Annotated in this window: 99 protein-coding genes, 2 tRNA genes and 1 pseudogene (2 of these 102 only partly in view); 72 read left to right on the top strand and 30 right to left on the bottom strand. The window is 58.9% G+C overall.

Annotated elements, in window-relative coordinates; translation table 11 throughout:
- Positions 1–246, bottom strand: the 5' portion of a protein-coding gene (hspL, locus tag CRO62_RS08250; protein ID WP_019564988.1) for a heat shock protein HspL. The gene continues 237 nt to the left of window position 1, outside the view; 246 of the gene's 483 nt are visible here — the first part of the coding sequence; it begins with the start codon at positions 244–246; its stop codon lies off the left edge, out of view.
- Between the two features lie 384 nt (positions 247–630).
- Here hspL and CRO62_RS08255 point away from each other — a divergent pair, with 384 nt between their 5' ends.
- Complete coding sequence (locus CRO62_RS08255; protein WP_097099840.1) at positions 631–1,572, top strand: alpha/beta fold hydrolase; 942 nt, start codon at positions 631–633, stop codon at positions 1,570–1,572.
- A 52-nt stretch (positions 1,573–1,624) separates the two neighbouring features.
- Here the strand turns inward: CRO62_RS08255 and hisN are convergent, their stop codons facing one another.
- Complete coding sequence (gene hisN, locus CRO62_RS08260; RefSeq protein WP_097099841.1) at positions 1,625–2,401, bottom strand: histidinol-phosphatase; 777 nt, start codon at positions 2,399–2,401, stop codon at positions 1,625–1,627.
- A gap of 320 nt (positions 2,402–2,721) precedes the next feature.
- Positions 2,722–3,606 (bottom strand): N-formylglutamate amidohydrolase, encoded by an 885-nt coding sequence (locus CRO62_RS08265; protein WP_003511568.1) that lies wholly within the window; start codon positions 3,604–3,606, stop codon positions 2,722–2,724.
- Positions 3,607–3,787: 181 nt separating this feature from the next.
- Here CRO62_RS08265 and cpdR point away from each other — a divergent pair, with 181 nt between their 5' ends.
- The 11 genes from cpdR to CRO62_RS08320 all read left to right on the top strand — a co-directional run bounded on the left by cpdR (position 3,788) and on the right by CRO62_RS08320 (position 17,153).
- Entirely contained in the window at positions 3,788–4,150 is a 363-nt protein-coding gene (gene cpdR, locus CRO62_RS08270) for a cell cycle two-component system response regulator CpdR (protein WP_003497910.1), read from the top strand.
- 81 nt (positions 4,151–4,231) lie between these two features.
- Positions 4,232–4,306 (top strand) — tRNA-Val (locus CRO62_RS08275).
- Between the two features lie 555 nt (positions 4,307–4,861).
- Positions 4,862–5,875, top strand: a complete 1,014-nt coding sequence (locus CRO62_RS08280) for a substrate-binding domain-containing protein (RefSeq protein ID WP_003511565.1) — start codon at positions 4,862–4,864, stop codon at positions 5,873–5,875.
- Positions 5,876–5,944: 69 nt separating this feature from the next.
- Entirely contained in the window at positions 5,945–7,465 is a 1,521-nt protein-coding gene (locus CRO62_RS08285; protein WP_097099842.1) for a sugar ABC transporter ATP-binding protein, read from the top strand.
- A gap of 12 nt (positions 7,466–7,477) precedes the next feature.
- Positions 7,478–8,479: an ABC transporter permease gene (locus tag CRO62_RS08290; protein WP_097099843.1), complete on the top strand. Its 1,002-nt coding sequence runs from the start codon at positions 7,478–7,480 to the stop codon at positions 8,477–8,479.
- 29 nt (positions 8,480–8,508) lie between these two features.
- The gene (locus CRO62_RS08295) at positions 8,509–9,483 is read left to right on the top strand and encodes a sugar-binding transcriptional regulator (RefSeq protein WP_174003663.1); all 975 of its coding nucleotides are present in this window, start codon (positions 8,509–8,511) and stop codon (positions 9,481–9,483) included.
- Complete coding sequence (locus CRO62_RS08300) at positions 9,480–10,478, top strand: aldo/keto reductase (RefSeq protein ID WP_097099844.1); 999 nt, start codon at positions 9,480–9,482, stop codon at positions 10,476–10,478. The genes CRO62_RS08295 and CRO62_RS08300 overlap by 4 nt, the downstream gene beginning before the upstream one ends.
- Positions 10,479–10,600: 122 nt before the next feature.
- Positions 10,601–12,325 (top strand): glycerol-3-phosphate dehydrogenase/oxidase, encoded by a 1,725-nt coding sequence (locus CRO62_RS08305; protein ID WP_097099845.1) that lies wholly within the window; start codon positions 10,601–10,603, stop codon positions 12,323–12,325.
- Positions 12,326–12,327: 2 nt separating this feature from the next.
- On the top strand, positions 12,328–13,170 hold the full coding sequence (locus tag CRO62_RS08310; RefSeq protein ID WP_097100430.1) for a class I fructose-bisphosphate aldolase: 843 nt from the start codon (positions 12,328–12,330) through the stop codon (positions 13,168–13,170).
- The gene (locus CRO62_RS08315; protein WP_179784478.1) at positions 13,163–14,662 is read left to right on the top strand and encodes an FGGY-family carbohydrate kinase; all 1,500 of its coding nucleotides are present in this window, start codon (positions 13,163–13,165) and stop codon (positions 14,660–14,662) included. Before CRO62_RS08310 ends, CRO62_RS08315 begins: the two co-directional genes overlap by 8 nt.
- Positions 14,663–14,948: 286 nt before the next feature.
- Positions 14,949–17,153, top strand: coding sequence for a methyl-accepting chemotaxis protein (locus tag CRO62_RS08320; protein WP_097099846.1), 2,205 nt, complete (start codon positions 14,949–14,951; stop codon positions 17,151–17,153).
- Between the two features lie 17 nt (positions 17,154–17,170).
- On the opposite strand, the gene CRO62_RS08325 is transcribed toward CRO62_RS08320, so the two are convergent.
- The 7 genes from CRO62_RS08325 to CRO62_RS08355 form a co-directional block, all read right to left on the bottom strand.
- Entirely contained in the window at positions 17,171–18,139 is a 969-nt protein-coding gene (locus CRO62_RS08325; RefSeq protein ID WP_179784479.1) for a MarR family winged helix-turn-helix transcriptional regulator, read from the bottom strand.
- A 240-nt stretch (positions 18,140–18,379) separates the two neighbouring features.
- Complete coding sequence (locus CRO62_RS08330) at positions 18,380–19,528, bottom strand: alpha-hydroxy acid oxidase (RefSeq protein ID WP_097099848.1); 1,149 nt, start codon at positions 19,526–19,528, stop codon at positions 18,380–18,382.
- 86 nt (positions 19,529–19,614) lie between these two features.
- Positions 19,615–21,237 carry an ABC-F family ATP-binding cassette domain-containing protein gene (locus CRO62_RS08335; protein WP_097099849.1) on the bottom strand — a complete coding sequence of 541 codons (1,623 nt, stop codon included), beginning with the start codon at positions 21,235–21,237 and terminating at the stop codon, positions 19,615–19,617.
- Positions 21,238–21,397: 160 nt separating this feature from the next.
- Entirely contained in the window at positions 21,398–22,612 is a 1,215-nt protein-coding gene (locus CRO62_RS08340) for a vWA domain-containing protein (RefSeq protein WP_097099850.1), read from the bottom strand.
- A 157-nt stretch (positions 22,613–22,769) separates the two neighbouring features.
- Entirely contained in the window at positions 22,770–23,648 is an 879-nt protein-coding gene (locus tag CRO62_RS08345; RefSeq protein ID WP_097099851.1) for a transglutaminase family protein, read from the bottom strand.
- Between the two features lie 4 nt (positions 23,649–23,652).
- Positions 23,653–26,058: a circularly permuted type 2 ATP-grasp protein gene (locus tag CRO62_RS08350; RefSeq protein WP_003511535.1), complete on the bottom strand. Its 2,406-nt coding sequence runs from the start codon at positions 26,056–26,058 to the stop codon at positions 23,653–23,655.
- 1 nt (position 26,059) lies between these two features.
- Complete coding sequence (locus CRO62_RS08355; RefSeq protein WP_097099852.1) at positions 26,060–29,389, bottom strand: DUF2126 domain-containing protein; 3,330 nt, start codon at positions 29,387–29,389, stop codon at positions 26,060–26,062.
- A 71-nt stretch (positions 29,390–29,460) separates the two neighbouring features.
- Here CRO62_RS08355 and CRO62_RS27160 point away from each other — a divergent pair, with 71 nt between their 5' ends.
- Both CRO62_RS27160 and CRO62_RS08365 read left to right on the top strand, forming a co-directional pair.
- Positions 29,461–29,697 (top strand): hypothetical protein, encoded by a 237-nt coding sequence (locus CRO62_RS27160; protein WP_154963646.1) that lies wholly within the window; start codon positions 29,461–29,463, stop codon positions 29,695–29,697.
- Positions 29,682–31,490, top strand: a complete 1,809-nt coding sequence (locus CRO62_RS08365) for an ABC transporter ATP-binding protein/permease (RefSeq protein WP_097099854.1) — start codon at positions 29,682–29,684, stop codon at positions 31,488–31,490. The genes CRO62_RS27160 and CRO62_RS08365 overlap by 16 nt, the downstream gene beginning before the upstream one ends.
- Positions 31,491–31,528: 38 nt before the next feature.
- Here CRO62_RS08365 and CRO62_RS08370 read toward each other — a convergent pair whose 3' ends face one another.
- Entirely contained in the window at positions 31,529–31,723 is a 195-nt protein-coding gene (locus tag CRO62_RS08370) for a hypothetical protein (RefSeq protein ID WP_097099855.1), read from the bottom strand.
- A 172-nt stretch (positions 31,724–31,895) separates the two neighbouring features.
- Here CRO62_RS08370 and CRO62_RS08375 point away from each other — a divergent pair, with 172 nt between their 5' ends.
- The 5 genes from CRO62_RS08375 (at position 31,896) to CRO62_RS08395 (ending at position 36,607) form a co-directional block, all read left to right on the top strand.
- Positions 31,896–32,285 (top strand): acyl-CoA thioesterase, encoded by a 390-nt coding sequence (locus CRO62_RS08375; RefSeq protein ID WP_003511527.1) that lies wholly within the window; start codon positions 31,896–31,898, stop codon positions 32,283–32,285.
- Between the two features lie 165 nt (positions 32,286–32,450).
- Complete coding sequence (locus CRO62_RS08380) at positions 32,451–33,638, top strand: ATP-grasp domain-containing protein (RefSeq protein WP_097099856.1); 1,188 nt, start codon at positions 32,451–32,453, stop codon at positions 33,636–33,638.
- A gap of 6 nt (positions 33,639–33,644) precedes the next feature.
- Complete coding sequence (locus CRO62_RS08385) at positions 33,645–34,694, top strand: polysaccharide deacetylase family protein (protein ID WP_097099857.1); 1,050 nt, start codon at positions 33,645–33,647, stop codon at positions 34,692–34,694.
- 160 nt (positions 34,695–34,854) lie between these two features.
- Positions 34,855–35,895, top strand: coding sequence for a four-carbon acid sugar kinase family protein (locus CRO62_RS08390; RefSeq protein ID WP_097099858.1), 1,041 nt, complete (start codon positions 34,855–34,857; stop codon positions 35,893–35,895).
- 4 nt (positions 35,896–35,899) lie between these two features.
- Positions 35,900–36,607, top strand: a complete 708-nt coding sequence (locus CRO62_RS08395; RefSeq protein ID WP_097100432.1) for a FadR/GntR family transcriptional regulator — start codon at positions 35,900–35,902, stop codon at positions 36,605–36,607.
- A 48-nt stretch (positions 36,608–36,655) separates the two neighbouring features.
- Here CRO62_RS08395 and CRO62_RS08400 read toward each other — a convergent pair whose 3' ends face one another.
- Genes CRO62_RS08400 through CRO62_RS08410 form a run of 3 tightly spaced genes read right to left on the bottom strand, consistent with a single transcriptional unit; the run spans position 36,656 to position 39,929 of the window.
- Entirely contained in the window at positions 36,656–37,783 is a 1,128-nt protein-coding gene (locus CRO62_RS08400) for an iron-containing alcohol dehydrogenase (RefSeq protein ID WP_097099859.1), read from the bottom strand.
- On the bottom strand, positions 37,780–38,736 hold the full coding sequence (gene pdxA / locus CRO62_RS08405) for a 4-hydroxythreonine-4-phosphate dehydrogenase PdxA (RefSeq protein ID WP_097099860.1): 957 nt from the start codon (positions 38,734–38,736) through the stop codon (positions 37,780–37,782). Before pdxA ends, CRO62_RS08400 begins: the two co-directional genes overlap by 4 nt.
- Positions 38,733–39,929 (bottom strand): sialidase family protein, encoded by a 1,197-nt coding sequence (locus CRO62_RS08410; RefSeq protein ID WP_097099861.1) that lies wholly within the window; start codon positions 39,927–39,929, stop codon positions 38,733–38,735. The genes pdxA and CRO62_RS08410 overlap by 4 nt, the downstream gene beginning before the upstream one ends.
- Positions 39,930–40,249: 320 nt before the next feature.
- On the opposite strand from CRO62_RS08410, the gene CRO62_RS08415 reads away from it, so the two are divergent.
- The 29 genes from CRO62_RS08415 to CRO62_RS08555 all read left to right on the top strand — a co-directional run bounded on the left by CRO62_RS08415 (position 40,250) and on the right by CRO62_RS08555 (position 68,972).
- Positions 40,250–41,758, top strand: a complete 1,509-nt coding sequence (locus tag CRO62_RS08415) for an ABC transporter substrate-binding protein (protein ID WP_026330723.1) — start codon at positions 40,250–40,252, stop codon at positions 41,756–41,758.
- Positions 41,759–41,831: 73 nt separating this feature from the next.
- Positions 41,832–42,746, top strand: coding sequence for an ABC transporter permease (locus CRO62_RS08420; RefSeq protein ID WP_003511517.1), 915 nt, complete (start codon positions 41,832–41,834; stop codon positions 42,744–42,746).
- A gap of 14 nt (positions 42,747–42,760) precedes the next feature.
- Positions 42,761–43,684 carry an ABC transporter permease gene (locus CRO62_RS08425; protein WP_065660432.1) on the top strand — a complete coding sequence of 308 codons (924 nt, stop codon included), beginning with the start codon at positions 42,761–42,763 and terminating at the stop codon, positions 43,682–43,684.
- Positions 43,677–45,317, top strand: a complete 1,641-nt coding sequence (locus CRO62_RS08430; RefSeq protein WP_097099862.1) for an ABC transporter ATP-binding protein — start codon at positions 43,677–43,679, stop codon at positions 45,315–45,317. The genes CRO62_RS08425 and CRO62_RS08430 overlap by 8 nt, the downstream gene beginning before the upstream one ends.
- Entirely contained in the window at positions 45,314–46,195 is an 882-nt protein-coding gene (locus CRO62_RS08435; protein ID WP_097099863.1) for a dihydrodipicolinate synthase family protein, read from the top strand. The genes CRO62_RS08430 and CRO62_RS08435 overlap by 4 nt, the downstream gene beginning before the upstream one ends.
- Before the next feature lie 197 nt (positions 46,196–46,392).
- A tRNA-Ser gene (locus CRO62_RS08440) sits at positions 46,393–46,482 on the top strand.
- A 317-nt stretch (positions 46,483–46,799) separates the two neighbouring features.
- Positions 46,800–47,162, top strand: coding sequence for a hypothetical protein (locus tag CRO62_RS08445; protein ID WP_003511512.1), 363 nt, complete (start codon positions 46,800–46,802; stop codon positions 47,160–47,162).
- Positions 47,163–47,480: 318 nt separating this feature from the next.
- Positions 47,481–48,158, top strand: coding sequence for a helix-turn-helix domain-containing protein (locus CRO62_RS08450; RefSeq protein WP_013761901.1), 678 nt, complete (start codon positions 47,481–47,483; stop codon positions 48,156–48,158).
- 96 nt (positions 48,159–48,254) lie between these two features.
- Positions 48,255–49,160: a class II glutamine amidotransferase gene (locus CRO62_RS08455; protein ID WP_097099864.1), complete on the top strand. Its 906-nt coding sequence runs from the start codon at positions 48,255–48,257 to the stop codon at positions 49,158–49,160.
- 35 nt (positions 49,161–49,195) lie between these two features.
- A complete protein-coding gene (locus tag CRO62_RS08460) occupies positions 49,196–49,882 on the top strand; it encodes a GXGXG domain-containing protein (protein WP_097098859.1) in 687 nt (228 codons plus the stop codon).
- A gap of 16 nt (positions 49,883–49,898) precedes the next feature.
- Positions 49,899–51,227 carry an FMN-binding glutamate synthase family protein gene (locus tag CRO62_RS08465; RefSeq protein ID WP_097099865.1) on the top strand — a complete coding sequence of 443 codons (1,329 nt, stop codon included), beginning with the start codon at positions 49,899–49,901 and terminating at the stop codon, positions 51,225–51,227.
- An 83-nt stretch (positions 51,228–51,310) separates the two neighbouring features.
- Positions 51,311–52,618 (top strand): type III glutamate--ammonia ligase, encoded by a 1,308-nt coding sequence (glnT, locus tag CRO62_RS08470; protein ID WP_003511506.1) that lies wholly within the window; start codon positions 51,311–51,313, stop codon positions 52,616–52,618.
- 91 nt (positions 52,619–52,709) lie between these two features.
- Complete coding sequence (gene purU / locus CRO62_RS08475; RefSeq protein ID WP_097099866.1) at positions 52,710–53,594, top strand: formyltetrahydrofolate deformylase; 885 nt, start codon at positions 52,710–52,712, stop codon at positions 53,592–53,594.
- 144 nt (positions 53,595–53,738) lie between these two features.
- The gene (locus CRO62_RS08480; RefSeq protein ID WP_003511504.1) at positions 53,739–54,434 is read left to right on the top strand and encodes a GntR family transcriptional regulator; all 696 of its coding nucleotides are present in this window, start codon (positions 53,739–53,741) and stop codon (positions 54,432–54,434) included.
- A gap of 183 nt (positions 54,435–54,617) precedes the next feature.
- Positions 54,618–55,478 (top strand): transporter substrate-binding domain-containing protein, encoded by an 861-nt coding sequence (locus CRO62_RS08485; RefSeq protein WP_097099867.1) that lies wholly within the window; start codon positions 54,618–54,620, stop codon positions 55,476–55,478.
- Positions 55,479–55,554: 76 nt separating this feature from the next.
- The gene (locus CRO62_RS08490) at positions 55,555–56,244 is read left to right on the top strand and encodes an amino acid ABC transporter permease (RefSeq protein ID WP_097099868.1); all 690 of its coding nucleotides are present in this window, start codon (positions 55,555–55,557) and stop codon (positions 56,242–56,244) included.
- A 29-nt stretch (positions 56,245–56,273) separates the two neighbouring features.
- Positions 56,274–57,005 (top strand): amino acid ABC transporter ATP-binding protein, encoded by a 732-nt coding sequence (locus CRO62_RS08495; RefSeq protein ID WP_025595347.1) that lies wholly within the window; start codon positions 56,274–56,276, stop codon positions 57,003–57,005.
- Between the two features lie 97 nt (positions 57,006–57,102).
- Complete coding sequence (locus tag CRO62_RS08500) at positions 57,103–58,281, top strand: iron-containing alcohol dehydrogenase (protein ID WP_097099869.1); 1,179 nt, start codon at positions 57,103–57,105, stop codon at positions 58,279–58,281.
- Positions 58,282–58,399: 118 nt separating this feature from the next.
- Positions 58,400–59,002 (top strand): amino acid synthesis family protein, encoded by a 603-nt coding sequence (locus tag CRO62_RS08505; RefSeq protein WP_003511499.1) that lies wholly within the window; start codon positions 58,400–58,402, stop codon positions 59,000–59,002.
- A gap of 11 nt (positions 59,003–59,013) precedes the next feature.
- The gene (locus tag CRO62_RS08510; protein WP_097099870.1) at positions 59,014–59,859 is read left to right on the top strand and encodes an alpha/beta fold hydrolase; all 846 of its coding nucleotides are present in this window, start codon (positions 59,014–59,016) and stop codon (positions 59,857–59,859) included.
- Positions 59,856–60,794 carry a flavin reductase family protein gene (locus tag CRO62_RS08515; protein ID WP_097099871.1) on the top strand — a complete coding sequence of 313 codons (939 nt, stop codon included), beginning with the start codon at positions 59,856–59,858 and terminating at the stop codon, positions 60,792–60,794. Before CRO62_RS08510 ends, CRO62_RS08515 begins: the two co-directional genes overlap by 4 nt.
- Positions 60,791–61,831, top strand: a complete 1,041-nt coding sequence (locus tag CRO62_RS08520; protein WP_097099872.1) for an LLM class flavin-dependent oxidoreductase — start codon at positions 60,791–60,793, stop codon at positions 61,829–61,831. The genes CRO62_RS08515 and CRO62_RS08520 overlap by 4 nt, the downstream gene beginning before the upstream one ends.
- Before the next feature lie 4 nt (positions 61,832–61,835).
- Positions 61,836–63,302, top strand: a complete 1,467-nt coding sequence (locus CRO62_RS08525) for an aldehyde dehydrogenase (protein WP_097100433.1) — start codon at positions 61,836–61,838, stop codon at positions 63,300–63,302.
- 4 nt (positions 63,303–63,306) lie between these two features.
- Positions 63,307–63,621 (top strand): NIPSNAP family protein, encoded by a 315-nt coding sequence (locus tag CRO62_RS08530; protein WP_097099873.1) that lies wholly within the window; start codon positions 63,307–63,309, stop codon positions 63,619–63,621.
- A 56-nt stretch (positions 63,622–63,677) separates the two neighbouring features.
- The gene (locus CRO62_RS08535; protein ID WP_026330721.1) at positions 63,678–64,688 is read left to right on the top strand and encodes an ABC transporter substrate-binding protein; all 1,011 of its coding nucleotides are present in this window, start codon (positions 63,678–63,680) and stop codon (positions 64,686–64,688) included.
- Between the two features lie 110 nt (positions 64,689–64,798).
- The gene (locus tag CRO62_RS08540) at positions 64,799–65,626 is read left to right on the top strand and encodes an ABC transporter permease (protein WP_370647636.1); all 828 of its coding nucleotides are present in this window, start codon (positions 64,799–64,801) and stop codon (positions 65,624–65,626) included.
- A gap of 1 nt (position 65,627) precedes the next feature.
- Positions 65,628–66,428, top strand: coding sequence for an ABC transporter permease (locus CRO62_RS08545; protein ID WP_097099874.1), 801 nt, complete (start codon positions 65,628–65,630; stop codon positions 66,426–66,428).
- Positions 66,425–67,507: an ABC transporter ATP-binding protein gene (locus tag CRO62_RS08550; protein ID WP_097099875.1), complete on the top strand. Its 1,083-nt coding sequence runs from the start codon at positions 66,425–66,427 to the stop codon at positions 67,505–67,507. Before CRO62_RS08545 ends, CRO62_RS08550 begins: the two co-directional genes overlap by 4 nt.
- Before the next feature lie 10 nt (positions 67,508–67,517).
- The gene (locus CRO62_RS08555; protein ID WP_097099876.1) at positions 67,518–68,972 is read left to right on the top strand and encodes an NAD-dependent succinate-semialdehyde dehydrogenase; all 1,455 of its coding nucleotides are present in this window, start codon (positions 67,518–67,520) and stop codon (positions 68,970–68,972) included.
- A gap of 166 nt (positions 68,973–69,138) precedes the next feature.
- Here CRO62_RS08555 and CRO62_RS08560 read toward each other — a convergent pair whose 3' ends face one another.
- From CRO62_RS08560 to CRO62_RS08570, 3 genes are all read right to left on the bottom strand, one after another.
- Entirely contained in the window at positions 69,139–69,768 is a 630-nt protein-coding gene (locus CRO62_RS08560) for a LysE family translocator (protein WP_097099877.1), read from the bottom strand.
- Complete coding sequence (locus CRO62_RS08565; protein WP_097099878.1) at positions 69,768–70,223, bottom strand: Lrp/AsnC family transcriptional regulator; 456 nt, start codon at positions 70,221–70,223, stop codon at positions 69,768–69,770. Before CRO62_RS08565 ends, CRO62_RS08560 begins: the two co-directional genes overlap by 1 nt.
- A 145-nt stretch (positions 70,224–70,368) precedes the next feature.
- The gene (locus CRO62_RS08570) at positions 70,369–71,271 is read right to left on the bottom strand and encodes a LysR substrate-binding domain-containing protein (RefSeq protein ID WP_097099879.1); all 903 of its coding nucleotides are present in this window, start codon (positions 71,269–71,271) and stop codon (positions 70,369–70,371) included.
- Positions 71,272–71,378: 107 nt separating this feature from the next.
- On the opposite strand from CRO62_RS08570, the gene CRO62_RS08575 reads away from it, so the two are divergent.
- From CRO62_RS08575 to CRO62_RS08585, 3 genes are read left to right on the top strand one after another with little or no spacing between them, the layout of a single operon-like run.
- Positions 71,379–71,780 carry a tautomerase family protein gene (locus tag CRO62_RS08575; RefSeq protein WP_097099880.1) on the top strand — a complete coding sequence of 134 codons (402 nt, stop codon included), beginning with the start codon at positions 71,379–71,381 and terminating at the stop codon, positions 71,778–71,780.
- Positions 71,777–72,211 (top strand): cupin domain-containing protein, encoded by a 435-nt coding sequence (locus CRO62_RS08580; RefSeq protein ID WP_097099881.1) that lies wholly within the window; start codon positions 71,777–71,779, stop codon positions 72,209–72,211. Before CRO62_RS08575 ends, CRO62_RS08580 begins: the two co-directional genes overlap by 4 nt.
- Entirely contained in the window at positions 72,208–72,783 is a 576-nt protein-coding gene (locus CRO62_RS08585) for a DUF4865 family protein (RefSeq protein ID WP_097099882.1), read from the top strand. The genes CRO62_RS08580 and CRO62_RS08585 overlap by 4 nt, the downstream gene beginning before the upstream one ends.
- 113 nt (positions 72,784–72,896) lie before the next feature.
- Here CRO62_RS08585 and CRO62_RS08590 read toward each other — a convergent pair whose 3' ends face one another.
- A complete protein-coding gene (locus CRO62_RS08590; RefSeq protein ID WP_065662440.1) occupies positions 72,897–73,928 on the bottom strand; it encodes a fatty acid desaturase in 1,032 nt (343 codons plus the stop codon).
- Positions 73,929–74,497: 569 nt separating this feature from the next.
- The gene (locus CRO62_RS08595; protein WP_019564940.1) at positions 74,498–75,112 is read right to left on the bottom strand and encodes a TetR/AcrR family transcriptional regulator; all 615 of its coding nucleotides are present in this window, start codon (positions 75,110–75,112) and stop codon (positions 74,498–74,500) included.
- 306 nt (positions 75,113–75,418) lie between these two features.
- On the opposite strand from CRO62_RS08595, the gene CRO62_RS08600 reads away from it, so the two are divergent.
- The 4 genes from CRO62_RS08600 to CRO62_RS08615 all read left to right on the top strand — a co-directional run bounded on the left by CRO62_RS08600 (position 75,419) and on the right by CRO62_RS08615 (position 81,582).
- On the top strand, positions 75,419–76,495 hold the full coding sequence (locus CRO62_RS08600) for an efflux RND transporter periplasmic adaptor subunit (RefSeq protein ID WP_025595357.1): 1,077 nt from the start codon (positions 75,419–75,421) through the stop codon (positions 76,493–76,495).
- A complete protein-coding gene (locus tag CRO62_RS08605) occupies positions 76,495–77,580 on the top strand; it encodes an efflux RND transporter periplasmic adaptor subunit (RefSeq protein WP_097099883.1) in 1,086 nt (361 codons plus the stop codon). The genes CRO62_RS08600 and CRO62_RS08605 overlap by 1 nt, the downstream gene beginning before the upstream one ends.
- The gene (locus CRO62_RS08610) at positions 77,577–80,648 is read left to right on the top strand and encodes an efflux RND transporter permease subunit (RefSeq protein WP_097099884.1); all 3,072 of its coding nucleotides are present in this window, start codon (positions 77,577–77,579) and stop codon (positions 80,646–80,648) included. The genes CRO62_RS08605 and CRO62_RS08610 overlap by 4 nt, the downstream gene beginning before the upstream one ends.
- Before the next feature lie 217 nt (positions 80,649–80,865).
- Positions 80,866–81,582, top strand: a complete 717-nt coding sequence (locus CRO62_RS08615; RefSeq protein ID WP_025595359.1) for a FadR/GntR family transcriptional regulator — start codon at positions 80,866–80,868, stop codon at positions 81,580–81,582.
- On the opposite strand, the gene CRO62_RS08620 is transcribed toward CRO62_RS08615, so the two are convergent.
- Positions 81,551–82,963 carry an aspartate ammonia-lyase gene (locus tag CRO62_RS08620; RefSeq protein ID WP_162697988.1) on the bottom strand — a complete coding sequence of 471 codons (1,413 nt, stop codon included), beginning with the start codon at positions 82,961–82,963 and terminating at the stop codon, positions 81,551–81,553. The genes CRO62_RS08615 and CRO62_RS08620 overlap by 32 nt on opposite strands.
- Positions 82,964–83,128: 165 nt before the next feature.
- On the opposite strand from CRO62_RS08620, the gene CRO62_RS27620 reads away from it, so the two are divergent.
- The 11 genes and pseudogenes from CRO62_RS27620 to CRO62_RS08660 all read left to right on the top strand — a co-directional run bounded on the left by CRO62_RS27620 (position 83,129) and on the right by CRO62_RS08660 (position 94,151).
- The gene (locus CRO62_RS27620; protein ID WP_323455482.1) at positions 83,129–83,257 is read left to right on the top strand and encodes a hypothetical protein; all 129 of its coding nucleotides are present in this window, start codon (positions 83,129–83,131) and stop codon (positions 83,255–83,257) included.
- Positions 83,254–84,711, top strand: coding sequence for an amino acid permease (locus CRO62_RS08625; RefSeq protein ID WP_019564934.1), 1,458 nt, complete (start codon positions 83,254–83,256; stop codon positions 84,709–84,711). The genes CRO62_RS27620 and CRO62_RS08625 overlap by 4 nt, the downstream gene beginning before the upstream one ends.
- Positions 84,708–85,662 (top strand): annotated as a pseudogene (locus CRO62_RS08630) (asparaginase). Before CRO62_RS08625 ends, CRO62_RS08630 begins: the two are co-directional and overlap by 4 nt.
- A 166-nt stretch (positions 85,663–85,828) precedes the next feature.
- Complete coding sequence (locus CRO62_RS27165) at positions 85,829–85,966, top strand: hypothetical protein (RefSeq protein WP_003497749.1); 138 nt, start codon at positions 85,829–85,831, stop codon at positions 85,964–85,966.
- A gap of 12 nt (positions 85,967–85,978) precedes the next feature.
- Positions 85,979–86,068: a K(+)-transporting ATPase subunit F gene (kdpF, locus tag CRO62_RS08635; protein ID WP_003511473.1), complete on the top strand. Its 90-nt coding sequence runs from the start codon at positions 85,979–85,981 to the stop codon at positions 86,066–86,068.
- 33 nt (positions 86,069–86,101) lie between these two features.
- Positions 86,102–87,805, top strand: coding sequence for a potassium-transporting ATPase subunit KdpA (gene kdpA / locus CRO62_RS08640; RefSeq protein WP_097099886.1), 1,704 nt, complete (start codon positions 86,102–86,104; stop codon positions 87,803–87,805).
- A gap of 9 nt (positions 87,806–87,814) precedes the next feature.
- On the top strand, positions 87,815–87,979 hold the full coding sequence (locus CRO62_RS27170) for a hypothetical protein (protein WP_174003578.1): 165 nt from the start codon (positions 87,815–87,817) through the stop codon (positions 87,977–87,979).
- A gap of 44 nt (positions 87,980–88,023) precedes the next feature.
- Entirely contained in the window at positions 88,024–90,108 is a 2,085-nt protein-coding gene (gene kdpB / locus CRO62_RS08645) for a potassium-transporting ATPase subunit KdpB (RefSeq protein ID WP_097099887.1), read from the top strand.
- A gap of 11 nt (positions 90,109–90,119) precedes the next feature.
- Positions 90,120–90,686: a potassium-transporting ATPase subunit KdpC gene (gene kdpC, locus CRO62_RS08650; RefSeq protein WP_097100434.1), complete on the top strand. Its 567-nt coding sequence runs from the start codon at positions 90,120–90,122 to the stop codon at positions 90,684–90,686.
- A 54-nt stretch (positions 90,687–90,740) separates the two neighbouring features.
- Entirely contained in the window at positions 90,741–93,443 is a 2,703-nt protein-coding gene (locus CRO62_RS08655; RefSeq protein ID WP_097099888.1) for a sensor histidine kinase, read from the top strand.
- An 18-nt stretch (positions 93,444–93,461) separates the two neighbouring features.
- Positions 93,462–94,151 (top strand): response regulator transcription factor, encoded by a 690-nt coding sequence (locus tag CRO62_RS08660; RefSeq protein WP_003511468.1) that lies wholly within the window; start codon positions 93,462–93,464, stop codon positions 94,149–94,151.
- A gap of 36 nt (positions 94,152–94,187) precedes the next feature.
- Here the strand turns inward: CRO62_RS08660 and CRO62_RS08665 are convergent, their stop codons facing one another.
- Entirely contained in the window at positions 94,188–95,240 is a 1,053-nt protein-coding gene (locus CRO62_RS08665) for a low specificity L-threonine aldolase (protein WP_003511467.1), read from the bottom strand.
- 370 nt (positions 95,241–95,610) lie between these two features.
- Between CRO62_RS08665 and gltB the strand changes: the two genes are divergently transcribed.
- From gltB to CRO62_RS08675, 3 genes are read left to right on the top strand one after another with little or no spacing between them, the layout of a single operon-like run.
- The gene (gene gltB, locus CRO62_RS08670; RefSeq protein WP_097099889.1) at positions 95,611–100,356 is read left to right on the top strand and encodes a glutamate synthase large subunit; all 4,746 of its coding nucleotides are present in this window, start codon (positions 95,611–95,613) and stop codon (positions 100,354–100,356) included.
- A gap of 8 nt (positions 100,357–100,364) precedes the next feature.
- On the top strand, positions 100,365–100,523 hold the full coding sequence (locus CRO62_RS27175) for a hypothetical protein (RefSeq protein ID WP_179783927.1): 159 nt from the start codon (positions 100,365–100,367) through the stop codon (positions 100,521–100,523).
- 15 nt (positions 100,524–100,538) lie between these two features.
- Positions 100,539–101,993: a glutamate synthase subunit beta gene (locus CRO62_RS08675; RefSeq protein WP_097099890.1), complete on the top strand. Its 1,455-nt coding sequence runs from the start codon at positions 100,539–100,541 to the stop codon at positions 101,991–101,993.
- Positions 101,994–102,173: 180 nt separating this feature from the next.
- Here CRO62_RS08675 and CRO62_RS08680 read toward each other — a convergent pair whose 3' ends face one another.
- The 4 genes from CRO62_RS08680 to CRO62_RS08695 form a co-directional block, all read right to left on the bottom strand.
- Complete coding sequence (locus tag CRO62_RS08680) at positions 102,174–103,535, bottom strand: sensor histidine kinase (protein ID WP_097099891.1); 1,362 nt, start codon at positions 103,533–103,535, stop codon at positions 102,174–102,176.
- Positions 103,532–104,206 (bottom strand): response regulator transcription factor, encoded by a 675-nt coding sequence (locus CRO62_RS08685; RefSeq protein WP_097099892.1) that lies wholly within the window; start codon positions 104,204–104,206, stop codon positions 103,532–103,534. Before CRO62_RS08685 ends, CRO62_RS08680 begins: the two co-directional genes overlap by 4 nt.
- A gap of 205 nt (positions 104,207–104,411) precedes the next feature.
- On the bottom strand, positions 104,412–105,647 hold the full coding sequence (locus CRO62_RS08690) for an SGNH family hydrolase (RefSeq protein ID WP_097100435.1): 1,236 nt from the start codon (positions 105,645–105,647) through the stop codon (positions 104,412–104,414).
- 64 nt (positions 105,648–105,711) lie between these two features.
- The gene (locus tag CRO62_RS08695; protein WP_097099893.1) at positions 105,712–106,935 is read right to left on the bottom strand and encodes a lytic murein transglycosylase; all 1,224 of its coding nucleotides are present in this window, start codon (positions 106,933–106,935) and stop codon (positions 105,712–105,714) included.
- A gap of 195 nt (positions 106,936–107,130) precedes the next feature.
- Between CRO62_RS08695 and galU the strand changes: the two genes are divergently transcribed.
- Positions 107,131–108,018, top strand: coding sequence for a UTP--glucose-1-phosphate uridylyltransferase GalU (gene galU / locus CRO62_RS08700; protein WP_097099894.1), 888 nt, complete (start codon positions 107,131–107,133; stop codon positions 108,016–108,018).
- Positions 108,019–108,078: 60 nt separating this feature from the next.
- Here the strand turns inward: galU and uppP are convergent, their stop codons facing one another.
- On the bottom strand, positions 108,079–109,557 hold the full coding sequence (uppP, locus tag CRO62_RS08705; RefSeq protein ID WP_097099895.1) for a polysaccharide biosynthesis protein UppP: 1,479 nt from the start codon (positions 109,555–109,557) through the stop codon (positions 108,079–108,081).
- Between the two features lie 404 nt (positions 109,558–109,961).
- Here uppP and CRO62_RS08710 point away from each other — a divergent pair, with 404 nt between their 5' ends.
- Both CRO62_RS08710 and CRO62_RS08715 read left to right on the top strand, forming a co-directional pair.
- Positions 109,962–110,327: a PAS domain-containing protein gene (locus tag CRO62_RS08710; RefSeq protein WP_097099896.1), complete on the top strand. Its 366-nt coding sequence runs from the start codon at positions 109,962–109,964 to the stop codon at positions 110,325–110,327.
- Positions 110,328–110,387: 60 nt separating this feature from the next.
- On the top strand, positions 110,388–111,383 hold the full coding sequence (locus CRO62_RS08715) for a KpsF/GutQ family sugar-phosphate isomerase (RefSeq protein WP_013761856.1): 996 nt from the start codon (positions 110,388–110,390) through the stop codon (positions 111,381–111,383).
- A gap of 3 nt (positions 111,384–111,386) precedes the next feature.
- Here CRO62_RS08715 and CRO62_RS08720 read toward each other — a convergent pair whose 3' ends face one another.
- The 4 genes from CRO62_RS08720 to CRO62_RS08735 all read right to left on the bottom strand — a co-directional run.
- Positions 111,387–111,854, bottom strand: coding sequence for an NfeD family protein (locus CRO62_RS08720; RefSeq protein WP_035199685.1), 468 nt, complete (start codon positions 111,852–111,854; stop codon positions 111,387–111,389).
- A 2-nt stretch (positions 111,855–111,856) separates the two neighbouring features.
- Positions 111,857–112,906, bottom strand: coding sequence for an SPFH domain-containing protein (locus CRO62_RS08725; RefSeq protein WP_019564923.1), 1,050 nt, complete (start codon positions 112,904–112,906; stop codon positions 111,857–111,859).
- A 60-nt stretch (positions 112,907–112,966) separates the two neighbouring features.
- A complete protein-coding gene (hemH, locus tag CRO62_RS08730) occupies positions 112,967–114,001 on the bottom strand; it encodes a ferrochelatase (RefSeq protein WP_097099897.1) in 1,035 nt (344 codons plus the stop codon).
- Between the two features lie 355 nt (positions 114,002–114,356).
- On the bottom strand, positions 114,357–115,343 hold the 3' portion of the coding sequence (locus CRO62_RS08735) for a 5'-nucleotidase C-terminal domain-containing protein (protein WP_097099898.1). 945 nt of this gene lie beyond the right edge of the window; 987 of the gene's 1,932 nt are visible here — the last part of the coding sequence; its start codon lies off the right edge, out of view — the gene reads right to left on this strand; it ends in the stop codon at positions 114,357–114,359.

Below are 115,343 nucleotides of genomic sequence, written 5' to 3' on the forward strand. Positions count from 1 at the left end.
CTTCTCATCTGCGGCCTTCTCGGCTTTCACCGTCAGCGTATTGGCACGGGATTCTATGCTGAGTTCCGTTTCATCGAAACCGGCAACCGCCATGGTTATACGATAGGCGTTTTCACCAGTCCGCTCGATGTTATAGGGCGGATAGGACTGGGCCTGTTCGGGCTGGCCGAGGCCGTCGAGCATCGAAAAGAGACGGTCGAAACCGACGGTGGAGCGATAGAGGGGGGAAAAATCGACGTGACGCATGGTGTCCTCCTTATGAAGCGACTGTTTGCGGTTGATCCGGCGTCCCGTTCTGGCGACAGCCGGACATATGGCGCGGCCCCGTTCTGGCGGCCGCATGAATGAGATGGGAATGGCTTGGTGCTCCGTCAAGGGGGGCATTAAAGCGGAAAGGGCGACAACAAGATGAACCATCGCTGAACATCCGGTTCCAGCATCGTTCAGTTTGAGAGCCATAAATATCCGTCATCGGAGACATGCTCCGTGGCAGAAGCAATAACGTCCCTTCTTCTTCTGTCCTATTCGCCGGAACCGCGACTGCTTTAACCGACGGTTCCGGCAATTTTTTCTTTGACCTTCCGCCGCCGCCGACCTATCCCGAAAAGGCAGAGAAGCCGGAAAAGACCGATGATCGAAGCCACATTGCGCGAGAGCGAAGACAACCCGGTTCCCGGCAACCATACCGTCGGTTATTTCACCGGCCACGGCGGCAAACAGCTTCGATATGCGATCTTCCGCGCCAGCCGACACATTGCGCGCGGAACCGTGGTTCTGCTGCATGGTCGCAACGAATGTATCGAGAAATATTTCGAGACCGTCAGCGATCTGACGGCCATGGGTTTCTGGGTCGCGACCTTCGATGCGCGCGGGCAGGGTGGTTCCGAACGGCTGCTGAAGAAGCCGGGCGCCGGGCATGTGCGACGTTTTTCCGACTACAAGCGTGACATAAGTTTGTTTCTCGAACAGGTGGTGCTGCCGGATACCCGGCTGCCATTCTTCATGATCGCGCATTCAACCGGCGCACTTGCAGCACTGGCCGCAGCACCCGGCCTGTCGAACAGAATCGACCGTCTGGCGCTTTGTTCGCCCTTTATCGAGCTGGACAGCCAGCAATCTGTTCCTTCGTCCGTCATCCGGCTGGTCGCGACCGCTTTAAGCCTGTTGGGTCTTGGAAAGCTTCAGCTGGGCAGGGATCAGCGCGAACGGGATTTCGATGGCAACCCGCTGACCTCTGACGCCAGACGTTTTGCCAGAAATCTTGCGCTGCACCGGCAATTTCCGGAGCTCTTCATCGGCGCACCGACAGCGCGATGGGTTTATGAAGCGCTGAAAACGATGGGTCGAGTGACCCGTCAGGACCATCTGACGGACATAACCATTCCCACCCTCATTCTTGCGCCGATGCTGGATACAATCACGCCCTATAAGGCGCAGGAGGAACTCTCGCGCAATTTCCGCGCGGCGCAGCTTCTTCCCATAACCGGTGCGCGCCACGAATTGCTGCATGAGCGCGACGTTTTCCGCAAACAGGCGCTGGCGGCCATCGACGCCTTTTTCGCGCCGGAATGACGCAGCGATGACGGGGATGGCGCCGCTTGCGCCATCCCCGTCAGTCGTACCATCACAGTTTTGAAAGAATGGCGAGCGCCTGTTCGTGCACGGCTTTGGAACCGGCTGCCAGAATGCGGCCACCATTTTCCGGACGCCCGCCATCCCAGGTGGTGATGATGCCACCCGCCTGTTCGATCACCGGAATGAGCGCGCCGACATCATAGGGCTTCAGGCCCGATTCGATCACCAGATCGATATGGCCGGCGGCAAGCAGGCAATAGGCGTAACAATCCACGCCATAACGGAAAAGGCGAACCTGATCCTGCACCTTGTCGTAAAGGGGCTTTTCTTCCGCCGTGAAGATATGGGGTGTTGTGGTGAACAGCACAGCATCCGACAGCGAAGTGCATTCGCGCGTGCGGATCTTGCGTTCACCATCCGGCCCGAAATACCATGCGGCCTCGCCGTCGGCGAAATAACGCTCTTTCGTGAAGGGCTGGTCCATGATGCCCATCGAAGCGCGGCCGGCCGACTGGAAGCCGATCAGCGTGCCCCAGACCGGCACGCCGGAAATGAAGGCGCGTGTGCCGTCAATAGGATCGATAACCCAGATATGTTCGCGATCGAGACCGACATTGCCGTGTTCTTCACCAAGAATGCCGTGTTGCGGAAAACGTGCCTCGATGAGGGCGCGAATGGCGCTTTCTGCTGCCTTATCTCCTTCCGTCACCGGATCATAGCCGCCGTCCTCCTTGTTGGTGACGGCAATGCCCGTGCGGAAGCGGGGAAGCGTTTCAGCGCTGGCGGCGTCGGCAAGTTTGAAGAAGAAATCCCGGTCGGGCAGCATGCGAAACCTCATTGCCTGAATTATTGGGCCTGAATTGTATGGCGAAATGCATAGACCGGAATTGTACCCGCCGTCCACACGTACGGATGCAGGGACGGCCGATTCCAAATTTTCAGCATAAGCCTAAAAAAAGTGCATAAAATAAAATGATTGACAATTGTGCATATAATGCGTAGCGTGACCCTGCAGTCTTTGACTGTAAATACCCTCCTTGGGTGTTTCCTCCCTAGACTTGACCGCGCCAAGGCGCGGTTTTTTTTGCCCGGAGCGTGGCCAGGCGGTCTGGAACAGAGATCTGAAATATCCTGGAATTTGATGTATTATTCGGCGGCGAGCGAGGTTTCGATCGCGTATTCCGAAACGAAAGCGCCGAGCTGGCGCATGAAGATTTCAAGCGATGCCTGAATGGCCGGAAAATCTGCTTTCTTCGAAAGCGTTTTTTCATCGACGTACAGCGCCCGATTGACCTCGATCTGGAGCGCGTGAAGAGAGCGGATCGGTCGGCCGTAATGTTCCGTGATGAAGCCGCCGGCATAGGGCTTGTTGCAGACCGCAACAAAACCCAGTTCTTCAAGAAAATGCAGGGCGGCGCGGGAGACCTCCTGGGAAGCACTGGTGCCGTAGCGATCGCCTATAATGACATCCGGCCGCAGGTTCGAGCCGGCAACGCGGATATTGCCCGGCATCGAATGGCAATCGATCAGTACCGCCATGCCGAAATTGGCGTGGGTGCGGGACAACAGCCGGCGCAGGCAGGCGTGGTAGGGTTTGTAAATCGTCTCGATCCGTGACAGCGCCTCGTCCACCGGCAGGCGGTGGGCATAGATGTCCATATTCTCGGCGACGATACGGGGTACCGTTCCCAGGCCGCCGGCAACCCGCATGGAGCCGATATTGGCATAGGGCGGCAGGGTGCCTTCGAACATGCGTGGATCAAGCTCGTAGGGCTCGCGATTGACGTCGAGATACGCGCGGGGAAAATTGGCTTTCAGCAGCGGCGCACCGATGTCGGGCGCAGCGGCGAACAGCTCGTCAACGAAGTGATCTTCCGAGCGCCGGATTTCGTGCGAATCAAGCCGCGCCGATTCCAGAAAGGAGATGGGGTAACAGCGACCGCTATGGGGTGAATTATAGACGAATGGCAGGGTTTGAACGGCAGGTTCCGTTACTTCGAACAGCTCGTATTCACCCGTTATCCAGTCCATTCAGTGCCATTTACCATGTCGTAAACTATCAGGATGTTCATGTTGCCAGTTACGGTGCGGCAAGTCCATACTATCGACCATGCAGCGCTATACCGATTCTTGTGTTCACATGATATTTACCGTGAAAATCCTATAATCGGGCTAGGGTATCTCAAACATTGAGCAGTTACGGTCACTTATGATGAATCAGAAAATTCTTCTCGCTGAAGACGATAACGATATGCGCCGCTTTCTCGTCAAGGCGCTGGAAAAAGCCGGTTACAAGGTTTCTTCCTTCGACAATGGCGCAAGCGCTTACGACCGGCTTCGCGAAGAGCCTTTCTCGCTGTTGCTGACAGATATCGTCATGCCCGAAATGGATGGCATCGAGTTGGCCCGGCGCGCAACTGAACTCGACCCCGACCTGAAAGTCATGTTCATCACCGGCTTTGCGGCCGTCGCGCTGAACGCCGATTCGAAGGCTCCAAAGGATGCCAAGGTGCTTTCCAAGCCGTTCCATCTTCGCGATCTGGTGGATGAGGTCAACAAACTCCTTGTGGCGTAAGGGGTCTCAAAAAACCTTCACAAAACCGAAAAAAAGCAGTTGACGCATGAACCGGTTTTGTGGTCTATCCGCCGCCACGGAGGGCGTGTAGCTCAGCGGGAGAGCACTACGTTGACATCGTAGGGGTCACAGGTTCAATCCCTGTCACGCCCACCATCCGAATTCTTGAATATCAAGGCCTTGCGAGAAATCGCAGGGCCTTTTTGCATAGTGGCGCCAGTGTTAATCGAACCTTTCCCCTATGGGGTATGCGTCAGCGCTCCCATCACGGGTACCCGCTGCGGCACCGTCATAAATACCACTCCAAATAGGGCAAATGGGATCGGCAGGAGGACTTTGCGGCCTTCCATGCGGCATGGACATGGAGGAGGGCGTGATGAACCGAAGCGTTTGCGCGCTACCCGCCATTTGGCTTCCTGAGTGCATCGCGCCTTGCCATCCCTTGGTCTTAAGACATCCGACTGCCGCCAGATGATTGGTATCGGCAAGCTTATTGACTGCCCTATTCGATCCGCGGAGTTCGCTCGAGCGACGGGCTATCCTGTCGGCAGCCTCCAAACTATCATGCGTTCCGCAATAAATTTCACTAAAAAAAATAAAATGCAAACCGGATTGACGCTTGCCCCGTTTCCCGATATCTCAAACGTCATGCAATAAATTACACGACTTAAAATTTATTGCGGATTGGTCATTGTCCTTGGGAGGGGAAATATGTTGGCTTTTCTGAAATCGACCGTTGCCGCGGGTGTTTTAGCCGTGGCGATTTCCGCAGGCGCCGGCTCTCAGGCCGCTGCCGCGGGCAAATTCGCCTGTGAACCTGGCGAGACCTATGTGATGAACGTCATGGTTTCCAGCCACCCTTATTGGGTGCCGGTCTTTGAAGGTTTCAAGCAGGCCGCGAAGGCCTTGGGCTGCGAGGCCGTTTTCACCGGCACGCCCGAATACGACATCACCAAGCAGATCGCTTCCTTCGAGCAGGAGCTGGTGAAGAAGCCGAAAGGCATATTGCTGCATCCGATGCAGGCCGATCCCTTTATCGAACCGATCAACAAGGCGATCGACTCCGGTGTTTCGGTGACGACTTTTGCGGCGGATTCGCCGAAGTCGAAACGCACCGCCTACATCACCTCGGACAATGTTGCCGAGGCGAAATTTGCGGCTGACGAGATCGTCAAGAAGCTCGGCAAGAAGGGCGAATATGCCGTTCTCGAAAATCCGGGCCAGAGCAACCATGATCTGCGCGTCACCGCACTGATCGATTACATGGGGCGCACTTATCCGGAAATGAAGCTCGTCGGCCGCCAGGCGACCAACCAGGATGCAAACGTCGCCTATCAGGCGGTGGGTGCCCTGTTGCAGGCCAACCCCAATCTCGGCGCATTGTGGATTCCTGAGGCCGGCTCGGCTGAAGGTGCAACGACCGCTGTTCTCGAGGCCAAGAAGAAGGTCCTGATCCTGCATGCGGACATAACCCCGGCGACGCTGGAGCACATCAAGCAGGGCAACATCTACATGTCCATCAATCCCAATCAGGGCGTTCAGGGCTTCATGGGTTTCATGAATACCTTTCTGGGTGCCCATTCGGATCTGATCGACCCCTTCAACGACTACAAGGTATCAGGCTTCAACCCGATGCAGGTTCCTTCGATGGACAATGGTTTCGCCGTGATTACCAAGGCGAACGCCGCGTCCTTTGATCTCAATGACTATATGAAGGGGCGCTGACGCGCCGCCCTGAAACCGGCGAGGTTTACGCCTCGCCGGCAAAGGGGAGCCACGTTCGGGAGGGGCGTTATGGGCGAGGTCATCCTCAACATGACGAATATTCACAAGGCGTTTGGCCCGGTGCGGGCGTTGCGCAGTGCTGCCTTTGAGTTGCGGCGGGGAGAAATCCATGCGCTCGCGGGTGAAAACGGCGCCGGTAAATCGACGCTGATGCATATTATCGATGGCATTTTGCAGCCTGATGGCGGTGAAATCCTGCTGGACGGCAAACCGGTCAAGATATCCTCGCCCAATGCGGCGAACCGGCTCGGTATCGGTTTCGTGCATCAGGAGATTGCGCTTTGCCCGGAAATTTCGGTTGCCGAAAACATGTTCATGTCGGAGACCGGCCAGAGCAAATCCTGGTTCATGAATTATCGCGATCTTGGCAAGCGGGCGGCAACTATCCTCAGGGAAATCGGCGATATCGATCCCGCCAGCCGTGCCGGTGATCTGTCGATTTCGCAACAGCAGATCGTCGAGATTGCCAAGGCGCTGACGCTGGACTGCCGTATCCTGATCCTCGATGAGCCGACGGCGGCTTTGACCGAAACCGAGGCCCAGACTCTTTTCCGGATCATGCACCGGCTGGCGGAACGCGGGATTGCGATCATCTATATCTCGCACCGGATGGCGGAGATTTTTGAGCATTGCGACCGCATCACGGTAATGCGCGACGGTTGCCACATCAGGACGGAGAATATCTCGGAGATTTCCCCGGAGGAAGTCGTCAACAGCATGGTGGGACGGGTGCTCGACAAGCTCTACCCACCGAAACTTGCGGAAGAAGAGAAATCGAATGACGTCATTCTCTCGGTTCGGGGACTGAACGAGGGAAAGCGCGTTTTCGATGTCGATTTCGATCTGCGCCGCGGCGAAATCCTCGGGCTCGCCGGCCTGATCGGCGCAGGGCGAAGCGAAATTGTGCGGGCGGTCTGCCGGCTGGAGGGAAAACCAAAAGGCGAGGTCTCGTTGCGCGGCCGGCCGCTGAAGCTCAAGGACTATCGCGACAGCATCCGCGAGGGGCTGGTCTATCTGTCGGAGGACCGCAAGGGCGACGGACTGTTTCTCAATATGTCCATTGCCGCGAATGTCTCGGCGCTCGATGTCGGCAGAATATCGAACGGCATGGGCTTTATCGAACGGCGCAAGGAAATGAAGCGCGCCGACGAGTTGGGACGCCGGCTGAAATTGCGGGCAAACAGCGTCGGTGACGCTGTCTCGACCTTGAGCGGCGGCAACCAGCAGAAGGTGGCACTGGCAAAGATGCTTTCGGTGGAGCCACAGGTCGTCTTTCTCGACGAACCGACACGCGGGGTGGATGTGGGCGCAAAGGCCGAAATCCACCGCCAGATCCGGGAACTGGCACGCGAGGGTGTGGGCGTGATCGTCATATCCTCTGAATTGCCGGAACTCATCGGTGTCAGCGACCGCGTGCTGGTCGTGCGCGAGGGGCGCATTGCCGGCGAGGTTGAGGGTGAGGACATGACGGAAGAAAAGATCATGCAGCTTGCATCGATCAATATTGCAGAGAGCCCGGCAGGGGCCTGAGGGAGCGGGAAAATGGCAACATCGGAAACACCTTCGGGCATTGCAGAAGTGGCGGTTCGCCGCACAGGCTGGTGGGAACCGGCGCTCAAGGCACGGGAAACCGGACTTATCGTCATCATCCTCGCCCTTTTCGCGGTGATGTCTTTCATATCCCCGTATTTCCTGACGGTCGATAATCTGCGGGCCATGGCGATGGTTTTCGCCATCGAAAGCATCGTCGTGGTCGGCATGACGATCCTGCTAATCTCGGGCGGCATTGATCTATCCGTCGGTTCCGTCACGGCGCTTGCGATGGTTGCGGCTGGCTGGCTATTCCTCAACGGTGTCGATCCCTGGGTCGCGGCCGGGCTGGCAATCTGCCTCACCACATTGGTCGGCATGGCCATGGGATTTCTGACAACGGTCATCGGCCTGCATCACTTCATCGTGTCGCTGGGCGTCATGGTGATTGCGCGCGGCGTCTGCCTGCTTGCAACGGCCGGCCGGCCGCTCGGTCTCTACTCGCTGCCGCCGGAATTCAAATTCATCGGCCAGGGCGCGCTTGGCGGCATTCCGCTGGTGCTGATCATATTCGCGGTGGTGGTCGTCTGCTTCGATCTCTTGCTGCGGCGCACGACCGCATTCCGTAAGGTGTTCTATACCGGCAGCAATCCGAAGGCTGCGGCTTATTCCGGCATCCGCATCGGCCGGGTGGTGTTTGCCACCACCACGCTTTGTTCGATGCTGTGCGGTGTCGCGGGCGTAATCTACATGGCCCGCTTCGGGTCAGCACAGCCGAGCTTCGGCGTCGGCATGGAGCTTAACGTGATTGCGGCGGCGGTCATCGGCGGCGCCAGCCTTTCGGGCGGCTCGGGCACCATTCTCGGCGCAATCCTCGGGGCGATCCTTCTGTCGGTCGTTTCCAGTTCGCTTGCCTTGCTCAATGTGTCTGTCTACTGGCAGGACATCATCAGGGGAAGCATATTGCTGACGGCGGTCCTGTTCGACCACTATCTTGTCAAGCGTCGCCGCTGAGCGCCAGTCGCAATTGGAGATATATGATCATGCTGGATACCAAGGACGATTTCGATCAACAGAGGCAGATGTACTCCGTCCTGGTGCTGCACTTCATCGAGGGTGTGAAGCAGTCGGAAATTGCCGAGCGGCTCAATCTTTCCCACACCAAGGTGAACCGCATGATAGCGGCGGGCCGCAAGGCAGGCATGGTAAAGATCACTATCGCCAGTCCCTATCAGAGGCTGGTGGACCTCGAAAACGAGATCACACGCCGCTTCGGCCTCAGACAGTCGGTTGTGACACCGACGGTGTCCGACAATCCGGAAACAGCGTTGCAGATGGTCGGGCGCGTGGCCGCCAACCACTTGCTGGAGACTATCCGCGACGGCGACGTGATTGCGATTACCGGCGGCAAGGCGGTGAGCGCCGTCGTCGATAATCTGGAGGCGGAGCGCCGTTTCGATGTGCGGGTAGTGCCGCTAACCGGCGGTGTGCAGGGCAAGCACTATACGGATGTCAATCATCTGGCCACGCAACTGGCGGAAAAGCTCGGCGGCAGCGCGTCGCTCATTCATGCGCCGCTATTTGCCGAGGATGAGGAACAGCGTGATCTCCTGATGAATGTCGCTTCGATCCGCGAAGTGTTCGACTTAGCGCGGCAGGCGCAGGTGGCGCTGGTTGGCATCGGTTCCGTGGAGGCGCCCGGTTCCGGTTATTACGATCTGCTGCCGGATGTGGCCCGTGGCGGGCAGGCGCTGGTGGATGCGGGCATTGCCGGTGAATTCCTTGCCCATCTCACCATGGCGGATGGGAAGCTGGCGCGGATCGATCTCAACTCGCGCGTGGTGGCGCTGGACCCCGGGCAGCTTGCCCGGTGCCCGAACATCATCGGCGTGGCGGCCGGGGCCATCAAGGCCGGACCGGTGGCAGCCACGCTTGCCGGCCGCTATCTGACCTCGCTCGTCGTGGACGAGGCGATCGCCGGCTATTTACTGGATCAGGAAGAGGGGGAAACTTCGTGACGGACAATTCAATATTGACCCGGACGATTGGCGGCAGCGGTATCAGCGCATCAGCCGTGGGGCTGGGCACCTGGGCCATCGGCGGCTGGATGTGGGGCGGCACCGACGAGCGGCAATCCATCGCCGCTATCCAGGCCTCCATTGACGCCGGCATTTCCCTGATCGATACCGCGCCGGCCTATGGCATGGGGCTTGCGGAAACCATCGTCGGCAAGGCGATTGCCGGCCGGCGCGACAAGGTGGTTCTGGTCACCAAATGCGGGCTGGTCTGGCATGTGAACGAGGGCGCCTATTTCTTCCATCAGGACGGAAAGCCCGTTCACCGTTATCTCGGCGCCGCTTCGATCCGGCATGAGGTCGAAGAGAGCCTGAAGCGGCTCGGAACCGACTATATCGACCACTATGTCACCCACTGGCAGGATGCGACGACGCCGATTGCCGAGACGGTAGAAACGCTTGTGCGCCTGAAGGATGAAGGCAAGATCCGTTCGATCGGCGCGAGCAACGTCTCACCGGAGGATTTGGTAGCCTATATCGCCACCGGCGCGCTGGATGCCATCCAGGAAGAATATTCAATGGTGCGGCGGGACATCGAGACGACACTTCTGCCGCTTTGCCGCACAAGTGCTGTTTCGGTCCTGAGCTACTCGTCGCTGGCGCTCGGTCTTCTGTCCGGCAAGGTCGGGCCTGAACGGGTTTTTGCAGGGGATGATCAGCGCAAGGGCAATCCGCGTTTCAGCCAGGCAAACCGCGAGAAGATCGCGCGATTGACGCGGGGTCTGGAACCGGTGGCCGAAGCGCATGGGGCGTCGATTGCGCAGGTCGTGATTGCCTGGACGATTGCCCAGCCCGGCATAACATTCTCGCTATGCGGCGCGCGCGATCCGGCTCAGGCGGTTGAAAACGCTGCTGCGGCCCGCCTGCGCCTCGCGGAAAATGAACTGGCTCTCATCAGCGCCGGCGTTGCCGAGCATCTCGTGGGGCTTGATGCGTAAATCATGTAGCTGAGACGGGGCTTCAGGCGAATAGCGCATAATTTTCGCCACCCCTCTCTCTCGTCGCTTTAAACGTTTAACAACATTGGGACGCTGGTTGTTAGCCAGCGAACGGTATTCCTATGCCCAGTTTTCGCGAGGACGCTCTACGCTGCATCCGGCAAGACGGTGATTTTGACGCCGTCGTCATCGGTGGCGGCATCAACGGTATCGCCGCCTATCGCGATCTCGCTTTACAGGGACTGCGGGTGCTTCTGGTAGAGCGCAACGACTTCTCGTCCGGTTGCAGTGCCGCACCCTCGCGCATGATCCACGGCGGCCTGCGGTATCTCGAAAACGGTGAATTCGGCCTTGTGGCGGAATCGCTGCGGGAGCGTGACGCGCTTCTCACGCTGGCACCGCATATGGTTCATCCGCTGCCGACGACGATCCCGATCTTCTCAACCTTCAGCGGGCTGTTCAATGCGGCCGCGACCTTTGTCGGGTCCGGCGGGAAGCCAGCCAGCAGGGGGGCACTGGCCATCAAGGCGGGCCTCATGCTCTATGACTTCGTCACCCGCAAAAATCGCATCCTTCCCCGACACACCTTCCGCAACGCGCGCAAGACTTTGCAACGCTGGCCGGGCCTGACGCCAGGCATCAGATATTCGGCCACCTATTACGATGCGTGGATCAGCCAGCCCGAACGGCTTGCGCTGGAGCTTCTGATCGACACCCGGGCCGATGCGCCGCAAAGCATTGCGCTGAACTATGCCGAGTTTGTCCGTGCTGGCGCGGATTATCGTCTTAAGGTGGAGGGCACGGATGAAACCTTGCCCATCCGGCCACGCATCATCGTCAATGCGACGGGCGCCTGGATCGATGAGACGATTGGAGCGCTAACGACCATACAGGCTGCGGAAAGGGCTAAACCGACCGTTTCCGGCACCAAGGGGTCGCATCTGATCCTCGCCAACGAGGCGCTCTTTAAGGCCCTGAACGGCCATATGATTTTTTTCGAGAATGCCGACAACCGTGTCTGTATCCTCTTTCCCTATCTTGGCCGGGTTCTCGCTGGTTCGACAGATATCAAGGTGGATCGTCCCGAACGGGTGCGATGCGAACCGGAAGAGCGTGATTATATTCTCGATGCGGTCCGTCAGGTCTTTCCGCATATTTCCATCGACCATTCCGACATCGTCTACAGTTTCAGCGGCATACGCCCGCTGCCGCGTAGCGACGCTGCTTTTACCGGAAGAATATCCCGCAGCCATTTCATCCACCGCGTGGAGGGCGATCCGCCGCAGCTCTGCATGATCGGCGGCAAGTGGACGACGTTCAGAGCCTTTGGCGAACAGGTGACCGACGAGGCTCTGGCCTTTCTCGGACGCAAACGGCTGGTCGGCACCATGAACCGCCCGATCGGCGGCGGCAGGAACTTCCCCAGCGGTGCCGGGCGCCTGCCGGCCCTGCTGTCGGAGGAATTTTCGATCGACCGGGACCGGGCCGAGCATCTGGCATCGGCCTACGGTTCACGTGCCTTCGAGTTGATGGGCTTTTGTCGGGGCCGCCCGGATGACAGTCCGCTTTGCGAAGAACTGCCGATCACGGCGGCAGAGGTGGTCTGGCTGATCCGCTGCGAACATGTCCGGCATCTGACGGATCTCATCCTGCGCCGCACGACGCTTGCCATTACCGGCGTCATCGATGCCGATCTGATCGATGCGATCCTTGGCGTCGCAGCGCGCGAGCTGGGATGGGCGCCACAGCAGGCGGCAGACGAACGGCAGCGGCTCATTGATGAACTGGAGACCTTTTACGGGGTCACGACAGCAATGCTTAAACACAGATGCAAGGAGAATGCATGATGATGCGGATTTCGAAAAAGGCGCGCATGAACCGGCTGTTCCGCAATGGTGGATGCTTGGACGTTGCCATTGATCACGGGGTTTGCAACGAGCCGAGCTTCCTCGTTGGGCTGGAGGATATGGCTCAAGCCGTCGACAGGCTGGTGGAAGCAGGTCCCGATGCCATTCAGATGACCTACGGGCAGGCGGACTTGCTGCAGCAAAGGCCGCAGCGCGACAAGCCGGCGCTCGTCATGCGCATCGACATGGGCAACCCCTATAATTCAACGCGCCACAGAACCATGTGGTCGCAGCTCCAGAACTATCACGATCCGATCATCGGCGCGCTGGAAATGGACGCCGCCTGCGTCGTCGTGAACCTGTTCATGTTGCCGGACGAGCCGGAACTGTTTCGCCAATGCGTCGAGAATATCAGCCGGGTGCGCGCCGATTGCCATCGTTACGGCATGCCGCTGATGATCGAACCGCTGGTGATGTTGCCCAATGACGTGCGCGGCGGTTACCAGGTGGATGGCGATGCTGAAAAGATCGTCACGCTGGTGCGTCTTGCCTCGGAAATGGGAGCCGATATCATCAAGGCCGATCCCACCAGCAATCCGCTGGATTTTCACAAGGTCATCGAGGCAGCGCGGTGCCCGGTTCTGGTGCGGGGCGGGGGGCGTGAGGACTTGCGCAACGTGCTGGCGAAATCAGCGGCACTGGTGGCCGAAGGTGCGAACGGGATGGTCTATGGACGCAATATCTACCAGCATGACAACCCCAAGGCCGTCGTTGCGGCCTTGATGGCTATCATCCATCAGGGTGCGGGCAGCGAAGAAGCATGGGACATCTATAATCGTGGCTGATAAAAATCATATATTGGGTCTGGATGTCGGCAACACGGTGATCAAGGCGGTGCTGTTCGACACGGCCGGCCGGCAGGTCGCGCAACACGCCATTGACGGCCATTCGACATTTCCGCGGCCCGGTTACGTCGAGCGCGATCTGGAGGAGTTGTGGCGCAACGGATGCGAGGCGATCCGCCAGCTTCTGGCAAAATCGTCCGTCGATCCCCGGAGCATCCTCGCGGTCGGTTGCGCCGGCCACGGCAACGGTCTCTACCTGCTGGACAAGGATCAGCAGCCCCTGATCGGTATCCAGTCGCTTGACAGCCGAGCCGCCGATGTGGCGGTAGAGCTTGACCGGAAAAGCGGCGCGCAATTACAGAGCCGTTGTCTGCAACGGCCTTGGCCCGCGCAGACGCCCAGCCTGCTGGTCTGGGTGAAAAGGCATGCGCCCGATACATATGCCCAGATCGGAACGGTGCTGTTCTGCAAGGATTTCCTGAACTTCCGCCTGACCGGTTGCCTTGCCAATGATATTTCCGATCTCAGTGGTGCGGGGTTGCTTGCCTTCCCCGACGCGAAGCTCGACCGGGAACTCCTGTCGCTCTACGGGCTTGAGGATGCCGTTGCCTTTTTTCCGCGCCTCGTGGAATCGGCGGATATCGTCGGCCATGTGACAGCTGAGGCTTCGGCTCTGACGGGGCTTTCCGAAGGCACACCCGTTATCGGCGGTTTCTTCGATGTTGTCTCCAGCGCCATGGGGTCGGGCGTCATCAATGCCGGGGAGGCTTCCATCATCGCCGGCACCTGGAGCATCAATCAGGTTTTCGCGGATAAACCGGTTATCAGCCCCGATGTCTTCATGGTCACGACCTTCGGACGTGACCGCTATGTCAATATCGAGTCCAGCGCCACCTCTGCGGCCAATCTTGAATGGTACGTGCACCGTGTTCGCGGCGACCATGGTGACCATGCCTTCGAGCGCTGCAACGACCTGGTCGGTTCCGTTTCGCAACGCGCCGACGATCCGTTCTTCCACCCGTTCATCTTCGGCTCGCGACTGGGCGCGGAATTTCGGGGTGGGTTTTATGGTCTGGCGGGATGGCATGGCGAAGGCCACATGCTGAGAGCCCTGTTCGAGGGTGTGTGTTTCGAACACCGCCGCCATATCGGCGTTCTCAGTGAAGCGGGGCTGCCGGTCGACAGTGCCGTGATGTCCGGCGGCGGTTCCCGCAGCCAGCATTGGCCGCAGATCATGGCGGATGTTCTGGAAATTCCCCTGCGTGTTGCGGAGGCCCGTGAGACGGGTGCGCTTGGTGCGGCTATTGGCGCGGCTGTCGCGATCGGTCTCTATCCCGGCTATGAAGAGGCAGTCGCAGCGATGACCCGCGTGGCCAGTGCCTACCGGCCGGATGCGGGGCAAGTCCCGCATTATCGACGGCGCTACGGCCTTTACACACAGCTCACCGAACAGTTGCGCGGTTTCTGGAACGCTCTGCGTTTACAGGACTAAAGGCTTCCGGTTTTCCTGATCGGCGGCACGCAATGATGCGTGCCGCATGAGCTTGCAATACATGCTGGCATTTCGGAAGGTTCGGATATCGCGTAATATTTTGTATGTACTGTAATATTACGATTTTATAATGTATTTCTGTTTTCTTAATTGCGCTAAAAATATGAATTAAAGTAATTTTTAAGCATAGGTTTCTACTATTATCCTCTGGTTTGGCTGCTGACATTTGGGGCTTGCGCGCAGCGACCTCAGCCGTCGCGGCCGGGATTTTTGGGGGGGATGGGACATGCTGTTTAAATCGACAACGGGCCGTAATATCTTCGCAGTCGCCGCGTGCGGCGTCGTTGCAACGATCGCGGCTTCGGCCGTGCTGTTTTATCGGTCCTTTGAGGATACGAGGGCCAACAGTATGGAGCGTATGCAGCAGATCGCGCAAGCCGAAGCCTTGACGACCGAGAAAAATATCGGCGGTATGATCCACATCGTCAATAGCCTCGGCTCGGTTCTGGAATCGATGAAGCAGTCGGGCGATGCCGATCGGGGCAAGGCCGATCAGCTTATCCAGCACATGCTGGCGAACAATCCCGATTTGCTTGGTCTCTGGACCGGATGGGAGCCCAACACTTTCGATGGCAAGGATGCGGACTTCGTCAACAAGGAGGGATATGATGCGACTGGTCGTTATGTACCCTATTGGGTGCGGAGCGGCGGCAAAATAAGCAACACCGCATTGACGGATTATACCACCTCGGGTCCAGGCGATTATTATCAGTTGCCCTTCACATTGAAGAAAACAGTCGTCATCGAACCCTATTCTTACGCAATCGATGGCAAGGAGGTTCTGATCACCTCGGTCGCCAAGCCTGTCATCGTCGACGGTAAAACTCTGGGCGTCGCCGGCCTCGATCTGTCGCTGGCGGAAACGAACAAGGCGTTGTCAACTGTCCGGCCGATGGGAACGGGCTTCATGAGCCTTGTGAGTGGCGGCGGCAAGATTATCAGCCATCCCGATGCGGCGATAATGGGTAAGAATCTCGCAGATGGGGGCGCACAAACTGCAGGCTGGGATAAACTGATCGCCAATCCCGGAAAAGAGCTGGAAATGACGGCACAGGACGGCACGGTTTCCCTTGCCGTCGCCTTGCCGGTCATGCTCACCGGTGACATGAAATGGTACGCAATCGTCTCGGTGCCGGAAGACACGGTCTTTGCGCAGCTGCATGCGATGATGCGTGATGCCGTCCTGACGATCGTAACGGCGGCGGTGCTGCTGGCGTTGGCCGGCTGGTTTATTGCACGGCGGTTCATCAACCGCATTACGAATGTCATCGAGGAGACCGCCCAGATCGCTCGGGGACATCTCCAGCTGACATTGAAGGATATCGAGACCAGGGACGAGATCGGCGACCTTGCCCGCTCGCTTGACGTTCTGCGCGAAAACAATCGTGAAAAAGCCTTGCTGGAGCAGGAAGCGGAAGCCAACCGAACTCTTGGCGAACAGGAGCGGGTGGCCCGCGAACACAAGGCTGCCGATGAGGCGAGCGGCATCCGTTTCGCGGTTGACAGTCTGGCTCAGGCGTTGGCCAGGCTCGCAGATGGCGACGTGTCCTGTCGTATCAACGATCCCTTTGTCGAGCAGTTCGATGCCGTGCGCAACGATTTTAACGGTTCGGCCGGGAAGTTGCAGAACGCGCTTCTGCGGGTATCGGATAATGCCGCCGGTATTGATGCCGGCGCTAATGAAATCAAGGCAGCCTCCGATGATCTGGCAAGGCGGACGGAGCAGCAGGCCGCTGCCGTGGAGGAAACCGCCGCAGCTCTTGAAGAGATCACAATAACCGTGAAAGACGCCGCGAAGCGTGCGCATGAGGCGGGCCGTCTGGTTTCCCGCACGCGCATCGGTGCGGAACGATCGGGCGAAGTCGTGCGTCAGGCCGTGATCGCGATGGAGCGGATCGAAAAATCCTCGAACGAGATTTCCAGTATCATCGGTGTGATCGACGAGATTGCCTTCCAGACGAACTTGCTGGCGCTCAATGCCGGCGTGGAAGCGGCGCGAGCCGGCGAGGCGGGCAAGGGTTTTGCCGTGGTGGCGCAGGAGGTGCGCGAACTTGCGCAACGTTCCGCCGGCGCGGCGAAGGAAATCAAGTCGCTGATCACCAAATCGAACCAGCAGGTCGAGGAGGGCGTGCATCTTGTCGGCGACACCGGCAAGGCACTCGACGCGATTGTCGCCGAAGTGCAGGAGATCAACCAGCACGTCGCCGCGATCGTCGAATCCGCGCAAGAGCAGTCGTCCGGCCTTCAGCAGATCAATACCGCCGTGAACCAGATGGATCAGGACACGCAGAAAAATGCCGCGATGGTGGAAGAAATGACCGCTGCAAGCCACAATCTTGCAGGCGAGGTCGATGCGCTGAACCGGTTGCTCGGCCAGTTCGAGCTGGGTTCAGGCGCAGTTGCTCATCGGGGGGCTCTCAAGGCGGCTTGATCGGCCGCCACGGGGGGTTAGTTCGCTTCACATTCAGCGCCGCCAACCACCGGAAGCGGCCTGACGAAGCGCTGTTCCAGAACCTCGCTTCCCCACTGGCTGCCGGGACGTTCCTCTACACAGGTAAAACCCTGGGCCTCGTAAAGATGCCGTGCCGCCAAAAGTCCGTTGAAAGTCCACAGATGGGTTTCGGCGAACGCTTTTTCGTCCGTGAACGCAAGGGCGGTTGCCAACAGCCTTCGCCCGACGCCGCCTCCACGCACGCCATCATCGACGATGAACCAGCGCAGATGGGCGGTTCCCGGTCCCAGATCTTCACCGTCGATTGCGACGGAGCCGATGATATCGTCTCCACGCATTGCGACCCAGATCGCATTTTGCGGGCTTTCGAGCCGGTTGCAAAAGGAGGCGAGACCTTCGGCAACAACGGATTCGAAACGCTGGCCGAAGCCTGATGTCCGGGCATAATAAAGCGCATGCATTTGCGTGATACGGGCAATAAGGCCAGGCCTGTAGCCCCTGACGATTTCGATCGGGGGAGCCGCGGCGTCGGCCCGGTCTCCCAGCGCGTCGGCATAAAGGCGAAGCCCATCAAGGATTTTTTTGCCATCCGCAGGCGCGAGCCGCGACAGTGCGTTTGATACCTGTCGGTTGGCAAAGGTGTGGATGGCTTCGACCCGCTTCTGTCCTCGCCCGGCGAGACGCAACCGCTTGATACGACTATCCTCTTCGTCCGTTTCTTCCAGAACATCGCCCGAAAGAACCAGTTTGCGAAGCATGCGACTGATGCTCGACTTTTCAAGCCGAAGCAGCTTTCCCAGATCGCGTGCGGTAATGCGTGGGCATGCCTCGATCTCGATCAGGGCATGCACGGCGGAGGGCGGCAGATCGGTGCCGGCAAAGTCTCCACCCATGAAGCCGAGTTCGCGCACGAGCCGACGCGAGGTGAAGCGGATATCGTTTATGGGAAAAGGTCTTTCGGGCATGCCAAATCCATTATGGTTGCATGATGCAACGATAATCATATTCGATCGGGCTTGCCAAGGTCACCGCTGCGCGAAATTATGGAGCACCGGAATGAGGACGGCAAAACCCCATATCGCCGATAGCGTGAAAACCTCTCGAACCCGCTGTGGTGGTTTCAAAGGGGTCATTCGGTACGGGTGATTATCCGGCTATATTGTCGATAGCTCGACAGGCCTCGATTTCCTCGCGCTGACCCCGCTCTAGTCACGGAACCGCAGGTTCCTGCGTGTCAGCTGGTCGACTGTGGTGCAGCCCATCAGCTTCATGCCGCGCTCGATTTCGATGCGCATCAGCTCAAGCGCCCGCTCGACACCCGGCTGTCCGGCGGCGGCAAGCGGGAAAAGATAATAGCGGCCGAGCCCCACGGCCTTCGCTCCCAGAGACAGGGCTTTGAGGACGTGCGTTCCGCGCTGAACGCCGCCATCCATCATGACATCGATACGGTCACCGACTGCGTCGACAATCTCGGCCAGTTGGTCGAAGGCGCTACGCGAGCCATCGAGCTGGCGACCGCCGTGATTGGAAAGCACGATGCCGCTGCAACCGATCTCGACGGCGCGTCTTGCGTCCTCCACGGACATGACACCCTTCAGACAAAAAGGTCCGCCCCATTCACGTACCATCTGCGCAACGTCGTCCCACGTCATGGACGGGTCGAGCATTTCGGTGAAATAGCGGCTGATGGAGAGCGCGCCGCCGTCCATTTTGATGTGGCCGTCGAGCTGGGGCAGGCTGAAGCGCTCATGCGTCAGATAATTGATGCCCCAGGCCGGCTTGATGGCGAATTGCGCAATGCCGGAAAGATTGAGTTTGAACGGAATGGCAAAACCGGTGCGCTTGTCGCGCTCACGGTTCCCACCCGTGATGCTGTCCACCGTCAGCATCATCGTCTGCACACCCGCAGTCTTGGCGCGCGCCATCATATCGCGGTTGAGACCACGGTCCTTGTGGAAATAAAACTGATAGACCTGTGGGCCACCGCTGATCCGGCGCGCTTCCTCGAGGCTGGTGGTGCCGAGTGAAGAAACGCCGAACATCGTGCCGTATTTTCCGGCTGCGGCCGCAACCGCCCGCTCCCCCTGATGGTGGAAGAGACGCTGAAGCGCCGTCGGGGAACAATAGACCGGCATCGCCAGCTTCTGCCCCATGACGGTGACGGACATGTCCACATCGGCCACGCCCCGCAGCACGTCGGGAACGAGATCGCAATTCTCGAAGGCGGCCGTGTTTCTCCGGTACGTCACCTCATCGTCGGCAGCACCGTCGATGTAGTTGAAGATCGGTCCGGGAAGACGCTGTTTTGCCATTCGGCGAAAATCGTGGAAATTGTAGCAGTCTTTAAGTTGCATTTGTTAGTCCACCGATCCGCTCTTTAAACGTTAAAAGATGAAACCTGTCCCGGGAATTCTGCGTCTCATACGTCCGTCAAGCTGCCTCAACTGCGCAGGCCCGGCGCTTCCTGTCCGGTGCTTTCGACATATTCCGTATATCCGCCGCCAAATTGGTGGATACCGTCAGGCGTCAGTTCCAGCACCCGGTTGGAAAGGGCGGCCAGGAAATGGCGGTCATGCGAAACGAAAAGCATCGTGCCTTCATATTCCGACAGGGCCTTGATCAGCATTTCCTTGGTGTCGAGGTCGAGATGGTTCGTCGGCTCGTCCAGCACGAGGAAATTCGGCGGGTCGAACAGCATGGCAGCCATGACCAGACGGGCCTTTTCACCACCGGACAAAACGCGGCAGCGCTTCTCCACATCGTCCCCGGAAAAACCGAAACAGCCGGAAAGGGCGCGCAGCGGTGCCTGCCCGGCTTTCGGGAAACGTTCCTCCAGCCATTCGAGAATGGTACTGTCGCCGTCCAGGACATCCATGGCGTGCTGGGCGAAATAACCGAGCTTGACGCTGGCACCGAGCGTGACGTTACCGGAATCCGGCGCGGTCGTGCCGGTCACCAGTTTCAGCAATGTCGATTTTCCAGCGCCGTTGACGCCCATGATGCACCAGCGCTCTTTCCGGCGCACCATGAAGTCCAGCTCGCCATAGATCGTGCGGCTGCCATAGGCCTTGTTCACTTTCTTCAGCGCAACGACATCTTCGCCAGATCTTGGCGCGGGTGCAAATTCGAAAGCGACCGTCTGGCGCCGCTTGGGCGGCTCGACGCGGTCGATCTTTTCGAGTTTCTTGACGCGGCTCTGCACCTGTGAGGCATGTGAGGCACGCGCCTTGAAGCGCTCGATGAACTTGATTTCCTTGGCGAGCATCGCCTGCTGGCGTTCGAACTGCGCCTGCTGCTGCTTTTCGTTCTGCGCACGCTGCTGTTCGTAAAAGCCGTAGTCGCCGGAATAGGTGGTGAGGTTGCCAGCGTCAATTTCGATGATCTTGGTAACGATGCGGTTCATGAATTCGCGGTCGTGCGAGGTCATCAAAAGCGCGCCGTCGTAGTTCTTCAGAAAATCCTCAAGCCAGATCAGGCTTTCGAGATCGAGATGGTTCGAGGGTTCGTCGAGCAGCATCACGTCCGGGCGCATCAAAAGAATGCGGGCGAGCGCCACGCGCATTTTCCAGCCGCCGGAAAGTTTGGCGACATCGCCATCCATCATTTCCTGACTGAAGCTCAACCCGTCCAGAACCTCGCGCGCGCGGCCCTCCAGCGCGTAGCCGTCCAGTTCTTCATACCGCGCCTGCACTTCGCCGTAACGCTCGATGATGGCATCCATTTCGTCCATCCGGTCGGGATCGGACATGGCGGCTTCCAGCTGCCGGAGTTCGGCTGCCACTTCGCTGACCGGGCCGGCGCCTTCCATGACTTCGGCCACGGCGGAGCGGCCGGACATTTCACCGACATCCTGATTGAAATAACCGACCGTCATGCCCTTTTCGACGACGACCTGTCCCTCATCGGGCTGTTCCTCGCCGGTCATCATCCGGAACAGCGTGGTCTTGCCAGAACCGTTCGGGCCGACAAGGCCGATCTTCTCGCCGCGATTGAGCGCAGCGGAGGCCTCGATGTAGAGAATGCGGTGACTGTTCGACTTGCTGATATTTTCAATGCGGATCATGATAGGGCCTGTGAATGGGAGCGCCCTCCTATGCCACGGGCCGCCGCCGCTGTCACCTGCCGCGCACGCCGTGCCAGCCATGCAACCCGGCAAGGTCGCCCCGGGAACATCGCTCCTCGGAAGCGGGGTCGTTTCCGGGGGATGCTGGCTTGATTTTCCGTTAATTGGTCAGCGTTGCCAAACTGCCGGCAGCCTTGCGGGCAATTTGCCCGAAGGCGGTAACGATCTGCTCTTTGCTTTCGGGCTCATAATAGTTTTCGGCGCTGGATGCACAAAATTGCAGCAACTTCTTGCCTTCTGGTGGGGCCATGAACGCTACCGTAAAAATCTTGATTCCCTCGGCCTTCGCGGTTTTACAGGTGGCTCGCACATTGCTGTCTATGGTGGTGCTGTTCATCTCGCCGTCGGTCATCAGTACGATGTATCGCTCGAATGACTCATTGCCTTTTTTGGTATGTTGGTTCGCCTCGGTGATATTCGTCTTGACGAGCGCCGCCGTTGCCGTGCGCATCGCTGCTGAGGCATCCGTGCCACCGGTGGGATATTCCGGAATATCCGTCACATATTTTTGCCCCGTCCGGGTGCCCCAGGTAATTGCCTGCGCTGCGAATGCGTTACTGTTGTAGGCAACGGCACCGAGTCGCACGAGTTCGGATGTGCCGTTCTGATATGTCGGGTCTGCCTGGTTCAGTGTATCGACGAGGAAGTTCACCGCAGTCTTAAGTGATGCGATCTTGGTTACATAGCATGGCTGGGACGTGGCGCGGGCCTCACTCTGTCCCCAGTTCTTCTCGGTATAGACCGGGCACGCGATCTTACTTGTATCGACCGTATCGGTCTTGAAGGACATCGAACCCGAGCGGTCGAGCACCAGATACATGGAGATCGGCGCGCCCTTGTTGACAGTGCTTACCGCGGTGCCTGTCGCGGCAAGGTCGAGTGTTTTCGCCCCGAAGAACCCAAAGAGCGGATTAAGCTGCATCTGGTAGTTTATCGTGGTCTGGATGGTGTAGGTCTTGCCGCGCGCATCGTCCGTTGTGCCAATATTGACTGGAGAGTTTTTCTCGAGCGCCTTCTTCTCCTCATCGGTCAGGGTCTTTTCCATCTGGCTGGCGATGAAGGCCTTGGCGATTTCCTTGATTTGTTCGTCCGTCAGAGCGCCTTCTTTCAAGCGGGCCTCGGTCGCCGCCGCAAGAGCCGCCGAATCCGCCGTGTTCTGCAGATCCGCTTTCACCTGCATCACATTCGCCAGCTCCATGCCGGCTCCGGCAAAACCAAGTAGCACCGGCAGCAATATTGCCGTCATCATGCCAAAATTGCCACCCGTATCGGCAAGGAAACGGCGCGTCATTTTTTGATATGCGGAGGAGATCATAACGGGCTCACTAATTAGAACATTAGACTGAGCGCAGGAAACCCGCAAACGATGTAGAATCCACTAATGCAAACGGTTAAATTTTATACGTCGTTCAAATTGGTGCAGTTTTTCAAGTATTAATTCGAGTATGCTCAGAATAACACGCAATGTATCATTACTGGACGGGAATGACGTCGACGGCCTGTTTGATCTGCTGGTTGCCGTAGCTCTTCAATACCCCGATCACCGGCGCGACATCGGAATAGTCCCGGCCATAGCCGACGACGATGTGGTCGCTGCCGGCAACGATATCATTGGTGGGGTCGAGCTCCAGATAACCGGCGGCCTCACCGCACCATACGCGAACCCAGGCATGCATCGCATCGGCACCTTCCAGACGTTCCTTGCCCGGCGGGGGGATGGTGCGCAGGAAGCCGCTGACGTAACCGGCGGGAATGCCAAGGCTGCGCAGCGCCATGATCATGATATGCGAAAAGTCCTGGCATACGCCGCGTTTCAGCTTGAAGGCTTCCGACGGTGTCGTATCGACAGTCGTCGCTTCACCGTCATAGGTGAAGTCCTTGTGTATGCGTTTGCACATCGAGAGTGCGATTTCGCGAATGGTCATTCCGGGCTTCAGCAATTCCCGCGCATAGGCCGATATCGCCGTATCCATCCCTAGCCTCGGGCTGGCGCCGATAAAGTGATGCGGTGACTGGAAGTCGATCGACCAGAAGTCGGCAAGGTCTTGCGGCAGGCGTGAAAGCTCGGGTGAAAAATCTGCTGTTAGCGCCGGTGCCTCCACCATCACACGCGCCTGCATGCGGATATCCAGCTTTTCGTGCGGTGCGCGCAGATGCACTGAGGTGGCCGATTGATGAAAGAAATCCTCAAAGACCGCCCGTTCTTCCGGCATCGGCGAAACATCGATGGTGCCGGCAATGAAGCGCTGACGGCCCGGGATAGAAAGGGGCAGCACGCGGATGATGTGACGCGCGCCATGGGCCGGCGTGTCGTAGGTGTAACCCATATGCAGGGAAAGGTCATAAAGCATCGGGTTATCCGAGATATGTCTGGGCCAGAACATCGGAGAGATGTTCCATGTCCGTTTCGAGCTGGCGGTAGATCGCGCCGTTCATGTTTTCCGGCGTCATGACGGCAAGGCCGGAATGCAGCCGCATTGCCTCGCGGTAAAAGGGCGACATCTGGCCGTTCGTAAAGGCGTTCGGCAGCTGCTCCACCTCGGTACGAATCTCGTTCAGCTGAAACAGGATGGACCGTGGGTTGAGCGGATCGAGCGCCAGAAGATCAGTGACGGTCAGACCCGCCGTGCTGACATTGTAGCGGCGGCGATGGGTCATGACGCTGTCACCGATTTCGAGCAGCATGTCATAGGATCCATCTGGCGCATCCGGTCCGGTCATATGGCCGAGAAGCCTTGTCATATGCAGGCCACGCTCGAGATAGCGGCCGATCGACAGGAAACGCCAGCCGGTGAAACGATACATGTTTTCGTGCACGAGACCGGCAAAGCCTGCAAGCTTGCGCAGCAGGATCGTCATGGCATGGGTCGCGTCGTCGCCCGGCGACACCTTTGCGTGGAACCGACGGGCAGTCTTGGCAAGGTCATTCAGCGCAAGCCATCCGTCCGGCGAAAAACGGTCTCGGATGTTGCTGGCGGAATAAAGCGCGCTGTTGATGTTGTTCAGCAGGCTTTCCGGCACGGCATCGTTCATCTCCACATCCAGCGCTTCGAGATAACGCGTCACATGCGCAAGCAAGGGCTGACGTGGGTCGGCGGATTCGGCATAACGTCCGTGCCAGGCGCGCAAGATGCGCAATGCGCCTTCCGAACGTTCGATATAGCGGCCGAGCCAGAAGAGGTTGTCCGCCGCACGGCTCGGCAGGCTACCCGGCATGTTGCGGGTGAAGCTTTCTTCCGCCGGTAAAAGCGTGGTGCGTTCCACCGGCTTGTCGCTGACGATCCAGACATCCGCAGCACTGCCGCCTGATTGCATGGCGATGGCGGATACATCGTTGCTGCTGCCGATCCGCGCAAAGCCGCCGGGCATGATCTGCCAGCCGTCCTGGGTGCGGGCGGCAAAAACACGAAGGCTCATCGGGCGCGGCACGAGCTTGTTGTCGATATAGGCCGGCGTGGTGGAAAGCGTCACCACCTCTTGGCCGACAAGCCTGTGGCCATCGGAAGCGAGCCAGTCGCTGATCGATTCCTTCGCCGTTTCACGTAAGGACGAGCCGAGCACGGACTGACCGTTGTCTTCGAAGAAGGGCAGCCGGGAATAGGCCGGGCCGATGACCATGCCCTCGATATTGCCGGCAACGTGGCGGCGCTCGGATTCCTGTCCGCACCACCAGGTCGCGATGGACGGCAGTTTCAGGTCTTCGCCAAGCAGGTGGCGACAGACGCGCGGCATGAAGGACAGCAGGGCCCGTGTTTCGAGAATGCCGGTGCCGAGCGCGTTGACGATTGTCAGTGCTTCATTGCGCAGCGCCTGGACCATGCCGGGCGTACCGATGTGGGATTGCTGGTTCAGTTCCAGCGGATCGGAATAGGAGGCGTCGAGGCGCCGCCAAAGCACACCGATCGGTTTCAGTCCGGCCACGGTCCTCACCATCACGCGGCCGTTGACCACGGTCAGATCCTCACCCTCTAGCAGCATGAAGCCGAGATAGCGGGCGATATAGGCGTGTTCGAAATAGGTTTCGTTTGCGGGGCCGGGCGTCAGCACGGCGATGCGGTCATCCGGATGTTTCCTGTGAGACTGTAAGGTGTCGCGGAAAGCGCCGAAAAACGAAGCGAGACGGTGAACATGGGTTTCGGCATAGATGTCGGAAAGCGCGCGCGTGGTCGCCACCCGGTTTTCCAGCGCAAACCCTGCGCCGGAAGGCGCCTGTGTCCTGTCGGCCAGTACCCACCAGTTGCCATCAGGTCCGCGTCCAATCTCGAACGAGCAGAAATGCAGATAATGGCCGCTTGCCGGTTTTACGCCGACCATCGGCCGCAGATACTCCGGATTGGAGGCGATCAGTGCCGGCGGTACGTAACCTTCCTTCACCAGCCGGTTTTCGCCGTAAAAATCGGCAACCATGGCTTCCAGAAGATTGGCGCGCTGTTTAAGCCCTTCGGAAAGAACCGTCCATTCCTTGTCGTCGATCAGCACCGGGATATGGGAGATCGGCCAGTTTCTTTCGCTGCTTCCCTTGCTGTAATCGCGGTAAAACACACCCGCATCGCGCAGATAGCGGTCGGTGCGGGCAAAGCGCTCATGCAGTTCCCGTTCCGACATGCGCGACAGGGCACCGAGCAGGGTTTTCCAGACCGGTCTGACCTTGCCGTTGGTATCGAGCATCTCATCGGCCACGCCGGGCAAGGTGGAGTAGTCAAGCCCGCGCGATTGCGCGCTCGTTTCCGTCTTGCGTTCCGTGGCCGGGGCTTTGGACAATTTATACTCCGTATGGCCGGCGCAGATCGAGCGTCAGCGGAAATTCTGGCGACACGGTTTCCGCCATCAACGGATATTGCCCGGCCGTATGTCCCCATGGTTCGAAACGGGCAAGGCGGCGTGCCTCGGCCTCGTTGCCGTTGACGGGAAAGGTCTCGTAATTGCGACCGCCCGGATGAGCAACATGGTAGATGCATCCGCCGATCGATCGTCCCGACCATGTATCATAAATGTCAAAGGTCAAGGGCGAATTGACCGGCAGAACGGGATGCAGGCCGGAAGAGGGCTGCCACGCCTTGAAACGAACACCGGCGACCGCAACGCTGCGGTTTTCCGTCGGAGTTAGCGGAACGGCGCGACCGTTGCACGTCACGGTATAGCGCGCAGGGTTGGAGGTTTCGAGGCGGACCTGCATACGCTCGACGGAGCTGTCGACAAAACGCACGGTTCCGCCGATGGCACCCTGTTCGCCCATAACATGCCAGGGCTCCAGAGCCTGGCGCAATTCCAGCTTCGCGCCTTCGTATTCAACCTCACCGAAGAAGGGGAAACGGAATTCCTGCTGGGCTGTGAACCATTCCGGCTTCAGGTCGAAGCCATTTTCCCTCAGGTCTCCGAGCACGTCCATAAAGTCTGCCCAGATGTAGTGCGGCAGCATGAATCGGTCTGCAAGTGCTGTGCCCCAGCGCACGAATTTGCCTGCGGCGGGGTTTTTCCAGAAACGGGCGATGAGGGCGCGCACCAGCAATTGCTGGGCGAGCGACATGCGGGCATTCGGCGGCATTTCGAAGCCGCGGAACTCCACAAGGCCAAGGCGACCGGTCGGCCCATCCGGAGAAAACAGCTTGTCGATGCAGATTTCGGCGCGGTGGGTGTTGCCCGTCACATCCGTCAGGAGGTTGCGGAACAGGCGGTCGACCAGCCATGGCAGCGGCGGCGCGCCCTGACCAGGGGCCGGCACCTGCGCCAGCGCGATCTCCAGTTCGTAAAGACTGTCGTGGCGGGCTTCGTCGATGCGGGGCGCCTGACTCGTCGGTCCGATGAACAGGCCGGAGAACAGGTAGGAAAGCGACGGGTGCCGCTGCCAGTGCAAGACAAGGCTTTTCAGAAGGTCGGGACGCCGTAGGAAAGGGCTGTCATTCGGGTTGGCCCCGCCCACGACCACATGGTTGCCACCACCGGTGCCGGTGTGACGGCCATCGATCATGAACTTGTCAGCGCCCAGACGCGTCTGTCGCGCCTCTTCATAGACCGCCGTGGTGATGTCGACACAATCCTTCCAGCTTGCAGCCGGGTGGATGTTGACCTCAATGACGCCGGGATCGGGCGCGACACGGATGACATTGATACGCTCGTCATGCGGTGGAGCATAACCTTCGATATGGACCGGCAGCCCGAGCTCGGCCGCTGCCGCTTCTGCCGCTGCGACCAGTTCCAGATAATCCTCGATGCGTTCGACAGGCGGCATGAAGACGCAGAGCCGTCCATCGCGCGGTTCCACCGACATGGCTGTGCGCACCGCGCCGCCGATTTCACCAAGCGTCTGCTCTATGCGTTCCTGGCCGGATGCCTCATCCGCATGGAAAGACGCTTCCGGCATGGTGCGTCCGGAGGGCTGGAATTTCTCGGGAAGCGGCCCTCGCGGGATCGAAGGGTCAGCTTCATGGATATAAGGATAGGCGGATGGCGGCACATGGGGCAGGGTGCCAAGCGGCAGGCGGTAACCTACCGGGCTATCGCCCGGAACGAGGAAAATCTTGCCGCGCCGTGTCTTCCATTTCTCGCTGACCCAGCGTTTGTCTGTGGTGGGCTTGGCGTTCCACGCCTGCACCGGAAGAATATAACCCGTCGGTGTCGTCAGCCCGCGTTCGAACACGCGGGCAAGGCGATTGCGTTCTTCCGGGTCTTTCAGTTTCGAGTTGGACGGATCGACATTTTCGGGAAGACTACCTTCTTTGATGATCCATTCGGCCGGATCCTCATAGGCCGGAAGCACCAGATCCGGCTCCACACCGAGATGAGTGGCGATACCGCTCAGTAGCTTTTGCGCGTCGCCGGCCGCAACACCGGTATTTGCGCCTTCTTCGGCAATCAGCGCAGGGTTCTGCCAGATCGGCAGACCGTCCTTTCGCCAGTAGAGCGAAAATGTCCAACGCGGCAGGCTTTCGCCCGGATACCATTTTCCCTGCCCGTAGTGCAGGAAGCCGCCGGGCGCGAAACGTTCGCGCAGGCGGCGGATCAACACGTCCGCTTTTTCGCGTTTCGTCGGTCCAACCGCGCCGGTGTTCCATTCCTCGGATTCGAAATCATCGATGGAAACGAAGGTCGGCTCGCCGCCCATGGTCAGCCTGACGTCATGGGCGTTCAGAACCTGATCGACCTTTTCGCCGAGTGCATTGAGGCTCTCCCAGCTCTCATCGGAGAAGGGTTTGGTGATGCGCGGGGTCTCGGCAACGCGCCGAACCTGCATGTCGAAAGCGAATTCCGTATTGGCCTCGCCGAAATAACCGCCGGAAATCGGCGCGGCATTGCGGAAATGCGGCGTTGCCGCAAGCGGAATATGGCTCTCGCCGGTTAAAAGCCCCGAAGTGGGGTCGAGACCAACCCAGCCGGCGCCCGGCATATAGACCTCGGCCCAGGCATGCAGATCGGTGAAATCGACCTCTGTCCCTGACGGGCCATCCAATGCCTTGAGATCCGGTGTCAGCTGGATGAGGTATCCCGACACGAAACGTGCGGCAAGGCCGAGATGTCTCAAGATCTGGACGAACAGCCAGCTGGTGTCGCGGCATGAACCCTTGCCGGAAGCCAGCGTTTCTTCCGGCGTCTGAACACCCGGCTCCATGCGGATGACGTAACCGATCTCCTGTTGCAGACGGGCATTGAGGCCGACGACCATATCCACCGTCGGCTGTCCGGGTGTGTGGTCCACGGTGGCCATGAAGGCGGAAAGCAGGGGGCCGGTCGGTTCCGGTTTCATGTAGATGGACAGATCTTCCCGCAGCTCCTGCGGATAATCGAACGGCCACTTGGTCGCCTCTTCCTCAACGAAGAAATCGAACGGATTGTAAACCGTCATATCGGCGACAAGATCGACCTCGATCTTAAATTCCGTCGCCGGCTCGGGAAAAACGAAACGGGCGAGATAATTGCCGTAAGGGTCCTGTTGAAGGTTCACGAAATGATTTGACGGCGAAACCTTGAGAGAATGGCTGATGACATGGGTTCTGGAGTGCGAGGCGGGCTTCAATCTTATGATTTGCGGTCCAAGGCGAACCGGATTGTCGTATTTATAATGCGTCAGATGATAGATGCTCGCTTTGATCGCCATTAATCTGCCTTGCCCGGTTTTCCGGTTTATGCGGTTTGTCCGCCCCTCTGAAATTATTTGGATTTTGTGCAATGCAGGAAAAGAAAGCAAGGATCATTTCCGGAGGCAACCGCATTGTTGGCCGAGGCGCCGATGTTTGCCGGCGCGAAGAATTGCCGCGGCTTTTTAATTGTCGCCCTGGGGATTTCTCCGCGGTTGTGGACAAGGTTGAACGGCGTGTTATTGCTGGGCATCGCAAGGTGCAGGATCGCAAACCGCTTTCTTTGCCGACTGACGTTTCGGAATGGAATGAATGGCAACAACGGTGACCGACGATCAGCGCAAGAGTGCGGCGAACCTTTCGGGCTTCGATCTCGATTTTCGTTCGCAACTGCGCATGATGGGCAATGCCTTCTGGACGTCGCCGGTTCGCAACCGGCTGATATTGCTGTCGATTGCCCTGCTCGCGGTGATATTGCTCACCGCTTACGGGCAGATCAGGCTCAATGAGTGGAACGCGCCGTTTTACAATGCGCTGGAGCGGCGCGATCTTGACGCCTTCCTCCACCAGCTCGAAGTCTTCGCGATCATTGCCGGGCTGTTGTTGCTTCTCAATGTCATTCAGACCTGGCTTAACCAGATGACGGCGCTGAACATGCGCGAGGGTCTGGCCAAGGATATGGTGGACCAGTGGCTGAAACCGGGGCGCGCCGCCCGCCTTGCCGGTTTCGGCACGATTGCGATCAATCCGGACCAGCGTTTGCACGACGATGTCCGCAACCTTGCGGAAAGCAGCACGGCGCTTTCCATCGGCCTTGTGAATGCGACGATCCTGCTCATCAGCTTCATCGGCGTTCTGTGGACGCTGTCGGCAGGCTTTTCCATCACGATCAACGGCGATCCGGTCGCGATTCCCGGATACATGGTCTGGGCGGCGATCCTTTATGCGGGCTCGGCGTCCCTGCTCAGCAACCTTGTCGGCTATCGTCTGGTCGGCCTGAATGCTGAACGTTATTCAAAAGAGGCCGAACTACGCTTTTCCCTGATGCGGGCCAGCGAAAATCTGGCGGCGATTGCGCTTGCGCGCGGTGAAAAAAACGAGCGGCGGCGGATCGGCGTTGATATCGATGCCGTGCTCGGCGTAATTCGCGGGCTCGCTCTAGCAATGACGCATCTGACATGGGTGTCTTCGGGCTACGGCTGGTTGGCGGTTGTGGCGCCCATTCTTATCGCAGCACCAGTCTATTTTTCCGGCAACCTCACCTTCGGCGGGCTGATGATGGCCGTCGGCGCCTTCAACCAGGTCAATACCGCACTTCGCTGGTATATCGACAATTTTGGGCCAATCGCCAGCTGGAAAGCGACGTTGCAGCGTGTTTCGGTGTTCCGCAACGCTCTGATCCAGATGGATAGCGTTGAACAGCACGGCCTCGCAATCGATCTTCAACGAAGTGCCGACAACGAAAAAATCCGCCTTCAGTCGGTGACTATCTGCCGCGATGCGGGCGGACAGGATCTGGAGCGTGGTTTCCGGCTGCGCGAGGCCGAGGTTGAAATCGGGCGGGGTGATCGTCTGATGATCAATGGCGAACAGGGCGTGAACCGGCGGCTGCTGTTTGCCGCCATGGCCGGTCTGTGGCCATGGGGGCAGGGCAGGATAGAAATGCCCGAACAGTCCGATACGCTTTTCATTGCCCAGCACGGCTATTTGCCGACAGGTACGCTGCGCGAAATTCTGGCCTATCCGCGCGCGCCCCAGCGGTTTGCGGAGGCAGACTATGTCGCGGCGCTGACCGCGTGTGGTCTCGGCGAAATGGCGCCCAGGCTTGATGAACACATTCGCTGGGACAAGAAGCTGGATTCGGATGAACAGGCCAGCATCAGGATCGCCAATGCCCTGTTGTTGAAGCCGAAATTCATCGTCATCGACGATTTGCTGGAAGGGCTGGAAAAACAGACACAGGATACGCTGGCGGAGGTTTTGAATGGGATCGACGGCGTAGCGATTATCTACATCGGCAGATCCGAGACATTTCTGTCGGTTCTTACCCCGGCTTTGGCCCATCTGGACCATGCCCCCATGAAGGAAAGTACCGTAAAGCCGGATATCGCTCCGAAATAAGCCGCCGGGCTATGCTGCTGTTGACCTCATCGTGCGGATCAAAGCCGCAAATGCCATTTTTCGAGGTCCAGCCGTTGTTGTTTGGCAAGGCTTATGGTGCCGTCCGGCTCCATCTGCGAGCGCAGAACAAAGGTGCCGGTCGCCAGGCTGATGGCGATGACGCTGGCAACCGCGAGAATGATACGGTCGTAGCGCTGCTGTATCGTATTGTTTCCACTCCAGTCATAGGCCATTGGCACGCCCTCGCGGTTTTTTGGAATCGTGCCGCATCATGGTTAACCGAAGCTTACGATGGCTTCGTGATTCCTTGCTGTTTTGGAAGGGCTGCCGCGAAAAATCGGCTATTGGCTGAGGGGGCGCGGTTGTTTAAATCCGGCGGCGGGAGGTTCTTGAAAGGAATTTGATATGGAACAGCAACCGCCCGCCGATATGGAACTCACGCTCAGAACGCTTGCCATGCCGGCTGACGCCAATCCGGCCGGCGATATTTTCGGCGGTTGGGTGATGTCGCAGATGGACCTTGCCGCCTTCGTCCGCGCCAATGATGTGGCAGGCGGGCGTACCGTCACAGTGGCGGTTCATGAAATCGTCTTCAAGAAACCGGTCAAGATCGGCGATACATTGTGTGTCTATACCAGGATCGAAAAGGTTGGGCGCACCTCCGTCACGCTCAAGATCGAGGCCTGGACCCGCAGGCACTATCAGGATTCCCGTGAAAAGGTTACGGAGGCCGTCTTCATCATGGTAGCGGTGGATGACAAAGGCGAGCCGCGCCCTGTGCGCAAAGAGGCGTGAGGCGCTTGCCTTCGAAGCAAACTTCCGAGCGTTCGCAAGCAGCCGAAAGAGCATGAGGCTCTTCGGCTCCGCCAATTCGATCTCCGAACGCGCAATACTTTGGAAATATCCAATTTATTTATCAATTTTTGCGATCAAGGTATGGAATAGGGCGGGGATCAGGCTGTGACCATTCCAGGTGTTGTTATTGTTGGTGGCGCTCACGGCACGCTTGCCCTTGCCCGCAGCCTTGGCGCCCTTCATGTGCCTGTGCACTATATCACCCATGATTCACCGCTGCCGGGCTGGTCGCGTTTCGTGAAGAACACGATCCGCTGGTCCGGTCCTCATGATGCAGGGGCGATGGCGTTTTTACGCGATATGGCAGAGAAGCATCATCTGAAAGGGTGTCTTCTGGTGCCATCAGGGGATGGCGAGGTTCAGCTCGTTTCACAACATCGCGACGAGCTTTCCACCTTTTACAAAATCGTCCTGCCTGATTGGTCTTCCCTTCAATGGTTGTGCGAGAAACCGCTGCTCTACAAACGCGCGGCGGAACTCGGTGTCAGCTTCCCCCGGACCTATGCAATGACCTCGTCCGATGACGCCGATGCGCTGGACGTGACATTTCCCGTTATCCTGAAGCCGAATATGGGCGGGGGCGACACCGCGATTTCCCGTGCGAAGGTTATCCGCGCCGATGACAGGCAGGCGCTGAAAGCTGCTTTTGCCGCTGCGAGCGGCGAGATCGGCGCGGGCAATGTCGTCGTACAGGAGCTCATTCCCGGCGGGGGAGAAAGCCAGTTTTCCTATGCGGCGCTCTGGCGCGATGGAGAGCCAGTTGCAGAATTCACCGCCCGACGCCTGCGTCAGTATCCCGTCGATTTTGGTTACACCAGCACCTGTGTCGAGGTTGTCGACAACCCTCAAGCGATCGATGCGGCAAGGAAAATATTGAAATCGGCCGGCCACAGCGGGTTGGTCGAGGTGGAGTTCAAGCGGGATGGCAGGGATGGATCGCTGAAACTTCTCGATGTCAATCCGCGCCCATGGTCGTGGTTCGGCCTGTGTTCAGCGGCCGGCATCGATCTTGGCGCGCTGCTGTGGCAGGTTGCCAACGACACGCCGACCGGCCAGACGCTTGATGTGCGGCAAGGTGTGTCGTGGTCCTATCTTGTCCGCGATGCCATTGCCGCATTGACGTTGAATCGGCGGGGACAGGCGGGAATCGGGGACTATGTCGCCTCTCTGCGCACAATCCGCAGCTGGGCGGCTTTTGCGGCGAACGATCCTTTGCCGGGCCTTATCGACCTGCCGCTCACGGTCTGGAGAGTCATCAAAAAACGGGTTCTGCCCGGTTTGAAGTTGCGGTAATTGGTAATGGTGTTTTTGCGGTCGGTAAAACGCTCTCTGAAATATGGGGTCATAAGGGCGGGGCTGGAGGTAGCTTCCCTGCCGGCGGTTCGTGCGGCTTTTCCGGCTCTTGCCGGGCGTGGCGTGATCTTCACGCTCCACCATGTTCGTCCGGACGAGGAAGCGTCAGCTTTTGCGCCGAATGCACACTTGTCGATCACGCCACAATTTCTGGAAGAGGCGATAGAGGCGGCGCTCGAATGTGGTCTCGTTCCCGTTCATCTGCACGATCTGCCGGGCCTGCTCGCCGATAATTCCGAGAAACGGTCGTTCTGCGCTTTCACGCTTGATGACGGCTATCGCAACAATGCCGAATATGCTGCACCGATTTTCCGAAAATATGCCGTTCCCTATACAATTTTCATCACGCCGGGTTTTGTGGAGCGGACGCGTAGCGTGTGGTGGGAAACCACTGCCGCGCTGACGCAAAAAGCCACGTCCTTTGAATTCGATTTCGGGACAGGGCCGGAGGAGATTAAATCCGCCAGCCTTCCACAAAAAGCGGAAGCCTTCGCGCGCCTGGAAAACTTCGTCCAGATATTCGCGGAGGACGAGGCGGTAGAGAGGATCGACCGTGTCGCGAGGCAACACGGTATCGATCCGATCGCGATCGTGGACAAACTCGTCATGGATGCGGCCGAACTCAAGGCGCTGTCGACCGATCCCCTGGTTCATCTCGGCGCGCATACCATGATGCATGTGAACATGCGCAAGATCGATGCGGCGCGTCTGGCTTACGAAATCGAGGAATCGACAAGACAGGTGGAGACCTATGTCGGCCGTCGGCCGAGGTCCTTTTCCTATCCCTATGGCTGGATAAAAGCCGTGGGAGAACGTGAGGCGAAAGCGGTGTTTGATGCGGGATTTCCCGTAGCAGTTACCACGCAGGCCGGTGTTCTTGGGGCCCATAGCCTTGAAAAGCCGATGCTGTTGCCGCGCGTTTCGCTGAACGGCCGCTTTCAGAAAAAGCGCTTTGTCAAAGCGCTCATCTCAGGCCTGCCTTTCCGGTTCGTCTAGGGATAAACCTCTCCCTGCCATCTTTCGCCCATGACGACGACACGTGTCGGTGCGGCTAATCGAACCGTCGTGTTGTTTTTGTTATTCACATCCATTTATCTATTGATTATAAATAAATTTATCGAAGGAAAACATTACAACTTTTCTTAAGGTTTCGCCCGTGCTGTTGATTTTTTCCGATGACCTGACCGGTGCGCTTGATGCGGCCGCCCCCTTTGCCGGGCGTGGGCTTTCGACTGAAGTTGCGATCGGTCTTGACGGCGTCCGTGCAGCGGTGGCCGATGCGCCGGCCGTCCTCAGCGTCAATCTGGGTTGTCGGGATGGCAAGGCGGATGAAGCCCGCCGCCGCACGCAGGAACTGATGGCACTGGTTCCGGCCGATACAATTCTGTTCAAGAAGATCGATTCCCGCCTGAAAGGACATATCGCCGCGGAAATGGATGCGGTTTCCTATCGGCATGCGCTTGTAGCGCCAGCCATTCCAGATTTTGGACGCATCGTCGTAAATGGTTCCGTGTCCGGCTTTGGCGTTGACGGCACGATTTCGGTTCATGAAAGACTGGGCGGTCACGCCAGCCGCTGTGCAATCCCAGACACCCTATCGCATGCGGACATGAGGGAGGCTTTGCTTGCCGGGCGCGCAAACGGGGTTGATCTTCTGGTGGGCGCGCGAGGACTGGCCGAGGCGCTGGCCGAAATGATGACAGCGCAGGCGGTGCCCGAGGTGGCAGCTATTCCCGCGGGTAAGGGGCTTTTCGTCATAGGTTCGCGTGACCCGATCACCGTTGAACAAATTGAAATCCTTAAAGGCGCGGGGTTGGTATCGGTCACCGATGCACCCAATGGCGTTGTGCCCTTTCACGCGCATGCTCGTTCCAGCCTGACGCTCGTTTACGCGACGCAAGGGGCGGAAGATCTTTCCCCGCTCGATGTTTCAGACCGGCTGGCGTACGGCGTCGTGCCGCTTTTCACCACCGGGACCGACACGTTGCTTTTGTCAGGCGGCGCCACGGCCGAAGCGGTGCTGCGTGCCATGGGGGTATCGCGTCTGCGCCTTGCCGGCGAGTGCCTGCCCGGTCTTGGTGTCGGCTGGTCCGGCGACCAATGTATCATTGCGAAGTCAGGTGGTTTTGGGCAAGCTGACACGTTGAAACGGATTGCGAAAATGATGCTTGGCGAAAATGACGCTGGAGAAAGCTGACCAGATGGGGCTGATGAAAGAAACGGCGCGCAAGGCACTTCCGGACATTATTTTCGAGAGAATGCACCGGGCGATCAAATCCGGCGCCTACAAGCCGGATGAACGGCTTCCGACCGAACATGAACTTGCCATGGAATTCGAAGTGTCGCGACCGGTGGTCCGCGAGGCGCTTCGGCGGCTGCGCGAACAGGGGTTCATCTATTCGCGAAGGGGTTCCGGCAGCTATGTGCGGGCATTCGGCCTGCGCGAGCCGCTGGGCTTCGGCCAGCTCGAAAATGTCGCTGACCTGCTGAACTGTTATGAATTCAGGCTGACTCTGGAGCCGGCAGCTGCGGCGGCGGCGGCCTTGCGGCATGATGGCGAGAGGCTCGTCGCAATCAAAAAGGCGCTCGAGCTGATGCGGGACGCCACCAATCGCCAGTCCCACCGTGAGGATGCCGATTACCAGTTCCACCTTGCCATCGCGCGGGCGGCACGGAATAGCTATTTCTCGACTGCGATGGAGGCTCTCAAGGACCACATTGCGGTGGGAATGAAGTTTCACGGCATGTCGGTGAAGCGCGAGGCATCCGGCCTCACTCGCGTGTTTGCCGAGCACGAGGCGATTGCGGTAGCGATTGCCGAAGGAGATGCCGATGCCGCACGGCGGCTGATGCACGACCATCTGACGGGATCACGTGACCGCCTCTTTGAGTCTTCGCATACAGATTGAGGGAGGTGACGGCGAGCCGGTGCGCGCAATAGCGCACCGGACTTTCGATTAGAAAGCGCGGCGGTAAATGCCGAGCACGTCTTCAAGGCTCATATCGACGGGATTGTTGTCCATCAGCCGGCGGATTGCGTGAGCGTCCTGCGCATAACGGGGAAGGTCGGTTTCGCTCGCCCCGTGCCGCGCGAGGGACATTTCAATGCCGAGGCCGGCGCAGAAATCTGTCGCTGCCTTGCGAAGATCATCGGATGAAAGATGCTCGCGAAGCCCTAGCGCTCCGGCCACCTCCGCCGTCTTTGCCGAAACCGCGTGCTGGTTGAAAGCCAGAACATGCGGGAAGACGATAGCGTTTGCCAGCCCGTGCGGCAGGTTGAGAAGCGTGCCGAGCGGATAGGCGATGGCGTGACCCGCCGCCGTATTGACCGGGCCAAGGCAGATGCCGCCATAGTAGGAGGCGAGCATCATTCCTTCGCGGGCTTCGGTATCCGCGCCGTCGCGAACGGCGCGCGCCAGATATTTGCCCACCAGAGAAAAGCCCATGCGGGCAAAACCGTCGATCATCGGATGCGCCTTGCGATTGGTGAAAGCCTCCACGCAATGCGCCATGGCATCCACCCCCGTCGCCGCTGTCACGGCTGATGGCACGGAATAGGTGAGTTCCGGATCGAGCACCGCGAAATCGGCAATCAGATGAGGGCTTTCGACCGCGACCTTGCTGCCCTTGACGGGATCGGTGATGAGCGAGCGAATCCCGGCTTCCGAGCCGGTTCCGGCGGTGGTGGCAATCTGGACGAGCCTGGTGTCGCGCCCTGCGACCCTGTTCGGTCCTGCCACATCCTCAAGCGTCTGGCTGGAATTCCAGAGTGCGGCGACGAGTTTCGCCACATCCATCACCGAGCCACCGCCGAGGCCGATGACGAGATCGGGTTTGGCGGCGCGCGCTGCGGCCAGTGCTGCCTCGAGCGTCCCTGTGTCCGGTTCGCCGGGGATGGCGTCGAAGACAGTGAAAGGACCCTGCAATTGCAGCCGGTCGGCAAATTTCGCTGTCAGCGGCGTGGCGATCACCAGGGTGGAAGCGGTTTTGCCGGCCCAGGCGCCGACCTGTGAAATGGTGCCTGCGCCAACGGCAAGCCTGCGTGGCTGATGGATGAGAATGGAGGCTGTGGACATGGTGTTCATCCTCTTGCGCCCTTGCCTGCCACGAGCTTGCGCGCATAGGCTATGGCCTCATTCATGTTGCCGTGATTGGCGATGCCTTTGCCGGCGATGTCGAAGGCCGTTCCATGATCGACCGAAGTGCGATCGATCGGCAGATCGACCGAGACATTGACGGCGGTATCGAAGGCGACGAGCTTGATCGGGATATGGCCCTGATCGTGATATTGCGCGACGACCAGATCGAAAGACCCCGAATACGCGCGGTGGAACACGGTATCGGCGGAAATCGGCCCGTGTACCTCGATGCCTTCAGCGCGCGCGGCGGCAACCGCTGGCGCAATCTGGTCGTCATCCTCGGTGCCGAACAGACCGTTTTCGCCGCAATGCGGATTGATACCGGCAACCGCGATGCGCGGCCGCTCGTAACCGATGCGCTTTAAATGGGCATTGCCAGCGCGGATGGTCGCCAGCACCCGCTCCGTCGTTGCCCGGCGAATGGCTTCCTGCAGGGACACATGGGTCGAGACGTGAATGACCTTCAGCCGCTCGGAGGCAAGCAACATGTAGGCGGCTGAAGAACCGGTCAGGCTGCGCAGCATGCCGGTGTGGCCGTCATAATGGTGGCCCGCAAGATTGAGGGCTTCCTTGTTGATCGGAGCAGTGACGATGCAGCCGATTGCGCCCGCTTCGGCATCCCGCACCGCCTTTTCGATGAAACGGAAAGCGGCGTCTCCGGCGACCGGCGACAGCGTGCCCCATGGCAGCGGCGCGCCCTCCACCGGCAGATCGACCACATTCCGAGTAAGATCGATGTCGATGCCAAGCGCACCCCGCGCCGCTTCCAGCGTGGCAAGGTTGCCGTAAATCCGCGTTGCTTCTCGATCCAGGGCGGACATTTCCGCAAGCGCGCGGACGGTGATTTCCGGGCCGACGCCGCAGGGGTCACCCATGGTGATACCAATGATGTTGCTCATCCGATTCTCCCGTCCTTGGCGTCTGCCCAGCCGGGCGCCAGCCGGACATATTTGATTGCGCGGCGATGATAGGTGTAGCTTGCGTGCAGGGTACCGTCCGCTGCCTCCAGAAGCCATGGATAGGACATTTCCAGATTGCGGCCGTCCGTCGAATCGTTGGACAGGCAGGTACCCGGCCCGTCCTCGATCAAAACCCGGGTAGGAAAGCTGCGCCCGTCGTCATCGGACAGGCAGATCGAAACCGGCGCGCGCGGCACGCCCCATATGGGCACACATCCACCACTCGGATCGGCATCCGGTCTGTCGTCTTCCTCGCCCAGTTCGTCATAAAGCGAGGCGCGGCGGTCGCTGGATTGCGCGGCGTTGATGGGGTTGCAGATCATCGCCAGCCTGCCGTCAGCGAGCCTGATCGCGGCGATGGAGGAATTGTTGTTCGGCACGTCCGTCGGTTGCGGCTCTGCCCACGAGCGGCCGCCATCGGCGCTTTCCGTGCGGTAAACGAAATCGGCCTGGCGGCGGCGAAAAAAAGCCGAGTAGCGCCCATTCGCGCCCGCAACCGGACTCATATGCACGCAGCCGGTCGAGCCCGCCAGCTCCTGCAATTGCCATGTGATGCCATTGTCTATCGATATGCCGAGCGCTGCGGTATCGTGGCTGCCGTTCCATTTCTGGCCGGGGCGCTGAACGCAGCGGAAGATCGGCAGAAGCCAGGCGTCGTCATCGCGGATGCGAAGCGGCGCACGGATGAAGCAGCCTTTCGGAAGATCGAGAAAACGGCCATCTTCGGTGGACAGCTTTTCCGGCGTTGCCGGGTCGTGGACGACCCGCGCCATGCGGATGCGGCATTCGTCCTGATTGCCGGATGGCTGGGCGGTGTGAAACAGCCAGAGAGTGCCGTCAGGTGCGGTGAAAATAACCGGGTTCTGTTCGGAATGGGCGGAATCGTTGCTCAGGCGCTGCGGCGCTCCCCACCGGCTCGCGCCGGGTGTGAGCGCGGACGCGAAGATCGAAATATCCGATTTTCCCTCCAGCGTTCCGCCAAACCAGGCGCACAGCAGGGTACCGTCCTGCAGAAGGTGCAGGAAGCTCGCATGGTTCTGGATCATCGGCGATGGCAGGAACGCTTCGTGCCGGTTTTCCGAAACGGCATGGATGGCTCCGGTCATGGCGTGAGCGATGTCATCAGGGGTCATCGTGGTCTCCTCTTGGTCTGATGAAAATGACATATTCAAAAAGTTGTCAAGTTTATTTAAGACAAAAGGAGGGTCTGGAATTTTTGATAATTTAAAATAAATATATGTTTTATAACGATAAAAGTTATGTACTAGGTCTCAATAAAAAATCCTTCTGAAAAATAATTTGACAAAAAATGTGATAGCGTCGATGCTTTGATAACGGGTGGAGGAGACGATCATCCGCACGCCATGCTCCTCAATGCAGGAGACGGGGCTTTTGAATGCCTCTTGCGGCACGCCGCCATGTTGCTGAATTTCTGATCTGGGAGGAGAACGGAATGAAGAAGTCATTGATTGCGGGCGCCCTTGTTATGGGTTGCCTTAGCGCCGCGGTTTCGCCGGCGCTTGCGGCGTCGGGGCCGATCAAGATCGTGCTGGCGGAAGAGGCTGACCTGCTGGAGCCTTGCATGGCGACCCGCTCCAATATTGGCCGTATCATCATGGAAAATGTCAGCGAGACGCTGACCGAGCTTGATGTGCGCGGCAAGAACGGCGTGCAGCCGCGCCTCGCTGAAAAATGGGAGCAGAACGCGGATGGCAGCTGGCGTTTCCACCTGCGTGAAGGCGTGAAGTTTTCCGACGGCACGGGTTTCGATGCCAAGGATGTCAAGCATAGCTTCGAACGCATCATGAGCGACAAGAATGCCTGCGAATCCCGTCGTTACTTCGGCGGTATGACCGTCACCCCCACGATTGTCGACGACCATACGATCGACTTCAAGACAGAGCCGGCCCAGCCCATTCTGCCGCTCCTGATGTCGCTCGTCACCATCGTGCCCGAAGAAACCAAGATGGAATTTATCCGCGAGCCTGTTGGCACCGGACCTTACAAGCTGACCAACTGGACACCGGGCCAGCAGATTGTTTTGACTGCACGTGACGACTATTGGGGCGCCAAGCCGCAGGTGACGGAAGCGACCTATCTTTTCCGCGCTGACCCCTCGGTTCGCGCCGCCATGGTGCAGACCGGCGAAGCCGATCTTTCACCCTCCATTTCGCAGCTCGACGCGACAAACCCGAAGACCGACTTTTCCTATCTCGACAGCGAGACGGTCTACATGCGCCTCGACCACAACATTGCGCCGCTGAATGACGTGCGGGTGCGCCGTGCACTCAACCTCGCCATCGACCGGCAGGCTTTCCTCGGCACGCTGGTTCCCGAAGGTGCTGTGCTGGCCACCGCACTCGTTCCGCCGACCACGCTCGGCTGGAACCCTGATGTCAAGGTTTTCCCCTACGACCCTGATGGCGCGAAGAAGTTGCTGGAGGAGGCAAAAGCTGCTGGTGTGAAGGTGGATACGCCGATCACCATCATCGCGCGCACTGCGAACTTCCCTAATGTCACCGAGATCATGGAGGCGATCCAGCAGCAATTGCAGGAAGTCGGCTTCAAGATCGACCTCAAATTCGTGGAAGTGGCCGAGCACGAAAGCTATTATTCCAAGCCCTTCAAGGAAGGCCGGGGGCCGCAGATCGTCGCTGCCATGCACGACAATTCCAAGGGTGATCCGTCCTTCACCATGTTCTTCAAATATGCCACCAAGGGCACGCAATCGGGCTTCTCGGACCCCAAGGTGGATGACTTGATCGAACGAGCATCCGCAGCCGTCGGCGATGAACGCGCCAAGCTCTGGTCCGAGCTCATCGCCTACCTGCATGACGATGTCGTGGCGGATGTGCTGCTGTTCCACATGGTCGGCTTCTCCCGCGTCTCCGAACGGCTGGACTTCAAGCCCACCATCGCCACCAATTCGATGCTGCAGCTTTCGGAAATCGGCATCAAGTAAGCCGGTATCTCATCTGACAAAGAGCGGCGGCGGAGCTTAAGCTTCGCCGTCGTGCTGAACACCGGAGGTAACCATGCTGAGCTTCATCCGAAAACGTTCCGTTGCGAGCCTGATCTCCCTGATCGGCCTCATCGTAATGGTTTTCTTCCTCTCTCGCCTGACGGGGGACCCGGCCGCGCTGTTTTTGCCGGTGGAGGCTTCGGAGGAATTGAAGCAGCAGTTTCGTGCGCTGCATGGGCTGAACGATCCGCTGATGGTGCAGTTCCTGCGCTACGCAGGCGACGTGATGACGGGGGATCTGGGTGAATCGCTCAGAAAGGCCCGCCCTGCGCTGGATGTGGTGCTGGAGGCTTTCGTCTGGACGCTGTGGCTTGCGGTCATCACCATGTCGCTCGTCACCACCGCAGCAATCGTCGTCGGTTCGCTTGCCGCTTTCCGCTCCGGTGGCTTCTTCGACCGCATGGCCTCCACCATTTCGCTCATCGGCGCTTCAGTGCCGGATTTCTGGCTGGCGATCGTGGCGATCGTGGTGTTTTCCGTCAATCTCGCCTGGCTGCCCACCTCCGGCACCGGCTCGGTGCTGCACTGGATATTGCCGATCTCGGTTCTGTTCGTGCGCCCCTTCGGCATCATCGTTCAGGTGGTGCGCGGCTCGATGATTGGTGCGTTGTCCTCTGCCTATGTCAAAACGGCGCGCGCCAAGGGTGTGAAATCGGGTCCGATCATCTTCATCCACGCCTTGCGAAACGCCATGCTGCCGGTCATCACCGTCATCGGCGATCAGGCGGCAAGCCTTCTCAACGGCGCAGTCATCGTCGAAACCATCTTTGGTTTCCCTGGCGTTGGCAAGTTGATGATCGATTCCATTCTTCAGCGCGATTTCAACGTCGTGCTGGCAGCAATTCTTGTGACCGCGCTTGCGATCTTTCTGATGAATCTTCTGATCGATATCGCCTATGCGCTGCTCGATCCGCGTATCCGGCACTGAGGAGACGTTCAGCCATGAGCCTTTCAAACGCCGATACAGAGATCATTGATGAGCCATCCTTTGCAACGCGCATGCTGCGCATGTTGTGGGCGGATAAATTCGCCCTCTGCGCCGCGATCTTCCTCGTCGTCGTCATCATTCTCGCCTTTGTCGGCCCGGCGTGGCTTGGCGAGCTGGCGACGAAGCAGAACCTGCGTGGACGCAACCTTGCCCCGTTCGAATGGCAACGCGAATGGTATTTCTGGCTGGGGGCGGATGCGCTCGGTCGCCCGCTGCTGGCGCGCATCGTCGCCGCCACGCAAAATACGCTGATGATCGCCGCCGGTGCCGTTTTCCTTTCCGCCGTCACCGGCACCGTGCTTGGCCTGATCGCCGGTTTTTCCTCCAACCGTGTCGGCCAGATCATCATGAGGCTGGCGGACGTGATCATGTCGTTTCCGTCACTGTTGATCGCGGTCATCGTGCTTTATCTGCTCGGCTCCTCCATCCTCAACCTGATGCTGGTTCTGGCGATAACCCGCATCCCCGTTTACATCCGCACCACAAGGGCCGAGGTGCTGGAGGTGCGTGAACGCATGTTCGTACAGGCGGCGCGCGTGATGGGCGCATCGGGCAAACGTATCCTGTTCCGCCATATTCTACCTGTGGTGCTGCCGACGCTGACAACGCTTGCGACGCTCGATTTCGCCTATGTGATGCTGGCGGAAAGCGCGCTGTCTTTCCTTGGAATCGGCATTCAACCGCCGGAAATCACCTGGGGCCTGATGATCTCGCAGGGGCGGCAGTACCTTACCAATGCCTGGTGGCTGTCCTTCTGGCCGGGCCTTGCCATCATCCTCACCACTCTGTCGCTCAACCTGCTGTCAAACTGGCTGCGCATTGCGCTCGATCCCGTGCAGCGCTGGCGGCTGGAAATGAAAGGCCGCAAACATGGCTGACCATCTTCTCGATGTGCGCAACCTTTCCGTGGAGTTTCACACCGCAGGCGGTGTCGTGCATGCGGTGAAGGATGTTTCCTACCATATCGACCGTGGTGAAACGCTTGCGATCCTCGGTGAAAGCGGCTCGGGCAAATCGGTATCGTCCTCGGCCATTATGAACCTCATCGACATGCCGCCCGGACGTATCAGCGGCGGCCAGATATTTCTTGATGGCAAAGACCTTCTGACAATGCCGGCTGAGGCCCGCCGCGAAATCAATGGGCGGCGCATCGCTATGATCTTTCAGGACCCGCTCAGCCATCTCAATCCGGTCTATACCGTCGGCTGGCAGATCCGCGAGGCGATGACTACCCATGGCATGGACAGGGCGAAAGCCGAAGCGGAGGCGAGGCGGCTTGTCGCGCGCGTTGGAATTCCTGATCCGGACGGAGCCTTGAAGAAATATCCGCATGAATTTTCCGGCGGCCAGCGCCAGCGTGTGATGATCGCCATGGCGCTTGCGCTCCGGCCCGATCTCCTGATCGCCGACGAGCCGACCACAGCACTCGATGTGACGGTTCAGGCTGAAGTTCTTGCCCTGCTCAAGGAATTGCAGCGGGAAACCGGCATGGCCGTTCTCATCATCACCCATGATCTTGGCGTCGTCGCCGAAATCGCCGACCGGGTGGTCGTGATGGAAAAGGGCGTGCTGGTGGAGGCAGGCACGGTTCGAGAGGTCTATCGCAACCCAAAGCATCCCTATACCCGCAAGCTCATCAGCGCCGCCCCCGGCAGGGGCGAAATGCACGAGCCGAATGCGACCGGCGAACCGCTCCTCCGTGTGCGCGATGTGCGCAAACGTTATGGGGCATTCGAGGCACTGAAGGGCGTTTCCTTCGACCTTATGGCGGGCGAAACCATAGCTGTCGTCGGCGAAAGCGGTTCCGGCAAATCGACACTCGCGCGCATTCTGCTCCGGCTCGACGAGCCGGATGCCGGCAGCGCCGAGTGGAAGGGGCGTGATCTCTTCAAGCTTTCGCCTGCCGAACTCTTTGCCCTCAGGCGTGATCTACAGATGGTGTTTCAGGATCCAACCCAGTCGCTGAACCCCCGCATGACTGTGTTCCAGCTGGTTTCCGAAGCTTGGGTGATCCATCCGGACATATTACCCAAAGCGAAATGGCGCGAACGGGTCGCGGAATTGCTGCATCAGGTCGGCCTCTCGCCGGAACATATGCGCCGTTATCCGCATCAGTTTTCCGGTGGCCAGCGGCAGCGGATCGCGATTGCCCGCGCGCTGGCGCTGGAGCCGAAGCTCATCATCTGCGATGAAGCGGTCTCGGCGCTCGACGTGTCTGTCCAGGCGCAGGTTGTTGCACTTCTTGACAAGCTGCGCCGTGAAATCGGCCTCTCCTTCATCTTCATCGCGCATGACCTGCCGGTGGTCCGCGATTTTGCCGATCACGTCATGGTCATGCAGCGGGGAGAGGTTGTGGAATTCGGGACTGTACGGCAGGTTTTCGAAGCGCCGCGCGAGGCCTATACGCGCGCGCTTCTTTCCGCCAGCCTCGATCCCGACCCGGATATGCAGTCTCTGCGTCCGGCCGATGCCGATCACACTATTGGAAATCCAAGCGGAGTTCTTTCATGACCAAACAAGCCTTCGTCGCGCTCGTGACCTGTTTCAACGAGGACGAAACCATCAATTACGAAGCGACCCGTGCGCAGGTGCGCCGTCAGGTGGCGGTCGGCAACAACATCATGTGCGCCGGGACTAACGGCGATTTCACCGCACTGACGCATGAAGAAAAAATCCGGCTGACGGAAGAGGTGGTGGACGAAGTTGCGGGCCGTGCGAAGGTCATCGTCAATGCCGGCATGCCCGCCACTTTCGAAACCCTGCAACTCGCCAAAGCCTTCGACCGCATCGGCGTAGACGGTATTGCCGTCATCACACCCTTCTTCATCGCCTGCACCCAGGATGGGCTGATCCGCCATTTTTCGACTGTGGCCGACGCCGTCGAAACACCGGTCTATCTCTACGATATTCCCGCCCGAACCCAGAACCACATAGAGCCGGAAACCGCCCGCAAACTCGCCGCCCATGGCAACATTGCCGGCATCAAGGATTCTGGCGGTGCGCAGCAGACGCTGGAAGCCTATCTACAGGTAGCAAAGGAGATGCCCGGTTTCGAAGTGTATTCCGGCCCGGATCATCTCGTTCTCTGGTCGTTGCAGAACGGCGCCGCCGGCTGCATCTCCGGCCTCGGCAACGCGCTTCCGGATGTGCTTGCCGGCATTCTCAATGCTTTCAACGCCAGCGATATCGGCGAGGCCGAACGCCAGCAGGCGATCTATACGGATTTTCGCACCGATCTCTATGCGCTCGGTTTTGCACCCGCCATGGTCAAGCGCTCGCTTTACCTTCAGGACCCATCCGTCGGCGCCAGCCGGCAACCCGCCCTTCTGCCGGATCAGGAACAGGATGACCGGATCGTGGAAATCTTACGTCGTTATCAACAGCTGTAACGCTACCGCTCGAATGTGCCGTGCAGGAGTGACGCCGTGTGGCGCCACGTGAAAAATATCCACAAAACGGCCAGAAGCCGAAGCATTTATACAGCCTTGTCCGGGACGAATAATTTGTGACACAAACACGAAATTTCCCTTGTCAGTCCCGCCATTGATGTTTATGAGGAGCGCGCAACGCAAGCGTTCGCGCATGCGGAGAGGTGGCAGAGTGGTCGAATGCACCGCACTCGAAATGCGGCATACCTGCAAGGGTATCGTGGGTTCGAATCCCACCCTCTCCGCCATAATTTACGCTGAGCTGTAAGATTTTCCGAGATAGCCTGATTTCATTCGTTGGTCGCTTTGATGCTGTAGTCTGCTAGCGAAGCCGATGCCGCTTTGCGCCAGCGGAGGCAGACTGGTTGGGATAGCCGTTGGCTTCCATTTCGTTGCGTCCCACCCGCGATCTTCAGCACCTGTTGGAATCCCACATGGCGACGATCCCTAAAATTGGGATGCCGGTAAGTGCTCGTTCATATCCGCCATTGCCTCTTACGGCAGAGGCGCTATCATAATTGTGTTGTAGGACGATAAGCTTTGGGAGGAGCGATACGTGAGACGGATGTGGCCAGACGAATTTGCCTTTCTGCTGGACGGCGCGGAAGAGGTTGACCTGCATATTCCATCGGGTGCACACGACGACAGTTCGCCCGAAGAAACGATATCCAAGAAGGCTTTGAAAGCCCGCATCAGCCAGCAGGATTTTGAAAAGATTTGGCATCTTGCAGAGGCTCGCTATCGGCTGACCGGCAGGTTTTCGGGCAAGGCGATTACGCTGATCGCCAACAATCCTCACTATCAGAAATGGCATCCCTCCGACGGCGGCAGCGTCGAGAGCGTGTCCGATAGCGGTCAGAAATACACGACGCGTTATGTGATCGTGCATTTTCTCGTTGATGATGTTCGCGAGCTGGTCGAAGCCTGAAGTCCGCAGGAACGGCTCTTGCCATTGACTGTTCGAGTGGCCTCGAAAGCCATATGTTGTGGCCTTTCGAAATCCAGCGGTGCCGGGTAATTCTTGGCACCGCTTGGCGGAGTCTTAGGCGTGAGCTTCAATATCTGCGTAAGACTACGATGGACAGCGCGTGTCCGTATTCCACTGAAATGCCTCTATACTGGTGCCGTCTTTGATCTCTCCGATGGCAAGGTGACGTACTGACCTTCCGCAGGCTTTACCGCTGCGGCGATATAAAAATTTCCTCCGAATTAAAATAGTTTTCCTTTAAAGAAGGAAAAACACGTTATGCCGGAGGATCCCATGGCAAAGGACAGCACAAAGACCGAGCCTGCGCTTTTGTCGCAGGACCCGCATGCGGTTCGCGAGCCGAGGGTCAATAATCTGGAAATGGCGATCGGCCATGAGGTGCGTGCCTATCGCAAGAAGCTGGGCATCACGGTCACCGATCTCGCATCGGCCACCGGTGTATCGGTGGGAATGCTCTCAAAGATCGAAAACGGTAATATTTCCCCGTCCCTCACCACGCTGCAGACGCTTTCAAAGGCGCTCGGCGTGCCGATCACGGCGTTCTTCCGTGGTTTCGAGGAGCCGCGCAGCGCCACCTTCGTCAAGGCGGGCCAAGGGGTGAACATCGAGCGTAGAGGCACCCGCGCCGGCCATCAGTACAGCCTGCTTGGCCATATCGACAACAATACCAGCGGCGTCACCGTCGAGCCCTATCTCATCACGCTGACGACGGACTCGGATGTATTTCCGACCTTCCAGCATGAGGGCATGGAGTTCCTCTACATGCTGGAGGGAGAGGTGGTTTATCGCCACGGCGAGCAGCTTTTCACCATGCAGGCCGGTGACAGCCTGTTTTTTGATGCTGATGCGCCGCACGGTCCGGAGGAACTGGTGAAGCTTCCCGCTCGCTATCTGTCGATCATTTCCTATCCGCAAAGGCGGCTGACAAATGATTGAAAAGTTGCCTTAGAAGAAAAAAATATTCCTGATAGTTGACGAGATGGAATTCCATATGCTAGCTCTTCATTCAGAAACGAATGGAGGTGCCTGTCGATGTGCGGCATTGTTGGACTATTCCTGAAAGACAAAAGCCTTGAACCGCAGCTGGGTGAGCTGCTTTCGGACATGCTCGTGACCATGACGGATCGTGGACCGGATTCCGCCGGCATCGCGATCTATGGAAGCGCTGCCGATGGCCGGGCAAAAGTGACCATCCAGTCGGCCGATCCCGTCGCCGATTTTTCGGGCCTTGCCGAAGCGCTGAAGGAAAATGGCGTTGAAGCTTCTGTTGCGGTGAAAAGCACACATGCGGTCCTGGATATTCCATCGGCAAAGCTCACGGAAATTCGCTCGGTCCTCGCCGCCATCCGTCCCAATGTGCGGGTGATGGGCTCCGGCGACAGCGTGGAAATCTACAAGGAAACCGGCCTGCCGAAAGATGTCGTCGCCCGTTTTGGCGTGCGCTCCATGGCGGGCAGCCATGGCATCGGCCACACCCGCATGGCAACGGAATCGGCTGTGACGACGCTTGGCGCGCACCCCTTCTCTACCGGTGCCGACCAGTGCCTGGTGCATAACGGTTCGCTCTCCAACCACAATAATCTGCGTCGGGAACTGGTACGCGAGGGCATGACCTTCGAAACCCAGAACGACTCGGAAGTGGCCGCCGCCTATCTCACGGCTGAAATGGCCAAGGGCAAGGATCTGGGCGAAGCGCTGACCGGCGCGCTGGATGATCTCGACGGGTTCTTTACCTTCGTCGTCGGCACCAAATCCGGTTTCGGCGTGGTGCGCGATCCCATCGCCTGCAAGCCGGCGGTGATGGCCGAGACCGATCAATATGTCGCTTTCGGCTCCGAATACCGCGCGCTGGTCAATCTGCCCGGCATCGAAAGTGCCCGCGTCTGGGAGCCGGAGCCGGCGACCGTCTATTTCTGGGACCATGAAAAGGCCGCGTGAAACCGTCATCGGCGCATATTGCGAAAGTCATATCCATGCCAGTTTTCGATCTCTCCCACACGCCTTTGCGTGAACTCAACAGCGCGCTCCATGGGCTTTCCTCGGGCGCAAACGATACCGAATTCGAAGTTGTCAATCCGCGTGGCCACCATGCCGTCGCTGTTGGCATCGACAGCCCCGTCATCGTCGATGTTCGCGGCTCGGTCGGTTATTATTGCGCCGGAATGAATGATGGCGGCACCGTCACCGTCCACGGCTCGGCAGGCCCAGGTGTTGCAGAAAACATGATGTCGGGCACCGTCGTCATCGAGGGTGACGCTTCGCAATACGCAGGTGCCACCGGTCGCGGCGGGCTTCTGGTCATCAAGGGCAACGCCGCTTCCCGCTGCGGCATTTCCATGAAGGGCATCGATATCGTCGTGAAGGGCAATATCGGCCACATGTCCGCTTTCATGGGCCAGTCCGGCCACCTCGTTGTCTGCGGCGATGCGGGCGATGCGCTGGGTGACTCCCTTTATGAAGCGAAGCTTTTCGTGCGCGGCTCGGTCAAAAGCCTGGGTGCCGATTGCATCGAAAAGGAAATGCGGCCCGAACATCTGGAGAAGCTTGCCGAGCTTCTCGAAAAAGCGGGTGTCACCGATGTCACCCCTGATGAGTTCAAGCGCTACGGTTCGGCCCGCACGCTCTACAATTTCAACATCGACAACGCTGACGCGTATTGAGGCGAGGGATTTTCCGATGAGCTATCACAACCCCTTCACCCCGCCGCGCAAGTCCGCGACTTTCGATGATCACACGCTGGCGGAAATCCGCCGTGCGGCTGCGACCGGCATCTATGATATTCGCGGCGCAGGCACGAAGCGCAAGGTGCCGCATTTCGACGACCTGCTGTTTCTCGGCGCGTCCATCTCGCGTTATCCGCTCGAAGGTTATCGCGAGAAGTGCGATACGACCGTTACCCTCGGCACGCGCTTTGCCAAGAAGCCGATCACGCTGAAAACGCCGATCACCATTGCCGGCATGAGCTTCGGCGCGCTTTCCGGCAACGCCAAGGAAGCGCTCGGCCGTGGCGCGACCATTGCCGGCACCTCCACCACGACGGGCGATGGCGGCATGACGGATGAGGAACGCGGCCACAGCCAGACGCTGGTTTATCAGTATCTGCCGTCGCGTTACGGCATGAACCCCAGGGATTTGCGCCGTGCGGACGCCATCGAGGTGGTTGTCGGCCAGGGTGCGAAACCGGGCGGCGGCGGCATGCTGCTTGGCCAGAAGATTTCCGATCGCGTCGCCAATATGCGCAATTTGCCGAAGGGCATCGACCAACGTTCCGCCTGCCGTCATCCTGATTGGACCGGCCCCGACGATCTGGAAATCAAGATCCTTGAACTGCGCGAAATCACCGATTGGGAAAAACCGATCTACATCAAGGTTGGTGGCGCGCGCCCCTATTACGACACCGCACTTGCAGTGAAGGCCGGTGCCGATGTGGTGGTGCTTGATGGCATGCAGGGCGGCACGGCGGCCACGCAGGACGTCTTCATCGAAAATGTCGGCATGCCCACGCTTGCCTGTATTCGCCCCGCAGTACAGGCGCTTCAGGATCTCGGCATGCATCGCAAGGTGCAATTGGTCGTGTCCGGTGGCATTCGCTCAGGTGCGGATGTCGCCAAGGCTCTGGCGCTTGGTGCCGATGCGGTTGCCATCGGAACGGCGGCGCTGGTGGCGCTGGGCGATAACGACCCGAAATGGGAAGACGAATACCAGAAGCTCGGCACCACGGCCGGCGCTTACGATGACTGGCACGAGGGCAAAGACCCCGCGGGCATCACCACGCAGGACCCGGAACTTGCCGCACGTCTTGATCCAATCGCCGCCGGTCGCCGCCTCGCCAACTATCTGAAGGTCATGACGCTCGAAGCCCAGACCATCGCGCGCGCCTGCGGCAAAAACCATCTCCACAATCTGGAGCCGGAAGATCTGGTGGCTCTGACCATGGAGGCTGCGGCAATGGCGCAGGTTCCGCTGGCGGGAACAAACTGGTTCCCGGGTAAAGGCAGCTTTTAAAAAACACAATGGACGGGCGCATTTGGGAGGATGTGGCCGTCTTTTTCGATGAAGTGTCTGATATTCAAAAAAAGGGGAATGACGTGACACTGGACCTCTCCAAGTTTGCTGCCGAGAAAGGCATCAAATATTTCATGATCAGCTATACCGATCTCTTCGGTGGCCAGCGCGCCAAGCTGGTTCCTGCAGAAGCGATTGCCGATATGCAGAAGGGCGGCGCCGGATTTGCCGGTTTCGCCACATGGTTCGATCTGACACCCGCCCATCCCGATCTCTTCGCAGTGCCGGACGCCTCCTCTGTCATCCAGCTTCCCTGGAAAAAGGATGTGGCCTGGGTTGCTGCCGATTGCGTCATGGAAGACCAGCCTGTGGAACAGGCGCCGCGCGTCGTTTTGAAAAAGCTCATCGCGGAAGCGGCCGGGCAAGGGCTGCGGGTCAAAACCGGCGTGGAACCGGAATTTTTCCTGATTTCGCCGGACGGCGCGAAAATCTCCGATGAGTACGACACGGCGGAAAAGCCCTGCTACGACCAGCAGGCAGTGATGCGTCGTTACGATGTGATCGCGGAAATATGCGACTACATGTTGGAGTTGGGCTGGAAACCTTACCAGAACGACCATGAGGACGCGAACGGCCAGTTCGAGATGAACTGGGAATATGACGATGCGCTCCAGACGGCGGATAAACATTCCTTCTTCAAGTTCATGGTCAAGTCGGTTGCCGAAAAGCACGGGCTGCGCGCGACATTCATGCCGAAACCTTTCAAGGGGCTGACCGGCAACGGCTGCCACGCTCATATTTCGGTCTGGGATCTGGACGGCAAGGTCAACGCTTTTGCCGACAAGGCAATGCCTTTCGGGCTCTCCGCAAAGGGCAAGACGTTTCTGGGCGGCATCATGAAACATGCCTCCGCTCTTGCGGCCGTCACCAATCCGACGGTTAATTCCTACAAGCGCATCAACGCGCCGCGGACCATCTCGGGCGCGACCTGGGCACCGAACACGGTGACCTGGACCGGGAACAACCGCACCCACATGGTACGCGTGCCAGGGCCGGGGCGTTTCGAACTGCGTCTGCCGGATGGCGCCGTGAACCCCTATCTGCTGCAGGCCATCATCATTGCGGCCGGTCTCTCGGGTGTCCGCTCACAGGCCGATCCCGGTCCGCATCACGATATAGACATGTATCGCGAAGGTCATACCGTGACGAATGCGCCTAAACTCCCGCTCAATCTTCTCGATGCGCTGCGCGAATACGAGAAGGACGAGGAACTGCAGCAGGCATTGGGCATGGAGTTCTCAAAGGCCTATCTGAAGCTCAAGCAGGGCGAGTGGAACGCTTATTGCGCGCAATTCACCGCCTGGGAGCACCAGACAACGCTCGACGTTTGAGTTCGGGTTTCCCCGCCGCCTTCGCGGCTTTTCCCCGCGCTCGTCAGACAGCGCGGGGTTTTTCCAATATCGATGACAGAGAGAGTGCCGGATGACGAACTTCGTCCTGACCGTAACCTGCAAGTCCACCCGAGGCATCGTCGCTGCCCTTTCAGGCTTTCTCGCTGAAAAAGGCTGCAACATCGTCGATAGTTCACAGTTCGATGATCTCGGTACGGGCCGTTTTTTCATGCGCGTGGGCTTCATTTCCGAAGAGGGAGCAAAGCGTGACGAGTTGATGACCGGACTGATGCCGATCTCGCAGAAATTCGGCATGGAAGTGGCGCTCCATGACCAGTCCGAGCGGATGAAGGTCCTGCTGATGGTCTCGCGCTTCGGCCATTGCCTGAACGATCTGCTTTACCGTTGGCGCATCGGGGCCTTGCCGATCGATATTGTCGGCGTCGTCTCCAACCATTTCGATTACCAGAAAGTGGTGGTCAATCATGATATTCCCTTCCACCACATTCCGGTGACGAAGGAAAACAAGCCGCAGGCTGAAGCCCGGATCATGGATATTGCCGAAAGCACCGGAACCGAACTGATCGTGCTTGCGCGTTATATGCAGGTGCTTTCCGACCGGATGTGCGAGACGATGTCGGGGAAGATCATCAACATCCACCATTCTTTCCTGCCGTCCTTCAAGGGCGCCAACCCTTACAAGCAGGCCTATCAGCGCGGCGTGAAGCTGATCGGTGCAACGGCCCACTATGTCACCGCCGATCTCGACGAAGGTCCGATCATCGAGCAGGATATTGTGCGTATTACCCATGCCCAGAGCGCGGAGGATTATGTTTCGCTCGGCCGGGATGTCGAGGCGCAGGTTCTGGCACGCGCCATTCACGCCCATATCCACCACCGTACTTTCATCAACGGTAACCGTACCGTGGTCTTCCCGCCAAGCCCGGGCAGCTATGCATCGGAACGCATGGGGTGACGTGCCATTGCGACAAGCTGGTCGCGCGCTGTTGCCATAAATATGGTGCGCGGCTAAATAAGTTGGTACGCCATAATATAAAGAGCCAGAACCTGTTTTCACGCCCGGCGGGCGGAAGCGGGATGTGCCAAACGAGGTGATACCATGACCGGTGCTTTGCAGGGAACTGCCATTCGCGTTGAGCGTCCGACCAAGACGCTGAGGGAACTTGCGCTCGACAAGGTGCGCGACGCCATCGTGAACGGTTACTTCCGTCCGGGAGACCGCCTCGTGGAGCGCGATCTCTGCGCCCAGCTGGGCGTTTCCCGCACCATCGTGCGCGAAGTCCTGCGGCATCTGGAGTCCGAGGGGCTGGTGGCGAATTTGCCGAACAAGGGGCCGATGGTTGCGCTGCTCGATCTCGCCGAGGCCAAGCAGATTTACGAAATCCGCGGTGCGCTGGAGGGAATGGCGGCGCGCCTTTGTGCGGAGCGTCGCGATCCCGCCATTGTCGAGGCGCTTGAGGCTTCACTCGAGCATATTCGCGAAAGTTACGTTGCCAAGGATATGCCCGGTGTTCTCGCGCATACCTCGTCTTTTTATCATACGCTGTTCAGCAAGATCGACCGGCATGTCGCCTGGGGCGTCGTCAATTTGCTGACGGTACGGATCAACCATCTTCGCTCCATGACGATCAAGACGAAAAGCCGCGATACCGAAGGTCCGGCGCAGATGAAAAAGATCGTCGATGCGATCCGGAAAGGTGACGGAGACGCCGCTTACAAAGCCGCTCTTGATCACGTTACCAGCGCATGCGCTATCGCCGAAGCCGTTCTCACCGCGCAAAAAACGGCTGATTGACGTTTTTTGGCGCTCCGTTCTGTTTGTCTTGCGGTTGCCAAGCTGGCGGCCGCAAGCATTCGGTTTTTTGATTTTCTTGTTGTTTTACAATAATTTAGAAAAACAAATAACCGCTTATTGACAGGGCAATCCGTTTGGTGTGATGGTATGCCATAATAAATAATATAAAGAGCGGAGCTTAATATGAACTGGAATCCGATTTCCCGGAAATGCATAGCCGTGCGCGCCAAAACCTCTCTGGCGGGCTTTGTCTTTAGTCTTCTTGCCGGTGCGGCCGTTGCACAGGACTGCACGCCGAAAATATCCAACGATCACCTCATCAAGCCCGGCCATCTCGTGATGGCGACCAGCCCGACATTGCCGCCCATGGCCTATGCCGACCAACAGGGTGTGCTCAAAGGCCTTCGTATCGAGCTGGGTTATGAAATCGCCAAGCGCCTCTGCCTGAAGCCCGAATATATCAGCACGGAATATGCCACCATGGTGCCGGGCCTGCAGGGCGGCCGCTGGGACATGATCAATGCCGGCCTGTTCGTGACGGCAGAGCGTCGCAAGATTCTGTTCATGATACCCTATGAAAATCTTGCCATAAGCATTTCAACGGCCGTCGGTGCATCCGAGCCCATCACCAAGGTGGACGATCTGGCCGGCAAGGCCGTCAGCACCGATATCGGTGGTTATGCCGAGCGCAAGATCAAGGAATTGAACGAGGACTTCAAGAAACGCGGTCTTGCGCCGATGACCATAAACCTGTTCGACAATTACGCGACCGTCTATCAGGCGCTGCGGGCAGGCCAGGTTCAGGCGGCGGTCTCCATCGATCCTGTCGCTAAGCAATACCAGGATCGCGGCGAGTTCACGCACGCACTTTCCGGCATGTACCCCACGCCCGGTTCGCTTTCCTTTGGAAGCAAGGACGTCGCCAGTGCCGTCTCTGCTGCTCTGAAGGAGATGAAGGCCGATGGTTCGCTTGGAAAGCTGATGGGTGGTTATGGCGTGAGCATCGCGCCCGGCGATCTCGCCGTTCTTGGTCCGGAAGGCTGAAATCTCCTCTATCTGAACTGTCAGCGCGGCGGGAAAGTTCTCGCCGCGACCATTCCCGCATGAATTGGAGAAAGACGTGAAGGGTTGGAACTGGGAAGGTTTCTTCGAATACCTGACGAATTATTATCTTTTCGAGGGGGCGATGGTGACGCTCGGCCTCACGATTTTTGCCATGACGGCGGGTCTTGCGCTGGGTTTCGTCATTGCGGTGATGCGCATGTCGAAATACCGGTTCCTCTCCGGACCGGCCTATTTCTACACCTGGATATTTCGCGGCACGCCGCTGCTGGTGCAGCTCATCATCATCTATACCGGCCTGCCGCAGCTCGGCATCAAGCTGACCGTTCTGCAGTCCACCCTGATCGGCCTGTCGCTCTGCGAAGCAGCTTATCTGTCGGAAATCGTCCGGGCAGGTATCGCCGCGGTTCCGAAAGGCCAGATCAATGCGGCGCGCGCCATCGGCATGACCGAGGCGCAGGTGATGCGTTACATCGTTGCGCCGCAGGCCTTCCGCATCATCATTCCGCCGCTTGGCAATTCCGTCAATGGCGTGCTGAAGACAACGTCGATCGCCTCCATCATTTCCATGGAGGAGCTGCTGCGCCGCACGCAGGTTCTTATCCAGGAAAAGTTTCTCGTTCTGGAGCTCTTCATGGTTGCGGCCCTTTATTACCTCGCCATGACGACCGCCTGGGAACTCATCCAGCGCCGTATCGAAAAACGGTTCGGCAAGGCCTACGGCCCCATGTCGGCTGACGTACACTAGGGAGAAGTCCGATGTCTCAAGCAACCAGCATGATCGAACTTCAATCCGTCAACAAATGGTACGGCCCGACCTTTCAGGTTCTGACCAATTGCAGTCTGAATGTCGCCAAGGGCGAAGTCGTCGTGATCTGCGGGCCGTCCGGTTCGGGCAAGTCGACGCTGATCAAATGCGTCAATGCGCTGGAGACGATCGGCAATGGCATCATCACCGTCAACGGGGTTGAGGTGACCAACCCCAAGACCGATATGCCGAAGCTGCGCTCCAAAGTGGGCATGGTGTTCCAGCATTTCGAACTCTTCCCGCATATGACGATCCTCGAAAATCTGTGCATCGGGCAGGAGAAGGTTCTCGGCCGCTCCCCTGCGGAGGCGCTGGTCAAAGCCAACGCCCTTCTGGAGCGGGTGGGGCTTACCGCGCATGCGAAGAAATATCCCGGCCAACTTTCCGGCGGTCAGCAGCAGCGCGTCGCAATCGCCCGTGCGCTGGCGATGGATCCGGTCGCCATGCTTTTTGACGAGCCGACATCGGCGCTTGATCCGGAAATGATCAACGAGGTGCTCGACGTCATGGTCTCGCTTGCGCAGGAAGGCATGACGATGATGGTGGTGACGCACGAAATGGGTTTTGCCCGCAAGGTGGCGGACCGCATCGTCTTCATGGATGGCGGCGAGATCGTCGAGATCGGCGAGGGTGACAGCTTCTTCACCAATCCGAAGACGGATCGCGCACGCTCGTTCCTGTCGAAAATCCTGGCGCATTGAGGCCACGGTGACCGGAGCGGGATGACGAAATCCCGCTTCAGATCGTGTGCCTTCGGCCGTTCCGAACAACGCAGAAAGATAGTGGCGGAGAACCGCAATGATAAACCGTGTCCTGATGCCCCGCGAAATGCTCATTGGCGGTGGCAGCCGTTTACGATTGCCTTCGCTGCTGAAATCTCTGGGGGTGAAGCGCCCTCTGCTCGTCTGCGATCCCGTCATGCAGAAACTCGGCCATGCGGATGCGCTTTTGCAGGCGCTTGGCGGCGAGGGCATCGATGCCGCCATTTTTGCGGATGTCGTAGAAGATCCAACGGATATATCCATCGCCACCCTGGTGAAACGCGTTTCCGGGGGCGGCCATGATGGTCTCGTCGCACTCGGCGGCGGCAGCGCCATGGATACGGCTAAGGCAGGCGCCATCGTTGCAACCAGTGGCGAAGAGCTGCGGGCGCTGAAAGTTCCAAGGATCGTGGATTTTGCCGTCATGCCGGTAATTGCCATACCCACAACCGCAGGAACCGGATCGGAAGTAACGCGCGCCGCCGTCGTGACGGACACGGCTGCCAGCGAAAAAATGCTCATCCTCGGCACTGCCGCTTTGCCCGTTGCGGCCATCATCGATTACGAGCTGACGCTGACCTGCCCTTACCGCGTCACGGTCGATACCGGCATAGATGCGCTGACCCATGCGCTGGAAGCGCTGGTCAACCGCAACGGTAATGCCCATTCCGAGGCGTTGGCGCTGTCCGCGCTGAAACTGATCGGGGCAAATCTCGAAAAAGTGGCGAACGACCCGCAGAACCGGGAAGCACGCGAAGCGATGATGCTCGGGGCGACGCATGCGGGTCTTGCCGTTTCCAACACATCCACAGCGTTGATCCACGGCCTCAGCCGGCCGGTCGGTGCCTTTTTCCACGTTCCGCACGGCATGTCGAATGCGATGGTGCTGCCGTTGGTCACACAATTTTCGTTGAATTCCGCTCTACCGCAGTATGCCGCCGCTGCCCGCGCACTTGGTTGCGCAAGTTCGACGGACAGCGACCAGATTGCAGGCGCAAAGCTGGTGGAGGCTTTCATCGGCCTGAACAGGCGGCTGAAGGTGCCGACACCGCAGGAATTCGGTATCGACAAAACCCGCTATCTCGATCTTTTGCCGGAAATGGTGCGGCAAGGCCTCGCCTCCGGCACGCCGGCAAATAACCCACGGGTTCCGACGACAGCTGAAATGACGCGCCTTTACGAACTGGCCTTTGACGGCCGCATGGAAGGGCCTTGAGCCATAACATCCTGTAAGAATTGCCATTTTTCGCAACTTCAAGCCACAGATTTCCGCCACTTGACACTTGCATATTATGGCATACCATAAGACATTATATTCATCGGAGAGAACGCCTATGCCCATCCAGATCCGTAAGACCCTGTTGCAGGTCGAAACAACGTTGATTGAAGGAGGCAAGGCCGCAGCGACACCTTTGAAGCTGTTCACCGCCATCGCGGTCGTGAAAAATCCCTGGGCTGGAAAAGGCTTCGTGGATGATCTCAAACCGGAAATCCACGCCGGGGCGCCGGTGCTGGGCGAACTGCTGACGAAGATGATCCTTGATGCCGTGGGTTCCGGCGAAGCGGTGGAGGCCTATGGCAAGGCAGCCGTCGTCGGGCTGGATGGTGAGATCGAACATGCCTCCGCGCTCATTCACACGCTGCGTTTCGGCAATCACTATCGTCAGGCTGTGGGTGCCAAGTCCTATCTGGCCTTCTGCAATACGCGTGGTCCCGGCAATGCGCCGATCATGATCCCGTTGATGGACAAGAACGATGAAGGCCGCCGTTCGCACTACCTGACTATCCAGACCTCCGTTCCCGATGCTCCGGCTGCTGACGAGATCGTCGTCGCGCTCGGTGCTTCAGTCGGCGGCAGGCCTCATCATCGCATCGGCGACCGGTATCAGGATCTGAAGGATCTCGGTCAGGATGTCGCCAACCCGGCCGGCGTTTGAGGGTGATGCAAATGCAGGAGGCCGCCACCACGTCACGGGTCAATGCTGCAAAGGCAGGTGCTGCCGCGCTCCCTCGCAAGGTGACCGAGGGCGGGGCGGCCTATTTCGAGGCAGGCGTCGGTGAAGACCTGATCCTCATCCACGGCGTGGGAATGCGGCTGGAAGCCTGGAAGCCGCAGATCGAAATCTTTTCAAAGACGCACCGTGTCATCGCGGTAGATATGCCGGGGCATGGCGGCAGTGAACGTCTGCCAGCGGGCAGCACGCTCAAGGATTTTGTCGGCTGGTTCGGCCGGTTTCTTGACGATATGCGGATCGCGCGTGCCAATGTGGCCGGGCATTCCATGGGTGCGCTGATTTCCGGCGGTGCCGCTGCAACCTTTGGAGATCAAATTGCGCGCGTCGGTTATCTGAACGGCGTTTACCGCCGTGATCCGGCCGCGAAGGCTGCGGTTCTCGCACGCGCGGCTGCCATCCGGACTACCGGCGTGGACAAGGAAGGCCCGTTGTTACGCTGGTTCGGCGACGATCCAAAGAGCCAGCAGGCGCGGGAGTTGACGCGGGGCTGGCTGGAAATGGTCGATCCCGAAGGTTACGCGATTGCCTATACCGCATTTGCGGGCGGGGACGAGACCTATGCGGATCGGTGGCCCTCGGTCATCTGCCCGGCTCTTTTCCTGACGGGTTCGGATGACCCCAATTCGACGCCTTTGATGGCCGAGCAGATGGCGGCGATCACACCGCGCGGTTACGCCCGTGTCGTTGAGGCGCACCGGCATATGGTCAATCTGACCGCACCTGAAACTGTCAATGCAATGATGGCCGAATGGCTGGCTTTAGAGGAGGAGCCGCAATGACTGTTGCAACCCTTGATCCGCGTGCTTTGCGCGATGCATTCGGCGCTTTCGTAACGGGAGTAACGATCGTGACCACACGGGGCGATGCAGGAAAGCCCATCGGTTTTACTGCCAACTCCTTCACCTCGGTTTCGCTCGATCCGCCGTTGCTGCTGATCTGCCTTGCCCGCAGCTCGCGCAATTTCGCGACGATGACCGGCACCAAAAACTTCGCTGTCAATATTCTGTCGGAAAGCCAGAAGGACCTCTCAAACACCTTCGCCCGGCCGGTCGAAGATCGTTTCGCCACCGCCAGCTGGTCGGATGCGCCTAAGGGCTCGCCGGTCTTTGCAGACGTCGCGGCTTGGTTCGAATGTTCGATGCAGGAGGTTATCGAGGCCGGCGATCATGTCATTCTGCTCGGCCGTATCGAGGCTTTCGACAATAGCGGCCTGAACGGTCTCGGTTATGCGCGCGGCGGCTATTTCACGCCGATGCTGGCTGCAAAGGCGGTATCGGCAGCGGCAGAGGGCGATATCGTCGTGGGCGCCGTTCTGGAACGGCGCGGTGAGATTTACCTCGTTGGCGACGACGTGCTGTCGCTTCCCGGCTGTGTCGTGGCAAGCGGCGATCCGGTCGCGGCGCTGACATCACGTCTCGAAGACCTGACGGGTCTCTCCGTCAAAACGGGATTTCTCTACTCGGTTTATGAGAACAAGACGGATGGGCGCCAACACGTCGTCTATCACGCGCTTGCCGATGGCGATGAAGCGCCGCGCGAGGGCCGTTTTCTGTTGCCCGGCGCGCTGGCTTCGGCAAAATTCGACTCCGGCGCGACGGCGGATATCGTCAATCGTTTCGTGCTGGAAAGCTCGATCGGCAATTTCGGTGTCTATGTCGGGAACGAGACCGCCGGCAAGGTTCATCCCATCTCCATGAAGGGGCCAAACCCATGAAATTCTCCCTCTTCGTTCACATGGAGCGGCTGGACGCCTCCCAGGACCACAAGACGCTCTACGAGGAGTGCGTGACGCTCTGCGAAATTGCCGATCGTGGTGGCATGCATGCCATCTGGACCGGCGAACATCATGGCATGGATTTCACCATAGCGCCCAACCCCTTTGTAACGATCGCCGATTTGGCGCGGCGTACGAAGACGGCACGCCTGGGTACGGGAACGGTGATCGCGCCTTTCTGGCACCCGATCAAGCTTGCCGGAGAAGCGGCGATGACGGATCTGATCTGTGATGGCCGTCTTGATATCGGCATCGCGCGTGGCGCCTATTCGTTCGAATATGAGCGGCTGCTTCCAGGCCTCGACGCCTGGGGCGCGGGCCAGCGGATGCGCGAGCTTATTCCGGCTGTCAAAGGGGTTTGGGCGGGTGACTACACCCACGACGGCGAATTCTTCAAGTTTCCGGCCACCACCTCGGCTCCCAAGCCGCTGCAGCAGCCCTTTCCGCCCATCTGGGTGGCGGCGCGTGATCCGAATTCGCATGAATTCGCTGTCGCCAATGATTGCAATGTTCAGGTGACGCCGCTCTGGCAAGGCGATGACGAGGTGGAAACCCTGATGGGCCGCTTCAACGATGCCTGCGCGAAAAATCCAGATAAACAGCGGCCGAAAATCATGCTGCTGCGCCACACCTATGTCGGTTCCGATGAAGCCGATATTGCCCAGGCGGCCCATGAGATGAGCGTCTATTACAACTACTTCTTTGCATGGTTCAAAAACGAAAAGCCCGTTCATCAGGGGCTGATCGAGCGTATTGCGCCGGAGGAGATCGCCGCAAACGCCATGCTTTCCGGTGATGTCATGCGCAAGAACAATGTTGTCGGCGATGCCGATGAAGTCATTACCCGGCTTAAGGCCTACGAGGCCATGGGCTACGACGAATATTCCTTCTGGATCGATACCGGCATGAGCTTCGAGCGCAAGAAGGCCTCGCTGGAACGCTTCCTTTCCGATGTCATGCCGGCTTTCAAGGAGTAAGATGATGCGCCGTTTCCAATGTTACATCGACGGGCGCTTCGAGGATGGCGAGGCGAGCTTTTCGAGCCTCGACCCGGCAACCGGTGAACCTTGGGCAGAAATGCCGGAAAGCCGCGAAGCGGATATCGGTCGGGCCGTCGAGGCCGCGCATCGGGCGCTTTATCAGGATGCGGCCTGGTCGAAACTGACGGCGACGCAACGCGGCAAGCTGCTCTACCGGCTTGCCGATCTGGTTGCCGAAAATGCAAAGACGCTTGCCGAGCTCGAAACCCGTGACACCGGCAAGATCATCCGCGAGACCTCGGCGCAGATTGCCTATGTCGCGGACTATTACCGCTATTATGCGGGCTTGTCTGACAAGATCGAGGGTGCTTACCTGCCGATCGACAAGCCGGACATGGATGTCTGGCTGCGGCGCGAACCCGTGGGTGTGGTGGCCGCGATCGTCCCGTGGAACAGCCAGCTTTTTCTGGCAGCCGTTAAAATCGGCCCGGCGCTCGCTGCCGGCTGCACAATCGTCATCAAGGCCTCGGAAGACGGACCGGCGCCGCTTCTGGAGTTCGCCCGGCTGGTGCAGGAGGCTGGTTTTCCTGCCGGCGTCGTCAATATAGTCACTGGTTTCGGTGCGTCCTGCGGCACGGCACTCACCACACACCCGAAGGTGGCCCATATCGCCTTTACCGGCGGGCCGGAAACGGCGCGTCACATCGTTCGCAACTCGGCCGAAAATCTTGCCTCCACGTCGCTCGAACTCGGCGGCAAATCACCGATCCTCGTGTTTGCCGACGCCGATCTCGAAAGCGCCGCCAATGCGCAGGTCGCGGGAATTTTCGCGGCGACCGGTCAGAGCTGTGTTGCCGGATCACGGCTGATTGTCGAGAAAAGCGTGAAGGATCGCTTCCTCGGAATTTTGAAGGCGAAGGCCGAGGCGATCCGCATCGGCTCGCCGCTGGACATGGCAACGGAAGTGGGGCCGCTCGCGACCGAGCGGCAGCGCAAGCATATCGTCTCTCTGGTCTCTGCTTCCGAAAAAGCCGGTGCGAAGCTGCTAACGGGCGGCGTGGCGGTGGATGGCGCTGGTTACTTCTACCCTCCGACCATTCTCGATTGCGACGGTATTCGTTCGCCGTCCATGGAAAAGGAGTTCTTCGGCCCGGTTCTTTCTGTTGTTTCCTTCGAAACCGAGGCGGAAGCGATCGCGTTGGCCAATGACACGGTCTATGGCCTCGCCTCGGGCGTCTTCACGCAGAACCTGACGCGCGCCCATCGGCTGATGAAGGCGATCCGCGCCGGCGTCGTTTGGGTGAACACCTATCGCGCCGTCTCACCGATTGCGCCTTTCGGCGGTTTCGGTCTTTCCGGTGATGGTCGCGAAGGCGGGCTTGCGGCAGCGCTCGATTACACGCGCACGAAGACCATATGGCTTAGAACCTCGGATGACCCGATCCCCGATCCATTCGTGATGCGGTGACGCGATGTTTTACGAAATCCGCACCTACCGGCTGAAGAACGGCGCCATTCCGGCCTACCTTAGGGTTGTCGAGGAGGAAGGCATCGAAATCCAGAAAAGCCATCTGGGCGAGCTGGTGGGTTACTTCTTTTCCGAGATCGGGCCGATCAATGAAATTGTCCACATCTGGGCCTTTTCCAGCCTGGATGACCGCGAAGAACGGCGCGCGCGGCTCCTGGCCGATCCACGCTGGTTGTCTTTCCTGCCGAAGATCCGCGACCTCATCGACGTCGCCGAAAACAAGATCATGAAGCCGGCGCCTTTTTCACCGCTGAAGTGAATCTGCCGGCCGCGAAGTGCATGCCAACAACAAGCTCTAAAACGGAGTAAGGGAACATGAGATCGAAACTGGTATTGATGACATGCGCAGCAATTTTCGCCCTGGGCGCATCCGCACAGGCGAATGATCTGGTTTTTTCCAGCTGGGGAGGAACCACGCAGGACGCGCAGAAGGCGGCCTGGGCCGAAAAATTCATGGTGGCGACCGGCATTAACGTGCTTCAGGATGGCCCGACGGACTATGGCAAGCTGAAAGCCATGGTCGAGGCGAACGGCGTGACATGGGATGTGGTCGACGTGGAGGGCGACTACGCCGCGCAGGCCGGGCCGAAGGGCCTGCTGGAGAAGCTTGATTTCGCCGTCATCGACAAAACGAAGCTCGACCCCCGTTTCGTCACGGACTACTCCGTCGGAAGCTTCTATTATTCCTTCGTCATCGGCTGCAATGTTGATGCCGTGGCCGCCTGCCCCAAGAGCTGGGCCGACCTTTTCGATACGGCAAAGTTTCCCGGCAAGCGCACCTTTTACAAATGGTCCGCACCGGGTGTGATCGAAGCAGCCCTGCTGGCCGATGGTGTTGCCGCCGACAAGCTATACCCGCTCGATCTCGATCGCGCCTTCAAGAAGCTGGATACAATCAAATCCGATATCATCTGGTGGTCTGGCGGTGCGCAATCGCAGCAGTTGATCGCTTCTGCGGAGGCACCCTTCGGCAGTGTCTGGAACGGCCGCATGACGGCGCTTGAGAAAAGCGGTGTGAAGGTGGAGACCTCCTGGGAGCAGAACATTACGGCAGCGGATTCCCTCGTCGTTCCCAAGGGAACGAAGAACAAGGACGCGGCGATGAAGTTCATCGCTCTTGCGACCTCCGCGCAGGCGCAGGCGGATATGGCGTCTGCCACGGGTTATGCCCCGGTCAACGTCGAATCCGCAAAGCTGATGGATCCGGAAACGGCAAAGACCCTGCCTGACCAGCAGACGGCGAGCCAGGTCAATGCCGACATGAACTACTGGGCGCAACATCGCGACGAGATCGGTGAGCGCTGGTACGCCTGGCAGGCCAAGTAAGGCAACGGCGCGGGCAGCCAAAAGCGCCCGCGCAAATTTTCACCTCCGGGGAGGTTTGGGGCATGGTCTCGCTTACCGATGAAACAGAAAGCCCGAAGACGAAGGTGCGGATGCCCTTCCGGCCCGGCAATTTTGCCGCCACCCTGCCGGCATTCGTTCTGCTTGCCCTGTTCTTCGTCGTGCCGGTTATCATCCTGCTGTCGCGCAGCGTTACCGAGCCGGTGCTGGGCTTTGGCAATTACGCCGCATTGCTGGGCAGCTCCACCTACCTGAAGATTTTCTTCAATACATTCGCGGTCTCGGCGCTGGTCACGCTCGTGACGCTGGTCATCGGTTTTCCTGTCGCGTGGGCGCTTGCCATCATGCCGTCGCGGCTTGCCTCCGTCGTTTTCGCAATTTTGCTTCTGTCCATGTGGACCAACCTTCTGGCACGCACCTATGCCTGGATGGTGCTGTTGCAGCGGACGGGTGTCGTCAACAAGACGCTGATGGGCCTTGGCATCATCGACAAGCCGCTTGCACTGGTCAACAACCTGACCGGCGTCACGATCGGCATGACCTATATCATGCTGCCATTCATCATCATTCCGCTCTATGGCGTCATCCGCAAGATCGATCCGGCCATTCTCCAGGCGGCGGCGCTGTGCGGGGCAACCCGCTTTCAGGCGCTGACCCGCGTTCTCATTCCACTTGCCGCTCCGGGTATGATCTCCGGCGCGCTGATGGTGTTCGTCATGTCGCTTGGCTATTTCGTCACCCCGGCGCTGCTGGGCGGCACGGCAAACATGATGCTGGCCGAGCTTATCGCGCAATTTGTGCAGTCTCTCGTCAACTGGGGCATGGGCGGCGCAGCGGCGCTGGTGCTTCTGGTGGTGACGCTGACGCTTTACGCAATCCAGCTGAAATTCTTCGGCGCGGCCGGGGCAGGGGGGCGCTGACATGCTTTTGAATTACAACAGCCTTGGCGCATGGAAGTGGCTGCTCCTTTTCATCACCGTGCTGACAGCGGCATTCCTTATCCTGCCGATTGTCTTCATCGCCGCTTTGTCCTTCGGCTCGTCGCAATGGCTGATCTTTCCGCCGCCCGGCTGGACGCTGAAATGGTATGCGGATTTCTTTGCCGATCCGAGGTGGCTGGATGCTGCCTGGACAAGCCTGCGCATCGCCGTGATGGTCACAGTCCTGTCGTTGTTGATCGGCCTCGTGGCCTCCTTCGGCCTGGTGCGGGGACGTTTCATCGGGCGCGAGGGCCTGCGGGCTTTGTTCATGACGCCGATGATCCTGCCTGTCGTGGTGCTGGCGGTGGCGCTTTATGCTTTTTTCCTGAAGCTCGGCCTTGCGGGCACCACCACGGGCTTTGTCATTGCCCATCTTGTCGTGGCGCTGCCTTTCTCCATTCTGGCGTTGACCAGCGCGCTCGAGGGTTTCGACAAATCGATCGAAGACGCTGCGGTGCTATGCGGCGCGAGCCCGCTGCAGGCGAAAATCCGCATCACCTTGCCGGCCATCAGCCACGGCCTGTTCTCAGCCGCGATCTTTTCTTTCCTCACTTCCTGGGATGAGGTGGTGCTGGCGATCTTCATGGCAAGTCCAACGTTGCAGACGCTGCCGGTGAAAATCTGGGCGACGCTGCGGCAGGATCTGACGCCAGTGATCGCCGCTGCATCGACGCTTCTCATCGCGGTGACCATCATTCTCATGCTGCTTGTCGCGGCTGTGCGAAAAGGACTGAAAACATGACCAAACCGCTCCTGCAAATTCGTGGCATCGCCAAGCAATACGGACCGGTCGTCGCCGTTCAGGACGTCAATCTCGAGGTGCAGCCGGGCGAGTTCATGACGTTTCTCGGACCATCCGGTTCGGGTAAGAGCACAACGCTCTACATTTTGGCCGGTTTCGAACAGCCGACGGCGGGCGACATCCTGCTGAACGGCGAAAGCCTGCTCTCCACGCCGTCGCACAAGCGCAATATCGGCATGGTCTTCCAGCGTTACACGCTGTTTCCGCATCTGTCTGTTGGCGAGAATATCGCCTTTCCGCTGAAAGTGCGCCGCAAGAGCAAGGCGGAAATCGATGCGAAGGTGAAGGAGATGCTGAGGCTCGTTCGTCTCGAAGGTTTCGAGGACAGAAGGCCTGCGCAGATGTCGGGCGGCCAGCAGCAGCGCGTGGCCTTGGCGAGAGCGCTCGCTTATGATCCGCCGGTTCTTCTGATGGACGAGCCGCTCTCGGCGCTCGACAAGAAGCTCAGAGAAGAAATCCAGTTCGAAATCCGTCGCATCCACCAGCAGACGGAAGTGACGATCCTTTACGTCACCCACGATCAGGAAGAGGCCTTGCGTCTTTCCGACCGGATCGCGGTGTTTTCAAAAGGCGTGATTGACCAGATCGGTACGGGGCCGGAGCTTTACGCTCACCCCACCACCCGCTTCGTGGCCGAATTCATCGGTGACAGCGACTTCATCGCCTGCGATCTCCTCGCCGCCTCGGGCGGCAAGGCGACGGTTTCGCTCGGGCAGAATATCGTCTTTGACCATATTCCGGTTCATGGCGAAGCTGCGCCGGGAAAAAAGGCGGCGCTGATGCTGCGTCCGGAGCGTTTACAGCTCAGCCGCAACAGGCCCGGCTCTTCCGCCGGTTTTCAGGCCACCGTCAGCGATATCACCTTCCTTGGCAACAACGTCCATGTCGTCGCCCATACAGGTTCGGGAGAGCCCTTTGCCGTGCGCCTGCCATTTGGCCATGAGGCGATTTCGGGCCTCAGCCGTGGAGATCTCGTGCATCTGGCCTTCGATCCCGCGTCGGCGCAGGTTTTCTGTTGAGGGTCGGAATATGCATCTGAATGATCCCACGCTCTTCGGCGAGAAGGTGCCCGTGGCCGGCCGTTGGCTCGATTGCGATGGCCGCGAGACGACGACGATCCGCAATCCGGCTACGGGGGAGATCATCGGACGGGTTCCCGAACTTGGTACCGCGGAAGCAGAGGAAGCTGTTGCAGCAGCCGTGATTGCGCAGAAGGCCTGGGCAAACCACGTCGCAGGTGAGCGCGCGAACATCCTGAAACACTGGTTCCGGCTCGTCATGGAAAACCGCGACGATCTTGGCATGATCCTGACACTGGAGCAGGGAAAGCCGCTTGCCGAGGCCAAAGGCGAGATCGCTTATGGAGCAAGCTTCATTGAATGGTTTGCCGAAGAGGCGCGCCGCATCAATGGCGAGACGTTACCCGGCCATCAGGCAGACAAGCGCATTATCGTTCTTCGCCAGCCGGTTGGTGTCGTCGCGGCCATCACGCCTTGGAACTTCCCCAATGCCATGATCACCCGCAAGGTCGCCCCGGCGCTGGCAGCTGGCTGCGCGGTGGTGCTGAAACCCGCGCCGCAAACCCCGTTTTCGGCAATCGCGCTTGCCATCCTCGCCGAGCGTGCCGGCCTGCCAGTTGAACTTTTCAGCATTCTGACCGGGCCTGCAGCGGAAATCGGCGGGGTGCTGACGGCAAGTCCGGATATCCGGCTTTTGACATTTACCGGCTCAACGCGCACGGGAGAACATCTCTACCGGCAATGCGCGCCGACCATCAAGAAACTGGGACTGGAACTTGGCGGCAATGCGCCCTTCATCGTCTTCGACGACGCCGATCTCGATGCGGCCGTGGAGGGAGCGCTGATTGCCAAATTCCGCAACAATGGTCAAACGTGCGTCTGCGCCAACCGCTTTTACGTGCAGAGCAACGTTTATGATGCCTTCGCTGACAAATTCGCGCAGGCTGTTTCACAGTTGAAGGTAGGTAACGGGCTGGATGAGGCAAGCGCTCTCGGTCCCCTCATCGACGGAAACGCGGTCGCCAAGGTGGAAGCCCATATTGCCGATGCGCTTTCGAAAGGCGCCGAGATCGCCGCCGGTGGGAAGAGGCATGCGCTTGGCGGAAATTTCTTCGAACCGACGATCCTGCGCAATGTCGATGCCGGCATGCAGGTGGCGCGTGAGGAAACCTTCGGGCCGCTCGCGCCGCTTTTCCGTTTCGAAGATGAGGCGGACGTGATCGCGCAGGCCAACAATACCGATTTCGGTCTCGCCTCCTATTTTTATGCGCGTGATCTTTCGCGCGTTTTCCGGGTTGCCGAGGCGCTCGAATACGGCATGGTCGGTGTCAACACAGGGGCGATTTCCACCGCCGAGGCACCGTTTGGCGGCGTCAAGATGTCCGGCCTCGGTAGGGAAGGGTCGCACCACGGCATCGAAGAATATACCGAGCTCAAATATATCTGCATCGGCGGCGTTGCCTAAGACCCGAGGGCCGAGGTTGGCAGCCAAGCTTCTTTATAATCGCCCTCGCGATTCAGCACCATTCGAATGGCCAGTCCATGGACTTCGAGTGAGAGGCTGTTCGTTGTGTTGCGCCTGTCGGTTCCAGTCTCTCAGAACTTGGAGCCGCAGACAAAACCGTTGCATTTCAATGAGCCAGCATGCCCCAGACAAGTGAACAGAGGGCAAAAAGCCCGAATAAGACAAGGATCACTCCGGACAGGCGGGAAACCCAGCGGGCAAAGGTCGCGGGAAGGCGCTGCCGGGCCAATGCAACGCCGCCGCTCAACAGGAACCACCACAATAAAGACCCTAGAAAAACGCCCGCGACCACAAAAAACGCGCTCGTCGCTCCCGATGCGTCAGCGAGGCCGAGACCCGCGAAAATTGCTGCAAAGGACAGAATCGTCATGGGGTTGGTGATCGTCAGGAAAAAGGTCGCGGTGATGGTGCCGAGCAGATCGCGCGCTCCAACCTTGGCCGCTTCTGCCAGAGGTTTGGGCCTCAGGCTTTTCCAGCCGAGCCACAGCATGAAAAGGCCGCCGACGATTTTGAGCGGCGTATCGATTGTCGCAAGGGTCGCCGCGAAAGCGGAAAAGCCGAGCGCTGCGAGGCTGGCATAGACGGCATCCGCCAGAGCAGTCCCAAGGCCACCTGCCACCCCTGCCCAGAACCCGCGCTCAAGGGTCCGGTTGATGCAGAGGGCGCCGATGGGGCCGAGCGGGGCTGCGACCGCAAGGCCCAGCACAACGCTTTTCAAAACGAGCATTAGTTCCATCAGTCCACGCTTCCCTTCGGCATAAATGGCCCCGACACGACAGACGACAGGGCGATGATCGTCTCGGTACGGGCAAGGAACCCGTTCTGTTTCATTGTCGCCAGAAAGGTTTCGATCTCCGCCAGCGACCCGACGTGAACTTTGACGAGGTAGGACCACTGCCCGGTCACATGGTGACATTCCGCAATAGCGGACTGCGACGCCGCATAGACACGAAACGCGGCCTCGTCCGCATCCGGCGCCAACGCGATCCACACGAAGGCGATCACGGGCAAATCGAATGCGGATGGATCGGCATCAACGGTGATGCGACGGATCGCCCCGCTGGCCGTCAGGCGTCGGATGCGTTCGTTCACGGCCGAAGCGGAAAGCTCCACGACATTTCCGATATCGGCCAGAGAGCGGCGGGCGTCTTCTGCAAGAAGACTGATGATTTTGCGGTCTGTTGAATCCATTTCCGCAGATAATCATGTTTATTCTGATAATGAAAGATATTATGCGGAATTTTGGTAAATCGAGCGCAAACCTTAACGAGGCCGCGATTCCCCTGCAGCTTTGCCGTGCCTGTGATCTTGGCGGAAGCTTATGCAGTTTCAGCGATTACGGTCGCACTATCCATGCTTCCGGCAGCGTTTCCTGCAAGGCTTGGCGGATGATCGTGGCGAGATGGGCACTGATTGGATTTTCGTCTTTTCCGGAGCGAAGAAGGCTGAGCCCCAGCGACGGGAGTTGCGGCAAACCGTCGGTGAGTGGATCAAGAACCCGTACGGCAGGCGGCCGGCCAAACGGTGTGCGAAGTGCGATGCCAAGGCCTGCGGCTGTCGCAGCCCACAACCCGCCGAGGCTCGGGCTGACGAATGCAATGCGCCAGGCGATACGTTGTTGATCAAGGTGGTTGCAGGCAATGCTACGCAAAAGGCACGGCGCTTCCAAGACTGCAAGTGGCAGCGGCTCTTTCCCGCCGGTCTGCCAGACAGTTTCTGTTTCCGCCGCGCCCAGCCAGCACAGTGGCATGGATGCAACCGTTTCCGCTGGCGAAGCGGTGTCGTCGTTCCAGGCCAAGGCGAGGTCAAGATGGCCGGACTCGACCTTCTCCCGCAACTCACTATTGCGAGCGATGCGCCCTTCGATCCGAACCCGTGGATGGGCGCGTGCGAACCGGCCCAGCACCTGCGGCAACACAGTTTCTCCGAAATCCTCCTGAATCCCGAGGCGGATCCAGCCTGCGAGTTCCGGCCCGCGAACGGCGCTGATCGCCTCGTCATTCAGGCTCAATAAACGCCGGGCATAGGACAGCAGCACTTCGCCGCTCTCGGTCAGCGCCAGCCCCCGGCCGGATTTGCGCACCAGAGCGGTTTCGGCCTGGTCCTCCAGCTTCTTGAGTTGGGCGCTGACCGCAGAGGTCGAACGCCCAAGTCTGTCTGCGGCCTGCGCGAACGACCCGGTCTCGATGCCAATCACGAAACTGCGGAGCGCGTCCAGATCCAGATGGGTAAGGCGCAAAGTAAATGTCCTTAAAATCAGGACATAATGTCCTGAATAATTTGATTTTCAGGATGATGATGTCGTTTCATAGTGTGGCTGTCAATCCTCTTGAACGGAGCGCATCCATGCCTTTCACCCGAATATCTCTGCTTGCGGGCAAGTCCGCCGACTATCTCAAGGCGGTTTCCGGCAGTCTCGACCGCGCGCTTGTCGACTGCTTTGACGTTCCGGAAAACGACCGCTTCGCTGCAATCCACCAGCACCAACCGGGCGAACTGATCTTCGACCGAATATATCGCGGCGGCCCTCGGTCGGATGATTTCATTTTCTTTCATATCACCACGGGCAAGACGCGATCGCCGGAAACCAAGGCGCGCTTCTATGCGAGGCTTGTCGAAAACCTGGCGGCGTCGCCCGGTGTGAGGCCGGAGGATGTGATGGTCGCCATCGTCAATTCGACGTTTGATGACTGGTCCTTTGCATCAGGTGTTTCAGCAGGCACACCGGCGGACGAGGGTAGCCGATGACCGATTTTTTCGAGATGCAACCGGCCTGTCCATCCACCATGAGCGTGCGTCGAGCCGGTGACGGAATAGTTGCGGCACCTGAGGGTATCTCCAGCGGAGCCTTCCTCGTCCAGATGCTGTTATCGAGCCGGATCGATGGCGAGATGACGGCAATGCGCGCTTTTGTGCCGCCGGGGGTCGTGACCCATTGGCACAGTCATCCGCGCGGGCAGCTTCTCTTCGTGCTAGATGGCATCGGTCTCGTTCAACGCAAGGGTGACGATCCGTGTGAAGTCCGTCCCGGAGATGCGGTGTGGTTTGCGCCCGACGAATCCCATTGGCACGGCGCCGCGCCGTCCTGTCCCTTCAGCTATCTCAGCGTCCAGCCGGTGAGGAGTGGAACTGCCGTCCACTGGATGGAACCTGTCAAACAAGGGGAGAGCACGTCATGATCGCCATGCAATACAGCTTCACGCTGCCTGCCGACTACGACATGGCGATCATAGACCGGCGCATAAGGGAGAAGGGGCCGCTGCTCGATTGCTTTCCACGCCTGCGTTTCAAGGCCTATCTTTCGGCGAGAAAGCAGGATGCCGGCTTCACAAGTGCTGAAAACCTCTACGCGCCGTTCTATCTTTGGGATGAGCCAGAAGGGATAGACAGCTTCCTGTCCGGTCCAGGTTTTGCGGTTCTGACACGGGACTTCGGCTGGCCATCGGTGCAGACATGGCTGGCCTGGCACGCCGACCACGTACCTGATCTTACAGCCTCGCGATATGCCACACGGGAGATTCGGTCCATAGCGCCCCATTCTGATCTGGCCAAGCTGCGCGATACGGCGACCGCGGACGCGCGTTCAGCAATCGGGGCCGGCGCGCTCGCGGCCATAGCCGCCTTCGATCCAACAAAATGGCTGCTGCTACAGTTCAACCTCTGGCCGACAGTGCCGGCCGTTACTGAAACAATGCAAACCTACACTGTTGGCCACGTCTCATTGGGGTCGGTTCTGCATTCAGCGGAATGATACCTCAAGCGGTGGTGTGACCATGGGTTAGAGATCCACGGGGCTTCTTGGACCAGACCTGTTGGCCGCCTCACGCACCGGCTCAAGGGGTGTTGCGTCGTTCCAGCTCTCATCTATCGCGGTTGCTTTTCTGCCTCACGTAGCGAAATCAGCCGTTTTGTAGATTCGTCCCACAGAATGAGCTTTACGCAGCCCAGGCTGTCGCGAAGGCTGATGCGACCAAGTTTCGCAAGCTCCGGGTAGTCGTGCAGAATCTCTGGCAACCTGTAAAAAGGCACCTTGCTCGACAAATGGTGGACATGGTGCATGCCGATATTGCCGGTGATCCAACGCAGCGGACCCGGCAGATCGTAATACGAGGCGCCATGCATCGCCGCATGGGGAAAAGTCCATTCCGGAGGCTTGGACCAGTGGGTTTCTTCAAACTGGTGCTGGACATAAAACAGCCAGACACCTGCTGACCCGGCGAGCAGCACTATCGGCAGATGAACCAACAGAAAAGGCACGAGCCCTATCGCCCAGATAAGAAGAATAGCCAATACGGCCACACCGGCATTTGTTGCCATTGTCGAAATCCAGGGCAACGCTCCAGACCGCATCATGCCAAACGGTAGCCTTTGTTTGAACAGAAACAGGAAAGCAGGACCGATGCCGAACATCACCAGCGGATGCCTGTACAAGCGATAACCGAGTTTTCCGCGCGGGGAGAGCGCACGATATTCGGTCACGGTCAGAGTTGTAATGTCGCCAACCCCTCGCTCATCGAGATTGCCGGCTGACGCATGGTGTTCCGCATGCGCGCGGCGCCAATAGTCGTAGGGCGTCAGCGTCAGGATACCGATTGCGCGACCCGTCCAGTCATCCCATCGACGGCGCCCGAAAAAAGAGCCGTGTCCGCAATCGTGTTGCAGTATGAAGAGCCTCAACAGGAATCCGGCTGCGGGGATCACCAGAAGCAGGCCAAGCCAGTAACCAAAATGAATCGATACCGACGCTGCTGCCCAAAGGAATACGAAGGGAACAAGCGTCACAGCAAGTTCGTACAGGCTGCGGCCCGTCCGGGGTTTGCGGTAATTCGAAAGTATTTTAAGCAGGGCCTTTTCACTCGCGCCGCCAGGTAATTGGGCTGTTAACGTCGCGGTCATGGTCGATAGCAATCCTTCTGGTCCCCTGCATTTCGAAAAAAGTGTTCACCGCGCTGGCGGTCGTTTTCTGGAATAGCCCGATCTCGAGCCAACACGCGTTGCCGCGGCGGTTCCGTGCTCTGCTCGGCGCGGGCATTCACTGTTTTGTTCATAAATGTTCGAGCTGTAAGCTCGCTCCTGAAATCTGAAACGGTTAATTAAGTCGATCTGCTCGGCGAGGATCTCGCACAACTCTGCGCGGCTGGAACCTGTTCTGTCTAACCGTACCGGCGCTGTTTGCACAGAGGGGCAGGGTGAACTCAAATTGATTGAAGGATACTAGAATTTAATCGGCATAGGCCCTCACGCGCAGGAGCATAGCTCGACTCGGCAACTAAAATCGCTGAAAAGTTGGAGTGGTGAGCGGGTCTCGGCAACAGGATGGCAATTACTCGTTCAAATACGAGCAATATGCTCGAGGCAACATACCCTTACCGCAGCATTGTGGCTGTATCGCGCCCGACATGTAAGGTTTCTTGCGATGTATCAGATCGCACATCAGGGGTCGTCGACTGGCAGGAGAATGCCGCTTATGCCAGCAGCCCGCGCATGATCAGTTCGAGATGAATCTTCAGAACGACCTGCTTGTCCAGACTGCGCCGATCGTCGAAAATCAGCCTGAAAACCAATGTTCCGACTATGGGCGACATGACGACCTTGGCGAGTTCGGTGGGGTTGGCTCTAAACCTTTTTTTCGCCACGCCCTCTTCGAGGATCGTATTGATCCGCTCGAATACCGGCGCCATCACCACGTCATGGTGCTGGTCGATGAGATCGGGGAATTTTGCTCCTTCCGCAACGATGAAGCGAAACAGTTCCCGCATCTTTCTATTGTCGACGAGGGCGTCGAACAGGAATTCGAGAAGCATCCGAAGCTCCTCGACGGGATCATCGGACGTGCGTGCATAGGCCTTGAATGCCTCCTGAAAAGGTGCCGAGGCATGCCTTATCATCGCCTCGAAAAGAGCCTCCTTGGTTTCGAAATAGACGTAGACCGTGCCTTTCGTCACTCCCACCCGCTCGGCAATGTCCTCCACCCGCGTGGCCGTAAATCCTCTCTTGGTGAATTCCTCGAATGCGGCGTCGAGAATTTCCAACGGACGTTGTATCTTCTGTTCTGCTCGTGTCAGTTTTGCTTTTGCCATAACCCCGGATCCCTACGTATTCTTTCGGCACTTGCCTTTTTACCCGTCACAATCGGCGGAAATGACAGGTGTTTGCCTACAGCACCGGCGTAAAAACCGGAATCGATTTTTACAAGACGTGGTGCGTGGTTCAATATGTCAGCACATCCCCAGATGCGTCCTAGAGGACGCGCTGGGGAAAGTCGGAATGATCATTCGGGGAGCCCGGTTTGACGTCCGGACGGTTCCCGATCGGCGACACAAGAATTTCATTGACTATTCAGTCAGTCAAATATTATAGGGTGAGGCGAAGATCAAGAGGTCACCATGAAAAGCATTCTTTTAGCAATGGCGGTCGGCGGCATTTTCGCCCTGTCGTCCTGCAGCAACGAAGAGCCGCCTGCTGAAAAGCCGTTGCGTGTCGTCGATGTGGTTGCGGCAGCGAAAAAGCCCGTCGGCCGTGGCAGCGTCATCACCGGTGAAGTAAGGGCACGGGTCCAGACGGACCTTTCCTTTCGGGTGAGCGGCAAGATCACCGAGCGGCTGGTGGATGTGGGTACGCCGGTAAAGGCCGGGCAATTGCTTGCTCGCATCGACCCGGAAGAGCAGAAGGCGGATATCGACGTTGCGGTGGCCAACCTGCAATCTGCTGAAGCGCAGATGACGCAGGCGCAGCTGGCATTCGATCGCCAGCAAAGTCTTTTCAAGACGCAGGTGACTTCGCGCTCCGCGGTCGACAAGGCGCAGGAAACCCTGCTTACGACGCAAGGCGCTGTCAGATCGGCGCAGGCGCAGCTGGATACGGCGCGCGATGCACTTTCCTACACCGAACTCAGGGCCGATGCGGATGGTGTGATCACCGCGCGCAATGTCGAGGTCGGCCAGGTGGCGCAGGCCGCTCAGCTCGTTTTCACGCTGGCGCATGACGGGCCGCGCGATGCGGTATTTGATGTCTACGAATCCCTGTTCCTCGAGCGCGATATCGACAATCTCGTCAATGTCAGCCTCCTGTCGGATCCCGCCCGCGCTGTCGAGGGACCGGTGCGGGAGATTTCCCCGACGATCGATCCCGACAATGGGACGATCCGGGTCAAGGTTGGCCTGAACGGCGATATGACCATGCCGCTCGGAGCGCCGGTATCGGGTCATTTCCGCTTCAAGCAGGTGGAGGCGATTGAGCTTCCCTGGTCGGCAATGGCATCGCAGAACGGCCTTCCCGCCGTTTGGGTGGTCGATGCGCAGTCCTCGGAAATCGCCATGCGCCGGGTTGAGGTCTCCGACTATGAGACGGGTCAATTCGTCGTGGCGGAAGGACTTCTTCCCGGCGATCTCGTCGTGACCAGCGGGACCAAATTTCTCCGCACCGGTGAAAAGGTCGCCTATGAAAAGGGGCAGGCACAATAATGTTCAGGATAAACAGAAGCTTGTTTTTGCTGCTTCCGGCGATTGCGGTCTCGTCCTGCCAGGAAAAGCAGGAAGCGCCCGCTGAGGCGCCGCGCCCTGTGCTCTCCGTCGTCGTTGGGGAGACGCGCGCCGATGCGCTGCGGCTGACCGGCACGGTGGAATCGAGAATTCAGACCGATCTCGGCTTTCGTGTTCTCGGCCGGATCATTGCCCGTAATGTCGATGTGGCCGATCTGGTCAAGAAAGGCGATGTGGTGGCCTCGATCGATCCGCTCGCGCTGGAGCTTTCGGTAAAGAGCGCCCAATCCGATCTGTCCAATGCCGAAGCGCAACTGGCCAATGCGGTGACGACCGAGCAGCGTCAGCGCGTGCTGGCCGAGGCCCGCAGCGGCACGGAAGCAGCACTTGAAGAGGCCGAGCAGGCCACGCGAACGGCCAATGCCGCCGTCGCCAAAGCCCGTGCAAATCTTGATAAGGCCGAGGAGCAACTGGGCTATACGCAGCTGCACGCGGAATTTGACGGCGTGGTGACTGCGACATCCGGTGAAATTGGCCAGGTCGTCTCTGCCGGACAGACGGTCGTGACCATTGCCCGCCCGGAAGTGCGGGATGTTGTGGTCGATGTTCCGCAATTTGCGGCGCAGCGACTGGAGATTGGATCGACCTTCGATATCGCCTTGCAACTGGACCCAAAGATACGCACCACCGGCGTGGTGCGTGAGATTGCCCCAGAAGCCGAAACCGCGACACGCACGCGCCGCACGAAAATCAGCCTTCAGGATGCGCCGCCGACATTCCGGCTCGGCTCGGTCGTCACGGCCTCGGCAATTGCCGCATCCGAATCGCAGATCATGCTCCCCTCGTCGGCCCTGCTGAAAACCGAAGGCGGTTGGAGTGTCTGGATCGTCAATACCGATACGGCCACGGTCACCTTGCGCCCGGTCACAATAGAGGGCGAGCCCGCTGAAGGCGGCAGTGTGCGCATCACCGGCGGCGTCAAGCCCGGCGAACGTGTCGCCAGCGCCGGCGTTCACAAGCTTAAGGATGGTCAAGCCATCAGGATCGATCAGGAGGTCCATCAGTGAAGAAATTCAATCTTTCCGACTGGGCGCTCGAACACCGTTCGCTCGTCTGGTACTTCATGCTGGTCTTCGTTCTTGCCGGTGTTTTCTCCTATCTCAACCTCGGACGTGAGGAAGATCCGAATTTCACCATCAAGACAATGGTGATTAGCGCGCAATGGCCCGGCGCTTCCGCGGAGGAAGTGGCCCGGCAGGTGACCGACAGGATCGAGAAGAAGCTCGAGGAACTCGACAATCTCGACTATCTGCGCAGCCAGACAGTGGCTGGCAAGACGACGATTTTCGTGGAACTCGTGCCGGAAACCAAAGCCAAGAATGTCGAACCCACCTGGGTGCGCGTGCGCAACATGATCGGCGACATCAAGGGCGACTTCCCCTCGGGCGTTGTCGGACCGTTCTTCAACGACCGTTTCGGCGATGTTTATGGCAATATCTACGCCTTCACCAGTGATGGTCTCAGCCAGCGGCAATTGCGCGATCTGGTGGAGGACGCGCGTGCCAAGGTTCTGACTGTCGATAATATCGGCAAGGTTGATGTCATCGGCGCGCAGGACGAGGCGATCTATCTGGAGTTTTCCACGCGGCAGATCGCAGCGCTGGGCATCGATCAGCAATCGATCATCAAGACGCTGCAAGCCCAGAATGCTGTCACCCAGTCCGGTTTCGTCAATGCCGGGCCTGAACGTGTTGCGCTGCGTGTCAGCGGCCAGTTCACCTCGGAAGACAGTCTTCGCGCCATCAATCTGCGCGTCAACAACCGGTTCTTCCCGCTGACGGAAGTGGCGACGATCCGGCGCGGTTATGTCGATCCGCCGTCTTCGCTGTTCCGCTTTAACGGGCAACCGGCCATCGGCCTTGCCATAGGCATGAAAACCGGTGCGAACCTCGTGCATTTCGGCGAGGAGCTGGATGCACAGATGAAGCGTATCGTGGCGGACCTGCCTGTTGGCGTCGATGTGCATCGCGTGTCTGATCAGCCGGCCGTGGTCGATGAGGCGGTCTCCGGCTTCACTTCGGCGCTGTTCGAGGCGATCGCAATCGTTCTCGTCATCAGCTTCATCAGCCTCGGATTGCGGGCGGGCATGGTGGTTGCGGTCTCCATACCGCTCGTGCTGGCGATCACCTTCGTCTACATGGAATATACCGGTATTTCGCTGCAACGCATCTCTCTCGGCGCGCTTATCATCGCGCTCGGGCTTCTCGTCGACGATGCTATGATTGCTGTCGAGATGATGGTCGCACGCCTCGAGGTCGGCGACGATCTCAGAAAAGCGGCGACCTATGTTTATACTTCGACCGCATTCCCGATGCTGACCGGTACGCTGGTCACCGTTGCCGGCTTCATTCCCGTCGGCCTCAACAACAGCGCGGCGGGTGAGTTCACATTCACCCTGTTCGTAGTGATCGCCGTTTCGCTGATCGTGTCGTGGATTGTCGCGGTTGTGTTCACGCCACTGCTTGGCGTGGCGATGTTGCCCAAGACGATGAAATCGCACCATGAGAAGAAGGGCCGTTTTGCCTCTGGCTTTTCCTGGCTTCTAGCCCGGGCGCTGCGCTTTCGTTGGGTTACGATCATCCTCACGGTTGCGTTGTTTGCCCTTTCCGTTGGCGGCATGAGCCTCGTGCAGCAGCAGTTCTTCCCGGCCTCCGACCGTGTGGAACTGATCGTGGACTGGAACCTGCCACAAAACAGCTCGATTGCTGAAACCAACCGGCAGATGGCACAGTTCGAGCAGGAAGCGCTGGCGAAAAACCCTGATATCGACCACTGGACGACCTATGTCGGTGAAGGCGCACCACGTTTCATCCTCTCCTTTGACGTGCAGACGCCTGATGTCACCTTCGGCCAGACGATCATCGTCACCAAGGGGCTTGATGTGCGCGACAAGGTGCGCGCTGAGTTGCAGGACTATCTGAACCGGACGTTTACCGGCACCGACGCCTTCGTGAAATTGCTCGACATCGGCCCTCCGGTCGGAAAGCCGGTGCAATATCGCTTGAGCGGCCCGGATATCCAGCGTGTCCGCGAACTCGGCCAGCAGCTGGCGGGCATCGTCGGCGAACATCGGCTGCTGTCCAACATGGTCATGGACTGGAATGAGCCGACGCGGGTGGTCAAGGTCGACGTTTTGCAGGACAAGGCCCGCCAGCTCGGTGTCTCTTCGGAAGACATCGCCAATGCCATGAACAGCATTGTCGAGGGTTCCACCGTGACGCAGGTCAGGGATGATATCTACCTCGTCAATGTGGTGGCGCGTGCGCAGCTGGCGGAGCGCGGCTCCATCGAAACATTGCAGAACCTGCAATTGCCAGCCACGAACGGCAAGGCCGTGCCGCTGTCGGCAATCGCCAATTTCCGCTACGAGCTGGAACAGCCGACCATCTGGCGTCGCGACAGAATTCCGACAGTCACGGTCAAGGCCGCCATCATCGGCCCGACGCAGCCGGCGACGATCGTGGAGCAGTTGAAGCCGAAACTGGAGGCTTTCGAAAAGTCGCTCCCCGTGGGGTACAAGGTGGAAATAGGTGGCTCGGTGGAATCCAGCGCGGATTCGCAGGCGCCAATCGTCGCCGTGGTGCCTCTGATGCTGTTTGCGATGGCAACGATCCTTATGGTTCAGTTGCAGAGCTTCAGCCGGCTGTTTCTTGTCTTTGCCGTTGCCCCGACGGCGCTGATCGGCGTGGTGGCAGCGCTGCTGCTCTCCAACGCGCCAATGGGTTTCGTCGCCATTCTCGGCATATTGGCACTGATCGGTATTCTGATCCGAAACTCGGTCATTCTCGTCGTTCAGATCGAACATCTCAGAAGCGAGGGGGTCTCGGCCTGGCGCGCCGTCATCGAGGCGACCGAGCATCGCATGCGACCGATCATGCTGACGGCTGCGGCGGCAACACTTGCCCTCATCCCCATATCTCGGGAGATATTCTGGGGTCCGATGGCCTATGCCATGATGGGCGGCATCGTGGTTGGCACGGCGCTCACGCTGCTGTTCCTTCCGGCACTCTATGTCGCGTGGTTCCGCATTCCGCGCGAGGATGACAAACAGGAAGTTCAGGAAATCAAGACGTAATTTCCTGCGAAACAGCCACACCCTCGTGATCGCGAGGGTGTGGCGCCGGCAAAGCCACTATCCCGCTTAAATTCTGCAAATATGCCCGCCATCGTTGTTCCTTCGGCGCAGATAGTGTTAGGAAGATCGGCTTAGCTGCGGGAGCGGCGCTGTCCTTCAATAGATAAGCGTTTGCTTCTGCGTCGTTGACAGACCAAGGGTGCCGGAGGGTTTAAGGATGGGCGGGTTGTCGGATTGGCTTGCGGACGCAAAGCCGATCAATCGCAAGAATGCCGCAGAAGTGGTGTTCGAAGATATCCGTTCGGCCATCACCTCTGGTCAGCTCGTGGTCGGAACCCGGCTGCCTTCCGAAGCCCATCTGGCGGAAAGATATGGTGTCAGCCGGCCGATCGTGCGCGAGGCGTTGCGATCTCTCCAGACTCTGGGGTTGACGCAGACGCGCACGGGTAGCGGCACCTATGTAATGACCGCCACACCGCCTGCTGAATTGAGCTACGGAGCCTATTCCGCCCGTGATCTGATCGAGGCACGCCCCTTCATCGAAGTGCCGGCGGCCGGTTGGGCGGCGCTGCGGCGCACGGATGCCCAACTAGAGACTCTGCTCGAACTCTGCGACAGGATGGAGGCTGAGGAAAGGCCGCATCCGTGGGTGCTGCTGGACGGGCAGTTTCATTGCGCCATTGCGGAAGCCTCGTCCAATGCACTGTTTGCCAAGGTTGTGGCCGATGCGCGCGAGGCTCTTTCCCAACAGTCCGAGATGGTCAACCTGATGGCTGGCCGGCGCGTTGCATCGAATTTGGAGCACCGCCGGATCGTCGAGGCGATCCGGCGGGGTTCAGCCCCCGATGCGCGCGAAGCGATGGAGCTTCACCTGGGTCAGGTGAAGCAGGTGGTAACGACCATTATTGGAGAAGATCGGGCTCGACACCCGTAAGCGCTGGTAGGTTGGCGAGGTGGCGGGGGCTCAGTGCCTGCTGAAGTTGCGCCTCTGTCAGATAGCCGCGCTCCAGAACCACCTGCGGCACGGTGCGGCCGCTGGCCAGCGCCTCCTTTGCGACGTCAGTTGCTGCATAGTATCCGATCAGCGGATTAAGCGCGGTTGCAAGACCGATCGATTCCTCCACACGCTGTGCCATGATGGCGGGATTGGCGACGATGCCATCGACACAACGTGCCGCCAAAGTCCGGCAAGCGGCGCTTAGCTGGCTGATGCTCTGAGAAAGGGCACGCACCATGATCGGCTCGAAGGCGTTCAGCTGAAGCTGCCCGGCTTCGGCGGCCATTGTGATAGTGATGTCGTTGCCGATTACCGCATAAGCCACCTGATTGACCATTTCGGGAATGACCGGATTGATCTTGCCCGGCATGATGCTGGACCCCGCCTGAACGGAGGGCAGGGTGATTTCGCCGATGCCGGCGCGCGGACCGGAAGAGAGCAGGCGAAGGTCGTTGCAGGTTTTCGACAGTTTGACGGCGACACGTTTCAACACGCCGGACAGATGCACAAATGCGCCGGGGTCCTGCGTCGCTTCGATCAGGTCGGCGGCCGTCACCAGCGGGCGTCCGGTCAACCGCGCCAGATGCTGGCAGGCAAGCGCCGCATAACCGCGCGGTGCATTGAGCCCGGTGCCGATGGCGGTGGCGCCGAGATTGATCTCGTGCAGCAGGGCTGCGGATTCGATGAGGCGGGCCTGATCCTCGCCCAGCATCACCACGAAAGTGCGGAACTCCTGACCGAGCGTCATCGGCACGGCGTCCTGCAATTGCGTCCGTCCCAGCTTGATGAAGCCGGAAAACTCCTGTGCCTTGCGATCGAACGCGTCTTTCAGCACACCCATCGAAGCCGCGAGATCGTCGATCGCTTCGATCATTCCTACATTGACCGCCGTTGGATAAGCGTCGTTGGTCGACTGACTGAGATTGACGTGGTCGTTGGGGTGAAGGTGGGCATAATCGCCCTTGGTGTGGCCGAGCAGTTCAAGTGCCCGGTTGGCAATGACCTCGTTGGCGTTCATGTTGGTAGAAGTGCCCGCACCGCCCTGAATTTCATCCACGACGAACTGCTCGTGAAGCGCACCCTCACGAATTTCGCGGCAGGCCTTGACGATTGCTTCCATCCGCTCCCGGTCGAGCAAGCCAAGCTCGTGATTGGCGAGGGCGGCGGCCTCCTTCACATAGGCCAGTCCCCTGACGAGATAGGGGTTGTGGCCGATCGTTACGCCGGTGATCTGAAAGTTCTCCACCGCGCGCGCCGTGTGCACGCCCCAATAAACATCTGCCGGAATTTCCTTCGTTCCGAGCAAATCATGCTCCATGCGCGTCACGCCCACTTTTTCCTCCAATAGCTCAAAGCGTTACCTAAATCTGTAAAGCTGTCTTACAGATTTTTCGACCTTAATCCTTCGCCGTATGAAGGTCAATAATGCTTCGATCCCCTTGACGAACGGCATTCTCTGCAATTATGAGGGCAAAAATCTGTCATGCAGCTTTACAGCGATGCATTGAGCTTGCTGGCGCTGTATCCAGCGCCGAGCGTGCCAGTTCCAATTTTGATTTCCGGCGTATCGCCGACTGCAAAGCAAATTCATTGGGAGGAGAAATATCAATGAAATCTGTAAAAACGGCACCTGCCGAACGCGAGGTCTTCACGGAAGAAGACCTCGGATACCACAAGGCACTCAAACCGCGTCAGATCCAGATGATCGCCATCGGTGGCGCAATTGGCACCGGGCTGTTCCTGGGCGCCGGTGGACGGCTGGCGCAGGCCGGTCCGGCGCTGGTGTTCGTTTATGCGCTTTGCGGCTTCTTTGCGTTTCTGGTGCTGCGTGCACTTGGCGAACTTATCATGCATCGCCCGAGTTCCGGCTCGTTCGTGTCCTATGCCCGCGAGTTCTATGGCGAGAAGATGGCTTTCTTCGCCGGCTGGATGTATTGGTTGAACTGGGCAATGACCTCCGTGGCCGATGTGACCGCCGTTGCGCTCTACATGAACTTCTTCAAACACTACGTCCCCTGGCTGGCAGGCATCGACCAATGGGTGTTTGCGCTGACGGCACTTCTGGTCGTGCTGGCGATGAACATGCTGTCGGTGAAGGTTTTTGGCGAGCTTGAGTTCTGGTTCAGCCTGATCAAGGTGCTGGCGCTTGCGATCTTCCTCGTCGTTGGTGTCTATTTCGTCATCTTCGGCACGCCCATTGAAGGGCATGTGACAGGCTTCAGCATTATCACCGACAATGGAGGCTTCTTCCCGAACGGCATTCTTCCCGCCTTCGTCATCATTCAGGGGGTGGTGTTCGCTTACGCCTCAATCGAACTGATCGGCACGGCGGCAGGGGAAACCGAAGACCCGCGCAAGGTCATGCCCCGCGCCATCCGCGCCGTGGTGCTGCGCCTCGTGGTGTTTTATGTCGGCTCGGTATTGCTGTTCACGCTGCTTCTGCCTTATACCGCCTATAAGGCCGGCGAGAGCCCCTTCGTTACCTTCTTCGGTTCCATCGGTGTTCAGGGTGCGGATGTGATCATGAACCTTGTGGTGCTAACCGCCGTGCTGTCCTCGCTCAATGCCGGGCTTTATTCTACCGGCCGTATTCTTCATTCGATGGCGGTCTCTGGATCTGCGCCGGCAGCGCTGGCAAAGATGAACAAGGCCGGCGTGCCCTATGGCGGTATTGCGGTGACCGCCGCCGTCACCGTTCTCGGTGTGGCGCTGAACGCTGTCGTGCCAGCTGCGGCCTTCGAAATTGCACTCAACCTGTCGGCGCTCGGCATCATCTGCGCATGGGCCGTCATCGTGCTCTGCCAGCTCAAACTGTGGCAGCTTTCCCGGCGCGGCGAACTGGCCCGCCCGGATTTCCGCATGTTCGGTGCGCCTTACACCGGCATTCTCACGCTCGTCTTCCTGTTCGGCGTGCTGGTGCTGATGGCTTTTGACTACCCTGTCGGCTCGTGGACCATCGCTTCGCTGCTGGTCATCATCCCGGCGCTGGTCATCGGCTGGTATATGCTGCGCGACCGTATCCACCGTCTGGCCGGCGAACGTGCAGGCGCGGGAGCATCGCATTGAGCGGGCATGGTGAAGCTCCATTGGTGGCGGTCATCGCCACCGGTGGTACCATCGCCAGCAGGCGCGGCGCCGATGGCGCCAGCACACCAAGCCTTTCGGGTGAAGACCTGCTTGCACTGGTTCCGCAAATCAACGCGAGGCTGAAGCCGATCGATCTGATGGCGAAGGATTCCTCCAGCCTGACATTGGCCGACATGCAGCGCATCAGCGATGCGGTAGGCGTGGAGCTCAATGATCCCGCTGTCACCGGTGTCGTCGTTCTGCATGGAACCGATGCGATGGAAGAATCCTCGCTGCTCGTGCATGTGCAGCATGCCATCACCAAGCCGGTTGTTTTCACCGGCGCACAGTTTACGGCCGACCATCCGAATGCGGACGGGCCGTCCAATCTGGCCGCGGCCATAGAAACGGCGCTTGATCAGGCGAATGCCGAACGCGGCGTGCTTTTATCCTTCGGTGACAGATGTCTGCCGGCATGGGGGCTTTATAAGCTGAGCGCGGATGCGGCGGATGCGTTCCGCTCTGCGCGGGCCGGCGGCCCATGCCGCAGCGCTGGAGCTTGCTGTGCCCCTCGCCGATCTGCGGGTTGATATCGTTGCCATTTATCCCGGTTGTGATGCCGCCCATATCGAGGCAAGCCTGCAGGCCGGTGCGGATGGGATCGTGCTTGCCGCACTTGGCTCCGGCAACGCCAATCCGGGCATCGCTGCGGCCGTGAAGCGCTGTGCCGAGCGAGGCGTTCCCGTCGTCGTCTCCAGCCGGGTCCCGGAAGGACTGCTGGTGGCGAGTTACGGCGGCGGCGGCGGCGGTCACGATCTGGTCGCGGCCGGTGCCGTCCATTCGTCAACGCTGCGCCCCGGACAGGCGCGTATACTGCTTGCGGCGCTGATTGCCGCCAACAGCCCGGCGGAAAAGATCGTTTCCGCGTTCAAAGACGGCTCGCCCTCTTAAGTAGCGGCTGCAATGCCCGCATTGGCGGGCATCGAAATTCCTATGGGATTCCTATTTTATTCCATCTGCGGCCGTCTCGAACCTTTATGCGGTTCGGGTGCATTCTTCTGTGCGGGAAGGGATGGTGTTTCTTCCCAGCCAGAAAGAATGAAAAGCGACGTCCCACATGACGGCGCTTTTCTTCCTGTCCGGCTCCTCGGTTAAAAAAGGAGTCCCATCGATGATGGACGTTATTCTGATCGGTGCAGCCACGGTGTTTTTCGCGCTCTGCTTTGCCTATACGCGCGCCTGCGACCGGCTTTAGGCGGAGGTCGAGATGTTATTCGACTATGTTTTGAGCGGTGCCGTCACCGTCTTTATCGCCGCCTACCTCACCTATGCTCTCATTCGCCCCGAACGCTTCTGATCGGGAAGCGGCGGCTATTGAAAGTTCAATACCATGACCCTCAATGGATGGTTTCAGATCCTGCTTTTCTGCGGGATCGTTGTCGCGCTGGTGAAGCCTCTCGGCTTCTATATGGCGCGAGTCTTTAATGGCGAACGCACCCTGCTTTCGCCGGTTCTCGCACCCGTCGAGCGCGGCCTTTATGCCCTTGCCGGGACGAGCGAGCGCGAAGAACAGCACTGGACGACCTATGCATTTTCCATGCTCCTCTTCAACCTCTTCGGTTTTGCCCTGCTTTATGCCCTGATGCGCTTTCAGGGTATGTTGCCATATAATCCGGAAGGAATGGCAGCAGTCGGGCCGGAACTGTCTTTCAACACGGCAGTCAGCTTCGTCACCAACACCAACTGGCAGAACTATGGTGGCGAAAGCACCATGTCCTATCTGACCCAGATGGCTGGTTTCACCGTGCAGAACTTTGTTTCTGCCGCGACGGGCATGGCGATTGCAATCGGGCTCATCCGCGCCTTCGCGCGCGCTTCCGGCAAGGCCATCGGCAATTTCTGGGTGGATATGGTGCGCTCGACGCTCTACATCCTGCTGCCCGCCTGTATCGTGCTGACCCTCGTTTATGTGTGGCTCGGCGTGCCGCAGACGCTTGGCGCTTATGTCGGCGCCCAGACGCTTGAAGGCGCGCGGCAGACGATCGCCGTCGGCCCGGTAGCGTCGCAGCTGGCGATCAAGATGCTCGGCACCAATGGCGGCGGTTTCTTCAATGCCAATTCCGCGCATCCGTTCGAAAACCCTGATGCCATCTCCAACATGATCCAGATGGTGTCGATCTTCGCGATCGGTGCTGCCTTCACGAACGTCTTCGGCCGTATGGTCGGCAACACCCGTCAGGGCTGGGCAATCCTTGCTGCCATGGGTGTTCTGTTCATCGCCGGTGTTGCAGTGACCTATTGGGCGGAAGCAGCCGGAAATCCGCTGATGCACAGCTTCGGCCTTGCCGGCGGCAACATGGAAGGCAAGGAAGCTCGCTTCGGCGTGGCACTCTCGTCGCTCTTTGCGGTCATCACCACCGCTGCCTCCTGCGGTGCGGTCAACGCCATGCATGGCAGCTTCACGGCGCTCGGTGGTCTCATTCCGCTCATCAACATGCAACTGGGTGAGGTAATCGTCGGCGGCGTTGGCGCGGGTTTCTATGGCATTCTTCTCTTCATCATCATCGCCATTTTCGTGGCGGGGCTGATGGTCGGGCGCACGCCGGAGTATCTCGGCAAGAAGATAGAGGCCAAGGAGATGAAGATGGCGGTTCTGGCCATTCTCTGCCTGCCGCTTGCCATGCTGGTTTTCACAGCTACCGCCACCATCCTGCCCTCGGCGGTCGCGTCGGTCGGCACAGCCGGACCGCACGGGTTCTCCGAGATCCTCTATGCCTATACCTCGGCTGCTGCCAATAACGGCTCTGCCTTCGGCGGCCTCACGGGCAACACGACCTGGTACAACATCACGCTTGGTTTTGGCATGTTGATGGGACGTTTTCTGGTGATCATTCCGGCGCTGGCGATTGCCGGGTCGCTGGTTACCAAAAAGACCGTTCCGGCATCAGCCGGCACCTTCCCCACGGACGGCCCGCTCTTCGTCGGTCTGCTCGTCGGCACGATCGTGGTCGTCGGTGGCCTCACCTTCCTGCCGGCCCTGGCGCTTGGTCCGGTCGTGGAACATCTGGTCATGGCCGCCGGCCAGGTATTTTGAGGTGGTGCCATGACGAAGGATACTTCCCGACGTAACCGCACCCTTCCTGTCCGCACTGGCGCTCCTGTTCGCGGGAGCGCCGGCCCGGGCGGCTGGTGCGCATCCAATCTCATTCTTGCAATGATGGCGGCTCTGTTCGCCGCCGTCTGCGCTCTCGAAGTTCTCACGGGCTGATCGACCCTCATCGGTCGCCCTGTTTCAAACGCTGGAGTCTCTTCATGAGCCAGTCCAAACAAGCGAGCATCCTTGATTCTCGCATTCTCGTTCCGGCAATTGCCGACGCATTCAAAAAGCTCAATCCGCGCACGCTTGCGCGCAATCCGGTCATGTTCGTCGTGGCAACGGTATCGGTGCTGACAACCGTGCTGTTCGTTCGCGATCTTATCGTCGGCAACGCAAATCTCGGCTTTTCCTTCCAGATCAATCTCTGGCTTTGGTTCACCGTTCTCTTCGCCAATTTCGCCGAGGCCGTAGCCGAAGGGCGCGGCAAGGCGCAGGCGGATTCGCTGCGGAAAACCCGCACGGAAACCCAGGCGAAGCTTCTGACCGGTGATGATCGCAGCCAATACACGATGGTAGCCGGCGCTGGCCTCAAGGTGAACGATGTCGTTCTCGTCGAGGCCGGCGACATCATTCCGTCCGACGGTGAAGTCATCGAAGGTGTTGCCTCAGTCAATGAAGCGGCAATAACGGGCGAATCCGCCCCTGTTATCCGCGAATCCGGCGGCGACCGCTCGGCCGTCACCGGTGGTACGCAGGTGCTGTCGGACTGGATAAGGGTTCGCATCACCGCTGCTGCCGGCTCCACCTTCCTCGACCGGATGATTTCGCTCGTCGAAGGCGCCGAGCGCCAGAAGACGCCGAACGAAATCGCGCTCAACATTCTGCTTGCGGGCATGACGCTGATCTTCGTTCTGGCCACCGCGACCATTCCGAGCTTTGCGGCCTATGCCGGTGGCTCCATTCCGATTATCGTGCTGGTGGCGCTGTTCGTGACGCTCATCCCGACGACGATCGGCGCTCTCCTGTCGGCGATCGGCATTGCCGGCATGGACAGGCTGGTGCGTTTCAACGTGCTTGCCATGTCCGGCCGCGCGGTGGAAGCCGCCGGCGACGTCGACACGCTGCTGCTCGACAAGACCGGCACGATCACGCTCGGCAACCGCCAGGCAACCGAATTCCGCCCCGTCACCGGTGTTTCCGAACAGGAACTGGCCGATGCGGCGCAGCTTGCATCGCTTGCCGACGAAACGCCGGAAGGCCGTTCCATCGTCGTTCTCGCCAAGGAAAAATACGGCATCCGTGCCCGCGACATGCAGAAACTGCACGCCACTTTCGTGCCCTTCACCGCCCAGACCCGCATGAGCGGCGTCGATTTCGAAGGCTCTTCCATTCGCAAGGGGGCTGTCGATGCCGTTCTTTCCTATGTCGATGGCGGTGTTACGCAACAAGGCAATACGGCGCTTGCCGTTAAAACCGAAACGGATGTAACGCGCGACATCCGCACGATCGCGGAAGAGATAGCCAAGACAGGCGGCACGCCGCTTGCCGTGGTGCGCGATGGAAAGCTGCTCGGCGTCGTACAGCTGAAGGATATCGTCAAGGGCGGCATTCGCGAGCGTTTCGCCGAACTTCGCCGTATGGGCATCCGCACGGTGATGATCACCGGCGACAATCCCATGACGGCCGCTGCCATCGCGGCGGAAGCAGGGGTGGACGATTTCCTCGCCCAGGCGACCCCGGAAAACAAGCTGGAGCTTATCCGCGAGGAACAGGCCAAGGGCAAGCTCGTCGCCATGTGCGGTGACGGTACGAACGACGCGCCCGCACTGGCGCAGGCCGATGTGGGTGTCGCCATGAACACCGGCACGGTCGCAGCGCGCGAGGCTGGCAACATGGTCGATCTCGACAGCGATCCGACCAAGCTCATCGAAATCGTCGAAATCGGCAAGCAATTGCTGATGACGCGCGGCGCGCTCACCACATTCTCCATCGCCAACGACATCGCCAAATATTTCGCCATCATCCCGGCGATGTTCCTGGCCTTCTATCCGCAGCTTGGCGTGCTGAATGTAATGGGTCTTTCGACACCGCAAAGTGCGATCCTGTCTGCCATCATCTTCAACGCGCTCATCATCATCGCGCTCATCCCGCTCTCGCTGAAGGGCGTCAAATACCGCCCGATCGGGGCCGGCGCGCTGCTGTCGCGCAATCTGGTCATCTATGGTCTGGGCGGCATCATCGTGCCCTTCATCGGCATCAAGGCCATCGACCTCGCCATTACGGCGCTTGGTCTCGCCTGAGGAGTATGGAAATGTTGAAACAGCTACGTCCCGCACTGGTGCTGATCCTTGCCACCACCGCCATCACCGGCCTTGCCTATCCTCTTGGAATGACGGGCCTCGCACAGGCTATCTTTCCCTTTCAGGCAAATGGCAGTCTGATCGAGAAGAATGGTACCGTTGTCGGGTCGCAATTGATCGGGCAGGCCTTCACCGGCGAGAAATATTTCCACGGCAGGCCGTCGGCTGCCGGCGACGGCTACAGTGCCGCGTCGTCTTCCGGCTCCAACCTGGGACCGACGAGCGCAAAGCTTATCGACCGGGTGAAGCAGGACTACGAGGCTGCTAAATCCGAAAATTCGGCAGCCGAGGTTCCCGTTGATCTGGTGACGGCATCGGGCAGCGGTCTTGACCCGCATGTGTCGCCTGAGGCCGCCTATTTTCAGGTCTCGCGTGTCGCCAAGGCAAGGGGCATGAACGAAGCGTCACTGCGCGCCGTCGTCGACGCCCATGTGGAGGCGCCTGAATTGGGCTTCATGGGCGAGCCCGTTGTAAATGTGCTGGCTCTCAACATGGCTCTTGACGCAGCCGGCTCATGAACTGAAATGGCTATGGCTTCTTTGGAAGCCATAGCTTGTCCACTGGTGGGTTAAATGCCTGACGATAATCGTGATATGCCGAGCAGACCATCGCCGGATGCGTTGCTTGAAAACGCCCGGCGCGAGGCGCGAGGGCGGCTGAAGATTTTTCTGGGCGCAGCACCCGGTGTCGGCAAGACCTATGAAATGCTGATGTCCGGCCGGGCAAAACTCGCGGATGGTGTCGATACCATTATCGGCGTCGTGGAAACGCATGGCCGCAAGGAAACCGAAACACTTGTGCAGGGTTTCGAGATCATTGCGCGCCGGAACATTGATTATCGCGGCCAGGCGCTGGACGAGATGGATCTCGACGCCATTCTCGCCCGTCGACCGGCGCTGGTTCTGGTCGATGAGCTGGCCCACACCAATGCGGCCGGCAGCCGGCATCCAAAGCGCTATATGGATGTTCAGGAAATTCTCGCGCAGGGCATCGATGTCTATACGACACTGAACATTCAGCATGTGGAAAGCCTGAACGATGTGGTGGCGCAGATCACCCGTATCCGCGTGCGCGAAACGGTGCCGGACAGCATCATTGACCGCGCTGACGATGTTGAGATCATCGATATCACCCCCGACGATCTGATCAAGCGCCTGCAGGACGGCAAGGTCTATATGCCCCGCACCGCGCGGCGCGCCATCGAGAACTATTTTTCGCGCGGCAATCTGACGGCACTGCGCGAGCTTGCGTTGCGGCGCACCGCGCAGCGGGTGGACGAGCAGTTGCTCAACCACATGCAGTCGCACGCCATCTCCGGGCCGTGGGCTGCGGGAGACCGTGTTCTGGTCTGTCTGGACCACGGCGGCAACGGCCCCGGTCTGGTGCGTTATGCCCGAAGGCAGGCCGATCGCCTGCGCGCGCCGTGGACGGCACTGCATCTGGACACGCCTCGCTCTCAGCAATTGTCGGAGGCGGAGAAGGATCGGCTGGCCAGCACCATGCGTCTCGCGCAACAGTTGGGCGGCGAGACAGTAACCCTGCCGGCGCTCGACCTGACGCACGAAATCATATCCTATGCCAACGCCAATAACTTCACCCACATCATCATCGGCCGTCCCAGAAGGTCGTGGTGGCAGAGAATCCTGCAGCGTTCGCTGACGCATGATCTGATAGATCATGCCGGCGATATCAGCGTGCATGTCATTTCCGGCGACAAAAACGTGGAGAAGCCGGTCCAGAGCGTGAAGCCGGCAACGGCTCAATCGCGGTTTTCGATACTGCCCTATCTCAACAGCACCCTGTTTGTCGGACTGGCGATCGTGGCCGGCATCGTGCTTGACCAAGCCCTTGATGTTCAAAATCTGGCGCTGGTGTTCCTGATGGCGGTTTTCGCAGCAGCCGTGCGCGGAGGGCTGGGGCCTGGCCTCTATGCTTCCCTGCTTGGTGCCTTTGCGTTCAATTTTTTCTTTCTTGAACCGCGCTACACCCTGACTGTCCGCGATCCCGAAAGCGTCGTGGCGTTGCTGTTCTATCTCGGTGTGGCGCTTGTCGCCTCAAATCTGACTGCGGCGGTGCAGCGGCAGGCCGCAGCGGCACGGATGCGTGCGCGAACCACGGAAGATTTGTACCTTTTTTCCAAAAAACTCGCGGTTACCGGCACGCTGGATGACGTATTGTGGGCAACCGCGTTCCAGATGGCGTCGATGCTGAAAGTCAGGGTCGTCCTGCTTCTGCCCGAAAACAATTCGATCACCGTCAAGGCGGGCTATCCGCCTGATGACACGCTCGTGGATGCGGACATTGCGGCCGCACACTGGGCCTGGGAACACAACAAGGCTGCAGGCCGGGGCGCCGATACGCTCCCGGGTGCCAAACGCCTTTATCTGCCGCTACGCACCGGCAGCGGCGCCGTCGGGGTGGTGGGGCTGGACGACGACCGGCTTGGCCCGCTTTTCACACCTGAGCAGCAGCGGCTTTTCGATGCGCTGGCGGATCAGGCGGCACTTGCCATCGAGCGTATCCAGCTGGTTTCGGATGTCGATCGGGCAAGGCTTGCGGCGGAAACCGACCGGCTGCGCACCGCGCTTTTGACCTCCATCTCCCACGACCTGAAAACGCCGCTCGCTGCCATTCTGGGGTCCGCCGGAACGCTGAAGGATTTCGCCGACGACATTCCGCCCGAGGCGCGCACCGAACTGCTTCTAACCATCGTCGAGGAATCCGAACGGCTGAACCGCTTCATCTCCAACCTGCTCGATATGACGAGGATCGGTTCGGGTGCGATGGAGCCGAATTACGGATTGCATTTTGTTGGCGATATGGTCGGAACAGCGCTTTCCCGCGCGGCGAAAATCGTTGTCAGGCACGAGATCGTTCTGGACATTCCCTCCGATCTGCCGATGCTGAAGGTCGATCCGGTGCTTTTTGAGCAGGTTCTGTTCAATCTGATCGACAATGCTGCCAAATACGCGCCCGAACAAACCGTAATCCAGATTCGCGGGTGGCGGCAGGGCAGGCATGTCTTCCTGTCCGTTGCCGACGAGGGGCCGGGTATTCCCCCTGATGATACCGAGCGGGTGTTCGACAGTTTCTACCGTGTGCGCAAGGCGGACCATGTGCAGGCCGGGACCGGCCTCGGGCTATCCATCTGCAAGGGGTTTATCGAGGCCATGGGTGGATCTATTCGCGCTGAAAACAGATCGGGTCGCACGGGCGCGCAATTTACCATAAGCCTGCCCGTTCCCGCCGAAGTGCCGGTGCTGAACCATGATTAGGGCTGAAGGAGATCGGGAATGACCAATTCCGCCGTTCGCATTCTAATCGTCGACGATGAACCGCCGATCCGCAAACTTTTGCGGGTCGGTCTCTCGACGCAGGACTATGCGGTCAGTGAGGCGATGAATGCCCGCGTCGCGATGGAGTTGATGAACGAGGACAAGCCCGATCTCGTGGTCCTTGATCTCGGTCTTCCGGATATGTCGGGACACGAGCTTCTGGAGAAATGGCGGGGCGAGGGACTTTCCCTACCCGTCATCATTCTTTCCAGCCGCACTGATGAGGCGGGTATCGTCAAGGCACTGGAGCTGGGTGCCGACGATTACATCACCAAGCCTTTCGGCATGAACGAGCTTGTTGCCCGCATTCGTGTCGCCCTGCGCCATCGCCTTCAGAGCCAGGGTGAGAGGCCGGTGTTTCATACCGGCGATCTTTCGGTCGATCTCGTCAGGCGCATCGTCAAGGTGGAGGACCGGGAGGTGAAACTCTCGCCCAAGGAATATGATATTCTGCGGGTTCTGGTCCAGCATGCGGGCAAGGTGCTGACGCACCGCTTCCTGCTGGAGCATGTGTGGGACGAGTTGACCGACGTGCAATATTTGCGCGTTTATGTACGCCAGCTTCGCCAGAAGATCGAAAAAATTCCGGATCAGCCGCGCTATATCCTCACGGAAACCGGTGTCGGCTACCGGCTGCAGGAGGTTTGAGGGCGCCGTTACGACACGACGCCCCCAATTGTTTTGTCAAACGGCGGCGCAGATCGACAGGAATTCGTCGACATCAGTCTCGGTCGTTGCGAAGCTGGTGACCATGCGGATCAGCACCTCGTCCTTTCCAACCTTTTCCGGCATATCGCGCGGCACCAGCCAGTCGTAGAACTTTGCGCCTTTCTCCGTTGCCGCTTCAGCGGCGGCCTTCGGCAGAATGGCGAAAACCTCGTTTGCAGTGGTCGGCCATGCCAGACGGGCACTGTTAAGCGAGGCGAAGCCGGCGCGCAGCCGATTGGCCATGGCATTGGCGTGGCTTGCGAGACCCAACCAGAGATCGTCCTGCAGATAGGCTTCGAATTGTGCGGCGATGAAGCGCGACTTCGAAAAAAGCTGGGCAGTGCGCTTGCGCAGGAAGGCGAAGTCTTTGGCGAGCGCGGGATCGAAAAACACGATCGCTTCCGCGCACCAGCAGCCGTTTTTCGTGCCACCGAAAGAGAGCACATCAACGCCGCGTTTCCAGGTCATTTCGGCGGGCGTGGTGCCGAGTGCGGCAAGCGCATTGGCGAAGCGCGCGCCGTCCATATGCAGCGGCAGGCCGTTCTCCTTGGCGATTTTGGCAATCGCGTCGATTTCATCGAGCGTATAGACAGTGCCGGCCTCGGTTGCCTGTGTCATGGTAACCGCTGCGGCGCGTCCGTGATGAACGGCGTCCTGCGGATAGCGCGAAATGCGCTCGATCAGATTTTCCGGCAGCATCTTGCCGTTCGGTCCCTCGACGGCAACCATGCGCATGCCGGAGAAGAAATCCGGCGCGCCACATTCATCCTCGATCACATGGGCTTCGGAATGACAGAAGGTCAGGCCGCCGGGGCGGGCAATGCTTGCCAGCGAAAGAGAATTGGCCGCCGTACCTGTGGCGACAAAGAACACCGCCACTTCGCGTTCGAATATTTCATTGAAGCGCTTTTCTATGGAAAGGTCGAGGGCGCTGGTGCCATAGGCGGCCGCAAATCGGGTGGATTCCCGCGAAAGGCGCTCGTTGATGGCAGGGTGGGCGCCGGCCCAATTGTCTGAGGCAAAAAACATCTCTGAAAGCTTTCCGATGGCTGTTGTGCTGGTGTTGGGAATGCGTTGACGATGACCCGCAAAGTTCTAGGACCTAACCTCGCGGTTGGCAAATCCGGCAATGAAAGCAACGCCCGAAGCGTTTTGTGACAAGAAAGTTTCGCGCAATGGGTCAGTATCGAAACTTCGCTGCAAATCGGCACTGCGACTAATTGGATTCGCACCCTTGCTAAACCCGCGGGTTTCTGCCAAAATTCTCTCGAATTGAGACAGCTTTGCTGTCCTAAATTTGGTCGAGCCGGATTGAATGCGGATTTTTCGGAAAGCGAAATTCGTGTCGAGCCGGATCTTCGCATGAAACCATGCAAGTAATTTTGCAGGAGGGACGAAAATGACAAACAAGCTGCAGGCAGACAACGTCGCCGCAACCCTGACCACAGACTGTCCCACCGCGGCTACGGCCGCACCCGTTTCTGCGAAGGGGCGTTTCGCGGGCGGCCTGCCGGAAAAGCAGGGTCTTTACGATCCGCGCAATGAGCACGATGCCTGCGGCGTCGGCTTTGTTGCCCATATGAAGGGTCAGAAGTCGCACCAGATCGTCAAGGACGGCCTGTTCATTCTTGAAAACCTGACGCATCGCGGTGCTGTCGGCGCTGATCCGCTGATGGGCGATGGTGCAGGCATTCTCGTGCAGATCCCCGACCGCTTTTTCCGCGAGGAAATGGCGAGCCAGGGTGTGACGCTGCCGAAAGCTGGCGAATATGCTGTTGGCCACATCTTCATGCCGCGCGATCCGTCCCGTATCGATCACTACAAGAAGGTCATTGTCGACGTGATAGGCGAGGAGGGACAGCAGTTCCTCGGCTTCCGCGACGTGCCAGTCGACAATTCTTCCCTTTCCAAGGCACCCGATATCGCCGGGACCGAACCGCACCATGTTCAGGTTTTCATCGGCGCCGGACGCGATGCCGCGACTAATCATGACTTCGAGCGCAAGCTGTTCCTGATCCGCAAGGTTCTCTCCAACCGCATCTACGACGAGGGTGGCGGCAAGGAAACACAGGATTTCTACCCCGTCTCGCTGTCCTCCTCCACCATCGTCTACAAGGGCATGTTCCTCGCCTATCAGGTTGGAGCCTATTACAAGGATCTGGCAGACCCGCGTTTCGAATCCGCGGTCGCGCTGGTGCACCAGCGTTTCTCCACCAACACCTTCCCGTCCTGGAAGCTCGCGCATCCCTATCGGATGGTCGCCCATAACGGCGAGATCAACACGCTGCGCGGCAACGTCAACTGGATGGCGGCGCGTCAGGCGTCTGTTTCGTCGGCGCTGTTCGGTGACGATATCTCCAAGCTCTGGCCGATTTCCTATGAAGGCCAGTCGGACACCGCCTGCTTCGACAACGCGCTCGAATTCCTCGTGCGCGGCGGTTACTCCATGGCCCATGCCGTGATGATGCTGATCCCGGAAGCCTGGTCGGGCAACCTGTCCATGTCGGCTGAGCGCAAGGCGTTCTACGAATATCATGCCGCGCTTATGGAGCCGTGGGACGGCCCGGCCGCCGTTGCCTTCACCGATGGCAAGCAGATCGGCGCAACCCTCGACCGTAACGGTCTGCGTCCGGCGCGCTATCTCGTCACCGACGACGACCGCGTCATCATGGCGTCGGAAGCCGGCACGCTGCCGGTTCCGGAAGAACGCATCATCAAGAAGTGGCGTTTGCAGCCTGGCAAGATGCTGCTGATCGACATGGAAAAGGGCTCGATCATTTCCGACGAGGATGTGAAGCACGAGCTTGCTGCCAAGCACCCCTATCGCACCTGGCTCGACCGCACCCAACTCATTCTTGAGGATCTGAAGCCGGTGGAGCCGCGGGCGCTGCGGCGCGACGTGTCGCTGCTCGATCGCCAGCAGGCCTTCGGTTACACCAGCGAAGATACCAAGCTCCTGATGTCGCCGATGGCAACGACAGGCCAGGAAGCCATCGGCTCGATGGGTACCGATACGCCGATTTCGGCCATGTCGGACAAGTCCAAGCTGCTTTACACCTATTTCAAGCAGAACTTCGCGCAGGTCACCAACCCGCCGATCGATCCGATCCGCGAAGAACTGGTGATGAGCCTCGTTTCGTTCATTGGCCCACGCCCGAACCTTCTCGATCACGAGGGCGCGGCCCGTGCCAAGCGTCTGGAAGTGCGCCAGCCGATCCTCACCAATGGCGATCTGGAAAAGATCCGCTCAATCGGCCACACGGAAGACCGTTTCGATACCAAGACGCTCGACTTTACCTATGATGTGGAGCGCGGCGCCGAAGGCATGCCTGACATGCTCGACCGCCTGTGCGAGCGAGCTGAATCCGCTGTTCGCGGTGGTTACAACATCATCGTTCTGTCCGACCGTCAGCTCGGCCCGGACCGCATTGCGATCCCCGCGCTGCTGGCGACGGCTGCCGTGCATCACCACCTGATCCGCAAGGGTCTGCGCACCTCGGTCGGCCTCGTCGTTGAAACCGGCGAACCGCGCGAAATCCATCATTTCTGTCTGCTCGCCGGCTACGGCGCGGAGGCCATCAACCCCTATCTCGCCTTCGACACGCTGCTCGACATGCACAAGCACGGCGCCTTCCCGAAGGAAGTGTCGGACGACGAAGTCGTCTATCGCTACATCAAGGCGGTGGGTAAGGGCATCCTCAAGGTCATGTCCAAGATGGGCATTTCCACCTACCAGTCCTATTGCGGCGCGCAGATTTTCGACGCCATCGGCCTGTCTTCGGAATTCGTCGAGAAGTATTTCTTCGGCACCGCCACCTCCATCGAGGGCGTGGGTCTGACCGAGATCGCCGAAGAAACCGTAACGCGCCACACGGCGGCTTTCGGCAAGGATCCGATCCTTGCCAACACGCTCGATATCGGCGGCGAATATGCCTATCGCATGCGCGGCGAAAGCCACGCCTGGACGCCGGATGCCGTCGCCTCGCTGCAACACGCCGTGCGCGGCAACAGCCAGGAGCGCTACCGTGAATTTGCTGGGATGGTGAATGAGACGGCGCTGCGCATGAACACCATTCGCGGCCTGTTCAAGGTCAAATCGGCGGAAGCGCTCGGCCGCAAGCCGGTTTCCATCGATGACGTCGAACCGGCGGTCGATATCGTCAAGCGGTTCTCGACGGGCGCCATGTCCTTCGGCTCGATCAGCCGCGAGGCGCATACGACGCTTGCGATTGCGATGAACCGCATCGGCGGCAAGTCCAACACCGGCGAAGGCGGCGAAGAATCCGACCGTTACATGCCGCTTCTGAACGGCAAGCCGAACCCCGAGCGTTCCGCCATCAAGCAGATCGCATCCGGCCGTTTCGGTGTGACGACGGAATATCTCGTCAATGCCGACATGTTGCAGATCAAGGTCGCGCAGGGTGCCAAGCCCGGTGAAGGCGGCCAGCTGCCCGGCCACAAGGTGGATGCGACGGTTGCAAAGACCCGTCACTCCACGCCGGGCGTCGGCCTCATTTCGCCGCCGCCACACCACGATATCTACTCCATCGAAGATCTGGCGCAGCTGATCTACGACCTGAAGAACGTCAACCCGGAAGCAGATGTTTCTGTGAAGCTCGTGTCGGAAGTGGGCGTGGGCACGGTTGCGGCGGGTGTCGCCAAGGCGCGCGCCGACCATATCACCATCGCCGGTTTCGACGGCGGCACCGGTGCTTCGCCGCTGACGTCGCTGAAGCATGCCGGTTCGCCCTGGGAAATCGGCCTTGCCGAAACCCAGCAGACGCTGGTGCTGAACGGCCTTCGTTCGCGCATCGCGCTGCAGGTGGATGGTGGTCTGAAGACCGGCCGCGACGTCATCATCGGCGCGCTGCTTGGTGCGGATGAATTCGGCTTTGCCACCGCGCCGCTGATTGCTGCGGGCTGCATCATGATGCGCAAGTGCCATCTGAACACCTGCCCCGTCGGCGTCGCAACGCAGGACCCGGTTCTGCGCAAGCGCTTCAAGGGTACGCCGGAACATGTCATCAACTACTTCTTCTTCGTGGCTGAAGAGGTGCGCGAAATCCTCGCCTCGCTTGGCGTTACCAAGCTGGACGAGATCATCGGCGCTTCCGAACTTCTTGAAAAGGATGAGATGCTGGCGCACTGGAAGGCCAAGGGTCTGGATTTCAGCCGTATCTTCCACAAGGTCGAGGCTCCCAAGGAGGCAACCTTCTGGACCGAGCGTCAGAAGCACCCGATCGACGATATTCTCGATCGCAAGCTGATCGAGAAGTCGCTACCGTCGCTGGAAAACCGCGAGCCTGTCGTTTTCGAAGTGCCGATCAAGAACGTCGACCGTTCCGCCGGTGCCATGCTGTCAGGCGCGCTTGCCAAGCGCTGGGGCCATAAGGGTCTGAAGGACGATACAATCCACGTGACCCTGCGCGGCACGGCCGGTCAGTCCTTCGGCGCGTTTCTCGCTCGCGGCATCACCTTCGATCTGGTGGGTGACGGCAACGACTATGTCGGCAAGGGTCTTTCGGGTGGCCGCATCATCGTGCGTCCGCCGGAAAACACCCGTATCGTCGCGGAAAACTCGATCATCGTCGGCAACACCGTTCTTTACGGCGCCATCACCGGCGAGTGCTATTTCCGCGGTGTTGCGGGTGAGCGCTTTGCAGTGCGCAACTCCGGCGCGGTCGCGGTTGTCGAAGGTGTCGGCGACCACGGTTGCGAATATATGACGGGCGGTATTGTCGTGGTGCTCGGCGAGACGGGCCGCAACTTCGCGGCCGGCATGTCCGGTGGCGTAGCTTACGTTCTCGACGAGAAGGGCGATTTCGCCACCCGCTGCAACATGGCCATGGTCGAGCTGGAGCCGGTTCCGGAAGAGGACGACATGCTGGAGAAGCTGCACCATCACGGTGGCGACCTCATGCACAAGGGACGCGTTGACGTATCCGAGGACATGACGCGTCACGACGAGGAGCGGCTCTACCAGCTGATTTCCAATCACTTCCACTACACCAACTCTGCACGCGCCAAGGATATACTCGACCGCTGGAGCGAGTTCCGTCCGAAATTCCGCAAGGTCATGCCGGTCGAATACCGTCGTGCGCTTGAGGAAATGGAGCGCATGCGCATGGGCGTGGCGGCGGAATAATCCGCCGCGTGAGGATACTACACCAACTGGTCTCGCTGATGATCGCGGTCGCCGTTCCCATGGCGATCTATTGGACAAGCGGCGAGACCGGATTTGAATTCATCGTATTGGGGGCGGCTTTCGGTTTCGCTTACTGGTACTGGGGCCCGACAGGCGCTCCGCTTTGATGTGAGGACATAAACGTGGGCAAGGTTACAGGTTTTCTTGAGATCGACCGGCAGGTGGGCAAGTATCAGCCCGCATCGGACCGTATCCGCCATTTCCGCGAATTCACCATTCCGATGTCGGATGCCGAGGTGCAGAAGCAGGCGGCGCGCTGCATGGATTGCGGCATTCCCTACTGTCACGGTCCGACGGGCTGTCCCGTGCATAACCAGATCCCCGACTGGAACGATCTGGTTTATAACAACAACTGGGAAGAGGCGATCCGCAACCTCCATTCCACCAACAACTTCCCGGAATTCACCGGCCGCGTCTGTCCGGCACCCTGCGAGGAAGCCTGCACGCTGAACCTCGAGGATGCGCCGGTCGCCATCAAGACCGTCGAACAGGCGATTGCCGATAAGGCCTACGAGCTGGGCTTTATCGTGCCTAAGCCGGCCACGATCCACACCGGCAAGAAGGTCGCCATCATCGGTTCCGGTCCTTCCGGCATGGCGGCAGCGCAGCAGCTTGGCCGCGCCGGTCATGAGGTCCACGTTTACGAGCGTGAATCGAAGCCCGGCGGTTTGCTGCGTTACGGTATTCCGGATTTCAAGATGGAGAAGAACTTCATCGACCGCCGCGTCGAGCAGATCAAGGGTGAAGGTGTTACCTTCCATTGCGGCGTCAACGTCGGCGTAGATGTAACGGTCGAAGCGCTTCTGGCTGATCACGATGCGGTTCTTTATTGCGGCGGTTCGGAAACCCCGCGCCCGGCCGGCATCGGTGGCGCCGATTTCAATGGCGTTTACGACGCCATGCCTTACCTCGTGCAGCAGAACCGCCGCGTTGGCCGCGAAAACATCGACAGCATCGGCTGGCCGGCCGATCCGATCCTCGCCGGCGGCAAGCATGTCGTCGTCGTCGGCGGTGGCGATACGGCGTCTGACTGCGTCGGTACGGCCTTCCGTCAGGGTGCGGTTAAAGTCACCCAGCTCGATATCCGCCCGATGCCGCCGGAAAAGGAAGACAAGCTTGCCGTATGGCCCTTCTGGGCAACGAAAATGCGCACCTCTTCTTCGCAGGCAGAAGGCGCAGTTCGCGAGTTCCAGGTGGCCACGCTTGAATTCGTCGGTGAAGACGGCGTTTTGACGGGTGTAAAGTGCTGTCAGGTGGACGACCGGCGCAACCCCATTGCCGGTACGGAGTTCATCATCAAGGCTGATCTTGCCTTCATCGCCATCGGTTTCTCCGGTCCTTTCACCGATAGCGTGCTGAAGGAAATGGATGGCAAACTGTCGCTCAACACCGATCGTCGCGGTTCCACCAACGTGATCGCCAACGAAACGGACTACAAGACCTCGGTCGACAAGCTGTGGGCGGCGGGCGACGTTCGCCGTGGCCAGTCGCTGGTGGTCTGGGCAATCCGCGAAGGCCGTCAGGCGGCACGTGCGATCGACGAAGAGCTGATGGGCGCAACCGTCCTTCCGCGCTGAGCGAGTTGACGCGGCGCAAGCCGTCGTAACAAAAACGGAAAGGCCTGTTGTGTTTCACAACAGGCCTTTCGTTTGACTGGAGAACCGAAACGCGATGGAGGTTTCGCATTCAGGGGACGGCAACATATCGCGCCTGAGAATTGCAATGACATTACGTGGTGTCCGAAGACAGGATTCGTTTCAGCAATAGGGAAGGCTGATGCGGAAGGAGGCGCCGCCGGATGGGGAATCACTTATGGTGATCTCACCCCCATGGTAGCGGACGATTTCCTGCACGAGGTTGAGACCGAGCCCGGTACCGCGATCCTTCGGTCTTAACCGGTGAAATGCGTCAAACACGGCTTCCCGGTCCTCTTCGGGAATTCCGTTGCCTTCGTCGGATATGTCGATCACGCGGTTGGCTCCCACTTTTATGGTGATCGTTCCGCGATTGCCGCCATGTTCGATGGCGTTTTGCACGACGTTCATCAGGGCGCGTTGCAGCGAGGCGTCATCGGCAAGGGCGAGGATCGGCTCTTCGTCCGGCTCGAACGAAAGTTCGTAGCCTTGAGAGATTGCAAGCGGCGCCATATCAGCGACGACAGACCGGCACAGGCCAACAAGATCTAGTGGAATAAGCGGCGCCTTTTGCCCGCCAAGTCGTTGCAGATCGAGCAATTGTTCGGCAAGCACGGCGATACGGCTGGCATCGGCCAATATCCTGCTCCGGTCCGGTCCGTCCAGCAACGTTTCGACACGGGTCTGGAGAATGGCGACGGGGGTTCGCAATTCATGGGCCGCATCGAGAATGAAACGCTTGTGCCTCTCATAGCCATCGTCCAGCCGCTGCAATGCGCCATTGACGGCATGCACCAGCGGCTGCACCTCCCTTGGAATATCGCCATCCGGTAATCGATATCCCCGTTTGTCGATATCGATGGTCTCCGCCGTTCGGGCGATGGCGGAGAGCGCGAAAAACTCTTTGCGGATGATCCAGGGAATGGTCACGATCGTCACGGCGGACATGAGAATAAGGAACGGCATGACCAGGATGTTGGAGAACAGGAGGACCGGGAAGGTCATGCTGAACGGCCCGCCTTGGCCGATCATGGCGAATTCACCCTCCGGCCCGGAAACACGGCGAACGATAGCGATGCGCATGACGGCGAGATAGGAATAGGACAATGCCGCCTCACGTATATCGGAGAGTTTGATATTGGTGTCGCTAAGCTGCTGATCCATGTTGCTGAAGGCTTCGGGAACCTGACCGTCTTGCACGATTTCCCCTGTTTCGCTGACGGCGACGAACCAGAAGTCGGGCATGTTTCTGCGCAACTCTGCAAATTCATTCGTTTCTCTAAAAGCCAACCGGCCATTGCTGTCCCGTGTGAGCGCATTGGCGGCGATTTGGGCCGACTGCTGACTGAGGAGTGCGCTGCCGACGCCGCCGCTCGATAGATAGGCGACAAAGGTGGCGCTGAAGATGAAAAGGCTGCCGATCTGGAACAGCAGCAGTTGAATGGTCAGACGACGTTTGAGTGATTTCCTTTTGGCCGGCTTCATGCGGTTGCCCTCAGCAGATAACCGACGCCGCGAATACCGTGAACCTCCAGACCCGCATCCGCCGCCTGCAATTTACGGCGCAGACGGGAGATATGTGAATCAAGCGCATTGGACTGGATTTCATCGTCGAAATTGTAAACGGCCTCTTCCAGTACCGATCGCAGCACCGTTCTGCCCTGCCGACGCAACAGGGCTTCGAGGATCAGCAATTCGCGTCTGGTCAGGGGAATAAACTCTCCCTTGATGCGAACTTCGCGGGTTTCGAAGCAAAATTCCAGCTTGCCCAGTTTCGCCGTCATCGTCACGCTGCCGGCTGGCCGGCGCATCAGGGCGCGGATGCGGGCAAGGAGCTCCTCGACAGCGAAGGGCTTGGCCAGATAATCGTCCGCGCCAAGGTTCAGGCCGTTCACCCGGTCCGCAAGCGTGCCTTGCGCTGTCAGCACGATGACGGGCGGTGTGACGGGCAGCAGGCGCAGATCTTCTATAAGCTGGATGCCATCGCCATCGGGCAATTGCCGGTCGAGCACGACAAGATCGTGAACACCGTCCATGATCGCATGCCGGGCAAGATCGAGCGTGCCGACATTGTCCACGATGATATCGAACCGGTGCAGGGCGGCGGAAAGGGCTGCTGCCATTTCGCGTTCGTCTTCAACAAGCAGCAGGCGCATGAATTGTTCTCGGCAATGTCTGGCGTGCGCCTTCTGGAGAGGAAGGGGCGCGGGGGCATCGGATAAATATCACCGTGCAGTAAGACTCGCGCATGGGAAGGCAATTGGCCGACCCCGCATTTGCTGCAAAGCTGTATTTATCCTGCCATTGCCGGGTTGCCTCAACATTACGCCGGTTCGATCCGTAGCGACGGCGGAGAAGTGGCTATTGCCTGGCCTGAGCGGTATCCGGGACAACCCGGTAGTCATCGATACGACCCGCCGGTGCATCGGCCATCTCGCCCCGCTTGGTCAGTCGTTCACGTGGCGATTCCACCACCGAGACACGTGTCGATACGGTCGTCGAAGGGACATCGCCAAGCAGCTTGTCACCTCCATCGAGGTTCGGATCGGTCAGGCTGATCGGCTGGGTGCGCACCTGTCCCGCGTCGATGCCAAGTGCGGGCAGGGAGGTGAGTGCAGGCAAATTGCTGCCGTCCAGTTTCACGAGGTCCGGTCCGGCGCTGTCGAGGTGCCTGCGCACGAATTTCTCGACGTAAAAAGCAAGCTTGCGTTTGCCGGCCTGCGTCATGCCGACGCCATCTGCCTCACGCAGACGGGCCTGCTGGCCGTTCATGTCGTAGCCGGTGATAACAAATTTACCGGCCTCGTCGACGAAGCCGTCCCAGACATCGACGAATTCGCCGCCGTATTTTTCGGTATGGCTGCGATAAAGCCGGTTGAAGCCGACGAGATCGGCCGAGAGTGAGGTTGACTGGAAGGCAGGCAGGCCAACCCACAGCAGCGGCACCTTCGGGCGGCGGGCAAGGGTCAGAAGTTCATCGATCCGCCGCTCATATTCCTTGAACCAGACATCGGTGCCAAATTTTTCCCTGATATCGCCGATCTGCATCTGCTGGCGATCGTTCGATCCCATCATGATGACGATGGTGGCGGGATTTGTTTCGGTTATGAACTGCGGTAGATTGGCGAACCAGTCGTAATAATCCGTGCGGACGAGGCCCGAAGAACCATTCGCGCGCACATCGACCGAAATTCCCGGAGAGCTGGCGAAGGCATTGACCAATTCTTCCCCCATGCCACCGGCCAGAAAATCACCGACGACCAGAACGCGCCTTGCATTTTCAAGCTTGGCGGTCGGCTCCGGTTTTATGGTTCGCATCTGAACCACCGAAGGCGCTTTTCTTGCGGGTTGCGGGCGGGTGACTGATTTTTCACGCGGGGCAGCCGGGAAATCCCGGCGATTGCGGGGCTGGTATTCGCGGCCGGGCGTGTCCTCCCGGCCCACGGGCCGGCCAAACAGCATTTCGAACAGGGTGCGTCGCTGTTCCTGGGCGAAGGTTTGCGAAGGGACAAGCGGCGTGCACAAGACAGCACAAAGAATGATGGCGCAGATGCGCCAGCCCGTCCTTGTGCTTTTTGCCGCAGGTTTCCTACTCATGACATAGATCCTTCCGGATGCTTCGGCGGCGTTGAAGACCGCCGCCGAATTCACCGGCATATTATCAATTCCGCAGGGCTCTCAGCAATCGCTGCGACGGCTGACCGTCGGTTTCCAGACCCATGCGCGATTGGATGGCGCTGATCGCCGCCTTCGAACCGGAGCCGAAATTGCCATCGACCTCGCCATCGTAATAGCCCAGTTCTTTCATGCGGGTCTGGAGTTCGAATTTTTCACGAATATCCAGCGTGCCGTCCGGACGCGGCCATTTCTGCTGCATGCCGCCATAACCGGCGATCTCGTCCGCAAGCAGGCCAACGGCCAGCGCATAGCTGTCGGATGCGTTGTATTTCTTGATGGTGAAGAAGTTTTTCATCATCAGGAAACCTGGACCATTTGCCCCACCCTGCAGTTTCAGCATGGCGCGATCGGAGCCGCGGGTGAAATTCTTGCCGTTCGGGCGGGCAAAGCCAAGCTTGGTCCATTCCGCAATGGACTTCGTCTGCCCCTCATAACGGGCACCGCCACGCGGCACGGCTGTTTCGTAACCCCAGGTCCGGCCGGGCTCCCAGCCGTTCTTGGTGAGAAGATTGGCGGCCGTCGCCAGCGCGTCTGGAACCGAGTGCCAGATGTCGCGCTTACCGTTGCCGTCCGCATCGACAGCATAGAGCAGGTAGCTGGTCGGAATGAACTGGGTATGGCCCATCGCCCCCGCCCAGGAACCCGTCAGCTGCTTGGGCGTGACATCGCCCGCCTGCAGGATTTTAAGTGCGGCGATCAATTGCGTGCGCGCGAACTTGGCGCGTTTGGGGTCGGAATAGGCGAGCGTGGCCAGTGCCTGCGGAATATTGTGCAGGCGCTCCGGCTTTTCGAGAACCGCGCCGTAATTCGATTCCATCGACCAGATTGCGAGAATGATGTGTTTGTCGACGTTGAAGTTACGCTCGATCCAGTTGAGCGTCGTCGCGTGCTTCATCTTCATCTCGCGGCCGATGCGCACCGTATAGGGGTTGACGCGGGAATCGAGATAATCCCAGATCTGGGTGGTGAATTCCGGCTGGAAGGTCGCCTTGCGCAGCGCATCCGGATCCGGCTCGCTGACGCCAGCAAAGGCTTTCTGGTAGGTCGCCTTGCTAATGCCTTCTTTCGCGGCTGTTGCGTAGAACTGGTTGATCCACTGCTTGAACCCAGCATCGGCCCGGGCCGAGACGGGGGCCAGCGAGATCGCCAGACCTGCAACCATCATGCAGCCGAATTTGCGGACATTTGAAAGGATCATCTTTGTCATCGTCAGTCTTTCGTTCTCTCGAATATCATTTCGATTGCGAAAACGCATCGGGCGTCGTCATGCATAACAAAAGAATGTCAACAAATTCTTTACCATTAATAGATGGTAGCGTCACCCTTTACAAAACGTTGTTATTTTTGAAATAACAACACTGTGCGGGGATTGTGATCAAGTTTTATCTCTCAGGAGGGATATGTGGTAGAACATAAGAAAATTCGGAAGGCCGTATTTCCGGTCGCAGGTCTGGGTACGCGTTTCCTGCCCGCAACCAAGGCGGTTCCGAAAGAAATGCTCACTGTCGTTGACAAGCCGGTCATTCAATACGTCGTCGACGAGGCGGCGGAAGCGGGCATCGAGCATTTCGTATTTGTCACCGGCCGCGGCAAGGCGGTGATTGAAGATTATTTTGATATTCAATTTGAACTCGAACAAATGCTGCGCGAGCGCAACAAGAATGCCGAGCTTACATTGCTGGCCGGCCTTCTGCCCAAGGCGGGCACGGCAAGCTTCACGCGTCAGCAGGTGCCGCTTGGTCTTGGCCATGCGGTCTGGTGTGCGCGTGATATCGTCGGCGACGAGCCTTTCGCCGTGCTGTTGCCTGATATGATCATGCACTCGCAGAAAAGCTGCCTCAAGGGCATGGTCGAACTTTATGACCAGACCGCCGGCAACGTCATCGCGGTGCAGGAATGCGCTCCCGATCAGACGCATAAATACGGCATCGTCGGCGTGGGTAACACCGTGGGCGAGGGTTTCAAGATCACTGAAATGGTCGAGAAGCCTGCCAAGGGTACGGCACCTTCGAATTTCTACATCAACGGTCGCTACATCCTTCAGCCTGAGATTTTCGACATTCTGGAAAATCAGGAACGGGGCGCCGGCAACGAAATCCAGCTGACGGACGGCATGTTGACGCTTGCCAAGTCGCAGGAATTCGCTGGCTATCATTTCCGCGGGCAGACGTTCGATTGCGGCGCCAAGGATGGTTTCATTCTTGCCAACGTCGCTTTCGCGCTCGAACGCGCTGACATACGTCCCGCAATCGAGGAGCCGATCAAGGCTCTTATCGACGGACTGAAGTAAATTCACCAAATGGACAACGGGATCCCGGCCTTCGCGCCGGGATTTCTATTTGGGGCAACGTTATCGTTTCAGGACAAGCCCCGCGCCGATGCGCAGTTCGTTGCTGTCATAAATCGGCGTCCACTGATAACTAACGTCCGCCGTCAGATCGAGATAGCGGTTCAGCCCCCAGGTCAAGCCAGCGCCTGCGGTGTATTCCACGGCATTCTCGTTGTCGGAGGACGGGAATGTCCGGTGTACGATCTGCCCGGTCAACCGCGCGACCAGATTGCTGCGCAACTCATGGGTCAGCCCGGCATCCAGTCGATAGGAAATCCAGCCGCCCTGCGGTCCGCCGGCGAAATCCTCTATCGTCGTGCGCAGGCCAAGATTGACGTTGGTGCCGCGCTGGGGTGACCAGTTCAGCTCGCCGTCCAGTGTCAGAGCGCCGATGGAAGCGATGCGGTCGTCGTCATATTGTTTGCGTAGATAGCCGATGGCGGCCTCGCCGCGGGTCTTCTCGCCAAGATCGACCTCGGCTCCAATTTTGGCGCCGTAGGAATTCGAGGACCGCGCGTAACCGGTATTGTCCAGGCGCCTGTCATATTTGGTCGTCCCCGCGTTCAATTCGAGGAACGGGATCAGTGCCGGTGACAATTCGTAGCCGATGCGGCCGCGCAGGTTCGCGCTGTTCTGGTCGCGATCGCTAAGACTGATCGGCTGGCCGTTTATGCCCTTTGCATCCGTGTAGACCGTACGCGACAGATCGAGCGCCGCCAGCCCGCGCAGCTTGCCGAAATCCCGTTGGATCGATGCGCCAGTCGTGAAACGGTGTTCTCCGCCTTGCACGGCAGCGCCGGTCAAAGCGTTGGGGTCAGTGGTGCCTTCACGACTGAATTCGTAACCCGCCTTGAGATTAGCCGTCGTTTCTTCGCTGAGATCGAGGCGCAGATCGGCTTCTATCCGCGCCCTTGGCTCCTCGCCATTCTTGCTGCCGAAATTTTTCTCCCAGGCGCCATCGCCTGTTACAGTCAGCGCATGGCGGGACCAGTCGCTGGTTAGCGTGCCGCGAATACCCGTCGTCAGGTAGTTACGTCTGGAAGGGCCGCCGGTGTTCGTCTGCTTTTCCGTATTGATCGTCTGGCTGATCGAAGGCCGCAGCAGGAATGTACCGAGCCGGATGCCGGGGGTTTGTCCGGGTTCGGTGGCTCTTTGCGGGTTTTCACCGCCGTCTACCGTTGGCTCATAAGGGTTTTCCGCGTCGGCATAAGGCTGGCCGGCTTCTTCCTGCTGTTCGGAAATAGGGTCGCCCGGATTATTCGAGGGGCGCCATAGTTGCTGTGGCGGTGCTGCTCGCACCGTGCTTGCCTCGGTTTCAGTTGTCGTTGTCGGGTTCTCTGCCGGCGTTGCATCGCCGGATGGAACAGCGACAGGCAGCCGCGTGGCCGCTGTTTGCGCGAAAACAGTTCCCGGGGTGTAGAGAAGCGTACAGGCAAGCAGCAGCAGGGTTGCTGCTTTCCGCGACGTCGGCAGACGTGTGGCGGTGCCCTTCACAATCATTCCTCTTCACCCGGCGCATTTGGCCGATGTCGGATCGAAAGTTCGTCTCAGCATTTCCTGAAGCCGAATGAGCGGCAGACAGATGAAGTGGACGACCAAGTGACCAGACACGCGACGCAAGTTTTAATATCGCTTTAACAATAGGATTTTTATGGTTAACAGTTGATAAAGACCCCCCGGATTTCAGCACATCTGTGGCTGCGGCAAAGCTGGGGGCCTTCCTCGTTCGATTTGGCCGCTTCGGCACCGCGACTGAAGAAAATTTGCCGAGATGACTAATATTTCTAATATGATCAGATTTAAACGTTTCATTTTGGCACGGAATCGCCCTATGATTGGGTGGAACTCATCCGTTTTATTTTAGCAATCCAATTGATTTTTATTTTGTGTCACAGCGTCGTTTCATGAATCCCGTTTTGAACGTCAAGCAGGTCGGTTTTTATTGCTGGGATATTACCAATGACCGATTCTATCTAGACGAAGTCTGCGCTGAACTCTTCGGCATTCCTTTGCGGCAGGCGATGCAGGGCATCAGCATTTTCCAGATGCTCGAGAAAGTGGATATCGGCCATCGCAATCATGTGATCGAAACTGCGCTCACGACGCTTAAGGCCGCCAGCTTTTACCATCAGGAATATGCCGTGCGCCGTGATGACGGCTCTATCTCGTGGATAAGGACAGTCGGGCGATATCTGGTCGATGAAGAGAACATCCCTTTCAAGCGGATGGGAACGATGGAGGAGATTTCTCCACCGAACCTGCGCCACTAAAGAGCGGCGATTTTCGGCTGTAGAGTGGACTTATTCCGGTTGAAATAGTAACAGTCGGCCATGATTACGAGAGCCGTCAAACTGGTTGAAGACAATGCGATTGAATCCGCCGTGCGGACGATTTCGATGGAGAGGGCTGGCCTTGCCGCTCTTGAAGAGGCCCTCAGGAACGGGCTTTCCGAACCTTTCTGCAAGGCGATCGAAACGATCGGCCAGTCTAATGGCCGCCTCATCATCACCGGGGTGGGTAAAAGCGGCCACATAGGCGCCAAGCTCGCGGCCACCTTCGCCTCCACGGGAACGCCTGCGTTCTTCGTGCATGCGGCGGAGGCCAACCACGGCGATCTGGGCATGATCGGCGGTGATGATGTGGTGCTGGCGATCTCCAAAGGCGGTGAAAGTTCAGAGCTGCGTAGCATCATCAACTACTCGCGCCGTTTCTCCATCCCGCTGATTGCACTTACCTGTTCGGAGAGTGCATCGCTAGCGAAGGCAGCCGATATCGTGCTTCTGGTTCCCAATGAACAGGAAGCCTGCCCGCTCGGTCTTGCGCCTACCACCTCCACATTGATGCAGCTGGCACTTGGCGACGCCCTTGCCGTTGCGCTTCTGGAAGCACGCAATTTCACTGCCGGTGATTTCAAGGTGTTTCACCCCGGCGGCAAACTGGGCGCGGGCCTTACGCTGGTCAGCGATATCATGCATACCGGCGACCGGGTGCCGCTGGTCGGCAAGGGAACCTCCATGCCGGAAGCAGTCAGTGTTCTTTCCCGTAAGCATTTCGGCTGCGTCGGCATTCTGGACGAGGATGGCCGTCTCTGCGGCATCGTCACCGAGGGCGATATGGCGCGCAACCTGTCGCGCAACCTCGCCGAATTGACGGTTGACGACATCATGACCCGTACTCCGAAAACGGTCAAAAAATCGGTGCTGGCGACCAGCGCTCTGGCGACGCTGGAAAAATTCCACATCGGTGCGCTGATCGTCGTTGATGACGATAACCGGCCGATAGGGTTGGTGCATTTCCACGATCTGTTGAGAATCGGTGTGGCCTGATCGCTATGAGCGGTCGAGCGGCTCTATCGTCAGGGTGCGGCCACGCGCAGCTGCGATCCTGACACGTGTTCCAGCTGGCATGTCCTCACCGTTAACGGACCACCAGGTATCGTCCAGCCTTATGCGGCCGCGTCCTTCGACAACCGGCTCCTGCAGGGTCGCTGTGCGGCCAACAAGGCTTGCTTCCCGCTGATTGAGGAAGGGTTCGTCGCTTGCCTCCCGGTTTTTGCCGAAATATTTCCGGCCAAGCAGGGCGAAGGCGATGGAGAGGGCGGCAAACAGCACCAGTTGCAATTGCCACGCCCAGAATGCAGCATCCCAGAACAGCAGGGAGAGCGCGCCGATCACCAGCGCGGCAATGCCAATCCAGATCAGAAACACGCCCGGAGCGACCAGCTCGGCAGCCAGCAGAATGAAGCCGGCAATCCACCAGCTCCATGGTCCCAACTCCGTGGCAAGCCGTTGCAGCATCGTCACTTCTCCGATGAAGAGCCGAAGGGATTACCGGGAATTGTCACGTTGATGGCCTGGGCCGAAGGCCGCGACGGCGGCACCGAGCGGGAAGATGCGGGGACGGCGGGCGCCGTTGGTGCATCGCCCTTGTCGCCGAAGACGTCGCGGGCGATTGCCCCTATGCCGCCGAGCGAGCCGATCAACGCAGAAGCCTCCATCGGCATCAACACGATTTTCGAGTTTTTGGCGGTACCGATATTGGAGAGCGCTTCGGTATATTTCTGGGCAACGAAGTAATTGATCGCGTGGACATTGCCGGCAGCGATGGCTTCCGACACCATGCGGGTGGCGTTGGCTTCGGCCTCGGCCAGACGCTCGCGGGCCTCGGCATCGCGGAACGCCGCTTCGCGCTGGCCTTCCGCCTCGAGAATGGCGGATTGCTTTGCGCCCTCTGCGCGCAGAATCTGAGCATTGCGGGCGCCCTCGGCCTCCAGCACCTGCGCGCGTTTTTCACGCTCCGCCTTCATCTGCCTTGCCATGGAATCGACTAGATCTTTCGGCGGCGCGATATCCTTGATTTCGATGCGCGTGACCTTGATACCCCATGGTCCCACCGCCTCGTCCACCACGCGCAGCAGGCGATCGTTGATGGCATCACGGTTTGACAATAACTCATCGAGATCCATCGAGCCCATCACCGAGCGGATGTTGGTCATGGTGAGGTTTTCAATCGCCATTTCCAGATTGGTGATCTGGTAAGCGGCCTGTGCGGCATTGAGGACCTGATAGAATGTGACGGCATCAGCCGAGACACTGGCATTATCGCGGGTGATAACTTCCTGTGTCGGTATATGCAGAACCTGCTCCATCACATTCATCTTCGAACCGATGCTTTCGAAGAACGGCACGATAAGGTTGAGGCCCGGCTCGAGTGTGCGGGTGTAGCGCCCGAACCGTTCAACCGTGTAGCGATGCCCCTGCGGTACGGTCTTGATGCCGGCAAAGAGCACCAGAATGACCAAAACAACCGCCGCTATGACGACGATATCGAAACCGCCCAATGCAATCATCACTTCTTCCTCCAGCACCAGAACCTTTTGGGATCTTACACCCGCATCGTTATGGCAAGATTACACCCAACCTTGCAACTCTTGTCGTACAACCTTTTCGAGAACTGTCATACCCTCGACGCTGTCGTTGAGACACGGGATGTGGGTGAATTTCTCGCCGCCATTATGCAGAAAGATTTCTCCGGCCTCACCGGCAATTTCCTCCAGCGTTTCAAGACAATCCGATACGAAACCGGGGTTCATGATGGCGATGCGTTTGATGCCTTCGGATGCCAGCTTTTCCATGGTCTTGTCGGTATAGGGCTGCAGCCATTCTTCCGGCCCGAAACGCGACTGAAAGGTGATCATGAAGTTCTTGTCGGTACGTCCCAGCGCTTCCTTCAGCAGACGGGCGGTCTTCTGGCAGTGGCAATAATAGGGATCGCCCTTCCTGAAGTAGGATTGCGGAATGCCGTGGAAGGAGGTGATCAGCATCTCCGGTTCCCAGTCCAGCGTTGCCAGATGGTTTTTGACGGAGGCGGCAAGCCCCTCGATATAGGCAGGATCGTCATGATAGGGCGGCACGGTGCGGATGGCGGGCTGCCAGCGCAGCTTCATCAGATGTTCGAAAGCCTTGTCGTTCACCGTTGCCGTGGTCGATGCGGCATATTGCGGATAGAGCGGGAATAGCAGGATTTTCTCGCATCCCTGCTCCTTCAGCGCGTCGATTTTCGAAGCGATGGAAGGCTGGCCGTAGCGCATGGCCCAGTCAACGACGACATTGGGCAAATCCTTCAGCGCCTGTGCCATCAGTTCGCCCTGGCTGCGGGTATAGGTGCGCAGATAGCTTTCGTTGCGATCGCGGTTCCAGATTGCCTCATAGGCCTTGCCGACCTTCTGTGGGCGCTTGTTGAGGACGATGCCGTACAGGATCGGATACCAGTAGAGGCGCGACCATTCGATCACGCGTTTGTCGCTCAGAAATTCCGCCAGATAACGGCGCATCGGCCAATAGTCCGTACCATCCGGCGTGCCAAGATTGACAAGCAGAACGCCGACCTTGCCAAATCTTACGCGGGGATGGTCTACGGGAAGTGCGGATAATTCTGTCGTCATGAATGACACCCTGAACTCGTACTGGTTGCGTGAGAACGTTTCCGTTTGGGATAAAGGGCGGAAACGCTCCATTTTTTGTTTTTATACATGGCCGGACGCAAACCGTGACGCGGTTTTGCCGGAAATGCTCAAGCTATACGCTCGTGCCGTCAATTTGTTCACGTGTTCTAGACGAAATTTGTAAGGATTGAACCACCTGCGGAGGTGATTTCCGAAGTGCGGTAACGAACGCATTGTCTTTCGATAAAATGCAGCCTGTAATGAACTGTTTTTAAAGGGAAAATAAGAAGCCGGCCTCATGGTGCGAGGCCGGCTTCCCGTCTGCGGCAAATTGCCCTGTCTGTGTGTTCGCGGCTTATTGCGCCGGAACCTCCAGTTCCTCGCCGATCTCGATATGGTTCGGATGCTTCAGCGTGTTTGCCTTGGCGATCCTGGTCCAAAGCGCACCGTCGCCATACTTCTCCGCCGCGATCTTCCAGAGCGAATCGCCCTTTGCGACGACATATTTGCTGGCGGCAGTCGCGGCGGCTGCCGGCGTGGTGGTGGCAGGTGCAGTCGCGGCAGGTGCTGCGGGAGCCGGGGCCGGTGTGGCGGCCGGAGCGGTTGCAGTTGCCGCCGGTGCTGTTGCGGCAGGCGCTGGTGCAGCGGGCTTTGCCGGAGCCACATAACCGGCAGGCGTCACTTCGGTGATGCGGCCGTCCGTGAAGGGCTTATAGGGGCTGTTGGCCGTAATATAGGCAGCTACAGCCTCTTCGAGGTTGGGGCCGAAGTCATAGGCGTTGATCGCCTTGGTCGCGAATACCTTGAAGCCATCGCCGCCGGTGCGAACGTAATTATTCGCCGCAACGGTGTAGGTCTTTGCCGGGTCGAGAGGCACGAAAGCGTCGCCCTCCTTGACCTCGACCGCAGTAACACGGCTGCCGGCCGGCTTGGAGCGGTCGAAGGAATATTTCATGCCTGAGACCTGCATGAAACGACCTGCGCCATCGTCGATCTGGCTAACGCCGTTTTCGAGGGCAGCGCGAATATCCTCGCCCTTCAGCTGGAAAGTCGCGACCGTATTCTGGAACGGCAGAACCGTCAGGACTTCGCCCATCGAGACATCGCCGCTATCGATGGAGGAGCGCAGGCCACCGCTATTTGCGAAAGCGATGGTGACGCCCTGATCCTTGACGCGGGCAAGGGTCGCATCCGCTACCAGATTACCCATGGAGCATTCTTTGACGCGGCAAACCTTGCGGTCACCTTCGATCGGGCCTTCCGAAGTGCCGACGACCTTAGATTTCAGCGCCTCGATCGGTGCTTTCAGTTCATCGATACGCTTGAGCGTTGCTTCGTCGGG

It is taken from the genome of Rhizobium sp. AN6A, assembly GCF_900215635.1.
GTDB classification, from domain to species: domain Bacteria; phylum Pseudomonadota; class Alphaproteobacteria; order Rhizobiales; family Rhizobiaceae; genus Agrobacterium; species Agrobacterium tumefaciens.

What these genes read in the sequence shown, in the direction of transcription:
- CRO62_RS08255 (WP_097099840.1), top strand. Translation starts at nt 631, where the DNA reads ATGATCGAAGCCACATTGCGCGAGAGCGAAGACAACCCGGTTCCCGGC.
- hisN (WP_097099841.1), bottom strand. Translation starts at nt 2,401, where the DNA reads ATGCTGCCCGACCGGGATTTCTTCTTCAAACTTGCCGACGCCGCCAGC.
- CRO62_RS08265 (WP_003511568.1), bottom strand. Translation starts at nt 3,606, where the DNA reads ATGGACTGGATAACGGGTGAATACGAGCTGTTCGAAGTAACGGAACCT.
- cpdR (WP_003497910.1), top strand. Translation starts at nt 3,788, where the DNA reads ATGAATCAGAAAATTCTTCTCGCTGAAGACGATAACGATATGCGCCGC.
- CRO62_RS08280 (WP_003511565.1), top strand. Translation starts at nt 4,862, where the DNA reads ATGTTGGCTTTTCTGAAATCGACCGTTGCCGCGGGTGTTTTAGCCGTG.
- CRO62_RS08285 (WP_097099842.1), top strand. Translation starts at nt 5,945, where the DNA reads ATGGGCGAGGTCATCCTCAACATGACGAATATTCACAAGGCGTTTGGC.
- CRO62_RS08290 (WP_097099843.1), top strand. Translation starts at nt 7,478, where the DNA reads ATGGCAACATCGGAAACACCTTCGGGCATTGCAGAAGTGGCGGTTCGC.
- CRO62_RS08295 (WP_174003663.1), top strand. Translation starts at nt 8,509, where the DNA reads ATGCTGGATACCAAGGACGATTTCGATCAACAGAGGCAGATGTACTCC.
- CRO62_RS08305 (WP_097099845.1), top strand. Translation starts at nt 10,601, where the DNA reads ATGCCCAGTTTTCGCGAGGACGCTCTACGCTGCATCCGGCAAGACGGT.
- CRO62_RS08310 (WP_097100430.1), top strand. Translation starts at nt 12,328, where the DNA reads ATGCGGATTTCGAAAAAGGCGCGCATGAACCGGCTGTTCCGCAATGGT.
- CRO62_RS08320 (WP_097099846.1), top strand. Translation starts at nt 14,949, where the DNA reads ATGCTGTTTAAATCGACAACGGGCCGTAATATCTTCGCAGTCGCCGCG.
- CRO62_RS08325 (WP_179784479.1), bottom strand. Translation starts at nt 18,139, where the DNA reads ATGCCCGAAAGACCTTTTCCCATAAACGATATCCGCTTCACCTCGCGT.
- CRO62_RS08330 (WP_097099848.1), bottom strand. Translation starts at nt 19,528, where the DNA reads ATGCAACTTAAAGACTGCTACAATTTCCACGATTTTCGCCGAATGGCA.
- CRO62_RS08335 (WP_097099849.1), bottom strand. Translation starts at nt 21,237, where the DNA reads ATGATCCGCATTGAAAATATCAGCAAGTCGAACAGTCACCGCATTCTC.
- CRO62_RS08340 (WP_097099850.1), bottom strand. Translation starts at nt 22,612, where the DNA reads ATGATCTCCTCCGCATATCAAAAAATGACGCGCCGTTTCCTTGCCGAT.
- CRO62_RS08345 (WP_097099851.1), bottom strand. Translation starts at nt 23,648, where the DNA reads ATGCTTTATGACCTTTCCCTGCATATGGGTTACACCTACGACACGCCG.
- CRO62_RS08355 (WP_097099852.1), bottom strand. Translation starts at nt 29,389, where the DNA reads ATGGCGATCAAAGCGAGCATCTATCATCTGACGCATTATAAATACGAC.
- CRO62_RS27160 (WP_154963646.1), top strand. Translation starts at nt 29,461, where the DNA reads ATGCAGGAAAAGAAAGCAAGGATCATTTCCGGAGGCAACCGCATTGTT.
- CRO62_RS08365 (WP_097099854.1), top strand. Translation starts at nt 29,682, where the DNA reads ATGGCAACAACGGTGACCGACGATCAGCGCAAGAGTGCGGCGAACCTT.
- CRO62_RS08370 (WP_097099855.1), bottom strand. Translation starts at nt 31,723, where the DNA reads ATGGCCTATGACTGGAGTGGAAACAATACGATACAGCAGCGCTACGAC.
- CRO62_RS08375 (WP_003511527.1), top strand. Translation starts at nt 31,896, where the DNA reads ATGGAACAGCAACCGCCCGCCGATATGGAACTCACGCTCAGAACGCTT.
- CRO62_RS08385 (WP_097099857.1), top strand. Translation starts at nt 33,645, where the DNA reads ATGGTGTTTTTGCGGTCGGTAAAACGCTCTCTGAAATATGGGGTCATA.
- CRO62_RS08395 (WP_097100432.1), top strand. Translation starts at nt 35,900, where the DNA reads ATGGGGCTGATGAAAGAAACGGCGCGCAAGGCACTTCCGGACATTATT.
- CRO62_RS08400 (WP_097099859.1), bottom strand. Translation starts at nt 37,783, where the DNA reads ATGAACACCATGTCCACAGCCTCCATTCTCATCCATCAGCCACGCAGG.
- pdxA (WP_097099860.1), bottom strand. Translation starts at nt 38,736, where the DNA reads ATGAGCAACATCATTGGTATCACCATGGGTGACCCCTGCGGCGTCGGC.
- CRO62_RS08410 (WP_097099861.1), bottom strand. Translation starts at nt 39,929, where the DNA reads ATGACCCCTGATGACATCGCTCACGCCATGACCGGAGCCATCCATGCC.
- CRO62_RS08415 (WP_026330723.1), top strand. Translation starts at nt 40,250, where the DNA reads ATGAAGAAGTCATTGATTGCGGGCGCCCTTGTTATGGGTTGCCTTAGC.
- CRO62_RS08420 (WP_003511517.1), top strand. Translation starts at nt 41,832, where the DNA reads ATGCTGAGCTTCATCCGAAAACGTTCCGTTGCGAGCCTGATCTCCCTG.
- CRO62_RS08425 (WP_065660432.1), top strand. Translation starts at nt 42,761, where the DNA reads ATGAGCCTTTCAAACGCCGATACAGAGATCATTGATGAGCCATCCTTT.
- CRO62_RS08430 (WP_097099862.1), top strand. Translation starts at nt 43,677, where the DNA reads ATGGCTGACCATCTTCTCGATGTGCGCAACCTTTCCGTGGAGTTTCAC.
- CRO62_RS08435 (WP_097099863.1), top strand. Translation starts at nt 45,314, where the DNA reads ATGACCAAACAAGCCTTCGTCGCGCTCGTGACCTGTTTCAACGAGGAC.
- CRO62_RS08445 (WP_003511512.1), top strand. Translation starts at nt 46,800, where the DNA reads ATGTGGCCAGACGAATTTGCCTTTCTGCTGGACGGCGCGGAAGAGGTT.
- CRO62_RS08450 (WP_013761901.1), top strand. Translation starts at nt 47,481, where the DNA reads ATGCCGGAGGATCCCATGGCAAAGGACAGCACAAAGACCGAGCCTGCG.
- CRO62_RS08455 (WP_097099864.1), top strand. Translation starts at nt 48,255, where the DNA reads ATGTGCGGCATTGTTGGACTATTCCTGAAAGACAAAAGCCTTGAACCG.
- CRO62_RS08460 (WP_097098859.1), top strand. Translation starts at nt 49,196, where the DNA reads ATGCCAGTTTTCGATCTCTCCCACACGCCTTTGCGTGAACTCAACAGC.
- CRO62_RS08465 (WP_097099865.1), top strand. Translation starts at nt 49,899, where the DNA reads ATGAGCTATCACAACCCCTTCACCCCGCCGCGCAAGTCCGCGACTTTC.
- purU (WP_097099866.1), top strand. Translation starts at nt 52,710, where the DNA reads ATGACGAACTTCGTCCTGACCGTAACCTGCAAGTCCACCCGAGGCATC.
- CRO62_RS08480 (WP_003511504.1), top strand. Translation starts at nt 53,739, where the DNA reads ATGACCGGTGCTTTGCAGGGAACTGCCATTCGCGTTGAGCGTCCGACC.
- CRO62_RS08485 (WP_097099867.1), top strand. Translation starts at nt 54,618, where the DNA reads ATGAACTGGAATCCGATTTCCCGGAAATGCATAGCCGTGCGCGCCAAA.
- CRO62_RS08495 (WP_025595347.1), top strand. Translation starts at nt 56,274, where the DNA reads ATGATCGAACTTCAATCCGTCAACAAATGGTACGGCCCGACCTTTCAG.
- CRO62_RS08500 (WP_097099869.1), top strand. Translation starts at nt 57,103, where the DNA reads ATGATAAACCGTGTCCTGATGCCCCGCGAAATGCTCATTGGCGGTGGC.
- CRO62_RS08505 (WP_003511499.1), top strand. Translation starts at nt 58,400, where the DNA reads ATGCCCATCCAGATCCGTAAGACCCTGTTGCAGGTCGAAACAACGTTG.
- CRO62_RS08510 (WP_097099870.1), top strand. Translation starts at nt 59,014, where the DNA reads ATGCAGGAGGCCGCCACCACGTCACGGGTCAATGCTGCAAAGGCAGGT.
- CRO62_RS08515 (WP_097099871.1), top strand. Translation starts at nt 59,856, where the DNA reads ATGACTGTTGCAACCCTTGATCCGCGTGCTTTGCGCGATGCATTCGGC.
- CRO62_RS08520 (WP_097099872.1), top strand. Translation starts at nt 60,791, where the DNA reads ATGAAATTCTCCCTCTTCGTTCACATGGAGCGGCTGGACGCCTCCCAG.
- CRO62_RS08525 (WP_097100433.1), top strand. Translation starts at nt 61,836, where the DNA reads ATGCGCCGTTTCCAATGTTACATCGACGGGCGCTTCGAGGATGGCGAG.
- CRO62_RS08530 (WP_097099873.1), top strand. Translation starts at nt 63,307, where the DNA reads ATGTTTTACGAAATCCGCACCTACCGGCTGAAGAACGGCGCCATTCCG.
- CRO62_RS08535 (WP_026330721.1), top strand. Translation starts at nt 63,678, where the DNA reads ATGAGATCGAAACTGGTATTGATGACATGCGCAGCAATTTTCGCCCTG.
- CRO62_RS08540 (WP_370647636.1), top strand. Translation starts at nt 64,799, where the DNA reads ATGCCCTTCCGGCCCGGCAATTTTGCCGCCACCCTGCCGGCATTCGTT.
- CRO62_RS08545 (WP_097099874.1), top strand. Translation starts at nt 65,628, where the DNA reads ATGCTTTTGAATTACAACAGCCTTGGCGCATGGAAGTGGCTGCTCCTT.
- CRO62_RS08550 (WP_097099875.1), top strand. Translation starts at nt 66,425, where the DNA reads ATGACCAAACCGCTCCTGCAAATTCGTGGCATCGCCAAGCAATACGGA.
- CRO62_RS08555 (WP_097099876.1), top strand. Translation starts at nt 67,518, where the DNA reads ATGCATCTGAATGATCCCACGCTCTTCGGCGAGAAGGTGCCCGTGGCC.
- CRO62_RS08560 (WP_097099877.1), bottom strand. Translation starts at nt 69,768, where the DNA reads ATGGAACTAATGCTCGTTTTGAAAAGCGTTGTGCTGGGCCTTGCGGTC.
- CRO62_RS08565 (WP_097099878.1), bottom strand. Translation starts at nt 70,223, where the DNA reads ATGGATTCAACAGACCGCAAAATCATCAGTCTTCTTGCAGAAGACGCC.
- CRO62_RS08575 (WP_097099880.1), top strand. Translation starts at nt 71,379, where the DNA reads ATGCCTTTCACCCGAATATCTCTGCTTGCGGGCAAGTCCGCCGACTAT.
- CRO62_RS08580 (WP_097099881.1), top strand. Translation starts at nt 71,777, where the DNA reads ATGACCGATTTTTTCGAGATGCAACCGGCCTGTCCATCCACCATGAGC.
- CRO62_RS08585 (WP_097099882.1), top strand. Translation starts at nt 72,208, where the DNA reads ATGATCGCCATGCAATACAGCTTCACGCTGCCTGCCGACTACGACATG.
- CRO62_RS08590 (WP_065662440.1), bottom strand. Translation starts at nt 73,928, where the DNA reads ATGACCGCGACGTTAACAGCCCAATTACCTGGCGGCGCGAGTGAAAAG.
- CRO62_RS08595 (WP_019564940.1), bottom strand. Translation starts at nt 75,112, where the DNA reads ATGGCAAAAGCAAAACTGACACGAGCAGAACAGAAGATACAACGTCCG.
- CRO62_RS08600 (WP_025595357.1), top strand. Translation starts at nt 75,419, where the DNA reads ATGAAAAGCATTCTTTTAGCAATGGCGGTCGGCGGCATTTTCGCCCTG.
- CRO62_RS08605 (WP_097099883.1), top strand. Translation starts at nt 76,495, where the DNA reads ATGTTCAGGATAAACAGAAGCTTGTTTTTGCTGCTTCCGGCGATTGCG.
- CRO62_RS08615 (WP_025595359.1), top strand. Translation starts at nt 80,866, where the DNA reads ATGGGCGGGTTGTCGGATTGGCTTGCGGACGCAAAGCCGATCAATCGC.
- CRO62_RS08620 (WP_162697988.1), bottom strand. Translation starts at nt 82,963, where the DNA reads ATGGAGCATGATTTGCTCGGAACGAAGGAAATTCCGGCAGATGTTTAT.
- CRO62_RS27620 (WP_323455482.1), top strand. Translation starts at nt 83,129, where the DNA reads ATGCAGCTTTACAGCGATGCATTGAGCTTGCTGGCGCTGTATCCAGCG.
- CRO62_RS08625 (WP_019564934.1), top strand. Translation starts at nt 83,254, where the DNA reads ATGAAATCTGTAAAAACGGCACCTGCCGAACGCGAGGTCTTCACGGAA.
- CRO62_RS27165 (WP_003497749.1), top strand. Translation starts at nt 85,829, where the DNA reads ATGACGGCGCTTTTCTTCCTGTCCGGCTCCTCGGTTAAAAAAGGAGTC.
- kdpF (WP_003511473.1), top strand. Translation starts at nt 85,979, where the DNA reads ATGTTATTCGACTATGTTTTGAGCGGTGCCGTCACCGTCTTTATCGCC.
- kdpA (WP_097099886.1), top strand. Translation starts at nt 86,102, where the DNA reads ATGACCCTCAATGGATGGTTTCAGATCCTGCTTTTCTGCGGGATCGTT.
- CRO62_RS27170 (WP_174003578.1), top strand. Translation starts at nt 87,815, where the DNA reads ATGACGAAGGATACTTCCCGACGTAACCGCACCCTTCCTGTCCGCACT.
- kdpB (WP_097099887.1), top strand. Translation starts at nt 88,024, where the DNA reads ATGAGCCAGTCCAAACAAGCGAGCATCCTTGATTCTCGCATTCTCGTT.
- kdpC (WP_097100434.1), top strand. Translation starts at nt 90,120, where the DNA reads ATGTTGAAACAGCTACGTCCCGCACTGGTGCTGATCCTTGCCACCACC.
- CRO62_RS08655 (WP_097099888.1), top strand. Translation starts at nt 90,741, where the DNA reads ATGCCTGACGATAATCGTGATATGCCGAGCAGACCATCGCCGGATGCG.
- CRO62_RS08660 (WP_003511468.1), top strand. Translation starts at nt 93,462, where the DNA reads ATGACCAATTCCGCCGTTCGCATTCTAATCGTCGACGATGAACCGCCG.
- CRO62_RS08665 (WP_003511467.1), bottom strand. Translation starts at nt 95,240, where the DNA reads ATGTTTTTTGCCTCAGACAATTGGGCCGGCGCCCACCCTGCCATCAAC.
- gltB (WP_097099889.1), top strand. Translation starts at nt 95,611, where the DNA reads ATGACAAACAAGCTGCAGGCAGACAACGTCGCCGCAACCCTGACCACA.
- CRO62_RS08680 (WP_097099891.1), bottom strand. Translation starts at nt 103,535, where the DNA reads ATGAAGCCGGCCAAAAGGAAATCACTCAAACGTCGTCTGACCATTCAA.
- CRO62_RS08685 (WP_097099892.1), bottom strand. Translation starts at nt 104,206, where the DNA reads ATGCGCCTGCTGCTTGTTGAAGACGAACGCGAAATGGCAGCAGCCCTT.
- CRO62_RS08690 (WP_097100435.1), bottom strand. Translation starts at nt 105,647, where the DNA reads ATGAGTAGGAAACCTGCGGCAAAAAGCACAAGGACGGGCTGGCGCATC.
- CRO62_RS08695 (WP_097099893.1), bottom strand. Translation starts at nt 106,935, where the DNA reads ATGACAAAGATGATCCTTTCAAATGTCCGCAAATTCGGCTGCATGATG.
- uppP (WP_097099895.1), bottom strand. Translation starts at nt 109,557, where the DNA reads ATGATTGTGAAGGGCACCGCCACACGTCTGCCGACGTCGCGGAAAGCA.
- CRO62_RS08710 (WP_097099896.1), top strand. Translation starts at nt 109,962, where the DNA reads ATGAATCCCGTTTTGAACGTCAAGCAGGTCGGTTTTTATTGCTGGGAT.
- CRO62_RS08715 (WP_013761856.1), top strand. Translation starts at nt 110,388, where the DNA reads ATGATTACGAGAGCCGTCAAACTGGTTGAAGACAATGCGATTGAATCC.
- CRO62_RS08720 (WP_035199685.1), bottom strand. Translation starts at nt 111,854, where the DNA reads ATGCTGCAACGGCTTGCCACGGAGTTGGGACCATGGAGCTGGTGGATT.
- CRO62_RS08725 (WP_019564923.1), bottom strand. Translation starts at nt 112,906, where the DNA reads ATGATTGCATTGGGCGGTTTCGATATCGTCGTCATAGCGGCGGTTGTT.
- hemH (WP_097099897.1), bottom strand. Translation starts at nt 114,001, where the DNA reads ATGACGACAGAATTATCCGCACTTCCCGTAGACCATCCCCGCGTAAGA.